This window comes from Azospirillum sp. TSH64 (assembly GCF_003116035.1).
GTDB lineage: Bacteria > Pseudomonadota > Alphaproteobacteria > Azospirillales > Azospirillaceae > Azospirillum.
The window spans coordinates 1,413,937-1,495,865 of the sequence record NZ_LGQW01000015.1; the positions used below are offsets into that span (position 1 = coordinate 1,413,937).

Below are 81,929 nucleotides of genomic sequence, written 5' to 3' on the forward strand. Positions count from 1 at the left end.
ACCAAGGCAGAAACTTGGCGTCCCAGATCCAGGCGCCGCTGAAGGCGCCATGGACGAACAGGAGCGGCGGCAACTTGGCAGTTCCGGAGGGGGCAGTTCCGGAGGGACGGCGGCTGATGATTTCCAGGCGGGACATCGGATCGCAGGTTGTTGTTTTGCACCGCAATAAGCATGGTGGGCGAAACGGCGCCTGTCCAGCTACGGTCCCGGCAACCCTGCTTTGTAAGGGCCTGCTCCGCAAGGGGACTTGGCAGCGTTTGACGCCGCCGGTGCGGTTTGCGACAGTCCGGACCCGCAACACAGAGCCGGAGAGCGCCCGTGCCGAACCCACCGGTCCTCGACCCCGCGACGCTGACCGCCGAAACCGGCGCCACCGACTATCCGCAGCCCTTCCGGCCGCAGGTCGCCGGGCGGCACCGGGTGGTGCTGGGCGATCCGCTGGGGCTGATCAATTTCGGCGTCAACCTGACCACGCTGGCGCCCGGCGCCTCCTCCGCCCTGCGCCACTGGCACAGCCGGCAGGACGAGTTCGTCTATGTGGTGGACGGCGACCTGACGCTGGTGACCGACGCGGGCGAGACGCTGCTGACCGCGGGCATGTGCGCAGGATTTCCGCAGGGCGTCGCCGACGGGCACCGGCTGATCAACCGCAGCGACCGGCCCGCCAGCTATCTGGAGGTCGGCGACCGCAGCGGCGGCGACGAGATCGATTATTCCGACGAGGACATGGTCTGGCGCGACGGCGCCTACCACCACCGGGACGGGACCGTCTGGAAATGAGTGCCGATGTCACTCTGGTGCTGGGCGGCGCCCGCTCGGGCAAGAGCCGTTATGCCGAGGGGCTGGTGACGGCGCTGGGCGGGCCGCGGGTCTACATCGCCACCTCGCAGGTGTGGGACGCCGAGATGGCCGAGCGGGTGGCGCAGCACCGCGACGACCGCGGCCCGGACTGGACGACGGTGGAAGAGCCGCGCGACCTGACCGGAAGCTTGCGCCGGCAGGCCGCCGAGGGCACCGGCGTCCTCGTCGATTGCCTGACCCTGTGGCTGACCAACCTGATGATGGCTGAGGCCGACATCGCGGCGGAGACCGCGGCGCTGGTGGAACTGCTGCCGACGCTTCCCGGCCGGGTCGTGCTCGTTTCCAATGAGGTCGGGCTCGGCATCGTGCCCGACAACGCGCTGGCGCGCCGCTTTCGCGACCATGCCGGCCGCCTGCACCAATCCATCGCGGCCATTGCGCCGCGCGTCGTGCTGACCGTCGCCGGTCTGCCGATGTTCGTGAAAGGGACTCCTGCATGACTGCCGATACAGACGAGCTGAACCGCCGCCACGCCGAGAAGATGAAGCGGCGCAAAGCGTTGCAGGAGCGGGCGCTCGCCTCCAAGACGGTGGAGAAGGGCCTGCTGATGGTCCACACCGGCAAGGGCAAGGGCAAATCGACAGCCGCGTTCGGCCTGATGATGCGCGCCGTCGGCCATGGCATGCGGGTCGGCATGGTGCAGTTCGTCAAGGGCGCCTGGTCCACCGGCGAGACGGTGGCGCTGGAGCGCTTCGAGGATCTGGTCGATTTCCACACGATGGGCGAGGGCTTCACCTGGGACACCCAGGACCGCGCCCGCGACATTGCCGCCGCTGAAGCCGCCTGGGCCAAGGCGAAGGAGCTGATGGCCGACCCGCGCTATCGCCTGATCGTGCTGGACGAGCTGAACATCGTGCTGCGCATGGATTATCTGCCGTTGGACGAGGTGCTGGCGACGCTGGCCGCCCGCCGGCCGGACCTGCATGTCTGCATCACCGGCCGCAACGCCAAGCCGGAACTGATCGCCGCCGCCGACCTCGTCACCGAGATGACGCTGGTCAAGCATCCGTTCGAGGCCGGGGTGAAGGCCCAGGCCGGCATCGAGTTCTGACGCCATGCCGTCACAGCCGATACGATCCCGGGCGATCATGCTGCAGGGCACCGGTTCCGACGTCGGCAAGTCGCTGCTGGTGGCCGGGCTGTGCCGGGCGCTGGTGCGGCGCGGGCTGAGCGTCCGGCCGTTCAAGCCGCAGAACATGTCCAACAACGCGGCGGTCACGGCGGACGGCGGCGAGATCGGCCGTGCCCAGGCGCTCCAGGCGCGGGCCTGCGGCGTGGCGCCCAGCGTCCACATGAACCCGGTGCTGCTGAAGCCGCAGTCGGACATCGGCAGTCAGGTGGTGGTGCGCGGCGTGGTGGTCGGCACCGCGCGCGCCGCCGACTATCAGGCCCGCAAGCGCGAGCTGCTCGGCACCGTTCTGGACAGTTTCGAGCGGCTGCGGGGCGAGGCCGACATCGTGGTGGTCGAGGGGGCCGGCAGCCCGGCGGAGGTCAATCTGCGGGCCGGCGACATCGCCAACATGGGCTTCGCCACCGCCGCCGACGTGCCGGTCCTGCTGGTCGGAGACATCGACCGTGGCGGCGTGATCGCCAGTCTGGTGGGCACCCACGCACTTCTACCGAAATCTGAACAGGAGCGCATCAAGGGCTTTCTGATCAACAAGTTCCGCGGCGATGTTCGCCTGTTCGATGAAGGGCTGCGGATCATCGAGAGCCACACCGGCTGGCGCGGATTCGGCGTGGTGCCCTGGCTGAAGGAAGCGGCGACCCTGCCGGCCGAGGACGCGGTGGCGCTCGACCGGCCGCGGGAGGCCGGCAATGGGGCGCTGCGGATCGCCGTGCCGATGCTGTCGCGCATCGCCAACTTCGACGATTTCGATCCGCTGGCGCAGGAGCCGGGCGTCGCCCTGACCATGGTGCGTCCGGGCCAGCCGCTGCCCGGCGATTGCGATCTGGTGATCCTGCCCGGCACCAAGGCGACCATCGCCGACCTTGCCTTCCTGCGGGCGCAGGGCTGGGACATCGACCTGATGGCCCATTGGCGGCGCGGCGGCCGGGTGCTGGGCATCTGCGGCGGCTATCAGATGCTGGGCCGGCGCATCGCCGATCCCGACGGCATCGAAGGCCCGCCCGGCGAGGCCGCCGGGCTCGGGCTGCTGGATGTCGAGACGGTGCTGAAAGGTCCCAAGGTGCTGGAGGAGGCCCGCGGCACGGAGCGGCGCACCGGTGCCGCCGTGGCCGGCTACGAGATGCATATGGGCCGCACCGAGGGGGCCGACCGGGCGCGGCCGATGCTGGAGCTTGCCGGCGGCGGAACCGATGGGGCGGAGTCGGCGGACGGACGGGTGGCGGGCTGCTACCTGCACGGCCTGTTCACCGCCGACGGCTTCCGCTCGGCCTATCTGCGCCGGCTGGGAAGCGCCGGGTCGGATCTCGGATATGGTGTGGCGGTCGAGCGGGCGCTGGACGCGGTTGCCGACCGGCTGGAGAGCGTGGTGGATGTGGACGGGCTGCTGACAGTTGCGCAGGGATGAGGGAGGGGGCGACGCCCCCTCAGACCGCCTCCTGCTCCACCGATAACGCGCGCGGCAGCTTGAAGACGATGTTCTCGGTCGCCGTGCGCAGTTCTTCCACCGTCACGTCGAAGCGGCTGCGGGCAGCCTCGATGACCTCCTCCACCAGCACTTCCGGGGCGGACGCGCCGGCGGTGATGCCGAGGCGGGCGACGCCGGCGAGCGCGCTCCAGTCGATGTCGGCGGCGCGCTGGACCAGCTGGGCGGCCGGGCAGCCATGGGTCTTCGCCACCTCGACCAGACGCTTGGAGTTGGAGGAGTTCGGCGCGCCCAGGACCAGCAGCGCCTCCACCTTCGGCGCGATGGCCTTCACCGCCGCCTGACGGTTGGTGGTGGCGTAGCAGATGTCCTCCTTCTTCGGCCCGGCGATGGCGGGGAAACGGGCCTGGAGCGCGGCCAGGATCTCCGTGGTCTCGTCGACCGACAGGGTGGTCTGGGTGGCGTAGGCGAGGTTGTCCGGGTCGCTCACCTCCAGCGTCGCGACGTCGGCCACCGTCTCCACCAGCACCACGGCGCCCGCGGGCAGCTGGCCCATGGTTCCGATGACCTCGGGATGGCCGGCATGGCCGATCAGGACGATCTGCTTGCCGTCCTCGTGATGGCGCTCGGCCTCGCGGTGGACCTTGCTGACCAGCGGGCAGGTGGCGTCGAGATAGAACAGCCCGCGCGCCTCCGCCGCCTGCGGCACCGATTTCGGCACGCCATGGGCGGAGAAGACCACCGGGCGGCCGTCCGGCACCTCGGTCAGCTCATCGACGAAGACGGCGCCCTTGGCCTCCAGGCTTTCGACCACGAAGCGGTTGTGGACGATCTCGTGCCGCACATAGACCGGCGCCCCGAAGCGCTCCAGCGCCGTCTCGACGATCTGGATCGCCCGGTCCACCCCGGCGCAGAAACCGCGCGGTGCCGCCAGCAGGATGGTCAGGGGCTGGCGGGTTGGGGAATTGGTCGTGGTCATATGCGCTGTACCGCCCTTGCGTGGATTGGGTCGCCCTTAGGTAATCCTGTGCTGAACGGTCACAAGGGATAGAACCGCCGCGCGGTCTTGTGCCGGTCAAGCTGGGACACTAAAGTCGCGATCCAACAGCCCGTTAACCGATCAGGCCGAACCGATGGACCGCCGCGACCGTAATATAGGAACCCCCGCCCGGAAAAGCCCGCTGGCGTCCCTCTTTGGGATGGGCCGCCCTGCGTTGCTCGCGGCCGGGGCCGTTCTGGTGCTTTCCGGCTGCTCCGGCATGGGGTTGGGGCCGACGAACCCGTCGGAAGCGGCGCTGGCCTGCCCGAAGGTCAACATCGTCCGCGACCTGCAGGAAGTGACGGTGTTCCGTCCCGGCGGCAAGGATCTGACCGATCTGGAGTCGCGCGCCGCCCTGACCGATTTCACCGGCAGCTGCGACTACACCAGCAGCGGCGTCACCGTGAACGTGAACGTCTATCTGGTGGCGGAACGCGGTCCGGCGCTCCAGGGCACCACGGCCAAGTACCAGTATTTCGTCGCCGTGGCCCAGCCGGACGACACGCTGGTGTCGAAGGCCTATTTCGACACCGACGTGACCTTCGTCCCCGGCCAGCCGCGCGCCGGCACCCGCGAGGAGCTGACGCCGAAGATCCCGCTGCCCAAGGACGCCAACGCCAAGGACTGGAAGATCTATCTCGGCTTCCAGCTGACGCCCGAGCAGCTGAATTTCAACCGGACGCAGGTGAAGAAGTAAGGGCTGATCCGCGCCTCACATGCCCTTCCCAAGCCATCCGCCAGGGAGAGTATGATCACGGTCCAGCCCGTTGCCGCGTCCAAGGAACCCGTCACCATCGAGATGGAGGCCGGCAAGGCTATTGGTGGTGCCGCTGCGGCCGCAGCGCCAAGCCCTTTTTCTGCGACGGCAGCCATCCGAATTCATAAAACGGGGAGGAGCCGCGCCCGTGGCGCGGCTCCTGAATTAAAACCGGGGGATGAGAGGGGATCAGACGCTGACGAGGTTGGCCGAGAAGAAGGAAGCGTGGCTCGTGCCAACGATGTTGACGTTCGCAGCGTTCGTCGAGAATGCGTAGAATTCGACGTAATCGTCGGTGCCGTTCATGGTGACCAGCGCGCTGGTGTTGGCGAAGGTGCTTCCCGTAACGGAGGTGCTATTGAAGAAAGTGGCGATCGGCGAGCCGTTCTTGCGAATGACGCATCCGATGGACCTACCGGAATTGCAATCGATGCTCAGTTGACAGAAGATTGAGTAAACGCCGGCAATGGTAGGCTTGAATTGTTGAGTCGACATGTCGTAGGCCGACTGTGTGTTGATCACTGCATTGGCGAAGCTGACTTTGGTGTAGACGTTCGGCGGTAGAACCTGGTTGGTGCCGTTGAGCGTGATCATGCACTTGATCGGATTGCTTGGCCGCGTGTTGCTGTCGACCAAAGCCCGTTCGTCCACAATCAGATCGTTGCCGATAGCGTCCGTCGTCGGCAGCAGCATGACACGCGCCACCGGCAGCGTGCCTGTCGGAATCGCCGGCGGGGTCAGGCTGTTGGGGGTGCCGGTGACGATGGTCGCGGCGCCGGTGTTGCGGTCCACCACCACGCGGTCGATGCGGAAGCCGATGGCCGGTGGTGCGAAGGGGCCGACCGATTGGGCGTTCACCTCGGTCAGGGTGGTGCCGTTCAGCAGGTTGCCGGGATCGAGCGCCAGGGTCAGGTTCGGCACGAGTTGCGCATGGGGAGCGAAGTTGCCGACGATGCGCTGGGATACCGCCCAGTTGGCCGCGGACTGGGACAGGTCGGACGGGTTGAAGGCCTGAACGGTCATTGCGCGCTCTCCACTCTGTCGATTGGAATGAGTCCCGCGATGGACAACGGCTGGCCAGCTCGGCTTGACGCGGTAAATAGGTATGTATACCTACTCGTAACATATAAAAGGAAAATTTCCAAAAGCGGGGCATTTCAACAACTTGGCCTGTTGATTGGCCAGAGCGCCGATTGACAAACCTGTCTGATCGCGACAGTGTGCCGCCATCACGCCGATGATCCCTCGCGGGAGAGATCGCTTGTGAGTCTGTCGTAAATCGGCAGGTCCGCAGGCGGCGCCGAAGGAGCAACCGCCCCCGGAAACTCTCAGGCAAAAGGACCGCAAGGGGATAAGGCAACTCTGGAAAGCAGCCTCGGCGCCCAGTCGCCGCGACTCACCGAAGGAGTAAACCGGGTGCCCGGCTCGACCGGACGGCGGTGAATCTCTCAGGTCCAAGACAGAGGGGGCAGCTTCCTGCACCGATCCCGGTGCGGGTGCCGTAACCCTGTCGGAGGACCAGCGTGACCGAGGCCGCAACCGCTCTCAAGACCACCCCGCTGCACGCGCTCCATGTCGAGCTTGGCGCCCGCATGGTCCCCTTCGCCGGCTATGACATGCCGGTGCAGTATCCCCTGGGCATACTCAAGGAACACCAGCACACCCGCGAGAAGGCCGGGCTGTTCGACGTGTCCCACATGGGGCAGGTCCGCCTGACCGGCGTCGATCCGGCCGCCGCATTGGAAACGCTGGTTCCCGGCGACATCAAGGGGCTGGCGCAGGGCCGCATGCGCTACACGCTGTTCCTGAACGAGCAGGGCGGCATCCTCGACGACCTGATGGTGACCAATGCCGGCGATCACCTTTTCCTGGTTGTGAATGCCGCCTGCAAGGAGCAGGACGTCGCCCACCTGCGCGAGAAGCTGGCCGGCAAGGCCGAGGTGGAGCTGCTGGACGATCTGGCGCTGATGGCGCTCCAGGGTCCGATGGCCGCCGAGGTGATGGCCCGCTTCGTCCCGGAAGCCGCCACCATGAAGTTCATGAGCTACCTGTCCGCCACCTTCAAGGGCGTGCCGGTGATCCTGACCCGCTCCGGCTACACCGGCGAGGATGGCTACGAGATCTCCTGCGACAAGGCCGATGCGGAGATGATCGCCCGCGCGCTGCTGGGCGAGTCGGAGGTCGAGGCCATCGGTCTGGGTGCGCGTGACTCGCTGCGGCTGGAAGCCGGGCTCTGCCTCTACGGTCATGACATCGACACCACCACGACGCCGGTGGAGGGTGCCTTGGAATGGACGCTGCCGAAGCGCCGCCGTGCCGAGGGCGGTTTCCCCGGCTATGACATCATCCATCGGCAGCTGACCGAGGGCGCCGCGCGCCGCCGCGTCGGCATCCAGCCGGAAGGCCGCCAGCCGGCCCGCGAGCACACGGAAATCCAGGACGCCAACGGCACCGTCATCGGCGAGATCACCAGCGGCGGCTTCGGCCCGACCGCCGGCGCGCCGGTCGCCATGGGCTATGTCGACATCGCGAACTCGGCGGTGGGCACGTCTCTGACCCTGGTGGTGCGCGGCAAGCCGCTGCCCGCCCGCGTCGCCGCCACACCCTTCGTGCCGCAACGCTATTACCGGGGCTGACGCCTCGGCGTTCCCAATCACAAGCAACCGTTTGAACAGGGAAATCTTCAGATGACCAAGAAATTCACTAAGGACCACGAGTGGGTTCAGGTCGACGGCGATGTCGCCACCGTCGGCGTCACCGACTTCGCCCAGAGCCAACTGGGCGACGTGGTGTTCGTTGAGCTGCCCGATGCCGGCCGCGTGCTGGAGAAGGGCAAGGAAGCCGCCGTCGTCGAATCGGTGAAGGCCGCCAGCGACGTCTACGCCCCGGTGTCCGGCACGGTCGTGGAAGCCAACCAGGCCCTGGTGGACGACCCGTCGATGGTCAACAGCGCCGCGGAGACCGAGGGCTGGTTCTTCAAGCTTCAGCTCAAGGACGCCTCCGAACTGGATGGTCTGATGGACGAAGCGGCCTACAAGGCCTTCGTGGAGGAATCCCACTAACATGCGCTATCTGCCCCTGACCGAGGCCGACCGGCAGTCGATGCTGGAGGCCATCCGCGCAACATCGGTCGAAGACCTGTTCCGCGACGTTCCAAAGGCGGCCTGTCTGGCCGGCCCGATCGGGGGCTTGCCCAACCATATGGGCGAGCTTGAGGTCGAACGGCTGCTCGGCTCCATGGCGGCCAAGAATGTGCCGGCGGGGTCGGTGCCGAGCTTCCTCGGCGCCGGCGCCTACCGTCACCATGTGCCGGCCACCGTCGATCATCTGGTCCAGCGCGGCGAGTTCCTGACCGCCTACACGCCGTACCAGCCGGAGGTGAGCCAGGGCACGCTTCAGGTCCTGTTCGAATTCCAGACCCAGGTCGCGCTGCTGACCGGGATGGATGTGGCCAACGCCTCGATGTATGACGGCGCCACCTCCTGCGCCGAGGCCGTCATGATGGCCAGTCGCGTCACCCGGCGGAAGAAGGCGATCCTGTCCGGCGGCCTGCACCCGCATTACCGCGACGTGACCACCACCGACGCCCGCTTCATCGGCTTCGAGGCGGTGGCACTGCCGGCCGCCCCGACCGGCGGCGAGGATCTGCTGGCGCTGGTCGACGACAAGACATCCTGCGTCGTCGTGCAGAACCCGGACGTGTTCGGCCATGTCCGCGACTACACCGATCTGGCCGCCGCCTGCCAGGCCAAGGGCGCGCTGCTGATCGTCGTGGTGACCGAAGCGCTGTCGCTCGGCCTGCTGACGCCGCCAGGCGACATGGGCGCCGACATCGTCGCGGCGGAAGGACAGTCCTTCGGCAACGCGCTGAACTTCGGCGGCCCCTATGTCGGGCTGTTCGCGGTGAAGGACAAATATGTCCGCCAGATGCCGGGCCGCCTGTGCGGCGAGACGGTGGATGCCGACGGCCGCCGCGGCTTCGTGCTGACGCTCTCTACCCGCGAGCAGCACATCCGCCGCGAGAAGGCGACCTCGAACATCTGCACCAACTCCGGTCTGTGCGCGCTGGCCTTCTCGATCCATGTCAGCCTGCTGGGCGAAGCGGGGATCACGCAGCTGGCCCAGCTGAATCACGCCAAGGCGGTCCAGATGGCCGACAAGCTGGCGGCGGTTCCGGGTGTCGAGGTGCTGAACGACGGCTTCTTCAACGAATTCACCGTCAAGCTGCCGAAGCCGGCCGCCGCGGTGGTCGAGGAACTCGCCAAGCGCCGCATCCTCGGCGGCGTGCCGGTGTCGCGCCTCTATCCGGGCGAGATGGAAGACCTGCTGCTGGTCGCCGTCACCGAAACCAACACCGACGCCGACATGGACGCCTTCGCTGCCGCTCTGAGTGAGGTTCTGGCATGAGCATGAACAACCAGGGCCGTCCGTCGGCCATTCCGGCCGGTGCCGCCTCGTTCGACGGCGTGACCGGCACCGTCACCGGCAACCGCGGCCTCCAGATCGAAGAGCCGCTGATCTTCGAGCAGGACAGCGCAGGCCGCACCGGCGTCGATCTGCCCGAATTGCCGAAAGTGGCCTCGCGCCTGGGTGCGGTGAAGCCGCGCGCCAAGGTGGGGCTGCCTGGCCTCGCCGAGCCGCAGGTGGTCCGCCACTACACCCGCCTGTCGCAGAAGAACTACGCCATCGACAGCGGATTCTATCCGCTGGGATCCTGCACGATGAAGCACAACCCGCGCCTGAACGAGAAGATGGCGCGGCTGCCGGGCTTCTCCGACGTGCACCCGATGCAGCCGGTCAGCACGGTGCAGGGTGCCCTGGAACTGATGGACCAGCTGGCCTACTGGCTGAAGACGCTGACCGGCATGGCCGCCGTGACGCTGGCGCCCGCCGCCGGTGCCCATGGCGAGATGTGCGGCATCATGGCGATCCGCTCTGCGCATGAGGCGAAGGGCGACAGCGGTCGCACCAAGATCCTGGTGCCGGAAAGCGCCCACGGCACCAACCCGGCGACCGCCGCCGCCTGCGGCTATAGCGTCGATGCGATCCCGGCGACCGCCGACGGCCGCGTCGATCTGGAGGCGCTGAAGGCCAAGCTCGGTCCCGACGTGGCCGGGCTGATGCTGACCAACCCGAACACCTGCGGCCTGTTCGAGCGCGATATCATCGAGATCGCCGAGGCGGTGCATGCGGCCGGCGGCTATTTCTACTGCGACGGCGCCAACTTCAATGCCATCGTCGGGCGGGTGCGTCCGGCTGACCTCGGCATCGACGTCATGCACATCAATCTGCACAAGACCTTCTCCACCCCGCATGGCGGCGGCGGTCCGGGGTCGGGGCCGGTGGTGTTCGCGGAGTCGCTGGCGCCCTACATCCCGGTGCCCTACGTCACCCACGGCAAGGACGGCTTCGCGCTGGTCGAGAACGCCGGCGAAGGCCCCGCCTTCGGCCGCATGAAGGCCTTCCACGGCCAGATGGGCATGTTCGTCCGCGCCCTGTCCTACATGCTGAGCCACGGCGCCGACGGGCTTTGGCAGGCGTCGGGCGATGCGGTGCTGAACGCCAACTACGTCATGGCGCGGCTGGAGGACGTCATGACGGCCTCCTTCGACGGGCCGTGCATGCACGAGTGCCTGTTCGACGACCGCTTCCTGAAGGGGACGGGGGTCACCACGCTCGACATGGCGAAGGCGCTGATCGACGAGGGCTTCCACCCGATGACCATGTATTTCCCGCTGGTCGTCCACGGTGCCCTGCTGATCGAGCCGACCGAGACGGAAAGCAAGGCCAGCCTGGATCAGTTCGTCGATGCGCTGCGTGCGCTGGCCGAGCGGGCGAAGTCTGGCGATGTCGCCTATTTCCAGGCCGCGCCGCGTCTGACTCCGCGCCGTCGCCTGGACGAGACGGCCGCCGCCCGTAAGCCGGTGCTGCGCTGGACTCCGCCGGTGCCGGCGGAGGCTCTGGCGGCGGAGTAAGGGTGGAAACGACGCTCCCCCTTCCTGCATGGGAAGGGGGAGCGTCTTCCTGACGCTTACCTGTCCGTCTTGTCGACGAACTTGTCGGCCTTCTTCTGATCCTCGGCGGCCTCGCGGGCCATTTCCTCGCCGATCTTCGGATCGATGCTCTTGGCTTCCTCGATCAGGTCGCGCGCCTTGCGGGCATCGCCGTCGGCGGCCTTGTCCAGCGCCTGCTCGGCCAGATCGTGGGCCTTCTTGTGTTCGGGGCTGTCTTCGTGGCGGGTGGCCATGGGGCGTTCTCCTGTGGCTTGAGCATTGAGAAAACTGTCGTTGTCCAACAGGAGCCGCCTGCCGGGGTTCCGCTCTCCGCACTGCACAAAAAATTTTTGGAAGTGACGGAATAGGGAAGTCGGTCCACCCGTTTGTGTGGCTGTCCGGTGGCGAGCGGCCACCCAGCAACAGGGCACGCGAACTCCCCATGAGCAACCCGAAGAACTCGATCCGGCGCGCAGCCATCGCCGCCGCCATGCTGGCCGTGACTGCGGGCCACGCGTCCTTCTGGTCCTGGCGCAATGCGCCGACGCCTGTGGAGGCGGAGCCGGGACGTATCGAATCGGTGTCCTATTCGCCGTCGGGCCGCAGCTATGACCCGAACCACCAGCCGGTGGTGCCGCGCAAGGACATTGAGAAGGACATGACCGCCATCGCCGGCTTCGCCGACGGCGTCCGTACCTACTCGACTCTCGGCTCGCAGGGCGAGGTGCCGGAGATCGCGGTGTCCAAGGGGCTGGACGTCACGCTCGGCATCTGGCTGAGCAAGGACAAGTCCCGGAACGAGCGGGAGGTGCTGCATGGCATCGCGCTCGCCAAGGAATTCCGCGGCATCAAGCGCATCGTCGTCGGCAACGAGACGCTGCTGCGCGCCGAACTGACCGATGCCGAGCTGGCCTCCTACATCAAGCGCGTGCGCGCCGCCGTCCCCGCCAACATCAAGGTCGGCACCGCCGACGTGTGGTCGGAGATGGTCAAGGCCGACGCCACGGTGAAGGCGTCCGACTTCATGGGCGTCCACGTCCTGCCCTACTGGGAAGGCGTGCCGGTGTCCGATGCGCTGACCTGGATCCGCGACCGGCTCGACACCGTGCGCAAGGCCCATCCGGGCAAGGCGCTGTTCGTCGGCGAGGTCGGCTGGCCGTCGGGCGGCGAGAACTTCCATGACGCCTACCCGACGCCGGAGGCCCAGGCCGCCGTCGTCCGCGGCTTCGCGGCGGAAGCCAACGCGCTCGGCCTGCATTACAACGTCGTCGAGGCCTTCGACGGAATCTGGAAGTCGACCATCGAAGGCTCGCCCGGCCCGACCTGGGGCGTGCTGGATGCCGATCGCCAGCCGAAATGGTCGATGACCGGTGCCGTCGCCGCACCCTATGGCGAGCGGGTCGCCGCGGGCGTCGCCATCGCCGTCGGCCTCGCCCTGTCGGCCTTCGCCGTGTTCCGCCGCCGGACCAATGCCGGCTTTGCACTGGCCGCCTCGCTGGGCGCCAACATCATCGGCTTCGCCATCGGCTCGGCCGTCGCCGGCGCCTTTTCCGAATATCTGACCTTCGGTGCGGTCACCACCTGGGGCTCCGCCTTCGCGCTGGGCACCCTGATGATGAGCGTCGCCTTCGCCGATCTGGTGGACGTCGCCCGCCGGTTGCTGACCGGCCGCGCCCCGGCCTTGCTGCCGCACGCGGTGCCGAGCACCGAGCACAAGCCGATGGTCTCGATCCACGTCGCCGCCTGCCGCGAGCAGCCGGACGTGCTGAACGCCACGTTGGCCTCGCTGTCGCGGCTCGACTACCCGAACTACGAGGTCGTCGTCCTGATCAACAACACCGAGGAGGAGCATCTTGTCCGCCCGGTGGAGGAGATGTGCCAGGCGCTGGGGCCGAAGTTCAAGTTCCACTGGTACAAGAAGATCTCCGGCTTCAAGGCCGGCGCCCTGAACGCCGCGCTGCGCCACACCGATCCGTCGGCCGAGATCGTCGCCGTGCTGGACGCCGACTACACCGTGTCGCCTGACTGGCTGTCGAAGCTGGCCCCGACCTTCGCCGATCCGTCGGTCGGGATCGTCCAGGCTCCGCAGGAACACCGCGACGGCCACGAGACGGTGCTGAAGTCGGCGATGACCGCCGAGTACCGTCCCTTCTTCGACGTCGGCATGCAGGAAGGCGTGTCGAGCCAAGCCTTCATCTGCCATGGCACGATGATCATGCTGCGCCGCTCGGCGATGGATCAGGTCGGCGGCTGGTCGGAAGCCGGCATCTGCGAGGACACCGAACTGGGCCTGCGCATCCTGTCGGCCGGCTACCGCGCCGCCTACACCGACGAGCGGCTCGGCGCCGGTCTGGCCCCGGACAACTTCATGCAGTTCCGCAAGCAGCGTGACCGCTGGGTGTTCGGCTCGACCCAGATCGTCCGCGCCCACTGGAAGAAGTTCCTGCCGGGTGCGGCCGAGCTGAGCGCGCGGCAGAAGCTGGGCTACGTCACCAACTGGATCCGCTGGTGGTCCGATGCCGTCGGCCTGTTCGCCGCCGCCGCCGCCGTGGTCTGGACCTTCGCCTCGCTGGTCTTGCCGCTGCACCTGCCGCCGGTGGCCGCCACCGCCGCCGTCCTGGGTGCGCTGGTCCTGCGCGCCGGTTCCAGCCTGCTGGCCTCGCGCTATGCCTCGGGCAACAGCTGGAAGGAAAGCCTGGGTGCCTGCGCCGTCGGCATGGCGCTGTCCACCACCGTCGCCCTGGCCGTTGTCCGCGGTCTGTTCCGCAAACAGGACGCCTTCCGGGTGACCGCCAAGGGTGGCAAGCGCACCGCCGGCCGCTTCTGCGCCAAGCCGGAAGCCTGGCTCTCGGCCGCTCTGGTCGCCTCGGCCGCCACCGCCGCCCTGGTCAACCCGCTGGGCACCCTGTCGCTGGAACTGTGGTCGGTGCTGCTCGCCGCCATGGCGGTGCCGAACCTGATGGCCGTCGCCTTCGGCATCGGTGACATGCTTCCGGTCCGCGAAGCCAAGCCGGCCCCGGTTCCGGCGGTCCAGCAGGGCAACACGGCCGGCCAGGAGCAGGGCACGAGCCACCCGGTCGCCGCGTAAGGCCTCTCCTCCTTCCCTCATGCAAAAACGGCCCCTTCCCCGCCTGACCGGTGGGGGAGGGGCCGACTTTTTTGGGGGTGGAATCGCTTTTCCCACCAAGGTGAAACTTGTCTGCAACAGCGCTTCGTGCCTACCATCGGCGGCTCAAACCGATAAAGACGCGCGAACCAACGCGCCCAGCCACCTTCGGAGGGAGAATGTCATGCACGTCGTGAAAGCGTCCGACCAGTCCCCGCCTTCGCTGTTGTCCGGCGACAACCGGGTTCGACTGGAGCAATGGCTGGCCGCGCAGGCCGGCGCATCCCGCGTCACGGTGACGGAGGATGGACGGCTCGGCGGCGGGGCGATCTCCCTGAATCTGGCAGTGACTCTGGATATTGTCGGCGGGCCGCTGGCCGGGCGCCATGCCTGCGTGCTGCGGGCCGAAGGTGGCGGGCGTATCTCGGCCAGCATCGGCAAGCTGCGGGAGTTCGTGGTGCTGCGCGCCGCCTTCGCGGCCGGAGTGATAGCGCCGGAGCCGCTGTTCGGCTGCGACGATCCGGCGGTGCTGGGCCATGACTTCTACATCATGCGGCGGGCCGAAGGGCTCGGTGCCGGCCATGCGGTGACGCGGTCGGATACGGCGCAGCCGGAACTGGCGCGCGAACTTGGGCGGCAGCTTGGCCTGCTGCACCGGATCAGGCCTGATACCGAGGGGCTGGAGCGGCTGGGCGAGGCGCCCGACTGCCCGGCGCAGGAGACGCTGGCGCAATACCGCCGCTGGTTCGGCGATCTGGGACGGCGCGATCCGGTGATTGCCTGGGGGCTGCGCTGGCTGGAGGTCAACGCGCCGCAGCCGGGTGCGGTGGTGCTGTGCCACCGCGACTTCCGCACCGGCAATTATCTGGTCAAGGACGGCGCGCTGACCGCGATCCTGGATTGGGAGTTCGCCGGATTCAGCGACCCGATGGAGGATCTCGGCTGGTTCTGCGCCCGCTCCTGGCGGTTCCGCCGGCCCGACCGCGAGGCGGGCGGCATCGCCGACCGGGCCGACTTCTATGCCGGCTATGAGGAAACCTCCGGCCGCCTCGTCGATCCGGCGCGCGTCGCCTACTGGGAAACGGCGGCCTATCTGCGCTGGGCGGCGATCGCGGTGGAACAGGGGCTGCGCCACAGCTCGGGTGCCGAGCGCTCGCTGGAACTGGCGTTGACCGGACGGATGCTGCCGGAAATCGAGATGGACATGCTGCGCCATCTGCGTGCCATCAGCGCTCTCGGCGGCATGGCGGCGGGTGCCGTGGAGAAGGTGGCCTGATGCGCGCCAATCCCGATGCCCGCGGCCTGATGGAGATCGCCGCCTCAACCTTCCGTGCCGACGTGCTTCCCCATGTGGCGCCGGAGGCCCGGTTCGCCGCGCTGATGGTCGCCAACGCGCTGGAGATCGCCGAGCGCGAGTTGAAGGGGCTGGACGCTGCCGGCCATTCGATGCTGGGCGCGCTCGCCCTGCTCTATGGCGAGGATGCCGACGACGCGCTGTCCGGCGACGACCTGCGCAAGCGGGTGGAGGCCTTGCAGCACCGCCTGTGCATCGAGATCGCCGCCGGCGATTTCGACCAGGAGGGGCAGGACGTGCTGATGGACGCGCTGGAGGCCATCGTCGAAGCGCGGCTGGGCATCTCGAACCCGAAGGCGCTGGGGTAAAGGTACCGAGGGCGGGACGCTCCCGGCGCCCCGCTTCCCGGTCAGGCTCTCTGTGCCTTCCGTTCGCGCTTGACCTCATACATGGCGGCATCGGCCTTCCGCAACGCTGCGTCCACGGTGATGGTGCGTGGATCGACGGCGGTGGGGCCGAAGCTTGCGCCGGAATAGTGCAGGGTGACGCCCCGCAACTCGTAGTCGCCGATCAGCAGCGGCGCCAGACGGTTGCAGAGGGTCTCCGCTGCCGCCTGACCCGCAGCATCGTCGGATGGGCCAAGGCCGGTGACGATGAATTCGTCGCCGCCGAAGCGTCCGAGGATGTCCCCAGACCGGAGGCCTGCCGACAGGCGCGTGCCCACCTCGATCAGAAACGCATCGCCGACTTCATGGCCGTGACGGTCATTGATCGCCTTGAAGCCATCCAGATCGATGAAGGCGATCAGCACAGTCTGCCCTGTCGATTCGGCTCCGGCGAACAGACGGTCCATCTCCTTCAGAAGGAAGCGCCGGTTGGGCAATCCGGTCAGGACGTCGGTGAAGGAATGGGCCTCCAACGCGCTGTTGACCGATTGCAGGTTTTCGAGAAGTTGTTCCCGTTCCACATGCAGGCCGATCAGCGAGGAAAACAGGCGAAGAGTCTGTTCCCCCTTCGGGGTCAGCGGCTTGCGTTCCGAACCGGCCGCGCACAGCGTTCCAAACAGCGTGCCGTCATTCAGCCTGACCGGCGTGCTGACATAGGTCTGGATGCCGAGAGCCTTGGCGGCGTCGCAATCGCCCCACAGCGCCGGCACGTCTTCGGTATGGAATCTTCCTTCGTCGAGCGCGCGTTTGCACAGTGTTCCCTCCCAGGGGACGACAAGCCCTTCGGGGATCTGCATCGTCTTGGTGTTGTAGGCGAACAGAACGCGCTGTATGCCCATTTCCTGGTCGATGCAGGTCAGATAGGTGGCCTCCAGTTCCGTTACCGCTTCAAGCAGGCTCAGCAGCGGGCGGGTCAAATCCTCAACCGACCGGGCGGAGGACAGGGTCTCGGAAATCTCGGAGAAAAACTTGTCTGACATGGAGGATCCGTCGACTGCACGACAATAGTGGGTCTATGAAACGTTGTGGCCGTACATGAGGAAGGGCCAAATGCCGTCGGACCATCCCGGATACGCTTGGTGAACCGCCTCAACTTCATACTCTGAACAGTATGATGCCATAACCTAATGCAGCGTTCAAGTTGGGGCGTCTGTCCATGCCGTGTCATCAACTTCCAAGCCATTTGTCCGAGGCGTTGAAGTCCGGGCGAGTGCACCGCGGGCAAGCGCACCAGACCGTCGGAGGCGTGGCAGGGCATGGGCCCTATCGCAATTCCCGCCAAGCCTGCGCTCGACAGACGGGGGCAATGCAGCCATATAATCGGTTCCCGTTCCGTACCAATCCTCCGATCGGATCGCCGCCCCATGGCAAGCCCTGTCCTGTCCGCCATTCCCGCCAAGCCTCTCGCGAAGCTGGAAGCCGGAAAGCAATTCGTCATCGTGTCGGACTACACGCCTGCGGGCGACCAGCCCAACGCCATCGAGGAACTGACCGGCGGCCTGCGGCAGGGCGAGAAGGACCAGGTGCTGCTGGGCGTCACCGGGTCGGGCAAGACCTTCACCATTGCGCATGTCATCCAGACGGTGCAGCGCCCGACGCTGGTCCTTGCGCCCAACAAGACGCTGGCGGCACAGCTGTATGGCGAGATGAAATCCTTCTTCCCGAACAACGCGGTGGAATACTTCGTCTCCTACTACGACTACTACCAGCCGGAAGCCTACGTTCCGCGCACCGACACCTACATCGAGAAGGAATCGTCGATCAACGAGCAGATCGACCGCATGCGCCACTCGGCGACGCGGGCCTTGCTGGAACGCGACGACGTCATCATCGTCGCGTCGGTGTCCTGCATCTACGGCATCGGTTCGGTCGAGACCTACTCCGAGATGACGGTGGACCTGCGCAAGGGCGAGGTGATCGCCCAGCCGGAGCTGCTGCGCAAGCTGACCGAGCTTCAGTACAAGCGCAACGACGCCGCCTTCGGCCGCGGCCTGTTCCGCGTCCGCGGCGACACGGTGGAACTGTTCCCGGCCCACATGGAAGACCGGGCGTGGCGTATTTCGCTGTTCGGTGACGAGATCGAGGCCATCCACGAGATCGACCCGCTGACCGGCGAGAAGCTGGCGGCATTGGAGGCGGTGCGCGTCTATCCGAACAGCCACTATGTGACGCCGAAGCCGACGCTGAACCAGGCGATCAGCCAGATCAAGAGGGACCTCAAGGAGCGGCTGGAGGAGTTCGCTGCCGAAGGCAAGCTGCTGGAGGCGCAACGGCTGGAGCAGCGCACGACCTTCGACATCGAGATGATGGCGGCCACCGGTTCCTGCGCCGGCATCGAGAACTATTCCCGCTACCTGACCGGCCGCGCCCCGGGCGATCCGCCGCCGACGCTGTTCGAATATCTGCCGGGCGACGCGCTGCTGATCGTCGACGAGAGCCATGTCATGGTGCCGCAGATCGGCGGCATGTACCGTGGCGACTTTATGCGCAAATCGACGCTGACGGACTACGGTTTCCGCCTGCCCAGCGCCAAGGACAACCGCCCGCTGAAGTTCGAGGAGTGGGAGGGCATGCGGCCGCAGACGGTCTTCGTCTCCGCCACGCCCGGTCCCTGGGAAATGGAGCGCACCGGCGGCGTCTTCACCGAGCAGCTGGTCCGCCCGACCGGCCTGATCGATCCGCCGGTGATCATCCGCCCGACCGAAACCCAGGTCGACGACCTGATCGGCGAGTGCAAGGAGGTGGTCGCCAAGGGCTATCGCGTTCTGGTCACCACCCTGACCAAGAAGATGGCGGAGGCGCTGACCGAATACATGCACGAGGCGGGATTGCGCGTGCGCTACATCCACTCCGATGTGGAGACGCTGGAGCGCATCGAGATCATCCGCGACCTGCGGCTGGGTGCTTATGACGTGCTGGTCGGCATCAACCTGCTGCGCGAGGGGCTGGACATCCCGGAATGCGCTCTGGTGGCGATCCTCGACGCTGACAAGGAAGGCTATCTGCGGTCCAGGACCTCGCTGATCCAGACCATCGGCCGTGCCGCCCGCAACATCGACGGACGGGCGATCCTCTACGCCGACAAGATCACCGACAGCATGAAGTACGCCATCGACGAGACGGCACGCCGCCGCGAGAAACAGATGGCCTACAATCTGGAACACGGCATCACGCCGGAATCGGTGAAGAAGGCCATCGGCGACATTCTGGAAAGCGTGTACGAGCGCGGCGACCATGTGACGGTCAAGACCGGCCTGAACTCCAACGAACTGGTCGGGCACAACCTCAAGAACGTCATCGCCGACCTGGAAAAGCGCATGCGGGCCGCCGCTGCCGACCTGGAGTTCGAGGAGGCCGCCCGTCTGCGCGACGAGCTGCGCCGGCTGGAAGCGATGGATCTGGGGCTGGAGACTCCCGGCAGCATCGGCATCAGCAGTGCCCGCCAGGGTCGCGGCATTCCGGAAGGGGCGCCGAAGAAGCAGGGCAGGCGCCGGCGGGGGCCGTGATCCACCTGTTGTTGACCCACCCTTGTCCTGAACAGGTTGCAACACCATACTTCCGCTTCCCGTAGGGTGGCGCGGGATCGCAGGAGGGTCGTGGCTTGTTCGTTCGTCGTGTCTTGATGGTGCCGCTGATTGCGCTGGCGCTGTGTGGCGTTGGCATCGGGTCGGCATCCATCGCCGCGGCGGCGGATGCGAAATCGGCGGCGAAGCCGAACGCGGTGGCCGAACTGCCGCCGCCGTCGCTCAAGACCAAGTCCGGCGACTGCGAACTGGCGGAGCAGGGCAACGCCGATGCGGCATTCCGGCTGGCCCGCCGCTATCTGTTCGGCAAGGGGGTGCGCAAGGATCGCCGGCTCGGCACCGCTTGGCTGCGTGCCGCCGCCTCGCGTGGACATCCGGAGGCGCGGCGGCTGGTCAATTATGTTCCCGGCCGCATGGGGCGCATCCGTCCCTGGTGCCGCCCCGGCGCCGGCCCGGTGCGGGAGATGGGGCCGCCCCCGGCGGAGGTGGTGGCCCTGGTCAACGGCATCGCGCCGAAATATGGCATCGACCCGGCGCTGGTGCTGGCGGTGATCCAGGCGGAGAGCGCCTTCCGCACCGACGCGGTGTCGCCTAAGGACGCCGCCGGGCTGATGCAGCTGATCCCCGACACGGCCGACCGTTTCGGCGTCGGCGACGTCTTCGACCCCAAGCAGAACATCACCGGAGGGGTGAAGTACCTGCGCTGGCTGCTGGCCTATTTTCAGGGCGACGTGACGCTGGCGCTGGCCGGCTACAATGCCGGGGAGGGGGCGGTGGACCGCTACAAGGGCGTTCCGCCCTATGACGAGACGCGCAACTACGTCCGCATCATCCGCCGCATCTATGACAACACCCGCCATCCCTTCGACGGGTCGGTGGCGGAGCCGTCGTCGGCCATGCCGGCCATCCGTGCCGCGGCGGAACGCGCGGTCGAGGCGGAGTTGCCACGCGGCGCCAAATCGCCGAAAAAGGGATAGTTCCGTCAATTCTGAACAGGAGTGCCCGCCCGTGCCGATGTCCGAACGCAACGTCCTCGGCCTCAGCGCCGCCGGGTTCCACAGGATGGCCTACACCCAGTGGGGGCGTGACGATGCCGCGCGCACGGCGGTCTGCGTCCATGGGCTGACGCGCAACGGCCGCGATTTCGACCGGCTGGCGCTGGCCCTGGCGGATGGCTGGCGGGTGGCCTGCCCCGACGTGGTCGGGCGCGGCCGCAGCGACTGGCTGCCGGTGCCGGCGCTCTACGGCTATCCGCAATACTGCTCCGACATGGTGGCGCTGATCGCCCGTATGGGGGTGGAGACGGTCGATTGGATCGGTACCTCGATGGGGGGGCTGATCGGCATGACCCTGGCGGCGCAGGCGAACAGCCCGATCCGCCGCATGGTGATCAACGATGTCGGCCCCTTCATTGCCCAGGCCGGGTTGCAGCGGATCGCCGATTATGTCGGCAAGGACCCGGTGTTCGAGGATCTGCCGGCGCTGGAATCCTACCTGCGTTTCGTCCTGATGGGCTTCGGCACGATCGGTGACGAGTGCTGGCGCCATATGGCGCAGCACAGCGCCCGGCCGCTGCCCGACGGGCGGTTCCGCTTGGCCTACGATCCGGCCATCGGCGATGCGTTCAAGACCGCGCCCATCGGCGATGTCGATCTGTGGGCATTGTGGGATCGGGTGCGCTGCCCGGTCTTGGTCCTTCGCGGCGCGGACTCCGATCTGCTGAGCGCCGAAACGGCGGAGCGGATGGCGGAACGTGGACCGGGAGCCGCCGGTCTGGTGCGGGTGGTGGAGTTTGCCAACACCGGCCACGCCCCGTCCCTGATGACGGACGAACAGATCGCCATCGTCCGCGGCTTCCTGGCGGAGGGCTGAGCACCCTCCGGGGCAGGCAATCAATTCACCCGGCGCAGCACCGTGTCGAGCCGGCCATGGCCGTCCTTGTCGAGCCAGCTGGCGGCGACGCGGCCGTCGGGGCGCAGGCGGTAGCGCAGGATGTTGCGGCCCTTTTCGTCGAAGACCAGCTCGCCATTCTCGATGCGGCCCTTGCGGCGCACCCGTTCGGCGGGCTGGTCCGATTCCATGCCGGCGCCCAGCACATAGTCGGCATAGACGGCGTCGCCCTCGGCCTTCTCCACCGACAGGGCAACCTCGCGGCCATTGATGTAGCTGCCGTACCACATGCCCATGTAGGGGCGCAGCGTGGCGGTCGCGTCGTTGCCCCTGGCCGAGCCCGATGCGTTCGCCGGCAGGGCGGCCTGCAGCATCTCGGCACTCGGGCTGCGTCCCCAGGTCTCGTCGCAGGGCGGATCGTTGGGGGTTGGCGGCTCCTCCGCGAAGCGGACGATGCAGGCGCCGAAGCGGCGGACGAACAGCCCGGTGTTGGCGGCGCCATGGCCGGTCAGCAGCGACGGTTGGTCGACGATCAGGCTGCTCAACCCGCGCTGGGTCAGGATGTTGCGGGCCGGTTCGGCGCGCCCGCCCGGATCGAAATCGTCGCCGTGGAAGAAGAACATCATCACCCGCGCCCGGCGGACCTCGCGCAGGATCGGCCAGAGCTGGGCGGCGTTCTCGCGGTAGCTGTCGAACGCCTCGGTGAAGTTGCCGAAGGCGGCTGGTGCAGTGGCGATGACGGCGTCGATGGCGTTGGTCTGGCCGGCGGCGATCAGCGAGATGAAGGCGCCGAATGACTGGCCGGTCAGGGCGACCCGGCGATAGCCCTTGGCCTTCAGCGCCTCCGAATAGCCGGCGAGTGCGCGGGAGCTGTTGGGCAGGGTGTCGCTGACCCGCATGCGGTCCAGCCGGTACACGTCCCAGCCGGCGTCGCGCATCGCTTTCATGAAGAGCGGGGTGGGGGCTTCCGAATCTTCGGAGTCCACCGAGCGGCCGTGGCTCCAGACCACCGCGCCGCGGGCCTTTGCCGGACCGGCCAGCGAGGCCTCGCCGTAGGCGGATTTGAGAACGATCTGGGCCATTGCCGGGCGGGCGACCGTCAGGCCCCCGGCGACAGCCAATCCGATCGTCGCGACCAGTGCGAGAACACCCCCCCGAATCGTCCGCCTCATGCCCAGCGATCCCCCTGAACTGCTTAGTCGCTTCAGGATTGCCGCCGTTCGTTAACGCGACCTTTCCATGGTTTTCACTGTCACGCACGGACGCTTTTTGTCACAGGCAAATTTCGCAAATAAGAATGACTCGCAATTGGTGACGGGAAGCGGTAGGGTCTTCCTGCAACCGGATGAAGGAGCATCGGCATGTGCGGGACGGTGGAAGAGGGGCGGTACTCGCCTTGGACGGTGGCGGATCTGACGACCGCCGAACGGGCGTTGCTGACCGGCGTGCGCCAATGGTTCCGTGCTGGCACCGCCGGGGCCATGGCATCGATGCGCATCGGTCTGAATGTGGCCGGCGTGCCGAACACCGCACTGCTGCCGCTTTTCGCCCTGCTCGGCACCTTTGCGGTTGCAGGCGCCCGCCGGCCGGAGATCCGCTGCCCGGCCTGCAGCCGGATCAGCATCGACGAAGCCGCCCTGCTGGACTCCCTCGCCGCGGTGCAGGGTGGCGATGCGGAGGTCGCGACACAACTGCTCGACCGCTGGCTGCCGCCGGTCGCACTGCTCATGGCGACCGACGCGATGGCTGAACTGGGCGGCGTGCTGGATGGCGCACGCATCTTCTTGCCGCGCCGACGGGCGGCACGGCTGGTGACGCCGGCAACCGGCCCGACCATGGGCGACATGGCGATGGCGGCCGAATAGAGAGTGGCGGAGCAGGGTCAGTCGCCCGCCATCTTCAGGCTCCGGCTGCGGTCCGAGGGGGCGCCGTTCGCGCCACTGGCTTCGGGCAACAGTTTGTGCAGAAGCCACTGGTCGATGGCGACGCGGACCAGCCGGCCTTCCGGCGTGTGGTAGAGAAAGTGCCCGCGCTCCCGCCCGCAATGGTCGTACCCCAGCCGTTCGTAGAAGGGCAGCACGCCGACATTGTCGCGGTCCACCCCCAGTTCGGCGAAGGGCACGCCACGCTGGAACACCACCCGTTCGGCTGCCCGCACCAGCCGGACACCGATGCCGATGCCACGGAAGGGCTGGAACACCCGCAGTGCCCATAGGGTCGCTCGGCCGCTCGGCCGCTTGCGCAGGAAATCGATGCAGATCTGGCCGACCGGAAAACCGTTGACGTCGGCCAGCAGCATGGCGCCGTCACCGCGTTCCTGAAGATGGAAAGCGCCGGCGATGATTTCGCGATGGGGTGTGTGCAGGCCGTACCATTCGAGCGTCGACAAATCCTCCTGCCTTGCCGGACGGATGGTCAGCGGCAAATCGAGCATCTCGCTGTTCCCGCCCTCGCTGCCGTCCTCCTCTGCCGCATCCAGTCCGAAGTGAGCGTTGGTGGCTGTGCCGCGGATGCCGACGCGGCGCTGTGCTGTTGCCATGATGCCGATGCCTCGCAGGTTTTTCCCCGCACTGTGCCGCCGATGGATCGGATGGCGGCTTCGCTGACAACCCTACACGCCATGCGGACGTTCCCACGCTGCGCGGTTGGGATAAGGCTTTCGGTGGGACACCCCATTTTCGTGGTTTTATATAAAACAAATAAAATTTTACTATAATAAGAAATTACTGGGCGCTGCTTGTGTTGTGGAGAGGGTTTGTTCTCTGGGATGAAAGCTGATCTATGAAAACAGCAATGGGTTGAATGCCGGAAGTCTTATTGACGTTGCAAGACGCCGTTTGATAAATCTGTCGGAAGAGATTAACTCTCTCTTGCGTATGAAGAATAAAGCAATTTTACCTAAAATTCTCAACATCGGGCGGGGGATTGCATCATGACGAGAATCGTCAATCTGGGACGTACCGGTTTGTTCGTGGCGATGCGCGGTGGAGTAATGACCAGCCTGGGCGGTCACAGCCATTGGCGCAGCGCCGACGAGGTTCGCCGCGCCGCGCTGGCGGAGAATGTTCCGGTCAGCGATCTCGTGGTCCGCACGCTGGCTTGAGCGGTCGCATCGCCGCAAAGCCCGGACATTAAAAAAGGGCGCGTTCCTTGGGGGAGCGCGCCCTTTCCTCGAACCTGCACCGTGAAGCGGATCAGCCGGCGCGGACGCGGGTCAGGAAGCGCTCGACCTCGGACCTCAGGGTACCCGACTGGCGCGACAGTTCGTTGGTCGCCTCCAGAACCTGACGGGCCTCTTCACCGGCATTGTTGGCCGATGCGTTCACCGCGACGATGGTTTCGCTGACCTCGCGGGTGCCGATCGACGCCTGCTGTACGTTGCGGGCGATCTCCGTCGTGGCGGCACCTTGCTCTTCCATGGCCGTGGCGATGGAGGTGGAGATCTCGTTGATGCGGGCGATGGTGCCGGAGATGGACCGGATGGCCCCGACCGCCTCCTGCGTCGCCCCCTGGACGGCGCCGATCTGCGAGTTGATCTCCTCCGTCGCCTTGGCGGTCTGGTTGGCAAGGCTCTTGACCTCGCTCGCCACGACGGCGAAGCCCTTGCCGGCCTCCCCGGCACGCGCCGCCTCGATGGTGGCGTTCAAGGCAAGCAGGTTGGTCTGGCTGGCGATGTCATGGATCAGCTTGACCACCTGCCCGATCCGGCTGGCAGCATCGGCCAAGCCCTGAACGGTGGCGTTGGTCCGCTCGGCCTCGGTCATCGCGGCGTTGGCGATGGCGGCCGACTGGGTCACCTGATGGCTGATTTCGCCGATCGAGGCGGTCAGTTGCTCAGCCGCCGCGGCGACGGTCTGGATGTTGACCGAGGCCTCCTCGGCGGCGGCGGCGACCTGGGTCGACTGCTCGCTGGTGGTTTCCGCCGTGCGGCTCATCGCCTGGGCAGTGCCCTGCAACTGCTGGGCTGCACTGGCCACCGCCTGGACAACGCCCTTGACCTCGCGTTCAAAGCTGTCGGCGGTGCTGCCAAGTTCCCGCGCGATGATCGCCGCGGTGTTCAGGTCGATATAGACGGAGGTGGCGAGATCCATGTCCAGGAACACCGCCTTGTTGATCGCCTGGAGAAGCTGCGACAGCTTTTCCGGCTTCTTGCGGTAGATCTGGGTCGCCAGTTCAATCAGCTTGTTCAGGGTGAAGCAATAGGCGCCGGTGTACCAGCGCGGTTCGAGCCCGATGCGCTGGTGGGTCTGGCCGATCTTCAAGACCTGATTGACGTAGGCCTCGTCGAAGGTGCCGGTGAAGACGTTGCGCAGCCAATGCTGCTTCTGCAGGTCGCGGGCGCGGCCGGTCACCACGGGATTGACCAGCATCGGCGCCACCTGTGGCACGGCGCGCAGGTAGCCGTAGAACTCTTCCAGAATTTGATCGATGCGCTGCGCCAGATAAGGCTGGAACTCCCGCAGGGTTGCCTTCGTCGCTTCGTCGATGCGCAGGAAGGTGATGCGGTCGATAATCGATTGAGTCTGGGCAGCGTTCGACATGGAGCCCTCTCCCATATGTGATATGACTAGCGTACTATAAATTGGCGAAAATGCAATTTTCTCCGCGGGCCGCACATCATGCGCAAGCATTCCCAACTTTGAACCTGTCACTTTGTCGCATGGCATCTTCAAGCGGCAGCAAGGGCAACGGATCGCGGCCGGTTGGGATCGAAGCCGAAACAGTCCATAAAAGAAAAGGCCGGCGAGCCCAGGGGCACCGCCGGCGTGAAGGTTACAGGTCTGGAGGCAACAGGCGGGCCGACAACCCGCTGGAACGATGCGGAGCACGGCAAAGCCGGTCCCGCATATGTCCCGTCCGGCAGTGTGGCAGCCGGACGGGAAAACGATGTCCGGTCAGGCCACCATGGGGGTGACCGGGCGGCGCAGGGCCTGCGCGGCGCTGAGCACCGCCTTCTGGAGCTTTTCGAAAGCCCGCACTTCGATCTGGCGAACCCGTTCGCGCGAAACCGAGAATTGCTGGCTCAGCGCTTCGAGGGTCGAAGGGTCGTCCTTCAGGCGGCGTTCAAAGAGGATGCGGCGTTCGCGGGCGTCCAACCGGTCCAGCGCCTGTCCGACCAGCCGGCGGCGCAGCGCCAGTTCGTCGGCCTCGGCCAGCATGGCATCCTGGGTGGGCCGGTCATCGGCCAGCAGTTCCAGCCAATTGGTTTCGCCATCCGACGAGAGGGTGGCGTCGAGCGAGCTGTCGTTGGCGGCGAGGCGGCGGTTCATTTCCACCACCTCGGTCTCCGGCACGTCCAGTTCGGCGGCGATGGTGGCGACGGTCTCCGGCGACAGGTCGCCCTGCTCCAGCTCGGCCATCTGGCTCTTCAGGCGGCGCAGGTTGAAGAACAGCTTCTTCTGCGCGGCGGTGGTGCCCATCTTCACCAGCGACCAGCTGTGCAGGATGTATTCCTGGATCGCCGCGCGGATCCACCAGGTGGCGTAGGTGGCGAAGCGGAACCCGCGCTGCGGATCGAATTTCTGGGCCGCCTGCATCAGGCCGACATTGCCCTCTGCCACCAGATCGACCAGCGGCAGGCCATAGCCGCCGAAGCCGCGGGCGATCTTGATGACGAGGCGGAGATGGCTGCCCACGAGCTGTTCCAGGGCCTGCGGATTGCCGCGCTCCCGCCAGGCGATGGCGAGGTCGCGCTCGACATCCGGGGCAAGGATCGGGAAGCGCTTCGACTCCTCGATGTAGCGGGTCAAGCTGGCGTTTTCACCGATCAGCAGTTTCTTCAGCACGTGTTTGCCTCCTCTCCAACGCTTCCCGAAACGGCCTCTTTCCGAAGGCCGGCCCGGTCGGGGCCCATGGCGGGGATCGCCTTAGAGGCGATGATCCATTGGCGGACGCAGGAATATCGTCCGTCTTTATCGGCTCTGGCCGGCTTTGGTTTGTATTGGGGTCTGTATTTGCTTGGCGTCTTAAGGAACTGCGTCCTTATGACACTGTTAATGTGGCCGCAGAAATGCGACGGATCAACCCTGTAAAGGGCGTGTTCCGGGTGTTTTTCGGCGTATACCCAGGCTCTTCTTCCACCCGCACCGGCAGTCTGGAGGAGGGGCATTTCTATGACCCCTGACCTTCGGCCGGGTGACGTACGGGCGAGCGGTTCATCCCCAATCGGCTGGCCGGACGTTGGACCGGACAACATCGCTATACCGCATCTGCGAAAGGGAACGGAGGCAGGCAGTTCCCCGGTCGACCGGATTGGCGGGAGGCGACTATGCCTCTGCGATGAGGATGGTGATCGAACCGCCCGTGGTTCCTCAACCATACCGGAACCCTAGATGGGAAGGCCGAGCCACTTCGCCACCAGAACATTGGTCATATGACAACAATGGGCAAGGAGGTAGCCCGGGGGAGTGGGGCGGCGTCGGGCGGAGCCGGGGCCGGGCAAAGAAAAAGGCGCGTCCCGAAGGACGCGCCCGATCGAGCAGCGATGGACGGAGAGCCGTTATTCGGCCGCCGCACGCTTGCGGCCAAGCCCGAGCTTGGTCGCCATCTCCGAACGCGCCTTGGCATAGTTCGGGGCAACCATCGGGTATTCCGGCGGCAGGCCCCACTTGGCGCGGTATTCGTCCGGCGTCATGTCATAGACGGTCTTCAGATGCCGCTTGAGCATCTTCAGCTTCTTTCCGTCTTCCAGACAGACGATGAATTCCGGCGTGACCGACTTCTTGATCGCGACGGCCGGGACCAGTTCGGCCTTGGCCGGGGCCGGCTTGTCGTCGCCCAAATTGCGGAAGGCGATCTGGACGCTGTTGATCAGCGTGGGCAATTCCTGAACCGGTACCGAGTTGTTGCCGACATAGGCGGCAACGACCTTGGCGGTCAGCGATTGCAGTTCGGTTTGATCGATGGTCATGGCTGCGATCCCCTTGTGACGCGGATGCGGGCGGATCAGCCGTTCACCAGATCGCGCAGCTGCTTGGCCGGCTTGAACTTCGGAGCCTTGGAGGCGGCGATTGCCACGACTTCGCCGGTGCGCGGGTTGCGGCCTTCACGGGCGGCACGCTCGGCCACCTCGAAGATGCCGAAACCGGCCAGGCGCACATCTTCGCCGCGGCCCAGCGCGCCGGAGATGCCCTCGAACACAGCCTGAACGACCTTGGCCGCGTCGGCCTTCTTGATGCCGGCGTTGGTGGCGACGGTTTCGATCAGCTCGGCCTGGTTCATGCAAAACTCCATTTGTTCGGTTTGGTTTCGGTTTTTCGGAGTTATTGGCAGAACGGCACCATCCGCACAAGAGCGAACACAGATTGGGCAACCGTTGGTGTTTTTCTTGCGCGTCATTCGTTCGCCATCTGTGGCGTCGCTGCATCAAGTAGCGGGTCCGGATGGCGTTTCGTTCGTCATCGCCGCAGATTTCCAGGGCTTTGGCATCTCAGGCACGCTGTCGGGACTGCGACTCGCAAAGGTCAGCGAAAGACGCTGAGCGCTGCTTTTGCTTGTCGGGTGCGTTCGCTCCTTATCGCGGTCTTGACCCGCGGCAGAGCGACACCATCTGCTGGCAAGTTCGGGTCCGGGCCCCTCTGACGATCGAGGCGTCGGTCGTGATGTCGGAACCGCTTGATCTCTCCGCTCACGCAGCGTCATCAAGTGGGTTTTACGATGGACAGTTTGTTAGCGACTGTTTTTCTCGAATTTATGGGAAAGCCGGTCTGGATTTGGTTGGTATTCGTCGGCATTGTCCTGACCCTTCTGGTCCTGGACCTTGGTGTTCTGAACCGCCGCGACCATGTCATCGGCGTCGGCGAAAGCCTGAAGCTCTCGGCCTTCTACATCGCGGTCGCTATGCTGTTCGGCGGCTGGGTCTGGTGGTCGATGGGCGGCGAAGCCGGCTTGCAGTATTACACGGGCTTTTTCGTCGAAAAGAGCCTGTCACTCGACAACGTCTTCGTCATATCGCTGATATTCAGCTACTTCGCGGTGCCGCGTGAATTGCAGCACCGGGTGCTTTTCTGGGGCATCCTGGGCGTCATCGTGCTGCGCGGCCTGATGATCGGCGCCGGCGCGGCGCTGGTGTCGGAATTCCATTGGATTCTCTATCTCTTCGGCGCCTTCCTGGTGCTGACCGGCATCAAGATGCTGTTCGCCAAGGACGAGGAGACCAACCTGGGCGAGAATGTCGCGCTCCGGTTCGTGAAGCGCCACATCCGCGTCACCGACCGCTTCCACGGCCATCACTTCCTGGTCAAGGAGCCGGTGGGCGACAGCGGCACGATGCGCTGGACGGCGACGCCGCTGCTGCTGGCGCTGATCATGGTCGAACTGGCCGATCTGGTCTTCGCGGTGGACAGCGTGCCGGCGATCTTCGCCATCACCACCGACCCTTATCTGGTCTATACCAGCAACATCTTCGCCATCCTGGGCCTGCGCGCGCTATATTTCGCCCTGGCCGCGATGGTCCACCGTTTCCGTTACCTGAAATACGCCCTGGCGCTGGTGCTGGTGTTCATCGGCGGCAAGATCTTCTACACGCAGGTCTTCGGCAAGCCCGACCCGCTGATCGCACTTGGCGTGACCTTTGCTCTCATCGGCGGCGGCGTGGCGGTGTCGCTGTGGAAGACCAGCCGCGAAAACAAGGCGGTGGCGGCCGAGTAACCGCGACGGTCGACGCTGGGGGGCGGCACGCCGATGCCGCCCTTCCCGTCCGTCTCAGAACCCCAGCTTCGCCAGTTCGGCGATGCTGTCCGCGGCAGTGCGGTGGAGGATGAAGCGTCCGCCGGCCGTTTCCCAAGGCTCGCGGGCCTTCTCGCGGTCGTCGACCAGGATGGCGCCGGGAGTGGCATAGCGGGCCTTGTCCCGGGCTATGCAGGTGATGACCGGGACGTCGCCCCGCAGCATGCGGGCGACCCAGCGCGTCTTCTGCGCAGGCGCCCAACTGCCCAGCGGCAGGCCGGTCAGGATGGTCGGCCGGTGCGGTGCGCAGAAGCTCCAAAGCTCCTGCGCGTCGTGCATGAACTCCAGCGTGCCGAAGAAGTCGGCATGCCGGGACAGCGCCCGCCACATCTCCTTCATCGCCAGCTGTTCCGGCCGCTTGCCGGTGACCGCGACGACGCCGCGGTCGAAATCGGCAAGCACGCCGTCGAGGTCGAGGAACAGCGGCGGCACCATGTCAGGCCCCGCTCAGTTCCGTCCGCTCGCGGAACTCGTCGAGCGCCTGCGGGTTGGACAGCGCCTCGGTGTTCTTGATCGGCCGGCCGTGGACGGCGTCGCGCACCGCCAGTTCGGTGATCTTTCCGGAGCGGGTGCGCGGGATGTCGGTGACCTGCACGATCTTCGCCGGGACATGGCGGGGCGAACAGTTGTCCTTGATCCGCTTGCGGATGGTGTCGGCAAGGGCCTCGTCCAGTTTCATCCCTTCTCTCAGCACGACGAACAGCACGACGCGCACGTCGCCGTTCCACTCCTGGCCGATGCAGACCGCCTCCATGATTTCCGGCAACTGTTCGACTTGGCGGTAGATCTCCGCCGTGCCGATGCGCACGCCCCCGGGGTTGAGCACGGCGTCCGACCGGCCGTAGATCACCCAGCCGCCATGCTCCGTCTGCTCGATGAAGTCGCCATGGACCCAGATGTTGGGGAAGCGGTCGAAATAGGCGGAGCGGTATTTCGACCCGTCCGGATCGGCCCAGAAGCCGATGGGCATGCTTGGGAAGGGGCGGGTGCAGACCAGTTCGCCCTTCTCGCCGCGGACGGCATGGCCGTTGTCATCGAAGGCTTCCACCGCCATGCCGAGGCCGCGCGTCTGGATCTCGCCCTTCCACACCGGAGAGATCGGGTTGCCCAGCACGAAGCAGGACATGATGTCGGTGCCGCCGCTGATCGAGGCGAGATGGAGGTCCTGCTTGATCGAGCGATAGACGAACTCGAAATTCTCCGGCATCAGCGGCGACCCGGTGGAGGTCAGGGCGCGGACGCTGGCCAGCGAATGGGTCTTCATCGGCTCCAGCCCGGACTTTTCCAGCGACTGGATGAACTTGGCCGAGGTGCCGAACAGCGTCACCTGCTCCGCATCGGCATAGTCGAACAGGATGTTGCCGGTGGGAGCGAAGGGCGAGCCGTCATAGAGGACGAGCGTCGTGCCGCTGGCCAGTCCGGTCACCAGCCAGTTCCACATCATCCAGCCGCAGGTGGTGAAATAGAACAGCCGGTCGCCGGGCTTGAGGTCGCAGTGCAGCCGATGTTCCTTCACATGCTGAAGGATGGTGCCGCCGGTGCCGTGGACGATGCATTTCGGCTTTCCGGTGGTGCCGGACGAATAGAGGATGAACAGCGGGTGGTCGAATTCGACCCGTTCGAAGGTCGGCTCGGCCACCGGATGGGGCGCCATGAACTCCTGGAAGCCGACGGCGCCGGGGATCGCCGACAGGTCGGGCGCCTTGTCGACATAAGGGACGATGATTGTGGCGACGACGGTCGGCAGATCCTTGAGAACTTCGGCCACCTTGGCGCGGACGTCGTGGCTCTTGCCGTTGTACCAGTAGGCGTCGGGGGCGAAGACAACCTTCGGCTCGATCTGGCCGAAGCGGTCGGTGATACCCTGGATGCCGAAATCGGGCGAGCAGGAGGACCACACCGCGCCCAGGCTGGTGGTGGCGATCATCGCCGCCAGCGTTTCCGGCATGTTCGGCATGATGGCGGCGACACGGTCGCCCTTGCCGACTCCCTTGGCCTTCAGCGCCTGCTGCAGGCGGGAGACGGTGGCCTTCAGCTCCGCCCCGCTCCAGCGATACTTCACCTTGTCCTCGCCCCAGAAGACGACCGCAGTGTCGTCCGGCGCGCCGGCCAGCAGGTTCTCGGCATAGCTGAGGCGGGCTTCCGGGAACCAGCGGGCGCCCGGCATTTTGTCGCCGTCCAGCAGATCGACGCCACCGAGATCGCCGGTCAGCCCGGCCCATTCCCACAGGAAGCGCCAGAACTGTTCCTTCTCCGCGATCGACCAGTTGTAGAGCGCGTCGTAATCGTCCAGCCGCAGTCCGAATCGCGCATTCGCCGCCTCGCGGAAGACGGTCAGGTTGGCCTGCGCGATGCGCTCCTCACTCGGGCTCCACAGCGGAGTGTCCATTCTCGGTTCCCTCAGCGTCTCGTTTTCCGCCGGCCCCAGCGGCCAGCTCTCCTGCCGGGTTGCTTGTTCGTGCCCCGGATTGCCGTGCAGCATAGCGCATGGCCGCACCGGTTGTCTGCGTCCGGGTGGGCGAAATCGGATAGGGTGACGGAGGGCAACGGTAACGGAATCAAGGCGCTGCAAAAGAAAAAGGGCAGGGAGTTTCCTCCCCGCCCCCCGTGCCTTCGGTCAATCGGACCGCCGGTCAGGCGGCCTTCTTCTTGCCGGCGCCGATCTTCGGCTCCTCGCCTTTCAGCAGGCGCCGGATGTTCGCCTCGTGCCGGATGAAGACCAGCACGGCGATGAACAGGCAGAGGCCGGCGACCAGCGGTCCGCCGAAATACCAGCCGGTCAGCGGGCTGAGGCCGAGAGCCGTCAGCGCCGACAGCGACGAGATGCGGAACAGCGCCGCCATGACGATCCAGGTCAGGCAAGCCAGCAGCCCGACCGGCCAGGACACGGCCAGCAGGACGCCGATTGCCGTCGCGACACCCTTGCCGCCCTTGAAGCCCAGCCAGACCGGGAAGCTGTGGCCCAGCATGGCGCCGCCGGCGGCCAGAACCGCCGCTTCCGGCCCGGCCCACCACAGAGCCAGCAGAGCCGCGATGGCGCCCTTGCCGCTGTCGAGCAGCAGGGTCGCCAGCGCCAGCGGCTTGTTGCCGGTGCGCAGCACGTTGGTGGCGCCGATGTTGCCGGAGCCGATCTGGCGGATGTCGCCCAGGCCGGCCATCCGGGTCAGCACCAGCCCGAAGGGGATCGAGCCCAGCAGGTAGCCCAGCAGGGCGGCAAGAACGCCAGCGATGGGAGTCAGCACCGGATCAGCCCTCCGCCTGCCAGACGGTGCGGCCGTCGACGATGGTGCGCAGCGGCCGGCCCTGGACCGGACGGTTCTCGAAGGGCGAGTTCTTCGACTTCGACTTGAAGCGGCTGACGTCGATCTGCCATGGCACGTCGGCATCGAAGACGACCAGATCGGCCGGCCCGCCCTTGACGATGCGGCCGAGCGGCAGGTCGAGGATCGCCGCCGGGTTGGCGGTGACGCAGGCCAGCGCCTTCAGGAGCGGCATCCTGCCCTTGTGCACCAGTTCCAGCGTCAGCGGGAACAGAGTCTCCAGCCCGATGACGCCGGGGGCGGCCTGGGCGAAGGGCAGGCGCTTCTGGTCCTGGTCCTGCGGCACATGGTCGGACGCGATGGCGTCGATGGTGCCGTCGGCCAGCCCCTCGACGATGGCGCGGCGGTCCATCTCGCCGCGCAGCGGCGGTGACACCTTGGCGTAGGTGCGGTAATCGCCGACGTCGGTCTCGGTCAGGGCGAAGTAATGCGGCGCGGTGTCGCAGGTCACCTTCAGCCCGCGCGCCTTGGCGCGGCGGATCAGGTCGACCGACTCGCTCGTTGTGACGTGGGCGAAGTGCAGGCGCCCGCCGGTCAGCTCGGCCAGTCGCAGATCGCGCTCGATCATGATGATCTCGGCCTCGCGCGGGATGCCGACGAGGCCGAGGCGGGTGGCGATCTCGCCGGAGTTCATCATGCCGCCCGACGCCAGCGAGGGCTCTTCGGGGTGCTGGACGATCAGCTTGCCGAAGGTCTTGGCGTAGCTCAGTGCCCGGCGCATGGTCTTGGCGCTGACGATGGCCTTGATGCCGTCGGTGAAGGCGACCGCACCGGCTTGGCCCAGCAGGCCCATCTCGGTGATCTCGTTGCCTTCGGTGCCGCGGGTGGCGGAGCCGTAGGCGAAGACCTTGACCAGCTTCACCTCGCGGGCACGCCGCGCGATGAACTCCAGTCCCGCGACCTCGTCCAGCACCGGGTCGGTGTTGGGCAGCAGCGCCATGGCGGTGATGCCGCCGGCCGCCGCGGCGCGCGACGCGCTCTTGATCGTGTCCTTTTCTTCCTCACCCGGTTCGCCGATCAGCACCCGCATGTCGACGAGGCCGGGGGCTAGGCACTGGCCGGCAAGGTCGATCACCTCCGCGCCCTCGGGCGTGGAGTCGTTGAACAGGCCGGGGCCGAAATCGGCGATGGTCTCGCCATCGATCAGCAGGTCGCCGCGCTGGTCGAGGCCCGTTGCCGGATCGAGCAGGCGGGCGTTGCGGTAGACGGTACGCGCACTCATCAGACGGCTCCCGCAAGGTCGGACTGGCGGCGTTCACGGGTCAGCAGGTCGAGCACGGCCATGCGGACGGCCACGCCCAGCTCCACCTGATCGAGGATCATCGAGCGCTTGAGATCGTCTGCGACCTCCGAATCGATCTCCACGCCGCGGTTCATCGGACCGGGGTGCATGATGACCGCGTCGGGCTTCGCCACCTCCAGCTTCTCGTAATCGAGGCCGTAGAAGTAGAAGTACTCGCGGGTGGATGGGACGTACTGGCCGCTCATCCGCTCGGTCTGAAGGCGCAGCATCATCACCACGTCGGCATCGCGCAGGCCGGCCTTCATCGAGTGATGGACCTCGACGCCCAGCCGTTCGATCTGCGACGGCAGCAGGGTCGGCGGCGCCACGCAGCGCACGCGGGCACCCATGGCGTTCAGCAGGTGGATGTTGGAGCGCGCAACGCGGCTGTGCAGGATGTCGCCGCAGATCGCCACGATCAGCCCGTCCAGCCGGCCGAGGCGGCGGCGGATCGCCAGCGCGTCGAGCAGGGCCTGGGTCGGGTGTTCGTGGTGGCCGTCGCCCGCATTGATGACCGAGCAGTTGACCTTGTCGGCCAGCAGCTTGACGGCACCCGAATCGGCGTGGCGCACCACCAGCGCGTCGAGGTGCATGGCGTTCAGCGTCATCGCCGTGTCGATCAGGGTCTCGCCCTTCTTCACCGAACTGCTGTCGGTCGACATGTTGATGACATCGGCCCCCAGCCGCTTGCCGGCCAGCTCGAAGCTGGTGCGGGTGCGGGTGGAGTTCTCGAAGAACAGGTTCACCTGCGTGCGGCCGTCCAACAGGTTGGACTTCTTCACGGGTCGGCGGTTCTGCTCGACATAGCCATCGGCGAGGTCGAGAATCCGGGTGATCTCGCCGGCCCGCAGCCCCTCGATTCCGAGAAGGTGGCGGTGCGGGAAGACCGTGTCGGGGGGCGGGTTCGCGCTCATGGGCGCGGACTATAGGAGCGGTCCGTTACGCCCGCAAGCCGCTCCATGCGAAGGGTTTCACACCGCTCCCGCTTCCTCGAACAACCAGTCGTAGAAGGCCTTCACCTTGGGCCGGGAAAAGTAATGCTGCGGTGCCACGACGTAATAGGCGAGGCTTCCCGGCAGCCGCACATCGAACAGGCGGACCAGCCGTCCGGCGGCGATGTCGTCGGCCACCAGCACGCCGCGGGCCAGCGCTATGCCATGGCCGTTGATCGCCGCCTGGAGCGTGAAGGACGAATCGTCGAAGCGCAGGCCGCGTTCGGTGTCCACCCCCTCGATCCCCGCCACCCGGCACCACACCGCCCAGGAAATGTTGTAGTCGTCGTGCAGCAGTGTGTGGTGCCGCAGATCCTCCGGATTGACCAGGGGCCGCTTGCCGGACAACAGGGACGGATGGCCGACCGGGAAGATGTCCTCGGTCAACAGCCGTTCGACCCGCAGATCCGGCCACAGTCCGTTGCCGAAGCGGATCGCCAGATCGACGTCGTGACGGGCGAAATCGACCACCTGCGCCGTGCTGTGGACCCGCACATCCATATCGGGATGACGCTTCTGGAAGCGGACCAGCCGCGGCACCAGCCATTTGGACGCGAAGCTGGGCATGGTGGAGATGGTCAGCGTGCCGCTGCTGTCGGCGCGGATCAGCCGGTCGGTCGCCTGGGACAGCGTGTCCATCGCCTCGCGCACCGGCGGCAGGTAGCTCTGCCCCGCCTCGGTCAGCGCCAAAGCCCGGTTCATTCGGCGAAACAGCGGTAATCCGAGCCACTCCTCCAGAGCCTTGATCTGATGGCTGACGGCGGCTTGCGTCACATGCAGCTCTTCGGCGGCCTTTGTGAAGGAAAGATGGCGGGCGGCGGCTTCAAAGGCGCGCAGCGCGTTCAGCGGGGGCAGGCGGCGGGACATGGGGCGGTTCTGGGCCGGAGGTGGATTCGGATTAGCAGAGCTAATCGATTCTATGAGAAAGCGTCGTTTGTCGGCAAGCGTCCAGTGCCCCATCCTCAGTTCCACAAGCGATCACACTGAACGGAGCGGCGAGGCCGATGCCCCGCTCCCCCTCCAGCGAAGGAAAGAGGATCATGGCAAAGGGAACGCAGTCGCAGTTTTCCGCCGCAGAGCTGTTCGTCGCCAAGCCGGTGCAGGCCAACCCCGGTCTGGGCGAGCGCGTTGTGTCGCTGTTCGACCGTCTCGCAACCTGGAACGAGCGCCGCCGGCAGCGCCGTGCGCTGGAGGCATTGCCCGATCATCTGTTGTCGGACATCGGCATTTCCCGTGCCGATGCCGACCATGAGGCCGAGAAGCCGTTTTGGCGGGGTTGAGCGATGACCGACGCGACGGCAGGGGGAGAGCAGGTCTGGACCGGCGGTTGCCTGTGCGGCGGTGTGCGCTATGCCATCGACACGCATCCTGAGCCGATCTCCTTCTGCCACTGTTCCCAGTGCAGGCGCCAGCACAGCCATGTCGGCGCCTACACCGGCCTGCCGCGTGCGGCGTTGCGTCTGCTGAACGACGCCACGCTGACATGGTATGCCTCTTCCGACCGGGCGCGGCGCGGCTTCTGTGCGCGTTGCGGTGCCGGGCTGTTCTGGGAGGCGCTCGACCAGAGCGGCGCCGAGGATGGTCCGCGCATCACCGTGACCGCCGGCAGCCTGGACGATGCGTCGGGGCTCCGGGTCGAGCGCCACATCTTCGTCGACCACAAGGGCGCCTATTACGACATCGGCGACGACGGCGTCGAACGCCGGGCCAGCACGGGAGAGACGGTGGAATGAGCGAACAGAGCAGGGCACTTTCCGGGGGCTGCCTGTGCGGTGGCGTGCGCTTCCTGCTGGCCGAACGGCCGGACGGGGTGGTGACCTGCCATTGCGGGCAATGCCGCCGCTTCCATGGTCATATCGGCGCCTACATCACCGTGCCGCGCGACACCGTCGCCTTCGATGCCGACGCGACCCTGTCCTGGTACCGCTCGTCCGGCATCGCGGAGCGCGGATTCTGCGGCCGGTGCGGATCGTCGCTGTTCTGGAAGGGCGACGGCAAAAGCGAGATCGAAATCGCGGCCGGCAGCCTGGACCAGCCGACCGGGTTGACGACGCTCCGCCATGGCTATGTCGCCGGCAAGGCCGACTACTACGAGATCGCCGACGGGCTGGAACAGTTCCCGGGGTCGTCGGAACCGGAATAGACGGGCCGGGATTTCAAGCACGGAAAGTCAGCGAGGACAGTTGTTTGTGGACGGCCGCATTCCTGCCGGGTGCGCGTTTCCGTCGCAGGTGCGTTGCGGAGCCTGCGGGTGCCTTTTCATTTGACCCTCGGTGGTTGGGGTGAGAATGATTTTCAGAAGCAAAGGCCCCCAGCCCCCGAGGTTTTCCGCGAATGCGCCGTGTTTCCCTGCTCTCCGCCGCCTGCGCCATGGCTCTGTCCGGCGCTGCGTTCCTGAGCGCCGCTCCGGTCCGGGCCGACGATGCGATCACCATCGTCATCAAGGACCACAAGTTTGAACCGGCCGAGGTCAAGGTGCCTGCCAACAAGCGGGTGACCCTGCTGGTCGACAACCAGGACGCCACGTCGGAAGAGTTCGAGAGCGGCGAGATGAAGGTCGAGAAGATCGTCGGCGGCCGCAAGCAGATCAAGGTCATGGTCGGTCCGCTGAAGCCGGGGCGCTATCCCTTCTTCGGCGAGTTCCACGAGGCGACGGCGCAAGGTGCCGTGATCGCCGAGTGACGCAGTCTTAAGACCGTTCGATGCAGTCTTAGGGCGCAGTCTTAAGCCAGAGACCGCCCCGTACCGGAGACGACCATGCTCGCCAGTCTGATCATCGTCTTTCGCGAGGTCCTCGAAGCGGGCCTCATCGTCGGCATCGTGCTGGCCGCCACCCAGGGGGTGGCCGGGCGCGGCCGGTGGATCGCGCTCGGCATCGTCGGCGGCATCATCGGGTCCTGCATCGTCGCCGCCTTCGCCGACGGCATCAGCTCGCTGTTCGCCGACACCGGGCAGGAGCTGTTCAACGCCACCGTCCTGCTGATCGCCGTCGTCATGCTGGCTTGGCACAATGCCTGGATGGCGCAGCATGGCCGCGAGCTGGCGCGTGACATGAAGGCGGTCGGCCATGCGGTGCGGAGCGGCGAGAAATCGCTGGCCGCACTGGCCATCGTCATCGGCGTCGCCGTCCTCCGTGAAGGGTCGGAGATCGTGCTGTTCCTGACCGGAATCCTGGCCTCGGAGGAGGGCGGCATCGCCACTGTGGCCGCCGGTGGGCTTGGGGGCGTGGCGCTCGGTGGGCTTGTCTCGATCCTGCTCTATGCCGGGCTGGTGCAGATCCCGACGCGGCACCTGTTCGCCACAACCACCTGGCTGCTGACGCTGCTGGCCGCCGGCATGGCCGCCACAGCGGTCAATTTCCTGGCGCAGGGCGGTATGCTGAATGCAGGCGGGACGGTGCTGTGGGACAGCTCGGCCATTCTGCGCGACAACAGCCTGATCGGGCAGGCGCTGCATGTTCTGGTCGGCTACACCGACCGTCCGACCGAGGCGCAGCTGATCGCCTATGTCGGCGTGGTCGTCGGCATTCTGCTGCTGACCCGCTGGGCGGCCGGCAATTCGCCGTCCAACCGGTCGCGGGTCGCGTCCGCCGCGGAATGACCAATAGCATGACGGTGTAGGGCCGGGCTGACGGTCAAGCGTCTGGCCTTGCCCGTTGAAATCGCGTCATAGTGCCGCTGCGACAGTCGAGCGGCGGGGAATATGGCGGAGCTTGTGACGTTGGTTGTGCTGCTGGCGGCGATGGTGGTCGCCGTGCCAGTGGCGAAAAGGTTCGGGTTCGGGGCGCCGCTCGGCTATCTCGCCGCCGGACTGGCGGTGGGGCCTGCGGGCCTTGGGCTGGTGACCAATGTGGGGGCGATTGCGCACGCCTCGGAACTCGGCGTCGTCATGCTGCTGTTCCTGATCGGGCTGGAGTTGCGGCCCGCCCGCCTGTGGGTCATGCGGAAATCGGTGCTTGGGCTGGGCGGTGCGCAGGTCGCCATCACCGGTGCGGTGATCGCCGCGCTGTGCGGCTGGGGGCTGGGACTCGCCTGGCCGACCGCGGTGGTACTGGGCTTCGGTTTCGCCCTGTCCTCGACCGCCATGGCCCTGCCGATGATGGCGGAGCGCGGTCTGCTCGCCAACCAGTCCGGGCGCAACGCCTTTTCGATCCTGCTGTTCCAGGACCTCGCCATCATCCCGGCGGTGGCGCTGCTGCCGCTGCTGGGCAACGGCAGCGTTCCGCAGGCCGACGGCGCCTGGATGGCGGTGGCCAAGGCGGTGGTCGCGGTGGTGCTGGTTCTGATCGGCGGGCGCTATCTGCTGCGGCCGATCTTCCATGCCGTCGACCGGGCCGGCGCGCCGGAGATCTTCACCGCTACCGCCCTGCTGATCGTCATCGGCACCGCCGTGCTGATCCAGGAGGCCGGCCTGTCGATGTCGCTGGGCGCCTTCATGGCCGGCGTCCTGCTGTCGGATTCGGAATACCGGCACGAGGTGCAGGCGGACATCGAGCCGTTCGAGGGGCTTCTGCTCGGCCTGTTCTTCGTTTCGGTTGGGATGGGGGCTGACGTGCCGACGCTGATGGCGCACCCGATCCGCTTCCTCGGCCTTGCCGTGGCGTTGCTGGTGGTGAAGGGGGCGGTTCTGCTGGTTCTGGCCCGCATCGCCGGTGTGCCCTGGGCCGGGGCGGGGCGAATGGCGACGGTGCTGAGCCAGGGCGGCGAGTTCGGCTTCGTCCTGTTCGGGCTGGCGGTCGGCGGCGGCGCCATGGCGGGGGAACAGGCGTCGGCGGCCATGCTGGTGGTCACGCTTTCGATGCTGGCGACCCCCTTCCTGTTCGCCGCGGAAGAGCGCTGGCTCGCGCCGCGCCTGATGAGCGGCAAGCCCAAGCGGCCCTTCGACACCCCGCCCGACGAGAACCCGCCAGTCATCATCTGCGGCTTCGGCCGGGTCGGGCAGGTCGTCGGCCGCGTGCTGCGGATGCGCGGCATCGCCTTCACCGCGCTGGAGAGCAGTGCGGCGCAGGTCGACTTCGTTCGCAAGTTCGGCAGCAAGGCCTATTACGGCGACCCGACGCGCGTCGAGCTTCTGCGCGCCGCCGGGGCCGACAAGGCCAGGGTGCTGGTGGTGGCGCTGGACGACATGGAGCAGTCGCTGCGGGTGGTAGAGATGGCGACGCGCCATTTCCCCAACCTGACCATCTTCGCCCGCGCCCGCAACCGCCGCCATGTCCACCATCTGATGGACCGCGGCGTCACCCACATCGTGCGCGAGACCTTCGACAGCAGCATCCGGCTGACCGGCGACGTGCTGCGCCAGATGGGCATGCCGGAGGGTGAGGTCGGGCGGACGCTGGAGACCTTCCGCGCCCATGACGAGCGCACCCTGATCCGCCAGCATGCCGTCCACAATGACGAGACCAAGCTGATCCAGACCTCGCGCGATGCCGCCGCCGAGCTTCAGTCGCTGTTCGAGGCGGACCGCGAGGACGCCGTGCAGGGAGAGGCGGAACCGAGAACCGCCAGCGCCTAACCGATCAGCAGGCTGTCGTCGCTGATCTCCGCCCCGCCGCGCTGTTTGGCGAACAGCGCCAGCAGGTGCGGCACGTCCAGTCCGGCGCGCTCCTCTCCCGCCACGTCCAGCACGACGCGGCCCTCGTGCAGCATCAGCGTGCGGTCGCCATAGTCGAGCGCCTGCCGCATCGAATGTGTGACCATCAGCGTGGTCAGGCGGTTGTCGCGGACGATGCGGCGGGTCAGATCCAGCACGAAGTCGGCGGTGGCCGGGTCAAGTGCCGCCGTATGCTCGTCCAGCAGCAGGATCTTGGAACCGGCGAGCGTCGCCATCAGCAGGCTGACCGCCTGACGCTGGCCGCCGGACAGCAGGCCCATGCGGTCGTGCAGCCGGTTCTCCAGCCCCAGCCCTAGCGCCGCGATGCGGTCGCGGAAGCCCTTGCGGCGGTCGCCGCCCAGCGCCGGCGCCAGACCGCGGCGGCGTCCGCGGGCGGCGGCGAGCGCCATGTTCTCCTCGATGGTCAAGGTGGCGCAGCTGCCGGCCATCGGATCCTGGAAGACACGGGCCACCAGACCGGCGCGGCGCGGCGTGTCCCAGCGGGTGACGTCGGTGCCGTCGATGGCGATGCGCCCCTGCTCCGCCAGAACGTCGCCGGCCAGCGAGCCGAGGAAGGTCGACTTGCCGGCGCCGTTGGAGCCGATGACGGTGACGAACTGGCCTTCGGGAATGGTCAAATCGACGCCGCGCAGCGCGTGCTTTTCCAGCGGCGTGCCGCGCCCGAAGGTGACGTGGATGTCTTCGACGACGATCATCGGGCGGCTTTCGTGCTGCGGCTGGCCTTCGCCTTCAGGCGCGGCAGGATCAGGGCGACGGCGACCAGCACCGCGGTCACCAGATTGAGGTCGGAGGCCTGCAGGCCGATGGCGTCGGCCGACAGCGCCAGCTGGACCGCGAGACGGTAGAGGATCGACCCGGCAACGCAGCCGATCAGCGCCAGGGCCAGGGCGCGGGCGGGTAGAACGGTCTCGCCGACGATCACGGCGGCCAGCCCGACGACGATGGTGCCGATGCCGGTGGTGACGTCGGCGAAGCCGTTGGTCTGGGCGAACAGGGCGCCGGCCAGACCGGTCAGGGCGTTCGACAGGGCGATACCGGCATAGACATGGGCATCGGTGTCGACCCCCTGCGCCCGCGCCATCCGCGCATTCACGCCGGTGGCCCGCATCGCCAGCCCGAACTCGCTGCCCAGGAAGCGGGCGAGCAGCAGGACGACCGCCGCCACGATGACGCCGACCACCAGCGGGCGGACGATGTGGTCGGGGATGCCCAGCCCATAGAAAGGCGTCAGAACGGTGTCCTGCATCAGCAGCGCGACGTTCGGCCGGCCCATGACCCGCAGGTTGACCGAGAACAGCGCGATCATCGTCAGGATGCTGGCGAGCAGATGCAGGATCTTGAAGCGGACGTTCAGCGTCGCCGTGACCAGCCCGGCCGCCGCACCGGCAAGGGCTGCCGCGAGGCTGGCGAGCCATGGGTTGACCCCGGCGATCAGCAGCACCGCGCAGACGGCCGCCCCCAGCGGAAAGCTCCCGTCCACCGTCAGGTCGGGGAAGTCCAGGATGCGGAAGGACAGATAGACGCCGATGGCGACCAGCGCATAGACGAGGCCGATCTCGATGGCGCCGAACAGGGCGATTTCAGTCATTGCGGTGCTTTTGAAAGGGCTTGGCGGGGGAAGCGTTCCGCTCCCCCTGACGATCGTTTACTGCCCGACAACCTTCGTCGCGCGCTTCACCACCGCGTCGGGCAGGGTGACGCCCATGGCGGCGGCGGACTTGGGATTGACGAACAGGTCGGTGCCCTTGGCGAGCGCCACCGGGATGTCGCCCGGCTTCTCGCCCTTCAGGACGCGGGCGACGATGGCGCCGGTCTGCTTGCCGACCTGGAAATAATCGAAGCCGACCGAGGCGACCGTGCCGCGCGCGACGCTGTCGGTGTCGGCGGAGAAGATCGGCAGCTTCGCCTGCTGGCCGACCGCGATCACGCTTTCCAGGGCCGAGACGACGGTGTTGTCGAGCGGGATGTAGACGGCATCGGCCTTGCCGACGAGGCTGCGCACCGCCTGCTGGGCATCGGACGATTTCGGCACGGAGGCCTCGACGACGCTCAGGCCAACCTTGGCCGCCTCGTCCTTCAGCGCCTTGACCAGCACGATGGAGTTGGGCTCACCGGGGTTGTACAGCACGCCGATGCGCTTGACCTGCGGCAGGATCTCGCGGATCAGCGCCACATGCTCACCCACCGGGGCCATGTCGGACAGGCCGGTGATGTTGGCGCCGGGCTTCTCCATCGACTTCACCATCTGGGCCGAGATCGGATCGGTCACCGCAGTGAAGACGACGGGGATGTCGCGGGTCGCCGCCGCCACCGCCTGGGCCGAAGGAGTGGAGATCGGCACGATCACGTCCGGGCGGGATCCCACGAACTGGCGGGCGATCTGCGCGGCGGTGGCCGGATTGCCCTGCGCGCTCTGGTATTCCACCTTCAGGGTCTGGCCCTGGACGAAGCCGGCGTCCTTCAGCGCCTCCACGATGCCGTCGCGGGTGGCGTCGAGCGCCGGATGCTGGACGATGGCAGTGATGGCGACGGTCTTGCTCTGCGCCATGGCCGAAACCGGCACGGCGATCGGACCGACGAAGGCGGCGAGTGCCGCCGCGGCGCACAACAGGCGGGTGAAGGACATGGCTTGGAAATCTCCGCAACGGAAAGGTCTTCCCCTAGACCGCGCGGGCGCCGCCGTCAACTCGGCAGCAAGGGCGTCCAGGCCAGGATAGGGCGGCATGCCGGCCCTGCCCGCAATCGGGAGTGTGGTTTGCCGAAGAAGAGCCTATATTGTGGGCAACACGGAAGGAGTGGCCATGATCGCAGGGACCGGAACGGCTCCGTCGAAGTTTCTCGCCTCCTTCCGCGGCCTGATCGGCTGCTGCCCCAATTGCGGGCGCGGCCGGCTGCTGCGGAACTTCCTCAAGCCGGTCGACCGGTGTTCGGCCTGCGGCGAGGCCTATGGCCATCTGCGTGCCGACGACGCACCGCCCTGGATGACGATCCTGATCGTCGGCCACATCGTCATTCCCGCCCTGCTGTCGGTTGAGCAGAGCTACGAGCCGCCGACCTGGGTGCATTTGACGATCTGGCCGTCGCTGACCCTGTTGCTGACGCTGCTTCTGCTGCCGCGCTGCAAGGGGCTGGTGCTGGCGCTGCTGTGGAGCACCGGCGCACCGGGGTCGGAACATGGCGAAAGAGTCGGTTGACGGGAATTCCCGCCAGGATCAAGCTTGCCACCGATCATTGCGGTGATGGGTGGTCAAGTGTGGATCATGAACAGGCCATCAGGTATCGGCAGCCTTCTCATCGGCTTGAATCCGTCGTTGGCGGAAAGGATCGGCCCTTTGGGACTGGGAACGGTTTGCGGCGCCATCGTTGCGACCGCAGGTCAGGCAATTGTGTGGGGTTTCGCCCATGCCGGGATTCTTGAGGGCAGCCGGTGGTTCCTGGGCTTTCCTGTGCTGATCGGAGCCTATTGCGGCGCTCTGAATGGATGGAAGGGCTGGAGGCAGAGTTTCGACGGTACCAGCCGTTTTTGAGCGGGTTTTAGAGTTTCCGGACATGAAAACGGCACCGTGCGGTTCAGGCGCGGTGCCGTATCTCTATGTGCAAACAGCCTCCCGCCGCTCGCGGCAGGGCAGCCTGCCGTCAGCGCGCGCTCGGCAGGGCGGTGCCATGGTCGGCGCGGGCACCGGACAGGCTGGCGCGCAGACGGCCGAACAGCTCGCGCAGGTACTCGGCGCGCATCCGGCGGGCGGCCAGCATGATTTCGTCGTGGCTCCGGGGATCGCGGACTTCGTTGATTGACATGGTCATGGCTCTGGGAATCTCCACGTGAGGTGAGAGACGTCCACTCCCTTTGGCATTGTTTGCTTTTGTGAAGATCAAGATAGGGCAGAGCCGCTGTCCCATGAAGCGCGGTCCGTGCAAGGCCGACCGACGTTTTCCGTATCAGCTTCCTCAATCAACGGAGGTGCGAACTATTGCCGCAGGACACGGTTCGCAGCGGACTGCGGGCAACAGTTCGCCTGTCCGGTCACTCGCGGTCGCGCGCGCCGTCCACCGCGACGTTGCGGTCGGAGACGATGCGGTCGCTGTGGCGTTCTCCCGCCTGCCCCTGCGGCCGGTCGGGCTGGCGCGGCGGCAGCGGGCCGGTGCCGAGACCGCCGGCCTCCTCGCTGCCGGGGATGCCGAAATCCTCGTCGGGCTGGTCGACAGGGCCGCCGGCGCCGGGACCGATGATGCGCTGAAAGCCTTCGATCTCCTCGTCAACGTCCAGATGATCGCGCGTCTCGCGGATGTCGAGCGGGATGTCGCGCTCGTCGATGCCTCCGCTGTCACCGGGAGCATTGTCGCCGGGGCCGGTGGCGTTGCCGGACTTGCGGCTGTCGATGTTGCGGTCGTTGGTGGCCATGGGCGCTCTCCCGTCTGCTGTGTCGAGGTTTCGCTTTCCTCAACAGGGCGGAAGGGCACTTGTCACCGACCGCACGTCGAACCAGCCGCCGACGCTGTGGCGCAGATCGTGCCGACGGTCCTGCTCGGGCGCCGGGGCGATGTCCCACAGCCAGGACATGTCGGGGGCGGGAAGGGCAAGGCCCCAGGTCGAATCCTCCACCTCGGTCACGGTGCCGCCATGGATCCAGGAGGCATCGATGTCGGTGAACAGTGCCGCATGTTCGGCGATGGCTGTCAGCCAGCACAGATGGCCATGGACCATGCGCTGGGCGAAGGCCATCCGCTCCGCCGCCGGGATCTTCGGCGCACGGCGTTCCACCGCCTCCAGCGGCAGCAGGGGCAACTGGGACAGCAGGTTGCAGGAGAGAGCGAAACGGAAGGGGGCTTCCTCCGGCAACGGCGCGACGAAGCCGGTCGGCAGCGGGCTGCGGCTGTCGAGCGCCACCGCAAGCGGAGCCAGGGCGCCGCTGACGTCCATCTCGACCAGCCGGACGTTGGGCAGGGCCGCGGCCCGGCGGCGGACGGCGCGGCTGTGCAGGATGTCGACCAGCACCACCTCGTCGAAGCGTGCCGTCAGCCTTTCCAGCGGGATTTCGATCAGCAGCCCGGACCCGGCGACCAGCGCCCGCCCCCCCGGAGTCGCCCATTCCATGGCCTGTTCGACGAAACGGTGGCAGGCGGCGACGTGCGGCGCCCATGCCCGTCTCTGCCGCCGGTAGCGGGCGCCCAGCGCCACCATCTCCGACAGATAGCCGAACCTGCGGGCCAGTGGCGGGCAGGGTGTGGTCAGATATTCCAAGGCTTCGCGCAACATCGCCGGCCAATTCCCTCCAGTCGGTCTTTCCCTGGCGCCTCGCTTTTTGGCCCTCTCACCCCTTGACCCGCGAGGGTGGCAAGGTACCTATGGCGCCATGGTCGAGATCAAGAGGAAAGCGGCCCTTGTCACCGGGGCCGGCAAGCGCATCGGGCGGGCCATCGCGCTCGATCTGGCGGGGCAGGGGTGGGACGTCGCCGTCCATTACCGAAGCTCCCACGCGGAGGCCGACGCCGTCGTGGCGGAGATCGAACGGGCGGGCGGACGGGCCATGGCCTTCGCTGCCGATCTGGACCGCGAGGCCGAGGTGAAGACCCTGGTGCCGGCGGTGACGGAGCAACTCGGTCCACTGACCCTGCTGGTCAACAACGCGTCCCGGTTCGAACGCGACGAGGTTGCCGACGTGACCCGCGAATCGTGGGACGCGCATATGGAGGCCAACCTGCGGGCGCCCTTCGTGCTGTCGCAGGACTTCGCGTCGCGGTTGCCGGAGAGCGAGAGCGGACTGATCGTCAACATCATCGATCAGCGCGTCTGGAACCCCACGCCGCATTTCGTCTCCTACACCCTGTCGAAGATGGGGCTGTGGGCGCTGACCCGGACGATGGCGCTGGCGCTTGCCCCGCGGATCCGCGTCAATGGCATCGGTCCCGGTCCGACCCTGCGCAACGACCGCCAGACGGTGGAGGAGTTCGCCGAGCAGTGGGACTCGACCCCGCTGCGGCGCGGCACCACGCCCGAGGAGGTTTGCGCCGCCATCCGCTTCATGATCGCCGCCCCGGCGATGACCGGACAGATGATCGCGCTGGACGGTGGGGAGCATCTGGGATGGGCGCAGCCGGCGCATGGCTTCGTGCCCACCGAATGACGGCGTGTTACAGCGCCTAAACATGGGTGGACGCACCAGCCCCAGTGCCGGACGGTGGGCGGGATCGAGGCGGTCGATGGCGGGGGCGAGGAAAAGGACCGCGCGTTTTACACAGGTGCCCCACCCCGCGCAAGAGGCGCCTGCGCCGCAGCGACGATTTTGTGTCAGCGCGTCAATTCCCGCCATTGACTTGAAGCTGCCCTAGTGAAATCAATGACTTAGCAAAAATGCTCAAAAAATAGGCATAAGCATGCGATCCCTTGCGGCGCCTAGCTCCGGACGGGCTACTCCCTCCGTTATCGACAAACTTATCCACAGGTTTCGTGGATATTCTTTCGGAGGGGTGAGTCGATCCACATGCGACCTCCCTGTGCCCAACAGTTGACCCGCGGCGGCCGCTCGACGACATTCTGGTCATGTCCGAAACGCATTCCTCAGACCCCCTGGATTCCCCCTCGGCCGACGATGCCGCAGCTGGTTTCGCTGAAGATCGCTCGGCCGAAGACGGTTCGACCGATTTGGCCGCCCCGACCGACGCGGTGCCGGCAGAGGAGGGTGCCGCCGCGCGCCCGAAGCGGCGCCCGGCCGACATCGACCGGGGCGTCGAGACCATCCGGGAGCATCTGAAGACCCTGCCGCAGACGCCGGGCGTCTATCGGATGCTGGCAGGCGACGGGGCGGTCCTGTATGTCGGCAAGGCGCGCAACCTCAAGCGCCGGGTGACCAACTACACCCAGGTGGGAAAGCTGCCGGTCAGGCTCCAGCGCATGGTCGCGGAGACCGAGACGATGGAGTTCGTCAACACCCACACCGAGGTGGAGGCGCTGCTTCTCGAATCGAACCTGATCAAGAAGCTGATGCCGCGGTACAATGTGCTGTTGCGGGACGACAAGACGTTTCCGCACATCATGATCACCAAGGACCACGACTATCCGCAGCTGACCAAGCACCGCGGCGCCCGTGGGCGCGACGCCGATTATTTCGGTCCCTTCGCCTCGGCCGGGGCGGTGAACCGCACGATCACGGCTCTGCAGCGCGCCTTCCTGCTGCGCAACTGCGCCGACACGGTGTTCGCCGCCCGCACCAGGCCCTGCCTGCAATTCCAGATCAAGCGCTGCACGGCGCCCTGCGTCGGCCGCGTCACCCCGGAGGAATACCAGGCCCAGGTCAATCAGGCGCGCGCCTTCCTGTCGGGAAAGAGCCGGGACATCCAGACGGAGTTCGCGGACCGGATGATGGCCGCCTCCGAGCAGATGGATTTCGAGACGGCGGCGCGCTACCGCGACCGTATCCGCGCCCTGACGGCGATCCAGGCCCACCAGGACATCAATGTCGAGGGGGTGGTGGAGGATGCCGATGTCATCGCCGCCTATGCCGAGGGCGGGGTGACCTGCATCCAGGTCTTCTTCTTCCGCGGCGGCCGCAACTATGGCAACCGCGCCTACTTCCCCAGCCACGACAAGGCGGCGGAGACCGACGAGGTTCTCGCCGCCTTCATCGCCCAGTTCTACGAGAACAAGGCGGCGCCGCCGCTGGTGCTGGTCAGCCACGCCCTGCCGGAACTGGACCTGCTGAGCGAGGCGCTGGCGGTCCGTGCCGGGCACAAGGTGGAGTTGGCGGAGCCCAAGCGCGGCGAGAAGCGCCGGATCGTCGAGCATGCGCTGACCAACGCGCGCGAGGCGCATGGGCGCCGGCTGGCCGAAAGCTCCAGCCAGGCGCGTCTGCTGGAGGGGGTGGCCGCCGCCTTCGGGATGGATTCGCCGCCGGAGCGGGTGGAGGTCTACGACAACTCCCACATCCAGGGGGCGCACGCCATCGGCGGGATGATCGTCGCCGGTCCGGACGGCTTCATCAAGAACGCCTACCGCAAGTTCAACATCCGCACGGAGGGTGCCGCCGGCGACGACTTCGCCATGATGCGCGAGGTGCTGACCCGCCGATTCGGCCGGGCGGTGAAGGAGGATCCGGAACGCAGCCTGGGAAGCTGGCCCGATCTGGTGCTGATCGACGGCGGTCTCGGCCAGTTGAACGTCGCGCTTGAGGTGTTCGCGGAGCTTGGCATCGACGATGTGACGCTGGTCGGCATCGCCAAGGGGCCGGACCGCGATGCGGGGCGCGAGCATTTCTTCATGGAGAACCGTCCGCCTTTCCAGATGGAGATGCGCGATCCGGTGCTGTATTTCCTGCAACGGCTGCGCGACGAGGCGCACCGCTTCGCCATCGGCACACACCGGGCCAAGCGGACCAAGGCCATCGGCAAATCGCCCATCGACGAGATCGCCGGCATCGGTCCCGCCCGGAAGAAGGCCCTGCTGCACCATTTCGGCAGCGGTGCCGCCGTGTCGCGCGCCGGGCTTGCCGATCTGGAGGCGGTGGAAGGGATCAATCGGACCGTTGCGAAAAAGATATACGATCACTTCCATCCCGATGGTTAGAATGCAGGCACACGAATTCAGCCGGCTCTCTCACGGGCGCCGTGCGGCGACATCCTCCAGCGGTTCGAGTTCTCCGTCATGCTGACCAGCCTGCCCAACCTGCTGACCCTGTCGCGCATCGCGGTGATCCCGGTGGTGGTCGGGCTGTTCTATGTGCCGGAGGCGTGGGCCGCCTACACCGCCTGCTCGCTCTATGCGGCGGCTTGCATCACCGACTGGTTCGACGGCTATCTGGCGCGCGCCTGGGCGCAGGAAAGCGTGATCGGCAAGTTCCTGGACCCCATCGCCGACAAGCTGCTGGTGGCGGCGACGCTGATCATGCTGGCGGGCTTCCACCGGCTGACCGGCCTGTCGATCCTGCCGGCGGTGGTGATCCTGCTGCGCGAGGTTCTGGTGTCGGGCCTCCGCGAGTATCTGGCCGGCCTGCATGTCGGCGTGCCGGTAACCTGGCTGGCGAAATGGAAGACGACGATCCAGATGATCGCGCTGGGCTTCCTGATCGTCGGCGACTATGGTCCGGCCGAACTGCCGGTGACCTTCATCGGCACGGTCGGCCTGTGGATCGCCGCGGCGCTGACCTTCTACACCGGGTGGGATTACATGCGCGCCGGGTTGACCCATATGATGGCGGAGCAGCCGGCCAAGCCCGGTGCCGCCCGTTCGGCCCGAAGCGCCGGTTGAAAGTTTCCGACATGAAGATTTTCGGGCTGACCGGCTGGAGCGGCAGCGGCAAGACCTCGCTAATGGTACGCCTCATTCCCGCGCTGACGGCGCGTGGCCTGCGGGTTTCGACGGTCAAGCATGCACACAAGGGCTTCGACATCGACCATCCCGGCAAGGACAGCCACAACCATCGCATGGCCGGCGCCACGGAGGTTCTGGTCAGCTCTCCCCGCCGCTGGGCGTTGATGCACGAACTGCGCGACGCCGAACCGGAACTGACGCTGGACCAGCTGATCGGCAAGATCGCTCCGGTCGATCTGCTGCTGATCGAGGGATTCAAGCGCGACCGGCACGAGAAGATCGAGGTCTGGCGGGCCGATGTGGACAAGGCGCTGATCGCACCGGACGACCCCACCATCGTCGCGGTGGCAAGCGACAGCGCGGTTCCGGGATGCCCGGTTCCGGTGCTGGACCTCAACGATGCGGATGCGGTCGCGGCCTTCATCGTTGCGCGTTGCGGGTTGGAGTGGGGCTGAGCCTTCACGCGGTCAGACGGTAATATGGGCGGCATTTCCTCCTTCACCCGGCGGGCGCCCGGCCCTGATGTCTATCGGCTCGCCATCTTCGATTTCGACGGGACGCTGGCCGACTCCTTTCCCTGGTTCGTCGGCGTTCTGAACGGTGTCGCCGACCGCTATGGCTTCAACCGCGTACAGGCGGACGAGGTCGACCTGCTCCGTGGTTATGACGCGCGGCAGATCATGCGGCACCTGCGGGTGCCCGGCTGGAAGCTTCCTTTCATCGCCAACCACATGCGCCGGCTGATGGCGAGCGACATCGACGGCATACGGCTGTTCGACGGCGTGCCGGATATGCTGTGGGCGCTGACCGACCGGGGGGTGACGGTCACCATCGTCAGTTCCAATTCCGTCGAGAACGTCCGCCGCATCCTGGGGCCGGAGGCGGCGGGGCTGGTCGTTCATTACGGCTGCGGCGCTTCGCTGTTCGGCAAGGCTGCGAAGTTCCGCAGGATGCTGCGCACGACCGGCGTTCCGGCGTCCCAAGCCATCGCGATTGGCGATGAGCTGCGCGACATCGAAGCGGCCCGGACGGTGGGTATCGCCTGTGCCGCTGTCGCCTGGGGCTACACGCGCGGCGATGCGCTGGCGGCGCTGCGGCCGGATCGGCTGCTGAGTCGGGTCGATGAGATCCCCCGGCTGTTCGGCGGCTGAATGCCACGTCCCGGAAAGCGCGCCTTTTCCCTCTTCGCACCCGGCGTCGCAACGGACTAGAGTGGCGGCCATGGTGCAACTCGACAATGACTGCTTCGCCTTCGGCGGACCGATGATGGCGCTGGAGCCGGCGCTGGCGCTGCTGGCCGGACGGGTCGGGCCGGTGACGGCGACCGAAGCCGTGCCGCTGTCCGATGCGTTGGGACGGGTTCTGGCTGCCGATCTGGTGGCGCCCTTCAATGTGCCGCCACACGACAACGCCGCGGTGGACGGCTATGCCGTGTTCTTCGACGACCTCGACGCCGATGCCTCCACCACTCTGCCGGTGACGGCGCGGGTGGCGGCCGGGCAGTGGCTAGGCCGGCCGGCGGCGCGGGGGGAGGCGGTGCGGATTTTCACCGGCGCGCCGATGCCCGCCGGCATGGACACCGTCTTCATGCAGGAGGATTGCCGCAGCGCCGGGACCGGACGCGATGCAACCGTCACCCTGCCGCCCGGCATCCGCCGTGGCGTGAACCGTCGGCTGGCGGGAGAGGATGTACGCGAGGGCTCGGTCGTGCTCTCGGCCGGACGCCGTCTGCGGCCGGAGGACATCGCGCTCGCCGCTTCGCTCGGCCATGCGGTGCTGGACGTGCGCTGCCGCCTGCGGGTGGCGGTGTTCTCCACCGGCGACGAGCTGCGGCAGCCGGGACAGGCGCTGGAGCCCGGCGCCGTCTATGACGCCAACCGCTTCGCCCTGATCGCGCTGCTGACCCGACTGGGCTGCGCCGTCACCGATCTCGGTATTCTGCCCGACCGGTTCGAGGCCATCCGTGATGCTCTGGCGGAGGCTGCGGCAGACCATGACGCGCTCATCACCTCCGGCGGCATGTCCACCGGCGAGGAGGATCACGTCAAGCCGGCGGTCGAGGCGAATGGACGGCTGGATTTCTGGCGGCTGGCGATCAAGCCGGGGCGGCCGGTGGCGCTGGGACGGGTGCGCGATGCCGTGTTCGTCGGCCTGCCCGGCAATCCGGTTGCGGTGGTGGTGACCTTCCTGCGCATCGCCCGGCCGATCCTGCTGACGCTGATGGGGGCGTCCGGCGAGACGCCAAGGCTGATCCCGGTGCGTGTCGGCTTCGCCCACAAGAAGAAGCCTGGCCGGCGCGAGTTCCTGCGCGGGTCTCTGGTGTTGGGTGCCGATGGCGTGCTTGAGGCGACCAAATACCCGCGCGACGGTGCCGGCGTGCTCTCGTCGCTGGTGGAGTCCGAGGGGTTGATCGAACTGCCCGAGGATCTGGCGCGGGTCGAGCCCGGCATGACCGTCGATTTCCTGCCTTTCAAAGAATTCCTGTAGAGGTCGCGTGATGAAGATTCTCTATTTCGCCTGGCTGCGCAGCAAGATCGGCGTGCCGACCGAGACGGTGGACCTGCCGGCGGAGGTCGCAACGGCCGGCGATCTCGTCGAATGGCTGAAAACCCGCAGCCCCCGTCATGCCGAGGCGCTGGCCAACAGCAAGGTGGTCAAGGTGGCGGTGAACCAGGAGCATGTGCCCTACGACCACCCGATCTCGGCCACCGACGAGGTGGCGCTGTTCCCGCCGGTGACGGGAGGCTGACAGATGGCGATCCGCGTCCAGGCCGGGGATTTCGATGTCGGCGCCGAATATGCCGCCTTCACCGCCGGCCGCACCAGCGTTGGCGGGGTGGCGATGTTCGTCGGGCTGGTGCGCGACATTGCCGGCGGTGCCGCCGTCAGCGCCATGACGCTGGAACATTACCCCGGCATGACCGAGAAGCAGTTGGAGACCATCGAGGAGGAGGCGCGCCGCCGCTGGCCGCTGGACGATGTGCTGGTGATCCACCGCCATGGCCGGTTGGAGCCGGGCGACCGCATCGTGATGGTCGCCACCGCGTCGGCCCACCGGGACGCCGCCTTCGAGTCCTGCCGCTTCCTGATGGACTGGCTGAAGACCAGGGCGCCCTTCTGGAAGCTGGAGGCCACGCCGGAGGGCGAGCGCTGGGTCGAGGCCAAGGAGAGCGACGACGCGGCGGCGGCGCGGTGGGCGAATTGAGGTCCTGGGGCAGGCGGGGCGCGCTCAGGCGTGCCCGGCTTCGCCCGACAGCATGGAGACGCTGACACCCAGCTTGCCGATGGCGCGTTCCCATTTGGCGTCCAGGTCGGTATCGAACAGCAGCTTCTCGTCGCAGGGCACGTTCAGCCAGCCGTTCGCCTGGAATTCGGCGTCGAGCTGCCCCGGACCCCAGCCGGCATAGCCGAGCAGCAGCAGGTTGCGGCGCGGGCCGCGGTCTTCGGAAATGGCGCGCAGGATGTCGATGGTGGCGGTCAGGGCCACGTCGTCGTTCACCACCAGGGTGCCGTCGCGGACATAGTCGGTCGAATGCAGGACGAAGCCACGGCCCGACTCGACGGGGCCGCCGTAATGCACCGGCAGGTTGTTGACCGGCTGCGCGATGTCCATGTCGAGCTGTTCCAGCAGATCCTCGAACGTGATCGACCCGAACAGCCGGTTGACCACCAGTCCCATTGCGCCGTCTTCATTGTGGGCGCAGACATAGATGACCGTACGCTGGAAACGCGGGTCCTCCATTCCGGGCATGGCGATCAGCAGCTGGCCGGTCAGCGATTCCGTGGTCTTGGAGTCCGGAGACTTGGTCAGGCGCGGCATGGGCGATTATCCTTGTCGTCGGTCCGGTGCGGGAAACCGCTGCCCGTACCCACGTGCGGTTGTGGTTGGCGCTCTGGCGACGCTTTCACCGGAGTGTGACAGCACCGGCCGAGCTTTGTCACCATTATATGGGCTATCATATAGGGTGTCGGGGACGCGGATGCGCCCCTTCCAGGGAAGAGAACAGTGCGCGCGATGAAAAGACATGCCCTCGCCCTTCTGCTGGGTCTGGCCGCGCTGGCCGGTGCCGGCGCCCCCGTTTTCGCGCAGGATGCGGTTGGGGCCTGGACCAAGGCGGGACCGGTGGAAGCCCGGCTGGTGTCGGCGGTGCGCGGCACCGGCGATCTGGCGGCGCTGCCCCTGGGACTGGACCTGCGGCTGGAGCCGGGATGGAAGACCTATTGGCGCTCCCCCGGCGATGCCGGCTTTGCGCCGCGCCTGGACTGGAGCCGCTCCGGCAATCTGGGGGAGGCGACGCTGTCCTTTCCGGCGCCGCACCGCTTCTCGGTTCTGGGATTTGAAACGGCGGGCTATGACACGGCGATTCTCTTCCCGATCCAGGGCAAGCCGGCGACGCCCGGCAAGCCGGTCGATCTGGCGCTGACCGCCGAACTGCTGGTCTGCTCGGAAATCTGCGTGCCGCAGACTCTGGAGCTTGCCCTTGCCCTTCCGGCCGGGCCGGCCGAGCCCAGCGACGTCGCCAACGACGTAGCGCGTGCGCAGGCGCTGGTGCCGAAGGGGCCGAACGGTCTGCTGCGCATCGACTCCGTGCAGGGCAAGGGGGGCGCCCTGGAGGTCGAGGCGACCGCCGCCGATGGCTTCGTCTCCCCCGATCTGTTCGTTGAGACGGACCCGCCGCTGACCTTTTCCGCCCCCAAGACGGTCTTTTCCGACAATGACCGCCATGTCCGCCTGACCCTGAAGGTGACCGATCCGCAGCAGGGCCTCGATCTCGCCGGGCGCGCGATGACGCTGACCCTGGTCGACGGCGACAAGGCGGTCGAAGCACCGGCAACCGCGTCGGCCGGCGGCGCCGCTTCGGTGCCCGGTGGTGTGGGTCTGCTGGCGATGCTGGGGGTGGCCCTGCTGGGCGGCCTGATCCTGAACCTGATGCCCTGCGTGCTGCCGGTGCTGTCGCTGAAGCTGATATCGGTGGTCAAGCATGGCGGGCAGGCGCCGGCCGCTGTGCGTGCCGGCTTCCTGGCGAGTGCCGCCGGTATCCTGACCTCGTTCCTGCTGATGGCTTCTGTACTGGTCGGGGTCAAGGCGGCGGGCGGGGCGGTCGGCTGGGGCATCCAGTTCCAGCAGCCGCTGTTCCTGGTCTTCATGGTCGTGCTGGTCACGCTGTTCTCGGCCAACCTGTGGGGCCTGTTCGAGGTGCCGTTGCCGCGCGCCATGGCCGACCGGCTGGGCGGCGACGGGCTGGCCGGGCCGTTCGCCACCGGCATGTTCGCGACCCTGCTGGCGACACCCTGTTCCGCGCCCTTCCTGGGCACGGCGGTGGGATTCGCCCTGTCGAAGGGGCCGGTGGAGATCTACGCGATCTTCGCGACTCTGGGCGTCGGGTTGGCTCTGCCCTATCTGGCTGTCGCGGCATGGCCGCGGGTGGCGGGCTGGCTGCCGCGTCCGGGGAGCTGGATGGCGACGCTGAAGGCGGTTCTGGGGTTCGCGATGATGCTGACGGCGCTTTGGCTGCTGTCGGTGCTGACCGCGCAGATCGGCGATGTGGCCGCGGCCACGGTCGGGCTGATGATGGCGGCGCTGGTGCTGTCACTGTGGGTCGGGCGGAGCGCGCGGGGCGCCGCGCGGACGGCGGGGCCGGCGCTGGCCGGCGTACTGGCGGTCACCGCCTTCGCCATGCCGGCGGCGGTCGGTCCGTCGGCCGGTGCGGCGCCGGTGCTTGCCGAGTCCAAGGCACGCTGGGTCCCCTTTGCCGAAGCCACGATCCGCGAGCATGTCGCCGCCGGACGCACGGTGTTCGTCGACGTGACCGCCGATTGGTGCATCACCTGCCAGGCAAACAAGAAGCTGGTGCTGAATCGCGGCGAGGTTGCCCAGCGGATGGACGACCCGGCCGTCGTGGCGATGCGCGCCGACTGGACCCGCCCGGACGCGACGATCGCGAAGTTCCTGTCCGACCATGGCCGTTACGGCATTCCCTTCAACATCGTCTATGGTCCCGGCGCACCGGACGGCCTCGCTCTGCCGGAATTGCTGAGCGAAGGCGCGGTGTTGGAGGCGTTGGGCAAGGCGGCGGGCAAGTCAGCAGGCAAGGGGGTCTGAGCAGGGTCCGGAAAAGGCCTATGGCCGTTGCGGCTATTCTGCGGTAACAGGGCGGCTCCGGGAGAGCATCCCGCGCCAAGAGGACGATGATGGACGATCAGATCAACTGCCCGCAGTGCAGCTCCGAAAACGCCTACAATGACGGCAGCCTGTGGAACTGCCCGGACTGCGGGCATGAGTGGAATCCCGACACGGCTGCCGCGGCCGTGGATGGCGAAGCCGGGCAGGGCGTGCGCGATGCCAACGGCAACGCGCTGGCCGACGGCGACAGCGTCACCGTCATCAAGGACCTGAAAGTCAAAGGGTCGTCGCTGGTGGTCAAGGGCGGGACCAAGGTGAAGAACATCCGTCTGGTGGACGGGGCCGACGGGCACAACATCGCCTGCAAGATTGACGGCATCGGCGCGATGAATCTGAAGTCGGAGTTCGTGAAGAAGGCTTGATCACGGTTGTGCCGTCTGGTCAGCCGCGCCTTGCGGGCGCTCGCCGCGAGGGATAGAAGGGATGCAGGGCCGGGCTCCGCAAAGAGGGTCCGGCCGGACCCGAAAACGGGCCAAACCCAAAAACCGGAAGGGTTAGAGACGATGAGCATCCAGGTTGGCGATACCATTCCGTCCGTCACGCTGAAGTGGCTGACCGACAACGGCATGCAGGAAGTCACCACGGACGAGCTGTTCAAGGGCAAGAAGGTCGTCCTGTTCTCCGTTCCCGGCGCCTTCACCCCGACCTGCTCCGCCAAGCACCTGCCGGGCTTCGTCCAGCAGGCCGACGCGCTGAAGGCCAAGGGCGTGGACAGCATCATCTGCCTCGCCGTCAACGATCCCTTCGTGATGCGCGCCTGGGGTGACAAGGGCAGCGTCGGCGACAAGGTCAAGATGCTGCCCGACGGCAACGCCACCTTCACCACCGCTCTCGGCCTGACCATGGACGGCTCGGCCCATGGCCTGGGCACCCGCGGCCAGCGCTTCGCCCTGGTGGCCGAGGACGGCAAGGTCACCCATGTCGCCGTCGAGGCCCCCGGCAAGTTCGAGGTGTCGTCGGCCGAAGCCGTGCTGGAAAAGGTCTGATCGTAAAGCGCCCCCTCCCCGGGAAGGTCCGGGGAGGGGGCGCCTGTTCAGCTTCTGGCCCGCACGTCGGCAACCCCTCGCCGCGCCAGTTCGTCGGCGCGTTCGTTCTCGGGGTGGCCGGCGTGTCCGCGCACCCAATGGAACTCGATCTCGTGCTGCCGCTTCGCCTCTTCCAGGCGCTGCCACAGATCGACATTCTTCACCGGCTTCCTGTCGGCGGTCATCCAGCCCTTGGCCTTCCAGCCATGGATCCACTTGGTGATGCCGTTCTTCACATATTCGCTGTCGGTGAAGAGACGGACGGTCACCGGCTTCTTGAGGGCCTCCAGCGCCATGATGGCGGCCATCAGTTCCATGCGGTTGTTGGTGGTCGCCGGCTCGCCGCCGTAAAGCTCCTTCTCCACCTCGCCATAGCGCAGGATGGCCCCCCAGCCGCCGGGGCCGGGATTGCCGCTGCAGGCGCCGTCGGTGAAGATGTCGACGGTCCTGCCGCCGGCTTCGGGCGAAATGGTGCTGTCCGTCATGCCGTCAGCTCCTGCCCGCATCCGAGTCGTCGAGGAAATAGTCGCCCAGACCGCGGACCGACTGGTGGAAGCGCAGCTTGCGCAGATATTCCAGCGGATCCTTCGGCCGCACGAAGGCGCCCGGCGGGTGGTTCAGCCAGTCATAGAGACGGGTCAGCAGGAAGCGCACGGCGCTGCCGCGGCAGAGCCAGGGCAGGGCGTCCAACTCCTCGCGGGAAAGCGGCCGGACCTTGCGGTAGTTGGACAGCAGCAGCCGGGCCTTGGTGGCGTTGAACGAGCCGTCGATCTCGAAGCACCAGGCGTTGATGCAGATCGCCACGTCATAGACGAGGAAATCGTTGCAGGCGAAATAGAAGTCGATCACGCCGGACAGGCTGTCGCCGCGGAAGAAGACATTGTCCGGGAACAGATCGGCGTGGATGACGCCGGAAGGCAGGCCGACCGGCCAGTTGGCCTCCAGCGCCGCCAGTTCGGCATCCAGGGTGGCGCGCAGGCCGGGGGCCACCTCGTCGGCGCGCTCGGCCGACTTGGCGAACAGATCCTTCCAGCCGGGCAGGGCCAGCGCGTTCGGCCGCTCCATGCGGAAATCGCCGACCGCCAGATGCAGCCGCGCCAGCGCCTCGCCCAGCTGGGCGCAATGCTGCGGCGTGATCCGGCGCGGCCACATGCCGGCCAGGAAGGTGACGATCACCGCCGGGCGGCCGCACAGCTCGCGCAGAGCCACGCCGTCGCGCGCCGCCACCGGCAGCGGGCAGGCGATGCCCTTGTCTGCCAGATGCTCCATCAGGCCGAGGAAGAAGGGCAGATCCTCCTTCCGCGTGCGCTTTTCATAGAGCGTCAGGATGTAGGGTCCGCGTTCGGTCACCAGCAGGAAGTTGGAATTCTCCACCCCCTCCGCGATGCCCTTGCACGACAGCACCGCGCCCAGATCGTACTGGGCGGCGAAGGTGCTGAGATCCTCGTCGGTGACTTCGGTGTATACGGCCATGATATGCAGCGCCTTACCGGGTTTCCGGCTTGCGGTCAATTTCGGGAGTGATCGGCTCGTAATATTCCGGGCCGAAGCCGGCCAACTGACGGCTGGCGGTGTTGAACGGGCGCTTCAGCCCGCCGCGGAAATGGCGGCCGACCAGCTCCTGCCACAGGGCGACCGGCTCCGCCCCGCGGTCGGCACAGAGATGGACGAACCAGCGTCGGCCGGCGGCGACGTGGCCGATCTCCTCGTCATGGATGGTCTGGAGCAAATCGGCACTCTCCGCGTCGCCGAAATCGCGCAGGCGGCGCACGGTCTCCGGCGTCACGTCCAGTCCCCGCGCCTCCAGCACCATCGGCACCACCGCCAGCCGGGCGGCGAGGTCGTGGGCGGTCTCGGTCGCCGCCTGCCACAGCCCGTCATGGGCCGGCAGGTCGCCATAGGAGGACCCCAGCGCGTTCAGCCGGGTTTCCAGCATCTGGAAATGCCGTGCCTCGTCGTCGGCCACCTGGATCCAGTCGTCGGTGAAGCCTTTCGGCAGGCCGAGGGGCGCGAATCGGGCGACGATGTCCCAGGCGAGATCGATGGCGTTCAGTTCGATGTGCGCCAGCGCATGCAGCAGGGCGATGCGGTTCTGGGCACTGCCGCCGCGCCCGCGCTTTGGCATGTCGCGAGGCAGCTTCAGCTCTGGCCGCTCGGGACGGGCAGGGCGGTCGGGCGGCGGTGCCGGCACGTCGGGCGACAGAAGACCGTCGCGCCATGCGGCGGCGTGACGGCGGGTCAGGCGCACTTTCTCCAGCGGCGCCGCGGTGGTGAGCACCGCGGTCGCCGCTTCACCCAGGCACGATACGGAAGATGTCATTTCCAGCCGTAGGCGACGAAGTTCGGATTCAGGATGTCGTCCTTGCCATAGACCAGGGGCGAGCCGTCCGGCTGTTCTACCCGGCCGCCGGCACCGATCAGCACGGCGTGGCCGGCGGCGGTGTCCCATTCGCTGGTCGGTCCGAAGCGCGGGTAGAGGTCGGCCTTGCCGCTCGCCAAGGTGCAGAATTTCAGCGAGCTGCCGCAGGAAACCCGGTCCTTCACCGCATAGTTGCCGAGGAACTCGTCCAGCACCGACCCGCTGCCGTGGGACCGGCTGGCGACGACGGTCAGCCCGTCGGCCGGCGGGTTGCGGACGGAGATCGCGTGGTCGTGGCGGCCTTCCGCGCAATGGACGGCAGTGCCCGGGCCGGCCGCGGCATAGAGGTCGCCGGTGGCGGGAGCGTAGACGACGCCCAGCACCGGGGCGCCATTCTCGATCAGGGCGATGTTCACGGTGAACTCGCCGTTGCGGGAAATGAACTCCTTGGTGCCGTCGAGCGGATCGACCAGCCAGAACCGGCCGCCGGAGATGTCGGGCTTATGGCCGGCGGCCATCGCCTCCTCCGCGACAACCGGGACGCCGGGCAGCAGATGGTGCAGCGCCGGAACGATCACCGCCTCCGCCGCATGGTCGGCCTGCGTGACAGGGCTGCCGTCGACCTTGGTGGCGACGTCGATGCCGTCGTTGTAGAAGCGCAGGATGACCTGACCGGCCTCGTGAGCGATGGTGCGGACCGTCGGCAGCAGGCGCGCCACAGCGGCATCGGGCATGGGGTGAACTCCCTATGGTATGAAGAGTCAGCATACCGTGCCCGATGGCGGGCCGGAAGCTCTTGAACGGGTGTGGAACGGAGAAGGCGGATGACGGCCGGGTTACAGTCGCACGGTGAACGGGGAGAGGGCCGCGGAGCATCGGCCCTATGGCGTGCTATGACCGCGGCCGATCTGGATCGGATCCTCGCCATCGCGGACATCGTGCATCCGGCCTATCCCGAGGAGCGCAGCGTGTTCGAGGAACGGCTGGCGCTCTACCCCGCCGGCTGCCGTGTGGCCGAGCGCGGCGGAGAGGCCATCGGCTACGGCGTCATGCATCCCGGCAGGCTCGGTGTGCCGCCGCCCCTCGATACGCCGCTCGGCAGCCTGCCGGCCGATGCGGACTGCCTGTATCTGCATGACATCGCGCTGCTGCCGGAGTCGCGCGGCACCGGCCTGGGGGTGGCGGTGCTGGATTATGCGCATGGGTTGGCGGCGCGGGAGGGCTGGCGGTGGCTGGCGCTGACCTCCACGCCGGGCGCACGGAGCTATTGGGACCGGGTCGGCTTCGCGCCCTATGCGGAAGGCGGGCCGGCACTGGAGGCCAAGCTGGCCAGCTATGGCGGGGGAATGAGCTACATGACGGCGCCGGTTCAGGCGCGGGAGTGAGGCTCAGGCGGCCAGCATCGCCATTTCAGGATCGGTCACCACGGCCTGAAAGGCCGGCTTGGCGAACAGGTAGCCCTGCATCAGGGTGACGCCAAGATCGCGCAGGGTCTTGGCCTCGTCCGCCGTCTCGATGCCCTCGGCGATGGGCGTGATGGCGAGATCCTCGCACACCGCCAGGATGGCCTTGACGATGCTGCGCCGTGCCCGCTCGGTGTCGATGTTGCGGGTCAGCTCCATGTCCAGCTTGATGATGTCGGGCTGGAACTCGGCCAGCAGGTTCAGGCCGGAATAGCCGGAGCCGAAATCGTCGATGGCGGTCAGGAAGCCCTGGCGCTTGTATTCGTTGAAGATGCTTTTCAGATGGTCGTGGTCCACCACCCGCTCGTTCTCCGTCACCTCGAAGATGATGCGGTCGGTGGGGAAGCCGGTGCGGCGGGCGGCGGCCAGCGTGGCGCGGATGCAGGCTTCCGCCTTGTAGACGGCGTTCGGCAGGAAATTGATCGACAGGCGGGCGCCGTTCATCGGCAGGCTTGATGCCAGTTCGATGGCCTTGATGCGGCAGGACTGGTCGAAGGCATAGCGGGTGGAATCGGTCACCTGTCCCAGGACCCAGCCTGCGCCCTGACCCTGAAGACCGCGCACCAGCGCCTCATGCGCCCAGACACCGCCATTGGCGACGTCGACGATGGGCTGGAACGCCATCGTGAAGTCCAGATCGAGACGGTCAGCACATTGACCGCCGCACCCACCATCGCCAAACGCCATCGCCTTACCTCTGTCCGTCAATAGATTGCCACCTTTAGGTAAGAAACAATGACACGGCTTACACCTGACGGAGGTGTGGCAAGTGTCACACCTTCCGACTAGGACTTTCCCTAACCATTACGGTAAGGCCGGTTAAACAGCCTACTCCGCAGCCATCCGGCTTTCGGCTTGGCGGATTGCCGACCACACTGCTTCCGGCGTCGCCGGCATGTCGATGTGGGTGATGCCGAGGTCGGACAGCGCATCGACCACCGCGTTGATGATGGCTGGCGGCGCGCCGATGGCGCCGGCCTCGCCAGCGCCCTTCATGCCCAGCATGTTGGTGGTGCTGGGCACGCTGTTCAGCTTCACCTCGATCGGCGGCATGTCGACCGCCCGCGGCATCTGATAGTCCATGAAGGAACCGGACAGAAGCTGGCCGCTGTCGGGATCGAACACCACGCGCTCCTGCAACGCCTGACCCAGCCCTTGCGCCACGCCGCCATGGATCTGGCCGATCACCAGCATTGGGTTGATGACCGTGCCGAAATCGTCGACGACGCTGTAGCGCAGAACCTCGACGATGCCGGTGGCGGGATCGATCTCCACCTCGGCAATGTGGCAGCCGTTGGGGAAGGTGCTGGCCGGTGGGGTCCAGCGCGCCATCTCGGAGAAGGCGATGCCGCCGGTGCCGCCGTCTGCCGCCTTCGCCGCCACCTCCTTCAGAGACACCGAGCGGTCGGTGCCGACGATGGTGAAGCGGCCTTCGGCGAACTCCACATCGACCTCCGCGGTTTCAAGCAGGTCGGCAGCAACGGCGGTCGCGGCCTTCACCACCTTGGCCGCCCCCTCCGCCAATGCCGAGCCGCCGACCGGGACCGAGCGGGAACCGCCGGTGCCGGATCCCCAGCTGACGCGGTCGGTGTCGCCCTGCACCACCTCCACATCTTCCGGCGGGACGCCGAGCCGGTCGGCGAGGATTTGCTTGTAGGCGGTCTCGTGCCCCTGGCCGTTGGTCTGTGTGCCGATCATCAGCACGACCTTGCCGTCGCCGTTGACCTGGACGGTCGCCTGTTCCGGCCCGCCCCCCGAGCAGGCCTCGATGTAGGTGGCCAGGCCGGCACCACGCAGCTTGCCGCGGGCCTTCGCCTCCGTCTTGCGGGCGGGCAGGCCGGCCATGTCGGCAAGGATCAGCCCGTCCTCAAGATTCTGGACGAATTCGCCGGTGTCGTAGACCTGCCCCATCGGCGTGGCATAGGGCATGGCGTTGGCCGGAATGAAGTTGCGCCGCCGGATCTCCGCCGGACCAAGCCCGGTGACGCGGCCGGCATGGTCGATCAGCCGCTCCAGCAGATAGGCCGCTTCCGGCCGCCCGGCGCCGCGATAGGCGTCCACCGGCTGGGTGTTGGTGAAGACGCCCTTCACCCGGACATAGACGGCAGGCGTCCTGTAGGAGCCGACCAGCATCGCCGATCCGGCATCGGTCGGAATGAAGGGGCCGTAGTTGGACAGGTAGGCACCGAGATTGGCGACGGTATCGACCCGCAGCCCGAGGAAATGCCCGTCGGCATCGAGCGCGAGGCGTGCCTTGCTGACATGGTCGCGGCCATGGTCGTCGCTGATGAAGCCCTCGATCCGGTCGGCCGCCCATTTCACCGCGCGGTTCAGACGGCGGGCGGCGAACAGGCAGGCGACATATTCGGGATAGTTGAACAGCTTCATGCCGAACCCGCCGCCGACATCGGTGGTCAGCACGCGGATGCGCTGTTCCGGTTCGTTCAGGATCTTGGCGAACTGCTTCTGCAGGCCATGCACGCCCTGGCTGGTGACATAGATCAGCAGCCGGCCGGGTGCGTCGTCCGCCCCGGATTCGACGCCGGCGACGCAGGCGCGGCCCTCCATCGGATTGGCGACGACGCGGTTGTTGACCAGTTCCAGCTCGATCACGCGGTGGGCGCCGGCCAGTGCGGCCTCCACTGCCGCCTCGTCGCCGGTGTCCCAGTCGAAACAGAGGTTGTCCGGCGCCTCGTCCCACACCAGCGGGCGGCCGGGCCCCAGCGCCTCCAGCGTGCCGGTGACGGACTGGCGGTCTTCGTAATCGATCATCACCAGCTCGGCGGCCTCGCGCGCGGCCTCCAGCGTTTCCGCCACCACCATTGCGACCGGGTCGCCGACATGGCGGGCGAAGCCGCGGGCCAGCGCCGGGCGGGGCGTCTGGACATAGTCCGACCCGTCGCGCTGCTTCAGCGCCGCCTGGCAGGGGATCATGCCGATCTTCTCGGCATCAAGATCGGCGACGGTGTAGACCGCCAGCACGCCGGGCTGCGCCAGCGCTTCCGACGCATCGACCGCGCCGATGGCGGCGAAGGCATGGGGCGAGCGGACGAAGGCCGCATAGGCCTGTCCGGGAAGAGACACGTCGTCGGTATAGCGGCCGCCGCCGGTCAGCAACCGGGCGTCTTCGGTGCGCGGAACCGCCTGTCCGATGCCGAACTTCATGGGTGAACTCCCGCCTTCCGGTGCGATGCGATTGGTCTGCCCCGCGAAGATAGGCCGGCTTGAGCGCCAGGGAAACCCCGGCCGCCGGTATGGGTGACGGTTGTCCGTTGCAAGGATTGTCGGTGGAACGCAGCGACGTTTGGGAATGCGGCTGGCGCACGGAACCTTCCGGGGCCATATTCCAGGGCATGTGTGGACGAATGCTTCTCACCACCCCGGTCAGCGAGGTCCAGCGACTGTTCGGCGTTCCCGAACGGCTGAACCTAATGCCGCGGTGGAATATCGCCCCGACCCAGGACATTCCCATCATCCGGCGGGAGGAGGACGGCCGCCATCTGGCGATGGTCCGCTGGGGGCTGGTGCCGCCCTGGGCCGACGATGCCGCCATCGGTGGCCGCATGATCAACGCGCGCGGCGAATCGGTGGCTGACAAGCCGGCCTTCCGCGATGCCTTCCGCAAGCGCCGCTGCCTGGTCCCGCTGGACGGATTCTATGAATGGACCAGCGTGGGGGAGGGGGCCAAGCCGCGCAAGCAGGGCCATGTCATCCGCCGCCGCGACCGCGGCCTGTTCGCGCTCGCGGGCTTGTGGGAACGCTGGCGCGGACCGAAGGGCGCCGCTCCGCTCGATCCGCCGCTGGAAACCGCGACGGTGGTGACGACAGCTACCAATGCCACGCTGTCCTTCCTGCATGACCGCATGCCGGTGGTGCTCGACCCCGCCGACTGGGATGCCTGGCTGGACCCGGCCACCCCGCTGCCGGTGCTGGAGGGTCTGATCCGCTCGGCACCGGAGGAGTGGCTGGACGTCGTACCGGTGGGGCCGAAGGTCAACAGCGTCCGCAACGACGACTGCTCCTGCCTCGACCCGCCGCAGGAGACCGTGCCGGCGAAAGCGAAGGACAAGCGGGGCGATGACCAGCCGAGCCTGTTCTGAGGCGATGGCGCTGGCGGCGGCCATGAGGGTTGCAGCGGTCGTTGCGGTGCTGTTGCTGGCCGGCTCCGCCGCGGCGCAGACCAACCAGTCGGCCAAGAGCCGCGGCCCCATCGCCAACACGCCGGACCAGACGATCAAGGGCACCGCCATGGCGGTGGAGGGCGATCTGCTGACCGTCAACGGGACGGCGGTGCGGCTGATGGGCATCGATGCGCCCGATCCGGGGCAGAAGTGCAAGAACCGCTACGGCCACGAGTTGGACTGTTTCAAGGTCGCCACCGCGGTGCTTGCCAACATGGTGAAGGGCGAGGAGGTGACCTGTACCGTCACCGAACAGGACCGCACCGGCGAGAAGAAGGGCGAATGCCGCGTGCGCGGTGTCGATCTGGGGGCTGCGATGGTGGCGCGCGGCTGGGCCTTCCAATATGCCAGCCTGTCGCCCGCCTATCAGAAGGGCGAGGCCTATGCCCAGAGCAAGCGGCTGGGGCTGTGGGCCGGGCAGGTGGAAAAGCCCTGGCAATGGCGCAGCAGGCAGATTCGCCAAAACGCCAAGTGATGCGTGCGCCAAGTGACACGTGCGTAAAGTGACCGGAAGCCAAGCGACCGGCCGGCTCGACCCTGATCGGAGCTTGCTGACCGGGCGATGACCGCCCACACCCCCATTTCCCAGTCGACCCCTCCGCCGGTCGTGGTAGGATCCGGAAAAGACGACGGACGATCATCAAGCAGGTTCTGTGGCCCGATTGGACAGGGCCGGCGCGATTCCAGAGCGGCAACTCCCACCGGGGAGCGGAGTCACGGGTATGCTCGTTTACGAATGCGAACTGTTCGAGGTGGTTCCGGTGCTGCGCCGCTATGCGCGCGCATTGACCGGCGCCACAGACCGTGGCGACGCGCTGGTAACCCGCTGTGTCGAGGCTGCGGTGATGGCACCCACCCGTTTCGGGCTGGACCGCGGCGGCGACGGCGCCCGCCTGTCGATGTACGCCCTGCTGAACCTGCTGTTCGACCGCTCTCCTGAGGAGTTCGGGCCGCCCGGCCGCCCATTGCCCTCTCCCCATCCCATCGAACGTGCCCTGGCCGAACTGCCGGAGCCCGACCGTCGCCTGTATCTGCTCACCGCACTGGAGGGGCTGTCCCTGCCGCAGGCGGCGAAGGTCCTGCAATTGCGGACGGGGGAGGCGATTGCGCGGCTGAAATCGGCCCGAGCGCGGGTGCGCAGCACCATGGTGCAGCGGGTCATGGTGGTCGAGGACAATGCCCTGCTGGCGATGGAACTGGGGGCGCTGGTCGCGGAAATGGGCCATGTCGTCTGTGGCACCGCCGGCAACGAGCCGGAGGCGCTGGCCCTGCTGGATGCCGAAAAGCCGACATTGGCCCTGCTGGACGTCCGGCTGGCCGATGGCGGCAGCGGGATCGAGATCGCCCGGCGGCTGAAACGCGTGCGCGACCTGCGCACCATCTTCGTCACTGCGTTCGACGATGACATCCTGGCCCGCGATGCCCGACATCTGGGGCAGATCGTGCGCAAGCCCTTCACCAATGCCGGCATCCAGGCCGCCATCTCCCGCGCCATCTTCATGCCGCAGCCGGTGGCGTTGGCCTGATGCCGATCACGCAATGAAAAAGGGACCGCCGGTCGTCCCGCGGTCCCTTTTTCATGTCCGGCCTGCAGGCAGGCCGGCATTTCTCTGAACCGTCCTTACACCGTCGTGCGGCGGCCGGCGATCATGCGGTAGATGGCCAGGATGATGATCGCGCCGACGATGGCGCCGATGAAGCCAGCACCTTCACCCGGCCGGTACCAACCGACGGCAGCACCCAGATAGGTGGCGACGAAGGCGCCGGCGATGCCCAGCAGGGTGGTGATGATGAAGCCGCCCGGATCGCGACCCGGCATCAGGAACTTGGCGACGATGCCGGCGAGAAAGCCGATGATGATCGTCCAGAGAATGCCCATGGTGATTTCCCTTCCGTTGCGGGACCGTCTTCCCATGCCCAATAACGGGCAAAGAGGGATTTGGTTCTCGCCGCCGGTGGATCTTTTGGACTGGTATTCTTTCGGTAGGGCAGAACCTGCCGGCCCTACGCCGTATCCTCCCGGCCGCCTCTCCGAACGAAAACAGTCCCGAAAGCGCTCCCTGATCGGGGGTGCTTTCGGGGCCGCAGTCATTCGGGCCGGGTCAGCGCAGCGCGCTGATGTTGGCGGCGTACTGCTCCGGCCCACCGGTGAAGGTGGCGGTGCCGGCCACCAGCACGTCGGCGCCGGCCTCGATGGCCAGACGCGCGGTTTCCGGGTTGATGCCGCCGTCCACCTCGAGGTCGATCTGCTTGCCGAGCGCGTCGATGCGGGCGCGCAGATCACGGATCTTCGGAAGCTGGCTCTTGATGAAGCTCTGGCCGCCGAAGCCGGGATTGACCGTCATCACCAGGACGAGGTCAACGTCCTCCAGCACATGCTGGATGGCGTCCACCGGCGTGGCCGGGTTCAGCGACACGCCGGCCTTCTTGCCCAGTGACTTGATCAACTGGATGGTGCGGTGCAGGTGCGGACTGGCCTCCGGATGGACGGTGATGATGTCGGCACCGGCCTTGGCGAAGTCCGGAACGAAGAGATCCACCGGCGAGATCATCAGATGGACGTCGAAGACCTTGGCGGTGTGGGGACGCAGCGCCTTCACCACGCCCGGCCCGATAGTCAGGTTCGGCACGAAATGGCCGTCCATCACGTCGATATGGATGTAGTCGGCGCCGGCGGCATCGACCGCGCGGACCTCCTCGCCCAGCCGGGCGAAATCGGCGGAGAGAATCGAGGGGGAAATCTTGACGGCGCGCATGGGGCTTTCCTGGTGCGGGAGGTGGCTTGGACCGGGTCCGATCAGCCGAACTTCCTATCACGGCGTAGCAAGGCAAGTCATGACATGATGTGAACGCCCGATATGCGTGCCCAGGTTCGGCGCTTGAGATCCGGATCCAGCGTCGGCCAAGCCGTTTGCACTTTACCGCAAATGCGAAGCGCTGTATCCGTTGGAATATAGATGAAATGTCTAATCCGGCAGGAGGTGGCGATGGTTGGGTTGCATGGGGCTCTGGGGCGCGGCCGATTCAGGTCGGCGATGTCGGCGGTCATTCTCGGTGTCGGGCTGACGCTCGCGGCACCGGCGGCGATGGCGCAGGATGTGCTGGTGCTGGCGGCGGCCTCCACCAAGAATGCGGTGGAAAAGCTGGCCTCGCAGTTCAAGGCGAAGACCGGGGCCACCGTGACCTCCTCCTTCGCCGCTTCGTCGGCACTGGCCAAGCAGATCGAGAACGGCGCTCCGGCGGACATCTTCATCTCGGCCGATCTCGACTGGATGGACTATCTCCAGCAGCGCAGCCTGATCAAGACCGACAGCCGGGTGAATCTGCTCGGCAACGAGCTGGTGGTTGTGGTGCCCAAGGGATCGACTCTGAAGCCCGACCTGTCCAAGGGCGGCAAGCTGGCGGAGCAACTGGGCGACGGGCGGCTCGCCACCGGCGACCCGTCGAACGTTCCGGTCGGGAAGTACGCCAAGGCCGCGCTGGAGAAGCTGGGCCAGTGGGCGGCGGTCGAACCGAAGCTGGCGCGGGCCGACAGCGTGCGCGCGGCCCTGGTTCTGGTCAGCCGCGGCGAGGTGCCGGTCGGCATCGTCTATCGCACCGATGCCGCCGTCGATCCGGGGGTGGAGGTCGCGGCAGCCTTTCCGCCCGACAGCTATCCGCCGATCACCTATCCGGCGGCGCTGGTTGCGTCCTCGAAGAATGCAGCTGCCGCGTCCTTCCTCGACTACATGAAGTCGCCGGACGGCATGGCGGTCTGGACGGAATTCGGCTTCGTCCCGGCACCCAAAGCACCGTAAGCTCAGCGGCATGGAAATCCTGACGCCGATGGAGACCACCGCGTTGCTGCTGAGCCTGCGTGTCGCGGGCGTCGCCATCGCGTTGGGATTGCCGCTCGCCGTGCTCGCCGCCTGGGTGCTCGGCCGTTATTCCTTTCCGGGCAAGACGCTGTTCGACGGGCTTGTCCATCTGCCGCTGGTCCTGCCGCCGGTTGTCACCGGCTATATCCTGCTGGTGACGATGGGGACGAAGGGAGTGGTCGGCGGCTGGCTGTACCACACCTTCGGGATCAAGCTGATCTTCACCGCCGAAGGCGCCTCGCTGGCGGTGGCGGTGACGTCCTTCCCCCTGATGGTGCGGGCGATCCGCCTGTCGGTGGAGGCGATCGACGGTGGGCTGGAGGCGGCGGCGCGCACGCTTGGCGCCGGGCCGGTCGACCGTTTCTTCACCATTCTGCTGCCGCTGATGGCGCCCGGACTGCTGTCCGGCGCCATCGTGGCCTTCGCCGCGGCGATGGGCGAGTTCGGAGCGGTGATCACCTTCGTGTCCAACATCCCCGGCAAGACGCAGACCCTGCCGCTGGCGATCTACGCCGCGACGCAGGAACCCGGCGGCGATGCGGTGGCCGCAAGGCTGGCGGCGATCTCCTTCACCGTGGCTTTGCTGGCGCTGATGCTGTCTGAATTCCTGGCGAACCGGGTTCGCCGCCTGATCGGGCAGGTCTGATCATGCTCGACCTGCAAATCCGCCAGAGGCTGGGCGTCTTCACGCTCGACGTCGCCTTTGCCGCCGAGGAACGCGGCGTGACGGCGCTGTTCGGCCGCTCGGGGTCGGGCAAGACCTCTGTCATCAATGCGATTGCCGGGCTGACCCGGCCGGACGAGGGGCATATCCGCGTCGGCGACACCGTGTTCTTCGACAGCGCCCGGCGCATCGACGTGCCGGTGGAGAAGCGGCGCATCGGCTACGTCTTCCAGGATTCCCGGCTGTTTCCGCACATGACCGTCCGCAGCAATCTTGAATACGGCCTGCGACGTGTGCCGGTAGCGGAGCGGCGCATCGCCTTCGGCCCGGTGGTGGAGTTGCTGGGGCTCGGCCATCTGCTGGACCGCCGGCCGCGCGGCCTGTCCGGCGGCGAGCGGCAGCGCGTCGCCTTCGGCCGCGCCCTGCTGGCGCAGCCGCGCCTTTTGCTGATGGACGAGCCGATGGCCTCGCTCGACGCCGCCCGCAAGGCGGAGATCATGCCCTACATCGAGCGGCTGCGCGACGAGATGAACATTCCGATCGTCATGGTCAGCCACGCGCTGGACGAGGTGGTGCGGCTCGCCACCACCATGGTGCTGATCGGGGAGGGCAGGGTGCGTGCGTCCGGACCGGTCGGAACGGTGATGGGCCGGCTGGACCTGTCGGCGGTGACCGGCGCGCAGCATGCCGGTGCCGTGCTGCACCTGACGGTCGAGGCCCATGTTCCGGAAGACGGTCTGTCGGTGCTGGCCTTCGACGGCAGACGGCTGACCGTGCCGCAGATCGACCGCCCGCCCGGATCCCCAGTGCGGCTGCACATTAATGCCCGCGACGTGATCGTCGCATTGCAGCCGCTGGCCGGCGTCAGTCTGCGCAATGCGCTAGCCGCGACGGTGATCGAGTTGGCGGAAGCCGGCCCCTCCTCCGCCGACGTGCGGCTGGCTGTGGGCGGTTCTTTCCTGATCGCGCGCATCACCCGTGCGGCGGTGCGCGAGTTGGGACTGATGCCGGGCCGCGAAGTGGTGGCGCTGGTCAAGGGCGTCGCCTTCGAGCCTGACAGCGGCGGTGCCGTGTCGGACCGGCAAGGGCGGGTGGTGGACGTATAAGCGGACGGCCCCTCACCCGCGAACGGGAGAGGGACCGCAAATCCGCTGTTTTTAGTGGCCGCCGATTTTACTGCCCGCCCGAGGGGGTGGCGGATCCGCCGGTGCTGGCGCCGCCGCCGGCCGACCCGCCGGCGGTCGATCCGCCCGGCACGGTTTGGGTGGCACCGGTGGTCTCGTTCATCGAGTTGCCGGAGGTGCCGCCCTGCACCGGCACGCCGGTCGAAGGCGGCGGGACGGTGGTGGAACCGCTGCTCGACCCGCTGCTGGTGGTAGGGCTGGTCTGGTTTGACGCGTTGGAATTCTGGGCATTGTGGTCGTCGCAGGCGGCCAGACCCAGAAGCAGGGCGGGCAGGGCCACGATCAGAAACTTGCTGCGCATGAGTGTTGCTCCTCAGCCAGTGGGCGGCGCCATCGACGGGACCTGCTGTGCGAGTACGAAGCGGACTCGGTACGGCCCCGGTGACGTCGTATTCGTCCAAACACGCCACCGCCGGTTTCATTCCATGGACCTTGGTGCTATGCCGGGTGGGTGCCTGTTCCGATGAACAGGTTCCGGTCACCGGATGCTTACGGTGACTGATGAGAACTTTACGGGAACATCTTCGCGACTTGTGGCCTGGGCGCCACGGATGCCCATTATTGGGTTGCGCAAAGAACACGAACCTTTTGCGACTTGGTTTTTCCATCTTTTTCGTTTGACCGGTGGAAAGTCGCTGTGATTCCATCATGCCACCATGACGATGATCGCCGATCTCACCGACACGCTCGCCCGCGCCGCCAAAAGCGCGATCCGCCAAGCAATCATGCCGGCGCTGTGCGCCTGCGTGGTCGCCTACTTCGCCTACTACGCGGTCCATGGCGACCGCGGGCTGGTGGCGATGAAGCAGATCCAGGGGGAGATCGCCCAGGCCGAAGGGGTCCTCAACCAGCTCCGCACCGAGCGGGAGGACATGGAACGCCGTGCGCAGCTGCTGCGCGGCGACGGCCTCGACCGCGACATGCTGGAGGAGCGGGCGCGCCTGATGCTGAACTTCGCGAACGCGCGCGACGTCATCGTAAAGCTGCCGAAGCTGGCGGAACAGGAAGGGTCCGGCCAGCAGAAGTAAGGGCATATCAGCCGATTAACCGTTTCGCGGTTAATCTGAAATAGCGCTGCAAAAACAGACGTTTGCGCGCCTCCCGAAGCTCGTGTACTGTGCGCGCCATATTCGCTTCCGGTGCGGGCTCTCGTATGCCCGCAACGCGCGGCGGCAAAAGGTTTTGTCAATGACCTTTGCCGCTTGAACCCTGGGGAGGAATCATGGCCGCGTCCCGACGCCGTTCCACCAAGGCGCTGACCGACACCGCGCCCGCTCAAGCCGTCTCTTCCGAAGAGCTTCTTCATTATTATCGCGAGATGCTGCTGATCCGCCGCTTTGAAGAAAAGGCGGGCCAGTTGTACGGCATGGGTCTGATCGGCGGCTTCTGCCACCTCTACATCGGCCAGGAAGCCGTCGTGGTCGGCGTGCAGGCCGCCCTGAAGGATGGCGACAGCGTCATCACCAGCTACCGCGACCATGGCCACATGCTGGCCTGCGGCATGGAAGCCAAGGGCGTGATGGCCGAGCTGACCGGCCGCATTGGAGGCTACTCCAAGGGCAAGGGCGGCTCGATGCACATGTTCAGCCAGGAGAAGAACTTCTTCGGCGGCCATGGCATCGTCGGCGGGCAGGTCCCGCTCGGCACCGGCCTGGCCTTCGCGCACAAGTACAGCAACGACGGCGGCGTGGCCGCCGTGTATTGCGGCGACGGCGCCATCAACCAGGGCCAGGTCTACGAGAGCTTCAACATGGCAGCGCTGTGGAAGCTGCCGGTGCTCTTCATCATCGAGAACAACAAGTACGCCATGGGCACCTCGCAGGAGCGCGCCTCTGCCGGCGAGCTGCACCAGCGCGGCGCCGCCTACGGCATCCCCGGCTATCAGGTCAACGGCATGGACGTGCTGGAGGTCAAGGCCGCGGCGGACCAGTGGGTGCCGCACATCCGCGGCGGCAACGGCCCCGTCATCCTCGAGATGAAGACCTACCGCTACCGCGGCCACTCGATGTCCGACCCGGCCAAGTACCGGACGAAGGAAGAAGTCGAGAAGATGCGGTCGGAATCCGATCCCATCGATCAGCTGAAGGCGAAGATCCTGTCCGGCAACCACGCCGACGAGGACAAGCTGAAGGAGATCGACCGCGAGGTGAAGGCGATCGTCACCGAATCGGCCGAATTCGCCCAGCAGAGCCCGGAGCCCGATCCGTCGGAGCTGTGGACCGACATTCTCGTCTGATCCTGACGTCAACGATAAGCGGGAGCGGCGCCTTGTGGGACGGGAAACCGGACTCCCCGCGCCGCCGGAGGTTGAGGAATGCCGATAGAAGTGCTGATGCCGGCCCTGTCGCCCACGATGACCGAGGGCAAACTGGCGAAATGGCTGAAGAAGGAAGGTGACCAGGTGAAGTCCGGCGATGTCCTCGCCGAGATCGAAACCGACAAGGCGACCATGGAGGTCGAGGCGGTCGATGAAGGCCGCGTCGGCAAGATTCTGATCGCCGAGGGCACCGACAACGTCGCCGTGAACACCCCCATCGCCGTCCTGCTGGAAGAGGGCGAGGACGAGAGCGCGCTGAGCAAGGGCGGCAACGCCCCGACTGCCGCCGCTCCGGCCGCCCCCGCTCCTGCCCCGGTGGCGGAAGCCGCTCCGGCTCCGGCACCCACCGTGCCGGCGGCTCCGGTCGCGGCGCCCGCGTCGGACGAGGACAAATTCATGGCCAAGACCGTCAAGAAGACGGTCCGCGAAGCGCTGCGCGACGCGATGGCCGAGGAAATGCGCCGTGACGACAAGGTGTTCGTCATGGGTGAGGAGGTCGCGCAGTACCAGGGCGCCTACAAGGTGACCCAGGGCCTGCTGCAGGAGTTCGGCGAGCGTCGCGTCATCGACACGCCTATCACCGAGATCGGTTTCGCCGGTCTTGGCGTCGGCGCCGCCTTCAAGGGCCTGAAGCCGGTCGTCGAGTTTATGACCTTCAATTTCGCCATGCAGGCGATCGACCACATCATCAACTCGGCCGCCAAGACGCTGTACATGTCGGGCGGTCAGATGAGCAACTCGATCGTGTTCCGCGGCCCCAACGGCGCCGCTGCCCGCGTCGGCGCCCAGCACTCGCAGTGCTACGCCTCGTGGTACGCGCACTGCCCGGGCCTGAAGGTCGTGTCGCCCTGGTCGGCGGCCGACGCGAAGGGCCTGCTGAAGGCGGCGATCCGTGACGCCAACCCGATCGTCTTCCTCGAGAACGAGATTCTCTACGGCCAGAGCTTCGAGGTTCCGGAGGACGAGGAGTTCGTGCTGCCGATCGGCAAGGCCAAGATCGAGCGCGCCGGCAAGGACGTGACGATCACCGCCTTCTCGATCATGGTCGGCCATGCCCTGGCCGCCGCGGAGATCCTGGCCAAGGAAGGCATCGACGCGGAGGTCATCAACCTGCGCACGATCCGTCCGCTGGACACCGAGACCATCGTCAACAGCGTCAAGAAGACCAACCGCCTCGTCTCCGTCGAGGAGGGCTGGCCCTTCGCCGGCATCGGTTCGGAAATGTGCGCTCTGATGATGGAGCAGGCGTTCGATTATCTCGATGCGCCGGTGGCCCGCGTGGCCGGCCTGGACGTGCCGATGCCCTACGCCGCCAACCTGGAAAAGCTGGCGCTGCCGCAGGTCGATCACATCGTCAAGGCCGCCAAGCAAGCCTGCTACCGCTGAGAGGAGGGCTGATAGGATGACCGTTCAGATTCTGATGCCTGCCCTCTCGCCCACGATGACCGAGGGCAACCTCGCCAAGTGGCTGAAGAAGGAAGGCGACACGGTGAAGTCCGGCGACGTGCTCGCCGAGATCGAGACCGACAAGGCCACCATGGAAGTCGAAGCGGTCGATGAAGGCCGCATCGGCAAGATACTGATCCCGGCCGGCAGCCAGGGCGTGGCGGTGAACACCCCCATCGCCATCCTGCTGGAAGAGGGCGAGGACGAGAGCGCGCTGGCGTCCGCCGGTTCCGCTCCGGCCCCGGCAGCTGCCGCTCCGGCCGCTGCGCCGGCGCCCGCGGCCGCTCCGGTTGCCGCCGCTGCTCCGGCCGCTCCTGCTGCCGCTCCGGCGGCAGGTGGCGAGCGCGTGTTCGCCAGCCCGCTGGCCCGCCGTATCGCCGAGCAGGCCGGCGTCGACCTGAAGACCGTCAAGGGCACCGGCCCGCACGGCCGCATCGTCAAGGCCGACGTCGAGGCCGCCAAGGCCGCCGGCCCGGCCAAGGCCGCTGCCGCCCCGGCCCCTGCTTCGGCTCCGGCTGCCGCCGCTCCGGCTCCCGCAGCGGCTCCGGCCCCGGCGAAGGCCGAAGGCGTGGATGCCAAGGCGCTCGCCGACAAGCTCGGCATGGCCTACACCGCCGTGCCGAACAGCGGCATGCGCAAGACCATCGCCAAGCGTCTGGGCGAGGTGAAGCGCACGGTTCCCGACTACTTCCTGACGGTGGATGTCGAGATCGACGCGCTGATGAAGGTCCGTGCCGAGCTGAACGGCCGGTCCGACGCCTACAAGCTGTCGGTGAACGACTTCATCATCCGCGCCGTGGCTCTGGCGCTGAAGAAGGTCCCGGCGCTGAACGCCGCCTGGACCGACGAGGCGATGCTGCAGTACAGCCACGCCGACATCTCGGTCGCCGTCGCCACCCCGACCGGGCTGATCACCCCGATCGTCAAGAAGGCGGAGACCAAGGGGCTGGCCGACATCTCCAACGAGATGAAGTCGCTGGCCAAGAAGGCGCGCGACAACGCGCTGAAGCCGGAAGAGTATCAGGGCGGCACCATCTCCATCTCCAACCTGGGCATGATGGGGATCAAGCAGTTCCAGGCGATCATCAACCCGCCGCAGGCCTGCATCCTGGCGGTCGGCGCCAGCGAGCAGCGCCCGGTGGTGAAGGACGGCGCTCTGGCCATCGCCACGGTGATGAGCCTGACCGGCACCTTCGATCACCGCGTGGCCGATGGCGCCGTCGGTGCGGAATTCCTTGGAGCGGTGAAGAAGCTGCTCGAGGATCCGCTCTCGATGCTGCTCTGACGGCTGGAGGACCGGTTCCATGTCGAAAAGCCTTGCCCCGCTCCGCGCCGAGATCGACGCCATCGACGACGAGATCGTCGCGTTGCTGGGCAAGCGCCTGTCCGTCGTCCACCGCGTCGCAGCGGTGAAGATGGCGGAGAACCTGCCGGCCGTCCTGCCCGACCGCGTCGAAGCGGTCAAACGGCGGGCGGCCGAGGCAGGCAAGGCCTACGGCCTGGATCCGGACTTCATGGCCACCCTGTACCAGACGATCATCGACGAGGCGTGCCGGGTCGAGGAAGGCATCTTTGCCGCCGGCCGCGAGGATGCGCCTCGCTCCTGAATGGGGAGAACACCCTTGGCCGACATCAATTACGACGTCATCGTCATCGGCGGCGGACCGGGCGGTTACGTGGCGGCGATCCGCGCCGCGCAGCTGGGCCTGCACACCGCGGTCATCGAGCGTGAAAACCTGGGCGGCATCTGCCTGAACTGGGGCTGCATCCCGACCAAGGCGCTGCTGCGCTCGGCCGAGGTGCTGCATCTCGCCAAGCACGCGTCCGATTATGGTCTGGTCATCCAGAACCCGTCCTTCGACCTCGACAAGGTCGTCGCCCGCTCGCGCAAGGTCGCCGGGCAGCTGAACGGCGGCGTCAAGCACCTGCTGAAGAAGAACAAGGTCGCGGTGATCGAAGGCTCGGCCAAGCTGCTCGGCAAGGGGCAGGTGGCGGTTTCCAAGGGCGAAGCCCCGGTCGGCACCTTCGGCGCCAAGCACATCATCATCGCCACCGGTGCGCGCGCCCGCACGCTGCCGGGCCTGGAGGATGACGGCAAGCTGGTCTGGACCTACCGCAAGGCGATGACCCCGGACAGCATGCCGAAGTCGCTGCTGGTCATCGGCTCCGGCGCCATCGGCATCGAGTTCGCCAGCTTCTACAACGCGCTCGGCGCCAAGGTCACCGTTGTCGAAGTGATGGACCGCATCCTTCCGGTGGAGGATGAGGAAATCTCCGGAATGGCCCGGAAGGCCTTTGAGAAGCAGGGCATGCGCATCATCACCGGCGGCAAGGCCGGCAACCTGCGCAAGGCCGCCGACAGCGTGACCGTGGCCGTCGAAGCCGGCGGCAAGACCGAGGACATCACGGTCGACCGCGTCATCGTCGCCGTCGGCATCAGCCCGAACACCGAAGGCCTCGGCCTGGAGAACACCAAGGTCAAGACCGACCGCGGCCACATCCAGACCAACGGCATGTGCGAGACCGACGAGCCGGGCGTGTACGCTATCGGCGACGTGACCGGCGCGCCCTGGCTCGCCCACAAGGCCAGCCATGAAGGCGTGATCGTCGCCGAGCACATCGCCGGCAAGCATCCGCATGCGCTGAACGTCCGCAACATCCCGGGCTGCACCTATTCGCACCCGCAGATCGCGTCGGTCGGCCTGACGGAGAAGAAGGCGAAGGAAGCCGGCTACGAGATCAAGGTCGGCCGCTTCCCGTTCGTCGGCAACGGCAAGGCCATCGCGCTCGGCGAGCCGGAAGGCCTGATCAAGACCATCTTCGACGCCAAGACCGGCGAGATGCTGGGTGCCCACATGATCGGTGCGGAAGTGACCGAGCTGATCCAGGGCTACGGCATCGCCAAGTCGTCGGAGCTGACCGAGGCCGAGCTGATGCACACGGTGTTCCCGCACCCGACCTTGTCGGAAATGATGCATGAGTCGGTCCTTGATGCCTATGGCCGGGCGATCCACTTTTAACTGATGTTTCCGAGGTGACGTTCTTCCCAGCCGGATGGGGCCATGGACCGCAGCAGCGCCGCGTATGACGAGGATTTCTATGCCTGGAGCCAAGCCCAGGCGCAGGAGCTTCGCCGTGCCGGCGCCGAGCGGAACAATGCCCCGGTCGACTGGGAGAACGTCGCCGAGGAGATCGAGAGCATGGGCCGCAGCCAGAGATCCGAGGTCGAGGATCTTCTTAGCGTTCTGCTGCTCAATCTGCTGAGGTGGATGTTCTGTCCCGACTTGCGGGAGCGGTGCGAACGCGATTGGAGCTTGGCCGTCCGGCTGCAGCGCAGGAAGCTTGTCCGGGAGTTCAGGGACAGTCCCAGTCTTCGGTTGTGTGTTGCCGACGCCTTCGCCGAGGTTTACTCGGACACCCTCCTGATGGCGGCCGCCGAGGCGGATACCCCTCACGGCCATTTTCCACTCCAGCCGCCTTTCACGCTTGACCAAGCGCTCGATCCGGCCTATCCGGCCGAACTGTTTCCGCCGGAATGGCGGGTTTGACATCCTCATCGCACCTATTGTCGGGGCCGGGCATCGCGTCGGCCATCGGGAGCTTTAGACCATGACCCTCGTCGACCAGACCGAGAAGCTGCGCCACCCCGAAAAGGCCCACAAGCCCGACAACCCCATCCAGCGCAAACCGGCCTGGATCCGGGTCAAGGCGCCGATGAGCCAGGAATACAACGAGACCCGCCAGCTGATGCGCGGTCTGAAGCTGAACACCGTGTGCGAAGAGGCCGCCTGCCCGAACATCGGGGAGTGCTGGAAGCAGAAGCACGCCACCTTCATGATCCTGGGCTCCATCTGCACGCGCGGCTGCGCGTTCTGCAATGTCGAGACCGGGCGTCCGGATCTGCTCGACCCGCATGAGCCGGAGAAAGTCGCGGAGGCCGTCGGTCAGCTGAAGCTGTCCCACGTCGTCATCACCTCGGTCGACCGCGACGATCTGGCCGACGGCGGTGCGGAGCATTTCGCCCGCACCATCCGCGCCATCCGTGCGGCGTCGCCGACGACCACCATCGAAATCCTGACCCCCGACTTCCAGAAGAAAAAGGGCGCGGTCGAGGTGGTGGTGGAGGCCAAGCCGGACGTGTTCAACCACAATCTGGAAACCGCGCCGCGCCTATACCCTACGATCCGTCCCGGCGCGCGCTACTTCGCCTCGCTGCAGCTGCTGGCGCGGGTGAAGGAGCTGGATCCGACGATCTTCACCAAGTCCGGCCTGATGGTAGGCCTAGGCGAGACGAAGGAGGAGATCGGGCAGGTGATGGACGATCTTCGCTCCGCCGATGTGGACTTTCTGACGATTGGGCAGTATCTCCAGCCCACGCCCAAGCATGCGGCAGTGGATCGCTTCGTGACTCCTGAGGAGTTCGACGGTTATTCCACTGTTGGCCGCGGCAAGGGCTTCCTGCTGGTGGCCTCGTCGCCGCTGACGCGCTCGTCCTATCATGCGGGTGCGGATTTCGAGAAGCTGCGCGAAGCCCGGCTGCGCAAGCTGGGGGTCGCGGCCGCCTGATCCAGGCGGCTCAATAAGAAAGGACACGATACGGGCATGCCGACGCACGCGGAGAAGAAGGTTCTTCCCTACACGCCCCAGCAGATGTACGACCTGGTCGCCGATGTGGAGAAGTATCCGGAGTTTCTGCCCTGGTGCCTGGCGGCCCGCATCCGCAAGCGCGAAGACAACGTGATGTTCGCGGACCTGATCATCGGCTTCAAGATGGTCCGCGAACGCTTCACCTCGCGGGTGGAGCTGCACGAGCCCGACTGCCGGATCAACGTTCATTACACCGACGGGCCGTTCCAGTATCTGAACAATCACTGGATCTTCAACGAGCATCCCGGTGGCTGCTGCGTCGACTTCTTCGTCGATTTCGAGTTCCGCTCGAAGATGCTGCAGAAGATCATGGGGCTGCTGTTCAACGAGGCTGTCCGCCGCATGGTCCAAGCCTTTGAAACGCGCGCGGCCCAGCTTTACGGGCCGGGCCGGGCGACGCAGCCGGCCTGACGCCGGCCGCGGACGATTGAGACGGGTGGTCGGTCAGCTCTTGTCCGACCACAGCTCCCCGCCGCTCGCCCAATCGCTCTTCTTCACATCCTGAAAGATAATGTCCACCGCGGACGGCGAGCAGCCGAGGACCTTCACGGTCGCCTCGGTCAACGCCTTGGCATAGTCGCGCTTCTGTTCGACGGTGCGTCCTTCGAACAGCTGGATGTTGATGGTCGGCATCGGGTCTTTTTCCCTCATTGTGAAGAGTTTGTCGGCGAGTCTTCAGCGCAGGCTTCCGGTCGGCCGGGCGAGCCGAAGCCGCTCCAGCGCCGCCTGGACCGTCGCCATCCTCACGGCGTCGCGGTCGCCGGGGAAGGTGTATTCCTTGGCCTTGGCGGCTCCGCCGCGCACGGCCGTCGCGACATAGACCCGGCCCACCGGCTTGGTTTCCGTGGCCCCGCCGGGGCCGGCGATTCCCGTCACCGCCACCGTCACGTCGGCGCGCGATTTCGCCAGCGCGCCGACCGCCATGGCGACCGCCACCTCGGGACTGACGGCGCCATGGGCATGCAGCAGGCTGGCGGGGACGGCCAGCACTTCGGTCTTGGCGATGTTGGTGTAGGTGACGAAGCCGCGGTCGACCACCTTGGACGAGCCGGCAATGTCGGTCAGGGCACCGGCGATCAGGCCGCCGGTGCAGGATTCGGCGGTCGCCAGCATAAAGCCGGCGAGGCCGTATTCGGCGAGAGTCTGCGCGGCGAGGTCGCGGATGATCTCGGGAAACATGACGGCCTCTCCCGGTTCGTGTCGTCGGGCAGGATGTTAGCCCGGAAGTCGGACGGTCGCCACAGCCTGGGCCGCAATGCCCTCGCGCCGTCCGGTGAAGCCCAACTGCTCGGTGGTCGTCGCCTTGACGCTGACCCGTCCGACCTCGATGCCCAGAATCTGGGCAATACGTTCCGCCATGGCGGCGCGGTGGGGTCCCACCTTCGGCCGCTCGCAGATGACGGTCACGTCGGCATGGGCGATGACGCCGCCGCGCTCCGCCACCAGATCGGCGGCATGGCGCAGGAACTTGGCGCTGTCGGCACCGCGCCAGCGCGGATCGGTCGGCGGAAAGTGGCTGCCGATGTCGCCGGCAGCCATCGCCCCGAGGATGGCGTCTGTCAGGGCATGCAATCCGACATCCGCATCCGAATGGCCTTCCAGCCCATGGCTGTGCGGCACCCGCAGGCCGCAGAGCGTCACGAAATCGCCGTCGGTGAAGCGGTGGACATCGAACCCGCTGCCGGTCCGCACGTCCCACAGGCTGCTCATGATCGCGCGGGTGGCGCGGCTCAGGTCGTCGGGGGTGGTCACCTTGAAATTGTCCTCCTTGGACGGAACCAGCGCCACGGCCAGCCCGGCGCGCTCCGCCACTGCGGCATCGTCGGTCAGCGACAGGCCGGCGGCGGCGCGGTGGGCTTCGAGAATGGCGGGGGAGGGGGAGGCCCGCGGGGGCTGCGCCCC

The 81,929-nt window shown here is 66.9% G+C and carries 89 protein-coding genes and 1 riboswitch (1 of these 90 running past the window's edge); of the genes, 53 read left to right on the plus strand and 36 right to left on the minus strand.

The annotated features are described in order from the left end of the window. A protein-coding gene (locus TSH64_RS07925) for an alpha/beta fold hydrolase (protein ID WP_247872812.1) crosses the window boundary here: on the minus strand, window positions 1-73 show its 5' portion. It extends 704 nt beyond the left edge of the window; 73 of the gene's 777 nt are visible here — the first part of the coding sequence; it begins with the start codon at window positions 71-73; its stop codon lies beyond the left edge, outside the window. A 245-nt stretch (window positions 74-318) separates the two neighbouring features. On the opposite strand from TSH64_RS07925, the gene TSH64_RS07930 reads away from it, so the two are divergent. The 4 genes from TSH64_RS07930 to TSH64_RS07945 are packed head-to-tail and all read left to right on the plus strand — an operon-like array spanning window position 319 to window position 3,395. Next, the gene (locus TSH64_RS07930; protein WP_109096279.1) at window positions 319-780 is read left to right on the plus strand and encodes a cupin domain-containing protein; all 462 of its coding nucleotides are present in this window, start codon (window positions 319-321) and stop codon (window positions 778-780) included. Next, window positions 777-1,301 carry a bifunctional adenosylcobinamide kinase/adenosylcobinamide-phosphate guanylyltransferase gene (gene cobU, locus TSH64_RS07935; RefSeq protein WP_109096280.1) on the plus strand — a complete coding sequence of 175 codons (525 nt, stop codon included), beginning with the start codon at window positions 777-779 and terminating at the stop codon, window positions 1,299-1,301. Before TSH64_RS07930 ends, cobU begins: the two co-directional genes overlap by 4 nt. Further along, window positions 1,298-1,912 (plus strand): cob(I)yrinic acid a,c-diamide adenosyltransferase, encoded by a 615-nt coding sequence (cobO, locus tag TSH64_RS07940; RefSeq protein WP_109096281.1) that lies wholly within the window; start codon window positions 1,298-1,300, stop codon window positions 1,910-1,912. The genes cobU and cobO overlap by 4 nt, the downstream gene beginning before the upstream one ends. A 37-nt stretch (window positions 1,913-1,949) precedes the next feature. Then, on the plus strand, window positions 1,950-3,395 hold the full coding sequence (locus TSH64_RS07945; RefSeq protein ID WP_247872813.1) for a cobyric acid synthase: 1,446 nt from the start codon (window positions 1,950-1,952) through the stop codon (window positions 3,393-3,395). A gap of 19 nt (window positions 3,396-3,414) precedes the next feature. On the opposite strand, the gene ispH is transcribed toward TSH64_RS07945, so the two are convergent. Then, window positions 3,415-4,392 carry a 4-hydroxy-3-methylbut-2-enyl diphosphate reductase gene (gene ispH / locus TSH64_RS07950; RefSeq protein WP_109096282.1) on the minus strand — a complete coding sequence of 326 codons (978 nt, stop codon included), beginning with the start codon at window positions 4,390-4,392 and terminating at the stop codon, window positions 3,415-3,417. 235 nt (window positions 4,393-4,627) lie between these two features. Between ispH and TSH64_RS07955 the strand changes: the two genes are divergently transcribed. After that, window positions 4,628-5,149, plus strand: a complete 522-nt coding sequence (locus tag TSH64_RS07955) for a hypothetical protein (protein ID WP_247872814.1) — start codon at window positions 4,628-4,630, stop codon at window positions 5,147-5,149. Between the two features lie 249 nt (window positions 5,150-5,398). On the opposite strand, the gene TSH64_RS07965 is transcribed toward TSH64_RS07955, so the two are convergent. Beyond that, window positions 5,399-6,232, minus strand: a complete 834-nt coding sequence (locus TSH64_RS07965) for a hypothetical protein (RefSeq protein WP_109096284.1) — start codon at window positions 6,230-6,232, stop codon at window positions 5,399-5,401. A 215-nt stretch (window positions 6,233-6,447) separates the two neighbouring features. Further along, a riboswitch (glycine riboswitch) is annotated at window positions 6,448-6,563 on the plus strand. A 169-nt stretch (window positions 6,564-6,732) separates the two neighbouring features. Here TSH64_RS07965 and gcvT point away from each other — a divergent pair. From gcvT to gcvPB, 4 genes are read left to right on the plus strand one after another with little or no spacing between them, the layout of a single operon-like run. Then, complete coding sequence (gene gcvT / locus TSH64_RS07970) at window positions 6,733-7,845, plus strand: glycine cleavage system aminomethyltransferase GcvT (protein ID WP_109096285.1); 1,113 nt, start codon at window positions 6,733-6,735, stop codon at window positions 7,843-7,845. Between the two features lie 51 nt (window positions 7,846-7,896). After that, window positions 7,897-8,271: a glycine cleavage system protein GcvH gene (gene gcvH, locus TSH64_RS07975; protein ID WP_109096286.1), complete on the plus strand. Its 375-nt coding sequence runs from the start codon at window positions 7,897-7,899 to the stop codon at window positions 8,269-8,271. 1 nt (window position 8,272) lies between these two features. Further along, the gene (gene gcvPA / locus TSH64_RS07980) at window positions 8,273-9,616 is read left to right on the plus strand and encodes an aminomethyl-transferring glycine dehydrogenase subunit GcvPA (protein WP_109096287.1); all 1,344 of its coding nucleotides are present in this window, start codon (window positions 8,273-8,275) and stop codon (window positions 9,614-9,616) included. Next, window positions 9,613-11,184, plus strand: coding sequence for an aminomethyl-transferring glycine dehydrogenase subunit GcvPB (gene gcvPB, locus TSH64_RS07985; RefSeq protein WP_109096288.1), 1,572 nt, complete (start codon window positions 9,613-9,615; stop codon window positions 11,182-11,184). The genes gcvPA and gcvPB overlap by 4 nt, the downstream gene beginning before the upstream one ends. Window positions 11,185-11,240: 56 nt before the next feature. On the opposite strand, the gene TSH64_RS07990 is transcribed toward gcvPB, so the two are convergent. Then, entirely contained in the window at window positions 11,241-11,456 is a 216-nt protein-coding gene (locus tag TSH64_RS07990; protein WP_109096289.1) for a hypothetical protein, read from the minus strand. 188 nt (window positions 11,457-11,644) lie between these two features. Here TSH64_RS07990 and TSH64_RS07995 point away from each other — a divergent pair, with 188 nt between their 5' ends. The 3 genes from TSH64_RS07995 to TSH64_RS08005 all read left to right on the plus strand — a co-directional run bounded on the left by TSH64_RS07995 (window position 11,645) and on the right by TSH64_RS08005 (window position 15,970). Continuing rightward, entirely contained in the window at window positions 11,645-14,290 is a 2,646-nt protein-coding gene (locus TSH64_RS07995) for a glycosyltransferase family 2 protein (RefSeq protein ID WP_109096290.1), read from the plus strand. 202 nt (window positions 14,291-14,492) lie between these two features. Beyond that, complete coding sequence (locus TSH64_RS08000; RefSeq protein WP_109096291.1) at window positions 14,493-15,584, plus strand: phosphotransferase family protein; 1,092 nt, start codon at window positions 14,493-14,495, stop codon at window positions 15,582-15,584. Beyond that, entirely contained in the window at window positions 15,584-15,970 is a 387-nt protein-coding gene (locus TSH64_RS08005) for a DUF6285 domain-containing protein (protein WP_109096292.1), read from the plus strand. Before TSH64_RS08000 ends, TSH64_RS08005 begins: the two co-directional genes overlap by 1 nt. 41 nt (window positions 15,971-16,011) lie before the next feature. Here TSH64_RS08005 and TSH64_RS08010 read toward each other — a convergent pair whose 3' ends face one another. After that, the gene (locus tag TSH64_RS08010) at window positions 16,012-17,028 is read right to left on the minus strand and encodes a sensor domain-containing diguanylate cyclase (protein ID WP_109096293.1); all 1,017 of its coding nucleotides are present in this window, start codon (window positions 17,026-17,028) and stop codon (window positions 16,012-16,014) included. Window positions 17,029-17,412: 384 nt separating this feature from the next. Here TSH64_RS08010 and uvrB point away from each other — a divergent pair, with 384 nt between their 5' ends. From uvrB to TSH64_RS08025, 3 genes are all read left to right on the plus strand, one after another. Continuing rightward, window positions 17,413-19,554, plus strand: coding sequence for an excinuclease ABC subunit UvrB (gene uvrB / locus TSH64_RS08015; protein ID WP_109096294.1), 2,142 nt, complete (start codon window positions 17,413-17,415; stop codon window positions 19,552-19,554). A 95-nt stretch (window positions 19,555-19,649) separates the two neighbouring features. Then, on the plus strand, window positions 19,650-20,549 hold the full coding sequence (locus TSH64_RS08020) for a lytic transglycosylase domain-containing protein (protein ID WP_109096295.1): 900 nt from the start codon (window positions 19,650-19,652) through the stop codon (window positions 20,547-20,549). 37 nt (window positions 20,550-20,586) lie between these two features. Beyond that, window positions 20,587-21,444, plus strand: coding sequence for an alpha/beta hydrolase (locus TSH64_RS08025; RefSeq protein WP_247873357.1), 858 nt, complete (start codon window positions 20,587-20,589; stop codon window positions 21,442-21,444). 20 nt (window positions 21,445-21,464) lie between these two features. On the opposite strand, the gene TSH64_RS08030 is transcribed toward TSH64_RS08025, so the two are convergent. After that, window positions 21,465-22,634: an alpha/beta hydrolase gene (locus tag TSH64_RS08030; protein ID WP_109096297.1), complete on the minus strand. Its 1,170-nt coding sequence runs from the start codon at window positions 22,632-22,634 to the stop codon at window positions 21,465-21,467. Window positions 22,635-22,823: 189 nt separating this feature from the next. Here TSH64_RS08030 and TSH64_RS08035 point away from each other — a divergent pair, with 189 nt between their 5' ends. Further along, window positions 22,824-23,327, plus strand: coding sequence for a hypothetical protein (locus TSH64_RS08035; RefSeq protein WP_109096298.1), 504 nt, complete (start codon window positions 22,824-22,826; stop codon window positions 23,325-23,327). A 17-nt stretch (window positions 23,328-23,344) separates the two neighbouring features. Here the strand turns inward: TSH64_RS08035 and TSH64_RS08040 are convergent, their stop codons facing one another. Next, on the minus strand, window positions 23,345-24,001 hold the full coding sequence (locus tag TSH64_RS08040; RefSeq protein ID WP_109096299.1) for a GNAT family N-acetyltransferase: 657 nt from the start codon (window positions 23,999-24,001) through the stop codon (window positions 23,345-23,347). A 393-nt stretch (window positions 24,002-24,394) separates the two neighbouring features. On the opposite strand from TSH64_RS08040, the gene TSH64_RS35605 reads away from it, so the two are divergent. Then, window positions 24,395-24,565, plus strand: a complete 171-nt coding sequence (locus TSH64_RS35605; protein ID WP_158285358.1) for a hypothetical protein — start codon at window positions 24,395-24,397, stop codon at window positions 24,563-24,565. A gap of 91 nt (window positions 24,566-24,656) precedes the next feature. Here the strand turns inward: TSH64_RS35605 and TSH64_RS08045 are convergent, their stop codons facing one another. The 4 genes from TSH64_RS08045 to TSH64_RS08060 all read right to left on the minus strand — a co-directional run bounded on the left by TSH64_RS08045 (window position 24,657) and on the right by TSH64_RS08060 (window position 28,683). Continuing rightward, the gene (locus TSH64_RS08045; RefSeq protein WP_109096300.1) at window positions 24,657-26,003 is read right to left on the minus strand and encodes a globin-coupled sensor protein; all 1,347 of its coding nucleotides are present in this window, start codon (window positions 26,001-26,003) and stop codon (window positions 24,657-24,659) included. A 354-nt stretch (window positions 26,004-26,357) separates the two neighbouring features. Next, window positions 26,358-27,248 carry an RNA polymerase sigma factor RpoH gene (gene rpoH, locus TSH64_RS08050; protein WP_109096301.1) on the minus strand — a complete coding sequence of 297 codons (891 nt, stop codon included), beginning with the start codon at window positions 27,246-27,248 and terminating at the stop codon, window positions 26,358-26,360. A 713-nt stretch (window positions 27,249-27,961) separates the two neighbouring features. Beyond that, window positions 27,962-28,372: a MucR family transcriptional regulator gene (locus TSH64_RS08055; protein ID WP_109096302.1), complete on the minus strand. Its 411-nt coding sequence runs from the start codon at window positions 28,370-28,372 to the stop codon at window positions 27,962-27,964. A gap of 35 nt (window positions 28,373-28,407) precedes the next feature. After that, on the minus strand, window positions 28,408-28,683 hold the full coding sequence (locus TSH64_RS08060) for an HU family DNA-binding protein (protein ID WP_012974184.1): 276 nt from the start codon (window positions 28,681-28,683) through the stop codon (window positions 28,408-28,410). Between the two features lie 435 nt (window positions 28,684-29,118). Here TSH64_RS08060 and TSH64_RS08065 point away from each other — a divergent pair, with 435 nt between their 5' ends. Continuing rightward, window positions 29,119-30,111: a TerC family protein gene (locus tag TSH64_RS08065; protein ID WP_109096303.1), complete on the plus strand. Its 993-nt coding sequence runs from the start codon at window positions 29,119-29,121 to the stop codon at window positions 30,109-30,111. 54 nt (window positions 30,112-30,165) lie between these two features. Here TSH64_RS08065 and TSH64_RS08070 read toward each other — a convergent pair whose 3' ends face one another. From TSH64_RS08070 to TSH64_RS08095, 6 genes are all read right to left on the minus strand, one after another. Continuing rightward, window positions 30,166-30,624 (minus strand): hypothetical protein, encoded by a 459-nt coding sequence (locus TSH64_RS08070; RefSeq protein WP_109096304.1) that lies wholly within the window; start codon window positions 30,622-30,624, stop codon window positions 30,166-30,168. Between the two features lies 1 nt (window position 30,625). Continuing rightward, window positions 30,626-32,578 (minus strand): acetoacetate--CoA ligase, encoded by a 1,953-nt coding sequence (locus TSH64_RS08075; protein WP_109096305.1) that lies wholly within the window; start codon window positions 32,576-32,578, stop codon window positions 30,626-30,628. A gap of 244 nt (window positions 32,579-32,822) precedes the next feature. Further along, on the minus strand, window positions 32,823-33,428 hold the full coding sequence (plsY, locus tag TSH64_RS08080; RefSeq protein WP_199237767.1) for a glycerol-3-phosphate 1-O-acyltransferase PlsY: 606 nt from the start codon (window positions 33,426-33,428) through the stop codon (window positions 32,823-32,825). A 7-nt stretch (window positions 33,429-33,435) separates the two neighbouring features. Continuing rightward, entirely contained in the window at window positions 33,436-34,731 is a 1,296-nt protein-coding gene (pyrC, locus tag TSH64_RS08085; RefSeq protein ID WP_109096306.1) for a dihydroorotase, read from the minus strand. Continuing rightward, complete coding sequence (locus TSH64_RS08090; protein WP_109096307.1) at window positions 34,731-35,705, minus strand: aspartate carbamoyltransferase catalytic subunit; 975 nt, start codon at window positions 35,703-35,705, stop codon at window positions 34,731-34,733. The genes pyrC and TSH64_RS08090 overlap by 1 nt, the downstream gene beginning before the upstream one ends. Before the next feature lie 57 nt (window positions 35,706-35,762). Continuing rightward, a complete protein-coding gene (locus TSH64_RS08095) occupies window positions 35,763-36,650 on the minus strand; it encodes a transcriptional regulator GcvA (protein ID WP_098739923.1) in 888 nt (295 codons plus the stop codon). Between the two features lie 173 nt (window positions 36,651-36,823). Between TSH64_RS08095 and TSH64_RS08100 the strand changes: the two genes are divergently transcribed. The 6 genes from TSH64_RS08100 to TSH64_RS08125 all read left to right on the plus strand — a co-directional run bounded on the left by TSH64_RS08100 (window position 36,824) and on the right by TSH64_RS08125 (window position 41,297). Next, window positions 36,824-37,063 (plus strand): DUF1127 domain-containing protein, encoded by a 240-nt coding sequence (locus TSH64_RS08100; protein WP_109096308.1) that lies wholly within the window; start codon window positions 36,824-36,826, stop codon window positions 37,061-37,063. A gap of 3 nt (window positions 37,064-37,066) precedes the next feature. Further along, complete coding sequence (locus TSH64_RS08105) at window positions 37,067-37,516, plus strand: GFA family protein (protein WP_109096309.1); 450 nt, start codon at window positions 37,067-37,069, stop codon at window positions 37,514-37,516. Next, the gene (locus TSH64_RS08110; RefSeq protein ID WP_109096310.1) at window positions 37,513-37,926 is read left to right on the plus strand and encodes a GFA family protein; all 414 of its coding nucleotides are present in this window, start codon (window positions 37,513-37,515) and stop codon (window positions 37,924-37,926) included. The genes TSH64_RS08105 and TSH64_RS08110 overlap by 4 nt, the downstream gene beginning before the upstream one ends. Window positions 37,927-38,117: 191 nt before the next feature. Continuing rightward, the gene (locus tag TSH64_RS08115) at window positions 38,118-38,465 is read left to right on the plus strand and encodes a cupredoxin domain-containing protein (protein WP_109096311.1); all 348 of its coding nucleotides are present in this window, start codon (window positions 38,118-38,120) and stop codon (window positions 38,463-38,465) included. A gap of 75 nt (window positions 38,466-38,540) precedes the next feature. Further along, on the plus strand, window positions 38,541-39,383 hold the full coding sequence (locus TSH64_RS08120; RefSeq protein WP_109096312.1) for an FTR1 family protein: 843 nt from the start codon (window positions 38,541-38,543) through the stop codon (window positions 39,381-39,383). A 102-nt stretch (window positions 39,384-39,485) separates the two neighbouring features. Continuing rightward, complete coding sequence (locus TSH64_RS08125) at window positions 39,486-41,297, plus strand: monovalent cation:proton antiporter-2 (CPA2) family protein (RefSeq protein WP_109096313.1); 1,812 nt, start codon at window positions 39,486-39,488, stop codon at window positions 41,295-41,297. Here TSH64_RS08125 and TSH64_RS08130 read toward each other — a convergent pair. Genes TSH64_RS08130 through TSH64_RS08140 form a run of 3 tightly spaced genes read right to left on the minus strand, consistent with a single transcriptional unit; the run spans window position 41,294 to window position 44,022 of the window. Beyond that, window positions 41,294-42,091 carry an ABC transporter ATP-binding protein gene (locus tag TSH64_RS08130; RefSeq protein WP_109096314.1) on the minus strand — a complete coding sequence of 266 codons (798 nt, stop codon included), beginning with the start codon at window positions 42,089-42,091 and terminating at the stop codon, window positions 41,294-41,296. The two genes, TSH64_RS08125 and TSH64_RS08130, sit on opposite strands and share 4 nt — an antisense overlap. Next, on the minus strand, window positions 42,088-42,984 hold the full coding sequence (locus TSH64_RS08135; RefSeq protein ID WP_109096315.1) for an ABC transporter permease: 897 nt from the start codon (window positions 42,982-42,984) through the stop codon (window positions 42,088-42,090). Before TSH64_RS08135 ends, TSH64_RS08130 begins: the two co-directional genes overlap by 4 nt. Window positions 42,985-43,041: 57 nt before the next feature. Further along, complete coding sequence (locus tag TSH64_RS08140; RefSeq protein WP_109096316.1) at window positions 43,042-44,022, minus strand: ABC transporter substrate-binding protein; 981 nt, start codon at window positions 44,020-44,022, stop codon at window positions 43,042-43,044. Between the two features lie 175 nt (window positions 44,023-44,197). Here TSH64_RS08140 and TSH64_RS08145 point away from each other — a divergent pair, with 175 nt between their 5' ends. Together TSH64_RS08145 and TSH64_RS35300 are read left to right on the plus strand one after the other, a co-directional pair. Further along, entirely contained in the window at window positions 44,198-44,590 is a 393-nt protein-coding gene (locus tag TSH64_RS08145; protein ID WP_109096317.1) for a DUF983 domain-containing protein, read from the plus strand. Window positions 44,591-44,614: 24 nt separating this feature from the next. Then, the gene (locus TSH64_RS35300; protein ID WP_146208012.1) at window positions 44,615-44,923 is read left to right on the plus strand and encodes a hypothetical protein; all 309 of its coding nucleotides are present in this window, start codon (window positions 44,615-44,617) and stop codon (window positions 44,921-44,923) included. A gap of 109 nt (window positions 44,924-45,032) precedes the next feature. On the opposite strand, the gene TSH64_RS35610 is transcribed toward TSH64_RS35300, so the two are convergent. From TSH64_RS35610 to TSH64_RS08155, 3 genes are all read right to left on the minus strand, one after another. After that, on the minus strand, window positions 45,033-45,200 hold the full coding sequence (locus tag TSH64_RS35610) for a hypothetical protein (RefSeq protein WP_158285359.1): 168 nt from the start codon (window positions 45,198-45,200) through the stop codon (window positions 45,033-45,035). 220 nt (window positions 45,201-45,420) lie between these two features. Further along, window positions 45,421-45,798 (minus strand): hypothetical protein, encoded by a 378-nt coding sequence (locus tag TSH64_RS08150; protein WP_109096318.1) that lies wholly within the window; start codon window positions 45,796-45,798, stop codon window positions 45,421-45,423. A gap of 39 nt (window positions 45,799-45,837) precedes the next feature. Beyond that, window positions 45,838-46,653 (minus strand): hypothetical protein, encoded by an 816-nt coding sequence (locus tag TSH64_RS08155; protein ID WP_109096319.1) that lies wholly within the window; start codon window positions 46,651-46,653, stop codon window positions 45,838-45,840. A 97-nt stretch (window positions 46,654-46,750) separates the two neighbouring features. Between TSH64_RS08155 and TSH64_RS08160 the strand changes: the two genes are divergently transcribed. From TSH64_RS08160 to moaE, 8 genes are all read left to right on the plus strand, one after another. Continuing rightward, window positions 46,751-47,521, plus strand: coding sequence for an SDR family oxidoreductase (locus tag TSH64_RS08160; RefSeq protein WP_109096320.1), 771 nt, complete (start codon window positions 46,751-46,753; stop codon window positions 47,519-47,521). 539 nt (window positions 47,522-48,060) lie between these two features. After that, entirely contained in the window at window positions 48,061-49,956 is a 1,896-nt protein-coding gene (uvrC, locus tag TSH64_RS08165) for an excinuclease ABC subunit UvrC (protein WP_348770338.1), read from the plus strand. Window positions 49,957-50,034: 78 nt separating this feature from the next. Beyond that, window positions 50,035-50,637 (plus strand): CDP-diacylglycerol--glycerol-3-phosphate 3-phosphatidyltransferase, encoded by a 603-nt coding sequence (gene pgsA, locus TSH64_RS08170; RefSeq protein ID WP_109049932.1) that lies wholly within the window; start codon window positions 50,035-50,037, stop codon window positions 50,635-50,637. An 11-nt stretch (window positions 50,638-50,648) separates the two neighbouring features. Further along, a complete protein-coding gene (mobB, locus tag TSH64_RS08175) occupies window positions 50,649-51,155 on the plus strand; it encodes a molybdopterin-guanine dinucleotide biosynthesis protein B (protein ID WP_109096322.1) in 507 nt (168 codons plus the stop codon). Window positions 51,156-51,179: 24 nt separating this feature from the next. Beyond that, a complete protein-coding gene (locus tag TSH64_RS08180; RefSeq protein ID WP_109096323.1) occupies window positions 51,180-51,851 on the plus strand; it encodes an HAD hydrolase-like protein in 672 nt (223 codons plus the stop codon). Between the two features lie 70 nt (window positions 51,852-51,921). After that, on the plus strand, window positions 51,922-53,187 hold the full coding sequence (glp, locus tag TSH64_RS08185; protein ID WP_109096324.1) for a gephyrin-like molybdotransferase Glp: 1,266 nt from the start codon (window positions 51,922-51,924) through the stop codon (window positions 53,185-53,187). A gap of 10 nt (window positions 53,188-53,197) precedes the next feature. After that, complete coding sequence (gene moaD, locus TSH64_RS08190; RefSeq protein WP_109096325.1) at window positions 53,198-53,449, plus strand: molybdopterin converting factor subunit 1; 252 nt, start codon at window positions 53,198-53,200, stop codon at window positions 53,447-53,449. Window positions 53,450-53,452: 3 nt separating this feature from the next. Then, window positions 53,453-53,905 carry a molybdopterin synthase catalytic subunit MoaE gene (gene moaE, locus TSH64_RS08195; RefSeq protein ID WP_109096326.1) on the plus strand — a complete coding sequence of 151 codons (453 nt, stop codon included), beginning with the start codon at window positions 53,453-53,455 and terminating at the stop codon, window positions 53,903-53,905. A 24-nt stretch (window positions 53,906-53,929) separates the two neighbouring features. Here moaE and TSH64_RS08200 read toward each other — a convergent pair whose 3' ends face one another. After that, complete coding sequence (locus tag TSH64_RS08200; RefSeq protein ID WP_109096327.1) at window positions 53,930-54,520, minus strand: YqgE/AlgH family protein; 591 nt, start codon at window positions 54,518-54,520, stop codon at window positions 53,930-53,932. 195 nt (window positions 54,521-54,715) lie between these two features. On the opposite strand from TSH64_RS08200, the gene TSH64_RS08205 reads away from it, so the two are divergent. The 3 genes from TSH64_RS08205 (at window position 54,716) to TSH64_RS08215 (ending at window position 57,870) form a co-directional block, all read left to right on the plus strand. Further along, window positions 54,716-56,803 (plus strand): protein-disulfide reductase DsbD domain-containing protein, encoded by a 2,088-nt coding sequence (locus TSH64_RS08205; protein WP_109096328.1) that lies wholly within the window; start codon window positions 54,716-54,718, stop codon window positions 56,801-56,803. Between the two features lie 89 nt (window positions 56,804-56,892). Further along, entirely contained in the window at window positions 56,893-57,246 is a 354-nt protein-coding gene (locus TSH64_RS08210) for a zinc ribbon domain-containing protein YjdM (protein ID WP_109452406.1), read from the plus strand. A 141-nt stretch (window positions 57,247-57,387) separates the two neighbouring features. After that, on the plus strand, window positions 57,388-57,870 hold the full coding sequence (locus tag TSH64_RS08215; protein ID WP_109049924.1) for a peroxiredoxin: 483 nt from the start codon (window positions 57,388-57,390) through the stop codon (window positions 57,868-57,870). Window positions 57,871-57,917: 47 nt separating this feature from the next. Here the strand turns inward: TSH64_RS08215 and rnhA are convergent, their stop codons facing one another. From rnhA to cysQ, 4 genes are read right to left on the minus strand one after another with little or no spacing between them, the layout of a single operon-like run. Beyond that, complete coding sequence (gene rnhA, locus TSH64_RS08220) at window positions 57,918-58,394, minus strand: ribonuclease HI (protein ID WP_109096329.1); 477 nt, start codon at window positions 58,392-58,394, stop codon at window positions 57,918-57,920. A gap of 4 nt (window positions 58,395-58,398) precedes the next feature. After that, a complete protein-coding gene (locus TSH64_RS08225) occupies window positions 58,399-59,382 on the minus strand; it encodes a homoserine kinase (RefSeq protein WP_109096330.1) in 984 nt (327 codons plus the stop codon). Between the two features lie 13 nt (window positions 59,383-59,395). Then, on the minus strand, window positions 59,396-60,229 hold the full coding sequence (locus TSH64_RS08230) for a ferritin-like domain-containing protein (RefSeq protein ID WP_109096331.1): 834 nt from the start codon (window positions 60,227-60,229) through the stop codon (window positions 59,396-59,398). Further along, the gene (gene cysQ, locus TSH64_RS08235; protein WP_109096332.1) at window positions 60,226-61,002 is read right to left on the minus strand and encodes a 3'(2'),5'-bisphosphate nucleotidase CysQ; all 777 of its coding nucleotides are present in this window, start codon (window positions 61,000-61,002) and stop codon (window positions 60,226-60,228) included. Before cysQ ends, TSH64_RS08230 begins: the two co-directional genes overlap by 4 nt. Before the next feature lie 159 nt (window positions 61,003-61,161). Here cysQ and TSH64_RS08240 point away from each other — a divergent pair, with 159 nt between their 5' ends. Next, complete coding sequence (locus tag TSH64_RS08240) at window positions 61,162-61,653, plus strand: GNAT family N-acetyltransferase (RefSeq protein ID WP_247872816.1); 492 nt, start codon at window positions 61,162-61,164, stop codon at window positions 61,651-61,653. Window positions 61,654-61,656: 3 nt separating this feature from the next. Here TSH64_RS08240 and TSH64_RS08245 read toward each other — a convergent pair whose 3' ends face one another. Further along, on the minus strand, window positions 61,657-62,355 hold the full coding sequence (locus TSH64_RS08245) for an EAL domain-containing protein (RefSeq protein ID WP_247872817.1): 699 nt from the start codon (window positions 62,353-62,355) through the stop codon (window positions 61,657-61,659). A 204-nt stretch (window positions 62,356-62,559) separates the two neighbouring features. Continuing rightward, window positions 62,560-64,896, minus strand: a complete 2,337-nt coding sequence (locus TSH64_RS08250; RefSeq protein WP_109096335.1) for a xanthine dehydrogenase family protein molybdopterin-binding subunit — start codon at window positions 64,894-64,896, stop codon at window positions 62,560-62,562. A gap of 200 nt (window positions 64,897-65,096) precedes the next feature. Between TSH64_RS08250 and TSH64_RS08255 the strand changes: the two genes are divergently transcribed. From TSH64_RS08255 to TSH64_RS08265, 3 genes are all read left to right on the plus strand, one after another. Beyond that, a complete protein-coding gene (locus tag TSH64_RS08255) occupies window positions 65,097-65,831 on the plus strand; it encodes an SOS response-associated peptidase (RefSeq protein ID WP_109096336.1) in 735 nt (244 codons plus the stop codon). Continuing rightward, complete coding sequence (locus TSH64_RS08260; RefSeq protein ID WP_109096337.1) at window positions 65,809-66,387, plus strand: thermonuclease family protein; 579 nt, start codon at window positions 65,809-65,811, stop codon at window positions 66,385-66,387. Before TSH64_RS08255 ends, TSH64_RS08260 begins: the two co-directional genes overlap by 23 nt. 247 nt (window positions 66,388-66,634) lie before the next feature. Next, entirely contained in the window at window positions 66,635-67,438 is an 804-nt protein-coding gene (locus TSH64_RS08265; protein ID WP_109096338.1) for a response regulator, read from the plus strand. 95 nt (window positions 67,439-67,533) lie between these two features. On the opposite strand, the gene TSH64_RS08270 is transcribed toward TSH64_RS08265, so the two are convergent. Both TSH64_RS08270 and rpe read right to left on the minus strand, forming a co-directional pair. Beyond that, window positions 67,534-67,791, minus strand: coding sequence for a GlsB/YeaQ/YmgE family stress response membrane protein (locus TSH64_RS08270; RefSeq protein WP_085089454.1), 258 nt, complete (start codon window positions 67,789-67,791; stop codon window positions 67,534-67,536). A gap of 223 nt (window positions 67,792-68,014) precedes the next feature. Further along, a complete protein-coding gene (gene rpe, locus TSH64_RS08275) occupies window positions 68,015-68,668 on the minus strand; it encodes a ribulose-phosphate 3-epimerase (protein WP_109096339.1) in 654 nt (217 codons plus the stop codon). Window positions 68,669-68,947: 279 nt separating this feature from the next. Here rpe and modA point away from each other — a divergent pair, with 279 nt between their 5' ends. The 3 genes from modA to modC are packed head-to-tail and all read left to right on the plus strand — an operon-like array spanning window position 68,948 to window position 71,539. Then, entirely contained in the window at window positions 68,948-69,709 is a 762-nt protein-coding gene (modA, locus tag TSH64_RS08280) for a molybdate ABC transporter substrate-binding protein (RefSeq protein ID WP_247872818.1), read from the plus strand. 10 nt (window positions 69,710-69,719) lie between these two features. Continuing rightward, window positions 69,720-70,415: a molybdate ABC transporter permease subunit gene (gene modB, locus TSH64_RS08285; protein WP_109096341.1), complete on the plus strand. Its 696-nt coding sequence runs from the start codon at window positions 69,720-69,722 to the stop codon at window positions 70,413-70,415. 2 nt (window positions 70,416-70,417) lie between these two features. Further along, the gene (gene modC / locus TSH64_RS08290; protein WP_109096342.1) at window positions 70,418-71,539 is read left to right on the plus strand and encodes a molybdenum ABC transporter ATP-binding protein; all 1,122 of its coding nucleotides are present in this window, start codon (window positions 70,418-70,420) and stop codon (window positions 71,537-71,539) included. Between the two features lie 67 nt (window positions 71,540-71,606). Here modC and TSH64_RS08295 read toward each other — a convergent pair whose 3' ends face one another. Continuing rightward, window positions 71,607-71,918 (minus strand): hypothetical protein, encoded by a 312-nt coding sequence (locus TSH64_RS08295; protein WP_109096343.1) that lies wholly within the window; start codon window positions 71,916-71,918, stop codon window positions 71,607-71,609. Between the two features lie 355 nt (window positions 71,919-72,273). Between TSH64_RS08295 and TSH64_RS08300 the strand changes: the two genes are divergently transcribed. The 9 genes from TSH64_RS08300 to TSH64_RS08340 all read left to right on the plus strand — a co-directional run bounded on the left by TSH64_RS08300 (window position 72,274) and on the right by TSH64_RS08340 (window position 80,438). Then, window positions 72,274-72,645, plus strand: coding sequence for a septum formation initiator family protein (locus TSH64_RS08300; protein ID WP_199237508.1), 372 nt, complete (start codon window positions 72,274-72,276; stop codon window positions 72,643-72,645). Between the two features lie 194 nt (window positions 72,646-72,839). After that, window positions 72,840-73,853 carry a pyruvate dehydrogenase (acetyl-transferring) E1 component subunit alpha gene (gene pdhA, locus TSH64_RS08305; RefSeq protein ID WP_193548464.1) on the plus strand — a complete coding sequence of 338 codons (1,014 nt, stop codon included), beginning with the start codon at window positions 72,840-72,842 and terminating at the stop codon, window positions 73,851-73,853. Window positions 73,854-73,931: 78 nt separating this feature from the next. Continuing rightward, window positions 73,932-75,320, plus strand: a complete 1,389-nt coding sequence (locus TSH64_RS08310; protein WP_109096344.1) for a pyruvate dehydrogenase complex E1 component subunit beta — start codon at window positions 73,932-73,934, stop codon at window positions 75,318-75,320. 16 nt (window positions 75,321-75,336) lie between these two features. Next, a complete protein-coding gene (locus TSH64_RS08315; protein ID WP_109096345.1) occupies window positions 75,337-76,665 on the plus strand; it encodes a pyruvate dehydrogenase complex dihydrolipoamide acetyltransferase in 1,329 nt (442 codons plus the stop codon). A gap of 19 nt (window positions 76,666-76,684) precedes the next feature. Next, window positions 76,685-76,987, plus strand: a complete 303-nt coding sequence (locus TSH64_RS08320; protein WP_012974131.1) for a chorismate mutase — start codon at window positions 76,685-76,687, stop codon at window positions 76,985-76,987. Between the two features lie 15 nt (window positions 76,988-77,002). Then, on the plus strand, window positions 77,003-78,400 hold the full coding sequence (gene lpdA, locus TSH64_RS08325; RefSeq protein WP_109096346.1) for a dihydrolipoyl dehydrogenase: 1,398 nt from the start codon (window positions 77,003-77,005) through the stop codon (window positions 78,398-78,400). 42 nt (window positions 78,401-78,442) lie between these two features. After that, complete coding sequence (locus TSH64_RS08330) at window positions 78,443-78,928, plus strand: DUF29 domain-containing protein (protein ID WP_109096347.1); 486 nt, start codon at window positions 78,443-78,445, stop codon at window positions 78,926-78,928. Window positions 78,929-78,989: 61 nt separating this feature from the next. Then, window positions 78,990-79,946: a lipoyl synthase gene (gene lipA / locus TSH64_RS08335; RefSeq protein ID WP_109096348.1), complete on the plus strand. Its 957-nt coding sequence runs from the start codon at window positions 78,990-78,992 to the stop codon at window positions 79,944-79,946. Window positions 79,947-79,982: 36 nt separating this feature from the next. Continuing rightward, window positions 79,983-80,438 carry a type II toxin-antitoxin system RatA family toxin gene (locus TSH64_RS08340; RefSeq protein ID WP_109096349.1) on the plus strand — a complete coding sequence of 152 codons (456 nt, stop codon included), beginning with the start codon at window positions 79,983-79,985 and terminating at the stop codon, window positions 80,436-80,438. Window positions 80,439-80,471: 33 nt separating this feature from the next. Here the strand turns inward: TSH64_RS08340 and TSH64_RS08345 are convergent, their stop codons facing one another. The 3 genes from TSH64_RS08345 to ispF all read right to left on the minus strand — a co-directional run. Then, window positions 80,472-80,678 carry a 4-oxalocrotonate tautomerase gene (locus TSH64_RS08345; protein WP_282188100.1) on the minus strand — a complete coding sequence of 69 codons (207 nt, stop codon included), beginning with the start codon at window positions 80,676-80,678 and terminating at the stop codon, window positions 80,472-80,474. Window positions 80,679-80,702: 24 nt separating this feature from the next. Then, window positions 80,703-81,206 (minus strand): CinA family protein, encoded by a 504-nt coding sequence (locus tag TSH64_RS08350; protein ID WP_109049900.1) that lies wholly within the window; start codon window positions 81,204-81,206, stop codon window positions 80,703-80,705. Between the two features lie 36 nt (window positions 81,207-81,242). Beyond that, window positions 81,243-81,929: 2-C-methyl-D-erythritol 2,4-cyclodiphosphate synthase (gene ispF, locus TSH64_RS08355; RefSeq protein WP_109452410.1), on the minus strand; the 687-nt coding region annotated here is incomplete at its 5' end.

Coding starts and splice junctions, on each gene's coding strand:
- gcvPA (WP_109096287.1), top strand. CDS start 8,273: ATGCGCTATCTGCCCCTGACCGAGGCCGACCGGCAGTCGATGCTGGAG.
- TSH64_RS08005 (WP_109096292.1), top strand. CDS start 15,584: ATGCGCGCCAATCCCGATGCCCGCGGCCTGATGGAGATCGCCGCCTCA.
- TSH64_RS35610 (WP_158285359.1), bottom strand. CDS start 45,200: ATGACCATGTCAATCAACGAAGTCCGCGATCCCCGGAGCCACGACGAA.
- TSH64_RS07990 (WP_109096289.1), bottom strand. CDS start 11,456: ATGGCCACCCGCCACGAAGACAGCCCCGAACACAAGAAGGCCCACGAT.
- TSH64_RS08245 (WP_247872817.1), bottom strand. CDS start 62,355: ATGGCGTTCCAGCCCATCGTCGACGTCGCCAATGGCGGTGTCTGGGCG.
- TSH64_RS08270 (WP_085089454.1), bottom strand. CDS start 67,791: ATGGGCATTCTCTGGACGATCATCATCGGCTTTCTCGCCGGCATCGTC.
- TSH64_RS08070 (WP_109096304.1), bottom strand. CDS start 30,624: ATGGTGCCGCCGCTGTTCCTCGACCTCGACGGCGTGCTTGCCGATTTC.
- TSH64_RS08090 (WP_109096307.1), bottom strand. CDS start 35,705: ATGAGCGCGAACCCGCCCCCCGACACGGTCTTCCCGCACCGCCACCTT.
- TSH64_RS08295 (WP_109096343.1), bottom strand. CDS start 71,918: ATGCGCAGCAAGTTTCTGATCGTGGCCCTGCCCGCCCTGCTTCTGGGT.
- TSH64_RS08110 (WP_109096310.1), top strand. CDS start 37,513: ATGAGCGAACAGAGCAGGGCACTTTCCGGGGGCTGCCTGTGCGGTGGC.
- TSH64_RS08155 (WP_109096319.1), bottom strand. CDS start 46,653: ATGTTGCGCGAAGCCTTGGAATATCTGACCACACCCTGCCCGCCACTG.
- TSH64_RS08100 (WP_109096308.1), top strand. CDS start 36,824: ATGGCAAAGGGAACGCAGTCGCAGTTTTCCGCCGCAGAGCTGTTCGTC.
- TSH64_RS08240 (WP_247872816.1), top strand. CDS start 61,162: ATGACCGCGGCCGATCTGGATCGGATCCTCGCCATCGCGGACATCGTG.
- TSH64_RS08225 (WP_109096330.1), bottom strand. CDS start 59,382: ATGGCCGTATACACCGAAGTCACCGACGAGGATCTCAGCACCTTCGCC.
- TSH64_RS08010 (WP_109096293.1), bottom strand. CDS start 17,028: ATGTCAGACAAGTTTTTCTCCGAGATTTCCGAGACCCTGTCCTCCGCC.
- pgsA (WP_109049932.1), top strand. CDS start 50,035: ATGCTGACCAGCCTGCCCAACCTGCTGACCCTGTCGCGCATCGCGGTG.
- TSH64_RS07945 (WP_247872813.1), top strand. CDS start 1,950: ATGCTGCAGGGCACCGGTTCCGACGTCGGCAAGTCGCTGCTGGTGGCC.
- TSH64_RS08140 (WP_109096316.1), bottom strand. CDS start 44,022: ATGTCCTTCACCCGCCTGTTGTGCGCCGCGGCGGCACTCGCCGCCTTC.
- pyrC (WP_109096306.1), bottom strand. CDS start 34,731: ATGAGTGCGCGTACCGTCTACCGCAACGCCCGCCTGCTCGATCCGGCA.
- moaE (WP_109096326.1), top strand. CDS start 53,453: ATGGCGATCCGCGTCCAGGCCGGGGATTTCGATGTCGGCGCCGAATAT.
- TSH64_RS08310 (WP_109096344.1), top strand. CDS start 73,932: ATGCCGATAGAAGTGCTGATGCCGGCCCTGTCGCCCACGATGACCGAG.
- TSH64_RS08320 (WP_012974131.1), top strand. CDS start 76,685: ATGTCGAAAAGCCTTGCCCCGCTCCGCGCCGAGATCGACGCCATCGAC.
- TSH64_RS08055 (WP_109096302.1), bottom strand. CDS start 28,372: ATGACCATCGATCAAACCGAACTGCAATCGCTGACCGCCAAGGTCGTT.
- TSH64_RS08040 (WP_109096299.1), bottom strand. CDS start 24,001: ATGGCAACAGCACAGCGCCGCGTCGGCATCCGCGGCACAGCCACCAAC.
- TSH64_RS08210 (WP_109452406.1), top strand. CDS start 56,893: ATGGACGATCAGATCAACTGCCCGCAGTGCAGCTCCGAAAACGCCTAC.
- modA (WP_247872818.1), top strand. CDS start 68,948: ATGTCGGCGGTCATTCTCGGTGTCGGGCTGACGCTCGCGGCACCGGCG.
- moaD (WP_109096325.1), top strand. CDS start 53,198: ATGAAGATTCTCTATTTCGCCTGGCTGCGCAGCAAGATCGGCGTGCCG.
- TSH64_RS08150 (WP_109096318.1), bottom strand. CDS start 45,798: ATGGCCACCAACGACCGCAACATCGACAGCCGCAAGTCCGGCAACGCC.
- TSH64_RS08115 (WP_109096311.1), top strand. CDS start 38,118: ATGCGCCGTGTTTCCCTGCTCTCCGCCGCCTGCGCCATGGCTCTGTCC.
- TSH64_RS08030 (WP_109096297.1), bottom strand. CDS start 22,634: ATGAGGCGGACGATTCGGGGGGGTGTTCTCGCACTGGTCGCGACGATC.
- TSH64_RS08260 (WP_109096337.1), top strand. CDS start 65,809: ATGACCAGCCGAGCCTGTTCTGAGGCGATGGCGCTGGCGGCGGCCATG.
- TSH64_RS08330 (WP_109096347.1), top strand. CDS start 78,443: ATGGACCGCAGCAGCGCCGCGTATGACGAGGATTTCTATGCCTGGAGC.
- TSH64_RS08180 (WP_109096323.1), top strand. CDS start 51,180: ATGGGCGGCATTTCCTCCTTCACCCGGCGGGCGCCCGGCCCTGATGTC.
- TSH64_RS08130 (WP_109096314.1), bottom strand. CDS start 42,091: ATGATCGTCGTCGAAGACATCCACGTCACCTTCGGGCGCGGCACGCCG.
- TSH64_RS08340 (WP_109096349.1), top strand. CDS start 79,983: ATGCCGACGCACGCGGAGAAGAAGGTTCTTCCCTACACGCCCCAGCAG.
- TSH64_RS08265 (WP_109096338.1), top strand. CDS start 66,635: ATGCTCGTTTACGAATGCGAACTGTTCGAGGTGGTTCCGGTGCTGCGC.
- pdhA (WP_193548464.1), top strand. CDS start 72,840: ATGGCCGCGTCCCGACGCCGTTCCACCAAGGCGCTGACCGACACCGCG.
- TSH64_RS08125 (WP_109096313.1), top strand. CDS start 39,486: ATGGCGGAGCTTGTGACGTTGGTTGTGCTGCTGGCGGCGATGGTGGTC.
- TSH64_RS08250 (WP_109096335.1), bottom strand. CDS start 64,896: ATGAAGTTCGGCATCGGACAGGCGGTTCCGCGCACCGAAGACGCCCGG.
- TSH64_RS08095 (WP_098739923.1), bottom strand. CDS start 36,650: ATGTCCCGCCGCCTGCCCCCGCTGAACGCGCTGCGCGCCTTTGAAGCC.
- TSH64_RS08075 (WP_109096305.1), bottom strand. CDS start 32,578: ATGGACACTCCGCTGTGGAGCCCGAGTGAGGAGCGCATCGCGCAGGCC.
- ispH (WP_109096282.1), bottom strand. CDS start 4,392: ATGACCACGACCAATTCCCCAACCCGCCAGCCCCTGACCATCCTGCTG.
- TSH64_RS08145 (WP_109096317.1), top strand. CDS start 44,198: ATGATCGCAGGGACCGGAACGGCTCCGTCGAAGTTTCTCGCCTCCTTC.
- TSH64_RS08045 (WP_109096300.1), bottom strand. CDS start 26,003: ATGTCGAACGCTGCCCAGACTCAATCGATTATCGACCGCATCACCTTC.
- TSH64_RS08105 (WP_109096309.1), top strand. CDS start 37,067: ATGACCGACGCGACGGCAGGGGGAGAGCAGGTCTGGACCGGCGGTTGC.
- TSH64_RS08345 (WP_282188100.1), bottom strand. CDS start 80,678: ATGAGGGAAAAAGACCCGATGCCGACCATCAACATCCAGCTGTTCGAA.
- rnhA (WP_109096329.1), bottom strand. CDS start 58,394: ATGACGGACAGCACCATTTCGCCCGAAGCCGGCGGCAGGACCGTCGAC.
- TSH64_RS08120 (WP_109096312.1), top strand. CDS start 38,541: ATGCTCGCCAGTCTGATCATCGTCTTTCGCGAGGTCCTCGAAGCGGGC.
- gcvH (WP_109096286.1), top strand. CDS start 7,897: ATGACCAAGAAATTCACTAAGGACCACGAGTGGGTTCAGGTCGACGGC.
- gcvPB (WP_109096288.1), top strand. CDS start 9,613: ATGAGCATGAACAACCAGGGCCGTCCGTCGGCCATTCCGGCCGGTGCC.
- TSH64_RS08035 (WP_109096298.1), top strand. CDS start 22,824: ATGTGCGGGACGGTGGAAGAGGGGCGGTACTCGCCTTGGACGGTGGCG.
- glp (WP_109096324.1), top strand. CDS start 51,922: ATGGTGCAACTCGACAATGACTGCTTCGCCTTCGGCGGACCGATGATG.
- TSH64_RS08025 (WP_247873357.1), top strand. CDS start 20,587: ATGTCCGAACGCAACGTCCTCGGCCTCAGCGCCGCCGGGTTCCACAGG.
- mobB (WP_109096322.1), top strand. CDS start 50,649: ATGAAGATTTTCGGGCTGACCGGCTGGAGCGGCAGCGGCAAGACCTCG.
- TSH64_RS08160 (WP_109096320.1), top strand. CDS start 46,751: ATGGTCGAGATCAAGAGGAAAGCGGCCCTTGTCACCGGGGCCGGCAAG.
- TSH64_RS08065 (WP_109096303.1), top strand. CDS start 29,119: ATGGACAGTTTGTTAGCGACTGTTTTTCTCGAATTTATGGGAAAGCCG.
- TSH64_RS08230 (WP_109096331.1), bottom strand. CDS start 60,229: ATGACATCTTCCGTATCGTGCCTGGGTGAAGCGGCGACCGCGGTGCTC.
- uvrB (WP_109096294.1), top strand. CDS start 17,413: ATGGCAAGCCCTGTCCTGTCCGCCATTCCCGCCAAGCCTCTCGCGAAG.
- TSH64_RS35605 (WP_158285358.1), top strand. CDS start 24,395: ATGACGAGAATCGTCAATCTGGGACGTACCGGTTTGTTCGTGGCGATG.
- TSH64_RS08255 (WP_109096336.1), top strand. CDS start 65,097: ATGCTTCTCACCACCCCGGTCAGCGAGGTCCAGCGACTGTTCGGCGTT.
- TSH64_RS08315 (WP_109096345.1), top strand. CDS start 75,337: ATGACCGTTCAGATTCTGATGCCTGCCCTCTCGCCCACGATGACCGAG.
- cysQ (WP_109096332.1), bottom strand. CDS start 61,002: ATGCCCGATGCCGCTGTGGCGCGCCTGCTGCCGACGGTCCGCACCATC.
- lipA (WP_109096348.1), top strand. CDS start 78,990: ATGACCCTCGTCGACCAGACCGAGAAGCTGCGCCACCCCGAAAAGGCC.
- modC (WP_109096342.1), top strand. CDS start 70,418: ATGCTCGACCTGCAAATCCGCCAGAGGCTGGGCGTCTTCACGCTCGAC.
- TSH64_RS08000 (WP_109096291.1), top strand. CDS start 14,493: ATGCACGTCGTGAAAGCGTCCGACCAGTCCCCGCCTTCGCTGTTGTCC.
- TSH64_RS08205 (WP_109096328.1), top strand. CDS start 54,716: ATGAAAAGACATGCCCTCGCCCTTCTGCTGGGTCTGGCCGCGCTGGCC.
- TSH64_RS07995 (WP_109096290.1), top strand. CDS start 11,645: ATGAGCAACCCGAAGAACTCGATCCGGCGCGCAGCCATCGCCGCCGCC.
- TSH64_RS08215 (WP_109049924.1), top strand. CDS start 57,388: ATGAGCATCCAGGTTGGCGATACCATTCCGTCCGTCACGCTGAAGTGG.
- TSH64_RS07965 (WP_109096284.1), bottom strand. CDS start 6,232: ATGACCGTTCAGGCCTTCAACCCGTCCGACCTGTCCCAGTCCGCGGCC.
- cobO (WP_109096281.1), top strand. CDS start 1,298: ATGACTGCCGATACAGACGAGCTGAACCGCCGCCACGCCGAGAAGATG.
- TSH64_RS08300 (WP_199237508.1), top strand. CDS start 72,274: ATGACGATGATCGCCGATCTCACCGACACGCTCGCCCGCGCCGCCAAA.
- TSH64_RS08350 (WP_109049900.1), bottom strand. CDS start 81,206: ATGTTTCCCGAGATCATCCGCGACCTCGCCGCGCAGACTCTCGCCGAA.
- rpe (WP_109096339.1), bottom strand. CDS start 68,668: ATGCGCGCCGTCAAGATTTCCCCCTCGATTCTCTCCGCCGATTTCGCC.
- TSH64_RS08200 (WP_109096327.1), bottom strand. CDS start 54,520: ATGCCGCGCCTGACCAAGTCTCCGGACTCCAAGACCACGGAATCGCTG.
- TSH64_RS08060 (WP_012974184.1), bottom strand. CDS start 28,683: ATGAACCAGGCCGAGCTGATCGAAACCGTCGCCACCAACGCCGGCATC.
- cobU (WP_109096280.1), top strand. CDS start 777: ATGAGTGCCGATGTCACTCTGGTGCTGGGCGGCGCCCGCTCGGGCAAG.
- TSH64_RS08135 (WP_109096315.1), bottom strand. CDS start 42,984: ATGACTGAAATCGCCCTGTTCGGCGCCATCGAGATCGGCCTCGTCTAT.
- modB (WP_109096341.1), top strand. CDS start 69,720: ATGGAAATCCTGACGCCGATGGAGACCACCGCGTTGCTGCTGAGCCTG.